This is a genomic window from Helicobacter felistomachi (assembly GCF_030296895.1).
In the GTDB taxonomy this organism is placed as follows: Bacteria; Campylobacterota; Campylobacteria; order Campylobacterales; family Helicobacteraceae; genus Helicobacter; species Helicobacter felistomachi.
In genome coordinates this window covers 1-86,195 of the sequence record NZ_AP028023.1, presented here as the reverse complement: position 1 = coordinate 86,195, position 86,195 = coordinate 1, and the positions used below count along the sequence as shown (strand labels likewise).

75 protein-coding genes and 4 pseudogenes are annotated in these 86,195 nt (G+C 40.3%); 32 read left to right on the top strand and 47 right to left on the bottom strand.

Going from position 1 to position 86,195, the window contains the following annotated elements; genetic code table 11:
• The first annotated feature begins 226 nt into the window (after positions 1-226).
• Together QUE23_RS09605 and QUE23_RS09600 are read left to right on the top strand one after the other, a co-directional pair.
• Positions 227-1,498: a BspA family leucine-rich repeat surface protein gene (locus QUE23_RS09605; protein ID WP_286349508.1), complete on the top strand. Its 1,272-nt coding sequence runs from the start codon at positions 227-229 to the stop codon at positions 1,496-1,498.
• A 72-nt stretch (positions 1,499-1,570) separates the two neighbouring features.
• Entirely contained in the window at positions 1,571-3,091 is a 1,521-nt protein-coding gene (locus QUE23_RS09600) for a DUF2779 domain-containing protein (RefSeq protein ID WP_286349507.1), read from the top strand.
• Between the two features lie 249 nt (positions 3,092-3,340).
• Here QUE23_RS09600 and QUE23_RS09595 read toward each other — a convergent pair whose 3' ends face one another.
• The 8 genes from QUE23_RS09595 to QUE23_RS09560 all read right to left on the bottom strand — a co-directional run bounded on the left by QUE23_RS09595 (position 3,341) and on the right by QUE23_RS09560 (position 12,905).
• Positions 3,341-4,078 (bottom strand): CAAX protease, encoded by a 738-nt coding sequence (locus QUE23_RS09595; RefSeq protein WP_286349506.1) that lies wholly within the window; start codon positions 4,076-4,078, stop codon positions 3,341-3,343.
• Between the two features lie 417 nt (positions 4,079-4,495).
• Positions 4,496-7,132: a coiled-coil domain-containing protein gene (locus QUE23_RS09590; RefSeq protein WP_286349505.1), complete on the bottom strand. Its 2,637-nt coding sequence runs from the start codon at positions 7,130-7,132 to the stop codon at positions 4,496-4,498.
• A 10-nt stretch (positions 7,133-7,142) separates the two neighbouring features.
• Positions 7,143-7,448, bottom strand: coding sequence for a hypothetical protein (locus QUE23_RS09585; protein WP_286349504.1), 306 nt, complete (start codon positions 7,446-7,448; stop codon positions 7,143-7,145).
• Positions 7,449-7,945: 497 nt separating this feature from the next.
• The gene (locus tag QUE23_RS09580; protein ID WP_286349503.1) at positions 7,946-9,715 is read right to left on the bottom strand and encodes a RepB family plasmid replication initiator protein; all 1,770 of its coding nucleotides are present in this window, start codon (positions 9,713-9,715) and stop codon (positions 7,946-7,948) included.
• Between the two features lie 766 nt (positions 9,716-10,481).
• Positions 10,482-11,486: a plasmid mobilization protein gene (locus QUE23_RS09575; protein WP_286349502.1), complete on the bottom strand. Its 1,005-nt coding sequence runs from the start codon at positions 11,484-11,486 to the stop codon at positions 10,482-10,484.
• Positions 11,487-11,674: 188 nt separating this feature from the next.
• Positions 11,675-12,052 (bottom strand): hypothetical protein, encoded by a 378-nt coding sequence (locus QUE23_RS09570; RefSeq protein ID WP_286349501.1) that lies wholly within the window; start codon positions 12,050-12,052, stop codon positions 11,675-11,677.
• 83 nt (positions 12,053-12,135) lie between these two features.
• Positions 12,136-12,519, bottom strand: coding sequence for a hypothetical protein (locus QUE23_RS09565; RefSeq protein WP_286349500.1), 384 nt, complete (start codon positions 12,517-12,519; stop codon positions 12,136-12,138).
• Between the two features lie 17 nt (positions 12,520-12,536).
• Positions 12,537-12,905, bottom strand: coding sequence for a hypothetical protein (locus QUE23_RS09560; RefSeq protein ID WP_286349499.1), 369 nt, complete (start codon positions 12,903-12,905; stop codon positions 12,537-12,539).
• Between the two features lie 425 nt (positions 12,906-13,330).
• On the opposite strand from QUE23_RS09560, the gene QUE23_RS09555 reads away from it, so the two are divergent.
• Entirely contained in the window at positions 13,331-15,235 is a 1,905-nt protein-coding gene (locus QUE23_RS09555; protein WP_286349498.1) for a type IV secretory system conjugative DNA transfer family protein, read from the top strand.
• 203 nt (positions 15,236-15,438) lie between these two features.
• Here QUE23_RS09555 and QUE23_RS09550 read toward each other — a convergent pair whose 3' ends face one another.
• The 4 genes from QUE23_RS09550 to QUE23_RS09535 form a co-directional block, all read right to left on the bottom strand.
• A complete protein-coding gene (locus QUE23_RS09550; RefSeq protein WP_286349497.1) occupies positions 15,439-15,789 on the bottom strand; it encodes a hypothetical protein in 351 nt (116 codons plus the stop codon).
• Between the two features lie 58 nt (positions 15,790-15,847).
• Positions 15,848-16,051 (bottom strand): hypothetical protein, encoded by a 204-nt coding sequence (locus tag QUE23_RS09545; protein ID WP_286349496.1) that lies wholly within the window; start codon positions 16,049-16,051, stop codon positions 15,848-15,850.
• A gap of 10 nt (positions 16,052-16,061) precedes the next feature.
• Positions 16,062-17,633, bottom strand: coding sequence for a replication initiation protein (locus QUE23_RS09540; RefSeq protein WP_286349495.1), 1,572 nt, complete (start codon positions 17,631-17,633; stop codon positions 16,062-16,064).
• A gap of 1,139 nt (positions 17,634-18,772) precedes the next feature.
• The gene (locus tag QUE23_RS09535) at positions 18,773-19,261 is read right to left on the bottom strand and encodes a hypothetical protein (protein WP_281769757.1); all 489 of its coding nucleotides are present in this window, start codon (positions 19,259-19,261) and stop codon (positions 18,773-18,775) included.
• A gap of 213 nt (positions 19,262-19,474) precedes the next feature.
• Between QUE23_RS09535 and QUE23_RS09530 the strand changes: the two genes are divergently transcribed.
• From QUE23_RS09530 to QUE23_RS09515, 4 genes are read left to right on the top strand one after another with little or no spacing between them, the layout of a single operon-like run.
• Positions 19,475-21,628 carry a hypothetical protein gene (locus QUE23_RS09530; protein WP_286349494.1) on the top strand — a complete coding sequence of 718 codons (2,154 nt, stop codon included), beginning with the start codon at positions 19,475-19,477 and terminating at the stop codon, positions 21,626-21,628.
• A complete protein-coding gene (locus tag QUE23_RS09525) occupies positions 21,574-21,852 on the top strand; it encodes a hypothetical protein (RefSeq protein ID WP_286349493.1) in 279 nt (92 codons plus the stop codon). Before QUE23_RS09530 ends, QUE23_RS09525 begins: the two co-directional genes overlap by 55 nt.
• Entirely contained in the window at positions 21,798-22,703 is a 906-nt protein-coding gene (locus tag QUE23_RS09520; RefSeq protein WP_286349492.1) for a hypothetical protein, read from the top strand. Before QUE23_RS09525 ends, QUE23_RS09520 begins: the two co-directional genes overlap by 55 nt.
• Positions 22,610-24,997: an SEL1-like repeat protein gene (locus tag QUE23_RS09515; protein WP_286349491.1), complete on the top strand. Its 2,388-nt coding sequence runs from the start codon at positions 22,610-22,612 to the stop codon at positions 24,995-24,997. The genes QUE23_RS09520 and QUE23_RS09515 overlap by 94 nt, the downstream gene beginning before the upstream one ends.
• A 207-nt stretch (positions 24,998-25,204) precedes the next feature.
• On the opposite strand, the gene QUE23_RS09510 is transcribed toward QUE23_RS09515, so the two are convergent.
• Both QUE23_RS09510 and QUE23_RS09505 read right to left on the bottom strand, forming a co-directional pair.
• A complete protein-coding gene (locus QUE23_RS09510) occupies positions 25,205-25,453 on the bottom strand; it encodes a helix-turn-helix domain-containing transcriptional regulator (protein WP_104707476.1) in 249 nt (82 codons plus the stop codon).
• Positions 25,454-25,744, bottom strand: a pseudogene (locus QUE23_RS09505) (type II toxin-antitoxin system RelE/ParE family toxin).
• Positions 25,745-26,181: 437 nt separating this feature from the next.
• On the opposite strand from QUE23_RS09505, the gene QUE23_RS09500 reads away from it, so the two are divergent.
• Entirely contained in the window at positions 26,182-26,469 is a 288-nt protein-coding gene (locus tag QUE23_RS09500) for a UPF0175 family protein (protein WP_104707475.1), read from the top strand.
• Positions 26,466-27,002 (top strand): PIN domain-containing protein, encoded by a 537-nt coding sequence (locus tag QUE23_RS09495; RefSeq protein WP_104707474.1) that lies wholly within the window; start codon positions 26,466-26,468, stop codon positions 27,000-27,002. The genes QUE23_RS09500 and QUE23_RS09495 overlap by 4 nt, the downstream gene beginning before the upstream one ends.
• Before the next feature lie 53 nt (positions 27,003-27,055).
• Here QUE23_RS09495 and QUE23_RS09490 read toward each other — a convergent pair whose 3' ends face one another.
• From QUE23_RS09490 to QUE23_RS09470, 5 genes are all read right to left on the bottom strand, one after another.
• Complete coding sequence (locus tag QUE23_RS09490) at positions 27,056-27,217, bottom strand: hypothetical protein (protein ID WP_286349490.1); 162 nt, start codon at positions 27,215-27,217, stop codon at positions 27,056-27,058.
• A gap of 132 nt (positions 27,218-27,349) precedes the next feature.
• On the bottom strand, positions 27,350-28,156 hold the full coding sequence (locus QUE23_RS09485) for a plasmid mobilization protein (RefSeq protein WP_434802021.1): 807 nt from the start codon (positions 28,154-28,156) through the stop codon (positions 27,350-27,352).
• A gap of 457 nt (positions 28,157-28,613) precedes the next feature.
• Positions 28,614-30,911 (bottom strand): hypothetical protein, encoded by a 2,298-nt coding sequence (locus QUE23_RS09480; RefSeq protein WP_286349488.1) that lies wholly within the window; start codon positions 30,909-30,911, stop codon positions 28,614-28,616.
• Positions 30,912-30,913: 2 nt separating this feature from the next.
• Positions 30,914-31,357: a hypothetical protein gene (locus QUE23_RS09475; RefSeq protein ID WP_286349487.1), complete on the bottom strand. Its 444-nt coding sequence runs from the start codon at positions 31,355-31,357 to the stop codon at positions 30,914-30,916.
• A gap of 370 nt (positions 31,358-31,727) precedes the next feature.
• The gene (locus tag QUE23_RS09470; RefSeq protein WP_286349486.1) at positions 31,728-33,965 is read right to left on the bottom strand and encodes a replication initiation protein; all 2,238 of its coding nucleotides are present in this window, start codon (positions 33,963-33,965) and stop codon (positions 31,728-31,730) included.
• An 842-nt stretch (positions 33,966-34,807) separates the two neighbouring features.
• On the opposite strand from QUE23_RS09470, the gene QUE23_RS09465 reads away from it, so the two are divergent.
• Both QUE23_RS09465 and QUE23_RS09460 read left to right on the top strand, forming a co-directional pair.
• Complete coding sequence (locus QUE23_RS09465; protein WP_353622254.1) at positions 34,808-35,017, top strand: type II toxin-antitoxin system RelE/ParE family toxin; 210 nt, start codon at positions 34,808-34,810, stop codon at positions 35,015-35,017.
• A gap of 82 nt (positions 35,018-35,099) precedes the next feature.
• On the top strand, positions 35,100-35,366 hold the full coding sequence (locus QUE23_RS09460) for a helix-turn-helix domain-containing protein (protein WP_286349485.1): 267 nt from the start codon (positions 35,100-35,102) through the stop codon (positions 35,364-35,366).
• Between the two features lie 556 nt (positions 35,367-35,922).
• On the opposite strand, the gene QUE23_RS09455 is transcribed toward QUE23_RS09460, so the two are convergent.
• A complete protein-coding gene (locus tag QUE23_RS09455) occupies positions 35,923-36,411 on the bottom strand; it encodes a hypothetical protein (protein WP_281769757.1) in 489 nt (162 codons plus the stop codon).
• Between the two features lie 216 nt (positions 36,412-36,627).
• Between QUE23_RS09455 and QUE23_RS09450 the strand changes: the two genes are divergently transcribed.
• From QUE23_RS09450 to QUE23_RS09425, 6 genes are all read left to right on the top strand, one after another.
• Entirely contained in the window at positions 36,628-39,669 is a 3,042-nt protein-coding gene (locus QUE23_RS09450; protein WP_286349484.1) for a tetratricopeptide repeat protein, read from the top strand.
• Positions 39,670-39,678: 9 nt separating this feature from the next.
• Positions 39,679-40,653 carry an HrgA protein gene (locus tag QUE23_RS09445; RefSeq protein WP_233758248.1) on the top strand — a complete coding sequence of 325 codons (975 nt, stop codon included), beginning with the start codon at positions 39,679-39,681 and terminating at the stop codon, positions 40,651-40,653.
• A 116-nt stretch (positions 40,654-40,769) separates the two neighbouring features.
• Entirely contained in the window at positions 40,770-40,967 is a 198-nt protein-coding gene (locus QUE23_RS09440; protein ID WP_053825855.1) for a hypothetical protein, read from the top strand.
• A gap of 85 nt (positions 40,968-41,052) precedes the next feature.
• Positions 41,053-41,457, top strand: coding sequence for a BspA family leucine-rich repeat surface protein (locus QUE23_RS09435; protein ID WP_353622253.1), 405 nt, complete (start codon positions 41,053-41,055; stop codon positions 41,455-41,457).
• Positions 41,426-42,211, top strand: a complete 786-nt coding sequence (locus QUE23_RS09430) for a BspA family leucine-rich repeat surface protein (RefSeq protein WP_353622257.1) — start codon at positions 41,426-41,428, stop codon at positions 42,209-42,211. The genes QUE23_RS09435 and QUE23_RS09430 overlap by 32 nt, the downstream gene beginning before the upstream one ends.
• A 7-nt stretch (positions 42,212-42,218) precedes the next feature.
• Positions 42,219-46,331 (top strand): SEL1-like repeat protein, encoded by a 4,113-nt coding sequence (locus QUE23_RS09425; RefSeq protein ID WP_286349536.1) that lies wholly within the window; start codon positions 42,219-42,221, stop codon positions 46,329-46,331.
• Positions 46,332-46,538: 207 nt separating this feature from the next.
• Here the strand turns inward: QUE23_RS09425 and QUE23_RS09420 are convergent, their stop codons facing one another.
• The 6 genes and pseudogenes from QUE23_RS09420 to QUE23_RS10245 form a co-directional block, all read right to left on the bottom strand.
• Positions 46,539-46,787: a helix-turn-helix domain-containing transcriptional regulator gene (locus QUE23_RS09420; protein WP_104707476.1), complete on the bottom strand. Its 249-nt coding sequence runs from the start codon at positions 46,785-46,787 to the stop codon at positions 46,539-46,541.
• Positions 46,788-47,012 carry a type II toxin-antitoxin system RelE/ParE family toxin gene (locus tag QUE23_RS09415; RefSeq protein ID WP_286349535.1) on the bottom strand — a complete coding sequence of 75 codons (225 nt, stop codon included), beginning with the start codon at positions 47,010-47,012 and terminating at the stop codon, positions 46,788-46,790. It abuts the gene before it with no gap.
• Between the two features lie 508 nt (positions 47,013-47,520).
• Positions 47,521-48,171 (bottom strand): hypothetical protein, encoded by a 651-nt coding sequence (locus tag QUE23_RS09410; RefSeq protein WP_286349534.1) that lies wholly within the window; start codon positions 48,169-48,171, stop codon positions 47,521-47,523.
• Positions 48,172-48,695: 524 nt separating this feature from the next.
• On the bottom strand, positions 48,696-48,908 hold the full coding sequence (locus QUE23_RS09405) for a hypothetical protein (protein ID WP_286349533.1): 213 nt from the start codon (positions 48,906-48,908) through the stop codon (positions 48,696-48,698).
• Positions 48,909-49,129: 221 nt separating this feature from the next.
• On the bottom strand, positions 49,130-49,759 hold the full coding sequence (locus QUE23_RS09400) for a hypothetical protein (RefSeq protein ID WP_286349532.1): 630 nt from the start codon (positions 49,757-49,759) through the stop codon (positions 49,130-49,132).
• A gap of 21 nt (positions 49,760-49,780) precedes the next feature.
• Positions 49,781-49,936 (bottom strand): annotated as a pseudogene (locus tag QUE23_RS10245) (plasmid mobilization protein); the annotation flags it as partial.
• Between the two features lie 657 nt (positions 49,937-50,593).
• Here QUE23_RS10245 and QUE23_RS09395 point away from each other — a divergent pair.
• Entirely contained in the window at positions 50,594-50,884 is a 291-nt protein-coding gene (locus QUE23_RS09395) for a hypothetical protein (protein ID WP_286349531.1), read from the top strand.
• 371 nt (positions 50,885-51,255) lie between these two features.
• Here the strand turns inward: QUE23_RS09395 and QUE23_RS09390 are convergent, their stop codons facing one another.
• From QUE23_RS09390 to QUE23_RS09370, 5 genes are all read right to left on the bottom strand, one after another.
• Positions 51,256-54,144 carry a coiled-coil domain-containing protein gene (locus QUE23_RS09390; protein ID WP_286349530.1) on the bottom strand — a complete coding sequence of 963 codons (2,889 nt, stop codon included), beginning with the start codon at positions 54,142-54,144 and terminating at the stop codon, positions 51,256-51,258.
• Positions 54,145-54,229: 85 nt separating this feature from the next.
• Positions 54,230-54,475 carry a hypothetical protein gene (locus QUE23_RS09385; protein ID WP_286349529.1) on the bottom strand — a complete coding sequence of 82 codons (246 nt, stop codon included), beginning with the start codon at positions 54,473-54,475 and terminating at the stop codon, positions 54,230-54,232.
• A gap of 427 nt (positions 54,476-54,902) precedes the next feature.
• Entirely contained in the window at positions 54,903-55,130 is a 228-nt protein-coding gene (locus QUE23_RS09380; protein ID WP_281769755.1) for a hypothetical protein, read from the bottom strand.
• Positions 55,131-55,140: 10 nt separating this feature from the next.
• Entirely contained in the window at positions 55,141-56,766 is a 1,626-nt protein-coding gene (locus QUE23_RS09375; protein ID WP_286349528.1) for a replication initiation protein, read from the bottom strand.
• A gap of 1,012 nt (positions 56,767-57,778) precedes the next feature.
• Complete coding sequence (locus QUE23_RS09370) at positions 57,779-58,267, bottom strand: hypothetical protein (RefSeq protein ID WP_281769757.1); 489 nt, start codon at positions 58,265-58,267, stop codon at positions 57,779-57,781.
• A 222-nt stretch (positions 58,268-58,489) separates the two neighbouring features.
• Here QUE23_RS09370 and QUE23_RS09365 point away from each other — a divergent pair, with 222 nt between their 5' ends.
• The 6 genes from QUE23_RS09365 (at position 58,490) to QUE23_RS09340 (ending at position 67,256) form a co-directional block, all read left to right on the top strand.
• A complete protein-coding gene (locus QUE23_RS09365) occupies positions 58,490-58,858 on the top strand; it encodes a hypothetical protein (RefSeq protein WP_286349527.1) in 369 nt (122 codons plus the stop codon).
• Entirely contained in the window at positions 58,831-61,395 is a 2,565-nt protein-coding gene (locus QUE23_RS09360) for a hypothetical protein (RefSeq protein WP_286349526.1), read from the top strand. Before QUE23_RS09365 ends, QUE23_RS09360 begins: the two co-directional genes overlap by 28 nt.
• Positions 61,335-64,334, top strand: a complete 3,000-nt coding sequence (locus QUE23_RS09355) for a tetratricopeptide repeat protein (protein WP_286349525.1) — start codon at positions 61,335-61,337, stop codon at positions 64,332-64,334. Before QUE23_RS09360 ends, QUE23_RS09355 begins: the two co-directional genes overlap by 61 nt.
• A gap of 15 nt (positions 64,335-64,349) precedes the next feature.
• Complete coding sequence (locus QUE23_RS09350) at positions 64,350-65,324, top strand: HrgA protein (RefSeq protein WP_286349524.1); 975 nt, start codon at positions 64,350-64,352, stop codon at positions 65,322-65,324.
• 116 nt (positions 65,325-65,440) lie between these two features.
• Entirely contained in the window at positions 65,441-65,638 is a 198-nt protein-coding gene (locus QUE23_RS09345) for a hypothetical protein (RefSeq protein WP_053825855.1), read from the top strand.
• Positions 65,639-65,723: 85 nt separating this feature from the next.
• Positions 65,724-67,256: a BspA family leucine-rich repeat surface protein gene (locus QUE23_RS09340; protein WP_286349523.1), complete on the top strand. Its 1,533-nt coding sequence runs from the start codon at positions 65,724-65,726 to the stop codon at positions 67,254-67,256.
• A 204-nt stretch (positions 67,257-67,460) separates the two neighbouring features.
• On the opposite strand, the gene QUE23_RS09335 is transcribed toward QUE23_RS09340, so the two are convergent.
• From QUE23_RS09335 to QUE23_RS09285, 11 genes are all read right to left on the bottom strand, one after another.
• Entirely contained in the window at positions 67,461-67,976 is a 516-nt protein-coding gene (locus QUE23_RS09335; protein WP_286349510.1) for a hypothetical protein, read from the bottom strand.
• Positions 67,966-68,175 carry a hypothetical protein gene (locus tag QUE23_RS09330; RefSeq protein WP_286349522.1) on the bottom strand — a complete coding sequence of 70 codons (210 nt, stop codon included), beginning with the start codon at positions 68,173-68,175 and terminating at the stop codon, positions 67,966-67,968. The genes QUE23_RS09335 and QUE23_RS09330 overlap by 11 nt, the downstream gene beginning before the upstream one ends.
• 611 nt (positions 68,176-68,786) lie before the next feature.
• Positions 68,787-69,182 carry a type II toxin-antitoxin system PemK/MazF family toxin gene (locus QUE23_RS09325; protein WP_286349521.1) on the bottom strand — a complete coding sequence of 132 codons (396 nt, stop codon included), beginning with the start codon at positions 69,180-69,182 and terminating at the stop codon, positions 68,787-68,789.
• Positions 69,183-69,194: 12 nt separating this feature from the next.
• A complete protein-coding gene (locus QUE23_RS09320) occupies positions 69,195-69,581 on the bottom strand; it encodes a hypothetical protein (protein ID WP_286349520.1) in 387 nt (128 codons plus the stop codon).
• 464 nt (positions 69,582-70,045) lie between these two features.
• Complete coding sequence (locus QUE23_RS09315; RefSeq protein ID WP_286349519.1) at positions 70,046-71,509, bottom strand: coiled-coil domain-containing protein; 1,464 nt, start codon at positions 71,507-71,509, stop codon at positions 70,046-70,048.
• 78 nt (positions 71,510-71,587) lie between these two features.
• Entirely contained in the window at positions 71,588-72,919 is a 1,332-nt protein-coding gene (locus tag QUE23_RS09310) for a coiled-coil domain-containing 22 family protein (protein WP_286349518.1), read from the bottom strand.
• 17 nt (positions 72,920-72,936) lie between these two features.
• Positions 72,937-73,251 carry a hypothetical protein gene (locus QUE23_RS09305; protein WP_286349517.1) on the bottom strand — a complete coding sequence of 105 codons (315 nt, stop codon included), beginning with the start codon at positions 73,249-73,251 and terminating at the stop codon, positions 72,937-72,939.
• Positions 73,252-73,680: 429 nt separating this feature from the next.
• Positions 73,681-73,908 (bottom strand): hypothetical protein, encoded by a 228-nt coding sequence (locus QUE23_RS09300; protein ID WP_281769755.1) that lies wholly within the window; start codon positions 73,906-73,908, stop codon positions 73,681-73,683.
• Between the two features lie 10 nt (positions 73,909-73,918).
• The gene (locus QUE23_RS09295; protein ID WP_353622256.1) at positions 73,919-74,311 is read right to left on the bottom strand and encodes a hypothetical protein; all 393 of its coding nucleotides are present in this window, start codon (positions 74,309-74,311) and stop codon (positions 73,919-73,921) included.
• A complete protein-coding gene (locus QUE23_RS10070; protein ID WP_353622255.1) occupies positions 74,251-74,724 on the bottom strand; it encodes a replication initiation protein in 474 nt (157 codons plus the stop codon). The genes QUE23_RS09295 and QUE23_RS10070 overlap by 61 nt, the downstream gene beginning before the upstream one ends.
• On the bottom strand, positions 74,715-75,308 hold the full coding sequence (locus tag QUE23_RS09285) for a RepB family plasmid replication initiator protein (RefSeq protein WP_286349516.1): 594 nt from the start codon (positions 75,306-75,308) through the stop codon (positions 74,715-74,717). Before QUE23_RS09285 ends, QUE23_RS10070 begins: the two co-directional genes overlap by 10 nt.
• Before the next feature lie 77 nt (positions 75,309-75,385).
• Between QUE23_RS09285 and QUE23_RS09280 the strand changes: the two are divergent.
• Both QUE23_RS09280 and QUE23_RS09275 read left to right on the top strand, forming a co-directional pair.
• A pseudogene (locus tag QUE23_RS09280) lies at positions 75,386-76,017 on the top strand (IS607 family transposase); the annotation flags it as partial.
• A complete protein-coding gene (locus tag QUE23_RS09275; RefSeq protein WP_286349537.1) occupies positions 75,997-77,292 on the top strand; it encodes an RNA-guided endonuclease InsQ/TnpB family protein in 1,296 nt (431 codons plus the stop codon). The pseudogene QUE23_RS09280 and the gene QUE23_RS09275, both read left to right, overlap by 21 nt.
• A gap of 91 nt (positions 77,293-77,383) precedes the next feature.
• On the opposite strand, the gene QUE23_RS09270 is transcribed toward QUE23_RS09275, so the two are convergent.
• Together QUE23_RS09270 and QUE23_RS09265 are read right to left on the bottom strand one after the other, a co-directional pair.
• Entirely contained in the window at positions 77,384-77,521 is a 138-nt protein-coding gene (locus QUE23_RS09270) for a hypothetical protein (protein WP_286349515.1), read from the bottom strand.
• A gap of 1,141 nt (positions 77,522-78,662) precedes the next feature.
• A complete protein-coding gene (locus QUE23_RS09265) occupies positions 78,663-79,151 on the bottom strand; it encodes a hypothetical protein (RefSeq protein WP_281769757.1) in 489 nt (162 codons plus the stop codon).
• A 217-nt stretch (positions 79,152-79,368) separates the two neighbouring features.
• On the opposite strand from QUE23_RS09265, the gene QUE23_RS09260 reads away from it, so the two are divergent.
• The 6 genes from QUE23_RS09260 to QUE23_RS09235 all read left to right on the top strand — a co-directional run bounded on the left by QUE23_RS09260 (position 79,369) and on the right by QUE23_RS09235 (position 84,454).
• The gene (locus tag QUE23_RS09260; RefSeq protein WP_286349514.1) at positions 79,369-80,043 is read left to right on the top strand and encodes a tetratricopeptide repeat protein; all 675 of its coding nucleotides are present in this window, start codon (positions 79,369-79,371) and stop codon (positions 80,041-80,043) included.
• On the top strand, positions 80,025-80,828 hold the full coding sequence (locus QUE23_RS09255) for a hypothetical protein (protein WP_286349513.1): 804 nt from the start codon (positions 80,025-80,027) through the stop codon (positions 80,826-80,828). The genes QUE23_RS09260 and QUE23_RS09255 overlap by 19 nt, the downstream gene beginning before the upstream one ends.
• A gap of 85 nt (positions 80,829-80,913) precedes the next feature.
• Complete coding sequence (locus QUE23_RS09250) at positions 80,914-81,888, top strand: HrgA protein (RefSeq protein WP_233758248.1); 975 nt, start codon at positions 80,914-80,916, stop codon at positions 81,886-81,888.
• 116 nt (positions 81,889-82,004) lie between these two features.
• Positions 82,005-82,202, top strand: a complete 198-nt coding sequence (locus QUE23_RS09245) for a hypothetical protein (RefSeq protein ID WP_053825855.1) — start codon at positions 82,005-82,007, stop codon at positions 82,200-82,202.
• Between the two features lie 85 nt (positions 82,203-82,287).
• Positions 82,288-83,079 (top strand): BspA family leucine-rich repeat surface protein, encoded by a 792-nt coding sequence (locus tag QUE23_RS09240; RefSeq protein WP_286349512.1) that lies wholly within the window; start codon positions 82,288-82,290, stop codon positions 83,077-83,079.
• Positions 83,080-83,290: 211 nt separating this feature from the next.
• Positions 83,291-84,454 (top strand): BspA family leucine-rich repeat surface protein, encoded by a 1,164-nt coding sequence (locus QUE23_RS09235; protein ID WP_286349511.1) that lies wholly within the window; start codon positions 83,291-83,293, stop codon positions 84,452-84,454.
• 194 nt (positions 84,455-84,648) lie between these two features.
• Here QUE23_RS09235 and QUE23_RS09230 read toward each other — a convergent pair whose 3' ends face one another.
• The 3 genes and pseudogenes from QUE23_RS09230 to tnpA all read right to left on the bottom strand — a co-directional run bounded on the left by QUE23_RS09230 (position 84,649) and on the right by tnpA (position 85,959).
• Entirely contained in the window at positions 84,649-85,164 is a 516-nt protein-coding gene (locus QUE23_RS09230; RefSeq protein ID WP_286349510.1) for a hypothetical protein, read from the bottom strand.
• On the bottom strand, positions 85,154-85,363 hold the full coding sequence (locus QUE23_RS09225; RefSeq protein WP_281769750.1) for a hypothetical protein: 210 nt from the start codon (positions 85,361-85,363) through the stop codon (positions 85,154-85,156). Before QUE23_RS09225 ends, QUE23_RS09230 begins: the two co-directional genes overlap by 11 nt.
• 208 nt (positions 85,364-85,571) lie before the next feature.
• Positions 85,572-85,959, bottom strand: a pseudogene (gene tnpA, locus QUE23_RS09220) (IS200/IS605 family transposase).
• Between the last annotated feature and the right edge of the window lie 236 nt (positions 85,960-86,195).

Below are 86,195 nucleotides of genomic sequence, written 5' to 3'. Positions count from 1 at the left end.
TTTGGGACATTCAATGTAGGGCGTTATGGCTTTTGCTTGTCCGGGGACTTCTATTGGCATGTATGCTATGTTTCTAGAAATGCTCACCCGTTGCCCATTGTGCAAAAACAAGAAAAGGGGATAAGGTTTTATGCCAAGTGCACCTAAAGGAACTGTTAAAAATTATACCAAGCGCTATTTTCCTAAGACAAAAGAGGAACTCAAAGAACTAGTGAGAGATAGAAGTGTGCATTTGGGAGAAATCGACATCAGTGCGATCAAAGATCTAAGTCGGGTGTTTTCAAACGATGGTTCTATTCGAGCTCGTATTATTATCTCTCAAGGGCGCAACTTCAAAGGGTTAGAGAGCTGGAATGTGTCACATGTAACAAACATGGCCGGCATGTTTCGCGATGTAGCGCACTTTAACCATGATATTTCAAGTTGGGATGTGTCTGGAGTCAAGGATATGCATGAAATGTTCTATAACTGCACCAACTTCAACCAATCCCTGGATAGGTGGAACGTATCCAAGGTCACGAATATGAAGAGCATGTTTGAGAATTGCACTAACTTCAACCAGCCTCTGAATAGCTGGGATGTATCGCATGTGACAAACATGGAATGTATGTTCTATCAATGCACCAACTTCAACCAACCCTTAAACAAATGGGATGTATCCAGGGTGACGAATATGGGGGGTATGTTTCATTGTTGCACCAACTTCAACCAGCCCTTAGATAGTTGGAATGTATCCAAAGTTATGAGTATGCACGAGATGTTTTCCAGTTGCATCAGCTTCAACCAACCCTTAGATAGTTGGGATATATCTCACATTAAAGATATGGGTGGCTTATTTCATGACTGCAAAAGTTTCAACCAGCCTCTGAATAGCTGGGATGTGTCGCATGTGACAAACATGGAATCTATGTTCTATAACTGTATAAACTTCAACCAACCTTTAGAAAGCTGGGATGTCTCAAGCGTTACAGACATGGGAAGAATGTTTGAGAGTTGTACAAATTTTAATCAGCCCCTGGACAAATGGGATGTATCGGGCGTGGAAAACATGGCATTAATGTTTTCTAAATGCACCAATTTTAACCAGCCCTTAGAAAATTGGGATGTATTGAGTGTGAGGAGTATGTATGGTATATTTTTTGAGTGTACCAATTTTAACCAGCCTTTGGATAAATGGGATGTATCTGGCGTGAGAAACATGGATGGCATGTTTTATAGATGTGTTAAGTTTAATCAACCTTTAGGTAATTGGAGGGTATCAAGTGTTACAGATATGCATTGGATGTTCCGTGGATGTACCAATTTTAATCAGCCATTGGATAAGTGGGATGTATCTAGGGTTACGAATATGAGTGAAATGTTTTCTAGTTGTAGAACTTTCAACCAATCTTTGGAAAGTTGGGATGTGTCCAAGGTTACAAATATGAAAAACATGTTCATGAATTGTAGTGCACTCAAGAAATTGCCAAAATGGTATGAACAAAAAAAGACAAAGTAGGATGATAAAAAGCAATTGGTTATATAAAAAAAAGTAAAATCGACTTTTTATCTTGTCTCAAAAGGATAACCCATGCACCTGTCTAAATCCAAGTTCTTAAAAGGCATGCAATGCCCCAAAATGTTGTGGCTAGAGAAACATAAAAAAGAAGTGCTGCAAACAGACGCAGGGTTCTTAGCAAAAGCACAAATCGGGCAAGATGTGGGGCAACTTGCCCGAAAGCTATTCCACAAAGGCGTGGAAGTTGTCTTTAATGCAGAGAACATGGCAAGTATGGCTAAACATACCAAAGAGCTTATCGATCAAGGTGTAAAAACCATTTACGAAGCCACTTTTGAATATCAGGGGATCTTTGTGATGGTGGATATTCTAGAGATTGAGGGCAATGGTGTCGTGCTAAATGAAGTGAAAAGCTCTACAAGTGCCTTTGAGGATACAAAAAAGATAAAGCCCAAGGAGGCATATTTATGGGATTTAGGCATACAGTACTATGTCCTTAAGGGTTTGGGCTATGATATTAAGGGGGCTTTTTTAATTTGTCTAAACAATGCCTATATTAGAGAGGACGCACTGGAGCCAGAAAAATTATTTTTAAAAGAGGACTTGCTAGAGTTTGTCAAGGATTTTCAAAGTAAAGTCCCCGAGCATTTAGAGAGTATGCGCCAAACCCTGGAGAGCAATCAAGAACCTGCCATAGACATCGGCGCGCATTGTGGTAACCCCTACCCATGTGATGCTGAAGTTTACTGTTGGCAAGAGCAAAGGGGGATTACAGGTCAAGACCATGTTTTTACGATCGCAAGGCTTAGATTCGATCAAAAAATGCAATTTTATAGGAGTGGGCGCGTGTTTTTCAAGGACTTCAACCAAGAGGACTTACAAGAACTCAAGCCAAAACAAGTCTTGCAAATCACGAGCACCTTGAATAAAAAAGTCCACATAGACAGAGAGGGCATCAAAGAGTTTTTAGCGCAACTTGAATACCCCATTTACCATTTGGACTTTGAAACCATACAACCAGCTATCCCCCCTTTCACAGACACCAAACCTTATGGCAAGATCCCTTTCCAATACTCTCTCCACATTGAGTCTGAAAATGGCAAGCTAGAACACAAAGAGTTTTTAGCAGATTGTGGCACCGATGGGCGTTTGGCTTTAGCACAACAACTCATCAAGGATATTCCAAGTGGTGCTTGTGTGTTGGCTTACAACGCTGCATTTGAAAAGAGCGTCTTACAAGATTTAGCTAATTTGCTTGCCAACAAGCACCCTAAAATAGCTGAGGCACTGCTACAGATCAAAGAGGATATGTTGGATTTAATGCAACCTTTCCAAAGGGGACATTACTACGATCCCAAAATGGGAGGTAGTTATTCCATTAAAAATGTCTTGCCTGCTTTAGTGCCAGATTTTGAAAACGCCTATAAAAATTTAAAGCTCGTGCATAATGGCGAGGAGGCGATGGAGGCTTACGCTCAAATGCCTGGCATGCCAAAAGAAGAGCAAGATAAATACAAGAAAGCTCTTTTAGAATATTGTAAGCTAGACACTTTGGCGATGGTGAAGGTGTTAGGGGTGTTAAGGGGGACATAAAAGAGTTTTATGGCGTTGATGAGTGGCTTAATGTAAGCCCTTACCCTAACTCCCTTTGGTGCTTGCTCTTAGCCTAATTAAATGCTTTTAGCAGTTTAGGTTATCACTCTATCGCCCGATTAAGTAATAAAATAAATTGCGTTAAAGAGATTGTATTTAGAAACAAATAAAGGTACTTATAGTGTGCCTAAAAATCAAACAGCCTCAAAACACAAGAATCCTTATAAATCCCATGTTCAGTTAAAAACTTCAAAAATCAAAAACCTGTAAATTAATGCTTTTTTTCATCCTTTCAAGGTTATAACCAAGGCGCAAAAGTAAAACTACTACATCTTTTTGAAACTTAATGTGTGTGGGCTTGTTATGAAAGACTTCATTGCGGGCATCTCTAATGCGTTTAATTGTGCTAAGGGCATGCTGTTTGGTTCCATACACAGGTAAAGGCTGTCCTTTGTAAGCCTTTTGTGCCTTGAAAATATGTTCAAAGTAGGGATAGTAATGTCTTAGAAGGTGTTCTAAATCTCCTAAAGAAAATAAGTCAAAAATATCAAATGTGGTGCAACCATCTTTGATGGGTTTATTTAATTTTTTACTGCGTGCGTTTGCCTTGTCAGCGAGATAGGAACAATGAGGGCTTTTATGTAAGAACCAATCATCCCGATCGCGATTAAATGCATTAGCAAGTGTTGTAGCCATTGTGCTACGCAGAGCATGTTCAAAACATTGTAAAATAAAAAAATATGCTTGGTGTCGTTCAAGCCTCTTATGATAGTTATCCATAACAATATCAAACAGATCCCTATCGATCCTACCTTGATTTTTATCAAATAAAATCTTAGTTTCTTTGCAAGCTCCATAGAGATATTGGTGGTGCAAGACCCCTATACTCTGTTTGATTTTTTCTTCAAAAAAAGGTGTAATCAAATGTGGATAACCTTGAAATAAATACACCAAACGCTCAAAAAAATCTTGTTGTATGTTATACATCATTCTCTCCTTCTGTGAGTCATCTATTGTTTAGTGTAAGTTGCTTAATATGCCAATCATATAAGAAAAATACACAACAGCGTTTAGTTATTTTTGTTCTAAAAAATGATAAAATCATAGAAGTTCAGGGGTCTAAACTGCCGTGGGTAGCAGTGTACCATTTGGAGAGTTTCTTCACTTGGAGGATGCTCTGGATTAAAAAGAGAATAATAGTCGGTGTTGGTCATTTTCTATCCCTTGTCAAATACGCTGGTAGCATTGCATTTACACGCGCTACATTTGTAAATAGCTTATGGTGTTTGTAAGTGTATTAAAATATACTAAACACAAATAATCAATATTTCAAACACTATTAAACACATTAAACATTATTTAAAATTGTATTTAATATTGCTTGAATTATTTAAATACAAGCCTCTACTTATGATAACCTCCGCCTTTTTCATCTCCGCCTTTCTCATGCAAGTCCCTTAGTATTTGCTCTGCTCTTTCTTTGTGCATGCGGACAACGCTATCTATGTCGTCTAAGATTAGACTAGCTTCTTTAGGGTCTATCTTGGCTAACTCAGCAATGAAATCTAAAGCATCTTTCCACAATTCTGACTCTAGTATTGTTTGTGCCGTAGATTGCTCTAGCTCAATCTCAGGGGCTTTGGGGACAAGCGTATCATATAAAGAAAAAGTAAGCTCTGTGGATTTTGGCAAGCATGAATGAGGCAAGCAAGCCATCGATTGCACGGAGCACCCAAAGTTATGTAACAAACCATTAAAATTGCTATTTGTTGTTTCTAAATCGTGAAAAGACAGAGCTTTGAGTCTTTGGATTAACTCATTATCTGTCACCTTGTCTAGGTGTGCTTTTAGTTCTTTACCATTGCTATCATCCATCCAAAACACCCACTCTTTACACGCAAAACCATGCAAGCTCGCCCCCTTGTGTTCTTTGGAGTAATTTTCAAAGAAATCTTTGGCTTTTTGCTCTATTGTCTTTGCTCCACTCTCTTGGGTTTTGGCTTCTTGTTTCTGTGGAGTGTTTAGGGTGTTGATTTGTTCTTGAGGTGTTTGAACTTCTGTGTCTTTGGCTTCAAGGTCTTTGGTGTGCTGTGCTTTGAGACCATCAAGTCCTTGACTTTGCCCTGTAAGCCCTTTGGTATCCGTTTGTGCGTGTTTTACATTGCTAATCGCTTCTATGAACCTTTTAAGCATGTCTTGGGGTGTGCTGTTTTTATCTACACTGATACCTAATCTCTCACAAAGAGTGCTTAAGTCTTTTTTAATAATTTCTAAATTTTCAGTTTTATTTTTTTCTAGTTGAAACCTAGTTTCTACCGCCTTAAGTTTGTCTTGGGCTGTGGGATTGTTGTTTTGCTCTTGTGCTTCAATTAATGCGCTGTAAGCGGTGTTGATGGCGGTTTTTAAAGCTGTCTTGTCTTTCTCTGCATTGCTAGCTCTTGTTTCTGCACTCTCTGCTTTAGTTGTGAGCTCTTGTATTTTATCTATCTGTTCTTGAAACTCTTTAATCTTTTCTTCAAGCTTTGTTTTGGCTGTGCTAGCAAGAAAGCACTTACCCCCACCTGCAAGATCACAGAGTTCTTTTAAGTCTTTCTCAAGGTTAGTCTTGGCTTTCTCAAAGCTACCCTTATCGCTCTTGAGCTGTCTAATGCCACTCTCAAGGCTTGCTAAACTCTCTTGGGCGGTGTCCTTGCTATCTACACCTACTAGAGCACAAAGGTCGTTCAAATCTTCTAGGCGTTGGGTTTCAAGGTTTTTGTGTTTCTCTATCTCTTTTCTCAAAGTTTCTTGTGTTTGGGTTATCTTGGCTTCTTTGTCTATTACTTCATCTTGGATGCGCTCTAGCTCAGCATTTAACTCAAATTCATTGCTCAACAAATCATTGATCACAGGCAAGACTTCATCTAAGGTATAAATCTCTTTATCTAGCCACTTAGCAATTTGTTCATTAGCTGCGTGGCAAATGGCGGGGGCTTTACGCAGTCTTAGCAATCTACGGATTTCATTGGTGAAGGCTTTAATGTCTTGCTTGCCCTGAGATAAACGGATTTCAAGTAAATTAGCAGACATCCTTTCTTGGCGTTCAAGTGCTGTGTAAGCCTTAAGTCCGTGTTTTTGCATGGTCTTTGTGATTTCTTGATCAAGGTCGTTTAATTCTTTTTGTAGTTTTTCATTTTTTTCTGTGGCTTGTTGTAGAGATGCTTTGAGTTCATTGTTTTCTTTCTCAAGCCTTGACACTTCTTTGTTTGCTTGCTTTAGTCCGCTCTGGGCTTTTTTCACATCTACAAAGCCCTTAGCCGTGTCTAACACTTTATCGAGCACGCCATGCTTGTAGTGTTTTTCAACCCGCGCCCTTGCTTCTTCTAAGGGTTCATTCGTGTAACGGGCAATGTTTGCTTCTCTTTGTAAGGCTTGTTCCTCTGTTAAACGCTTGGCTCTTTCTTCTTCTTTCATCACCGCCCACGCTCTAGGTTCAATGCGTTTGCGTTTGCTCTCACGCCTGTCTATACCTCTATCCATATTTAGCCAGTTAGCTACATTTGTCTGTAAATCTCTAAACCATTGGCGTTGGCGTTGTTCGCCTTGAAACATACACTTGCCCGTGTCTTTGTTGATGGGTAAAAACTCAATGTGTCCGTGGTGATTGATCACAGGATGACCTTCATCATCAAAGTGTCCTTCATCATAGTGTCTCGCACACATAATCACTTGCCATTGATAGGTTTCTTCTAGTTTGTGAGCTACCATTGCAACATCTTTGAGGGTGTGGTTAGGTTTGAGATTGATCACAGCGGACCATTTTTGAGACACTTTAAAGTGTGGGCCTCTCTTGCGGTTTTTCTCAAAGACTTCTTCAGCCTTTGAAACAATTTCCACTTCACGCCTCATTGCCTCTGCAACACTACAAGAAACTTCAACCCCTTCTTTGTGTGCCCACACACTAATGGGTAAGACATAATTAGGAGGTAAATCTCTTGTATTGTGGCGGGCTTGGATAGGGTTAGCTGTCTTTTTAATGTGGATACAGGCGATGTTGCCCATTACCTAATCTTTAAGGTTTTTTAGGATTTTCTGTATTTGTAGGATTTATAGAGCCTATAGATTGCTTTTGATTCTTTTGTGCTTTCTCTCGTTGTTTGGCTGACTCCATGGCTTTGGCAATTTTTACCAAATTATCCCCAGCTACATCTAGTTTGTCTTCAAGATTTTTGGCTTCTTTTTGGGCTTTAGTGAGCTTTGCTTCTAGTTGGAGTTCAGCTTTAAGATTTTTGTCATAGAGTTTAGAAAGTTCTCTATAACTCATCTCATTTAGATTAAGCTGTGTTGTTTTTGGATTTTCTTTATCTGTATTTGCCATAAATTCTCTTTTAATCACAAATTTAGACTAAGATTTTAACACACATTAAAAGATTTTAAAGTTTTTAGCTTACAATACATTTCAATGATTTTAAAGTCCCGCCGACTAGGCGCAAATTTAGCGCAATAAAGGCGTTAAGCCGTGCCCCGTGTAGGCTTATTGCGTAAATTTGCAAATTTATGCAATAAAAGGTTCAACTCCGTTTTCACCACGCCCACACGGAGCTTTTTATTGCGAAATTTGCCACTCAAACGCCGTGGGGCTTAAATAGCTTAAAATGATTTAAGCTGTAGAAGGCTCTAGGATTGCTTTGGGCGTGTAAGGATAGGGGTTTTGGTTTGGGTTGCTGTTGTGAGCGGTTTTAGCAAGGGTTTTTTATGTTGTGTTTGATTATTAAGTGGTGAAAGATTCATTTACTCTTACTTTTATGATTAGTGGCTTATGCTTATAAATCTTTTGTGTTTTAGTGTGTTGCTAGGTATTTCTGCCCTCTTATCTCAATCTCCATACTTCTTAAACCAGCTTTTAAAGTGCTTGACATTATCCAAGATGAAAGGGTTTAGAATCTTGTGGGGCTTGTCTATGTCTTGGACATCTACTCTAATGTGTCCGTTCTCTATAAAGTAAATGTCTTTAATCTTAAGAACAGCAGGCACCCCATTATTGCTCATGTAAATATTTCTGCCTATGTATTCTGTTAGGTCATTGTTAGGGTTTAGAGTTTGTGGTTGGCTAGGTTGTTGTGGTTGGTTTGGTCTTGTTAAACCCTGAAAAGTTTTAAAGCCGTTTTTGTCTGTTTGTAATCCTATTTTGACTTCTTTGGGTTGTGGTGTTTGCTGTGGTTTCTGTTGCATCTGTGGTACTTGCGATTCTACAATTTGATAACCCCCCTTAGCCATAGCTGTTAAGAAAGTTTCTTTGTTAGCTAATACAGCACTCTTTGCTTGAAACTCTTTGCCCTCTCTGTAGTATTTCACTAAAATCTCATAGCCATCCTTGGCAGGCTGTATGCCATCCACCACAAGAACAACGCTAGGGTCTTGGGGTTTGTAAAAGGCCATCTCTAAGACTTCTAGCATTTCGTTGTCTTGTTTGGTTTGCTTTAGTTGCTCCATAGATTTTTTAATTTGTTTAACCGCCTTTTCACTTCTAATTTTCCATGCAATGGTTCTTAAATCTTTTTTGGCTTGTTCTCTGTCCTTGCTAGTCTTGGTGAGTGGCTGAAAATAGAATTGTATGTGGGTGATACGATTGCCCATACCTTTAGTTTTTAACTTTTCATAGCATAAGTTCTCAAAGTGGGAGAGCTTGTGGAGTTCTTGGATTGCGGGTTTGAGCATGTCCCTCTCAATCACTTCAAGCAGCTTAACATTTTCAGAAATCCCCATCAACTCTCTAAACTCCCCCCACTCCATTTTAGGGGGCACACCTGTGCTTTTCCATTGCTTGAGTAGTCTATAAAGGGTCTTGGCGTATTTGCCACTGATATTTTGAAACTCCAAGAGCTCAAAGGAGGTGAAGTTACCATGGAGATAGTTAAGTAAATAGCCAAAATAAGGCATATTCACTTGGATTTCTATGCTTTTGACTTGGGTTTTCTTGGTGTCGTGGTAGTTGATACGAAATCTACTGAAGAGCATAATATTCTCTTTAGCGCGCTCATAGAGCACCCAAAAGTTTGCCGCCCTAATGTTTTTCCAAAATTTTTCAACAATCTTAGAGAGGTTTTCAAGGCTGACTTTAGTCCTAGGGCCTATCATTGCTCTAATGTCCTCTGCTTCAAACACCAAGAGCTCATCCTCTTTGTCCTTGAGTTTGTGGAATATGGCAAAGAGCAAATTCGCTTCTAATGCACTTAACCTACCTAGAGATACAGAATTGACATCGTTGTGGAAGGTTACATATTTTTCACAGATAGTGCTGGGGATTATGGGGGTATTTTGCGCAGTAACTTGGGTTGTTATGGGTTGTTGTTGGGCTGTTGGTTGGTTTTGGTCTTGTGTAGAGATTTCCGTGGTTATGGGTGTGGTTGCTGGTTGCTGTTGCCCATCTAGGGCATTTTGTGTGGAGGTGGTTTGGATTTGAGGTGTGTCTTGGAGTTTGGATGTTTGTGCATTTAACTCCATTAGCTCTACTAACTCTTTAAGGCAATCGGCTTGCTTTTGCTTCAAAGTGTTTCTAAAAACAGGGTCTGTTTCAACGCTGATTAGGACTTGTAAATCATTAAGCTGTTGCATCAAAATTTGCTTTTGTTCTACCGCATCCATATCCGTACCTGCTATTTTTTGAGATAATCTACAGTGAATTATATAGATAAATAGCTTAATTCTATATATTAGTGCGTATTTTACTGGGTATTAGTGCGTATTTTACTGGGTATTAGTGCGTATTTTACTGGGTATTAGTGCGTATTTTACTGGGTATTACTCTCCGCGAACCCCCTCCCACACGAAGCCCGCGCCCCCCCTAAAAAGGTTAAAAGGCTACGCCTTTAAAAGGGTTAAAAACCTGCGCGCGAGAAAAACTTAAAAATGGCGGAAATTGCAAAAAAAGGCGTTTGGAGCTTACAAAAAATGTGAAAAAATGAACCATGCGGCATGAATCGGTAAGCCAAGCTGACGCTTGGCATCTATATTGCTCTTGGGGGCAAGCCCCCAAACCCCCAAGAGAGGGCTTTGAAGTGAGAGATGAGTTTGTTTTTTTGGCTTTATGATGCCATTGCAATAAAGAGAGCTTTTGGGGTTTTAAACACCAAGAACACCCCTGCAATAAAATGGCTTGGGGAGTTCTAAAATGAGAATCAGCGTTTAAAAGGCCATAGGACGCTTTCTTGGGTTAAAGAGTGGTTTTGTATGGGTTAGGGGTGTTGTGATGGTTGTAGGGGCTGTATGGCATAAAGAAAAGGTATAAAGAGAAGGGGGCAAGCTAGACAAGTTGGCAAGATAGCCATAGAACGCTCTAAAACGCTCTACAATCGATTTTGTGGACTTGGTAATGGCATGGTAAAACAGCTCTCTAATACAAGAAAATTATCTATTGATGTGGAATACCATCCAAGCCTTTTAAAATATCTGGAGCGGTCTGCAAAAGCTCCTTAGAAATGTCGTCCTTTGGAGGTTGCGGGGGTTGCTCACTTCCCCTCTCCAGCACACACTCCGCATACAAAAACTTCATTAGGTTGCTCTCCCGATCGGTCTGTGCCACCTTCTTGCCAGCTTCTTTCCTTTGCATCGCTTCGTATCTCTGACACGCCGTTAGTTTCTTGGAATTGACTTGCTCTTGCAACTTAGCATTGTTGCTATGTGGATTGAAGGATTTGTTTATTTGTGTCTGTTCTTGTAGGTTTGGAGTGGATTGCTTTGTCTGTGTCTGCTGTCCTTGTGTCTGGGGTGTGTAGCTAGATTTTGTGTTTACCCCCTCTTGCAAGTGTGGGCTGTTTTGAATCTGCGCCTGTGGTTCTTGGCTCTGGGTCTTTACCAAGAAGGTGATTGTTGCTGTTTCTATAGCAAGAAAAACTGCTAGAACAATCGTGCTGATCCGCCATAACTTGCGGCTTTGGAGCAGCTCCTTGTGTTTGGCCTCCTGCTCCAATATCAAATTGCGCACGCCCTGGATTTGCAACAAGACTTTTTCCTCCAAGCCCTGTTGCCAGTTTTGTTGTTGGGCTTCCTGTTGTTTTTGCCACTTCTGCCAATCTTGTTGCATAGTATTGGTGCTTGTATTCAATGTGCTTTTCAAGTCGCTGTGCCAGTGTGGCAAGATGTTCTTGAGCGTGTTCTCTATGGTTTCTGTGAGGTTCTGTGCTAGCTGTTCCTGCTCCTTCTTGTGGGCTTGGACTGTATTCTTTAAGGAGTTCTCTAAGGCTTTGCGTGCCTGTGAAACGCTCATCGTAAAACGCTCCTTTTTTTGGTTTAGGGCGCTAGAGCGCACATACTTAGAGACATCTAAGCCACTCTCTTGTGCCTTGTTTTTGACTTGCTCTAACTCCTTTGGAGTGAAGCGTACCTTGAGCGTTAAGCTCTTGTTTTCTCTAGGCATTTGTGGATGCAAAGATTATATTTATTTGGCTAAAAAATGGGGTAAACATAGGGATATTGTAGTCTAAAATAGGCACTTTGTAGGATTTTTTATGGGTACAAAAGTTATGTTATTTGGGCGAAAAATTTGTGGGAACAAAGGCTATGTTCTATCTATCTACTTTTATCTGCACCATTTCTCAAAAGCCCTCAATGGATTGGCAGGGCAAAGTAGCGTGCTTTGTCTATTTGGCTAGGATAGACTAGGCATTGATCTGCCACTTCAATAAAGTCGTTTTCAAAACGCACATAGCCCACGCCATAGTGATTTTTTAAGGCTCGTTCTACTTGTTGGCGGGTTTTAGCTTTAGAGATCGCTTTGTGTAAGACATTGGGGAAATCTGGATCGGGGATGAGGTAACTCTCGCCCAAAACTTCCTCAAGGGCGCGGGAAATGTTGTTCCAAACATTGGTGCCTAGCTTCTCTGTTAAATAGGCATAAACCCCATAGCTTTGTGCGCTTTTGAAGTCGTGGGCAATGTTGCTCTCTTGAAGAATCGAATACTTGGCTGTGGTGGTCTTGATCATAGAGTAGCTGCCCTCTTGGTATATCCTCTCGACTTTCTCAAATTTTTGGATGAGCTTTTCTATGGGGATGGCATTGATTTTCTCTATGTCTGCAATGACAATCGTATGGGCAAAGTTGTTAGGTTTTTAGCTGTAGGGCTTTTTGGCTTTATGAAGAGAGACTTATGTGACAAGCTCTCTTGTTTCTCTTTGTGTTCTCTTTTGAGTTTGTCTATCACCTTTTGGCAGATCACCTTGGTGGTCATTAGGCGTTTTTGCTGCTCTACAAGGATGGGAGTCATAATGGGAGGGGTTTGGTGTTTGGCATAATAGCGCGCCATATCCTTTAAAGCCGCTTCATCGACATAGTCTGTGAGTCCTAGCACTTGGGCAACTTGTTGTTGGAATGCGTGGTAAAGCTCTGTGTCTATGCTCCCATCTGTTCTGCGCACAATCAATCTGCTGGAGATGGACTCACTCAAAGGCACGATGATTCTAAAGCGCTCTATATTAGATTAGGGCGCTTATCTTTCTCTTTGAGCTTCTTGTAATTGCGTGAGGGCACAATGGCAAAGCAAATGGGGTATTTAGCCTTGTCCATAAGCTTATACGCTTCTTGCACACTTAAAGGCTTTTTCTTGCCCTCTTGGTCGTTGTCAATGTCAAAGAATAAGAAGGGGTGAAAGCCTATGACATTTTTAGCACTCCTTTGGGCGTGCTTAGGATCATACTTTTGGGCAAAGATGGCCACAGAGACATCAAAATCAATGGCAACCCTTGCAATGTCTTGCCATCTGTTCAGTTCTATGCTTCTCCAGTGATGACAGGCATTGAAATTTGCAGGTTTAGAGATGCTAATGGTGAAACGGTTCAAGTTTTGTCTTTTTGATAGATATTCTAAAAACAAGGATACTCTAGCACTCATTTTTTAACTCTATCATTGATGATTACATAGAGAGAAAAAAATAAAAATTACCCCATAAATGTGTGGTCTTTTGCCCCTTTTTTCAATGCATTTTTGGTGCATTTTTCACAAGTACAAAATGACCCCTCTGAAACTTCGTTGTCATGGGGACTTCAAGGGTGTTTTTCAGAAAATCTCAGAAATTGTTTCTAATATGGGACGAGTGAAGTTGTATTCAAATAAATCAAAGATCATCTCAATCCCCACAAAATACAGAGTAAAATACAACTGTCATGTCACGAGCAAATCACTCCAAATAAAGACACGGATGAGAGTCTTGCCCATAGTCTTACAAACATCTAAAATATATTTTCTATACACCGATGCTACTAAACATGACCATATATAAAATCATCGAGCATATCATCATAAATTATATCATCCCCATCGCCCCTGCATGCTATGCAATTCTAATTGCTAAAAAACATTTTAAAAAAAATACGGCTCTTGAGATTGAAAAGTTTCTTATAGATGCCCACAGAGAATACATAAACACTAAATACGAACCAACATCAGATAAGTATAACAAAAACCAAGAATGCCTTCTTATGGCAATAGACACATGTTGCAAGTATGTTATTAATGGCCTTCTAGACAGGGAACTTTGTAATGATGTTTTGCTAAGGTATATTCTAAGTTTTGATTATCCTATTGACATAGAATTGAAACAATACAAGAATATAAACAAATATATTATGGAGATACTAAAATTAAATTCTTACAGTCATAACTATTTTTCCACAGAAGAAGAAATGCTCAAGGCTGGTCTCCTTGTCAAAAACAAGGATAAGAAAGAATATAAATGGGATAGAGAGCTCATTGTGGGGACATGGAACAAGCAAGATCTTGTGGTTTGTGGAGGAGACCAATTTGTTTCTCTTGCCGCACCCATAGGAACAAACAAAGATGAGGGCTTTATTATCCCTAACTGCCTCAACTACCAGCACAATCTAGTGGTCAATGATCCAAGTGGCAAACATAGACAGCTTACCGCGCGCTACAGAGAGGATGTCATGGGGCACAAAGTTTTTGTGTTCGAGCCATTCAGCGATAAAACTCACTACTATAATCCGTTTCACTATATAGATTTTGACCCAAAAAACACTGACTTCTATGGACAGGTGGACACACTGGCCAGATTCTTTTTTCCTAAAGAACCAGATGCAACAGAACTTTCTCTCCACATGACCCGTTCTCTTTTCAACATTTTGCTTCATGTCTATAGAGACTTACGCCACACGGAGAATGGAAAAAGGTTTTGCAATGAACATAAACTGAGCATTCCTGATACGCCAACTTGTCATTTCGTTGGATCACTCGTTAACGGGTTCGAAATACCCGGCAAATGCGCTGACCTCATGTCATTCGTAGATCTCCTATGTGAGGAAAATATTCTTACAAAGGATACTATTGAGTACTGGCGGGGGAGTAAAGGCATGTACGATGCTCCAAACCTCTTAGATGCACAGAAACGCTATACTGATGTCTTCAAAACATTTGAAGACCCAGTTCTACGAAGATTTACAGAAAGTAACGATTTAGATTTTCGAGATTTGCGCAGAAAAAAAGTTGACATCTTTTTTACAATCAGTCCAGATGATCAGCCTAGAGCAAGTCTCATTACACGACTTTTCTTCAGCAGTCTCATTATCGAAAACTTAAATCAAGCTCCCATTCCAAGACGAGTTTGTTGTATGCTGATGGACGAATTTGATAAATTAGGTTATCTAGACATTTTTGCTAGATTTGTGGGTGGTTTAGGCAATGAAGGAGCAAGTCCCACTATGGCAAGCTATGACATGCGCATGGTGATGATTTACTCAAACGATGCTCAACTTGAAAAAGACCAACCTTTGGGTTACGGCAAAAACAAAGCCGAATGTCTTAGAAACAATTGCGTCCGCAAGCTTCGTTACAAAAAAAGTTCCGATTTTAAAAGTAATATTGAAAATTTTAACAAGCCTTCAAGATCACTAATTATCAAAAAAATCATTGAAGATTTTGAAAACATAGAAAAAAATGATGATTTTATTTTTCTTACTAACAACTGTCCTCCCATCAAAACACACAAGGCATTTTACCACGAAGATACCTACTTTACAGATCGCCTTTGGGAGGTTAGTCCACATCTTCAAAGCAAGTACAAAAAAGGACAATTACCAAGACAAGAAGACATCACATATGCAGCCGAAAAGGGCGAACTAGACTGCAAACTCAAAAGACATACAAAAGACAAATAAATACTGGACACACCCAACAATACTAAACAAAAAACTGATTCCCGTATCGGACGAATAATAAAAAAAGCATTTTTTGATTTTCTCAAGTGAAGCATTGTCGTTATAATTAGAGATGGTTGAACACCTCTACTCTTCATCGAAAAAATAAATGGGATAGGCTACAGCGAGTAGCGCAAGTGTAACAAATATAGAAATTGCAAACATCATTGCCGTGTGCTCCTTAAAATTTTTGAACTACCTCTAATTCTTTTGAGAGCGTGACGCATACCCACAACACTAAAAAGTATGAATATCCAAAGAATAACGATTGCCATGGGAACCATAAAGAGTAACAAGCTTGTTTTAATATCTCTATGGCGGACGAAATTTTCGTAATAACGAACAAACTCCTCATAATGAGCAAAGAAATAACTAAAAACACTAAAAACACCTGTTGATGCGGCAATAAACACTGCTTTAAAAAATTCAAATTTAGCTTTCGCTTCTTCCCTTACATCTGTTATTTCTGAGTTTTCTATTGGGTTTTCATCTAGCCTCTCATCAGGAACCCGCATATTCATTCCATACCTCTACCTATCTCTCTACTTTTATTTTAACGGTATTTCATTTAGACTATAGTAAACCCATAAAAACTCTAAAGCACAGAATATTAGCACCATCAAAATATCGATAAAAAATAGATGACACCAGTCTCAATTCAAGCGTGATTAACAATATAAAAACAAAAGCAATTAGGGCAATTAGAGAAGTAACGGCATAACTGCGCCAAGTTTTTAAATCATCAAGCTCTGCTTTCTTTTTATCTAATTCTGGCATTGCTTTGTTTTCACCTCGCCCCTTTCACAAACTCCCTAAGCAAGCTCTCGTGATCTTCAAAGAAATAGATAAAGCAATCAGAAAATCCTTTAGGGATAAATTTTAGATAGACCTGGTTTAAAGAGCGCAGACGCTCGGCATAGCTACGATCTGTGTGATCGGTTGTGTTGATCTTAAAGACACCCATCAGCTTAGCATTATCACCTCCAAAAGAACCTACCATCAAGAGCTTAACACTTTTAAAGTGGTATTCAAAGTCTTTGGTAAACAAAGGACCACTAAGCCCTATAAAACTATTAAGGGTTTTTAACTCTTGCTTGTTGTAATGATCTCTCTTACTTCTTACCTCTTCTCTAGCTTTCTTTTCTTGTTTCTCTTTCTCTTCTTTTTGGATTTGCGCCATGGTGTCTTTAAAGCGGTTTTGTGTGTGGCGTTTGAGAATAGCTTTTTGCATATCAAGGTGCGGATGTGGCATGAAGTGGAAAGTGATGCCCACAACTTTATTGCCCTTGCCTTTTTTGATTTTTGTGTAAAAGATGGTTTCATAGGGCAAAGAGCGGTCGGGGTTTTCAGGGTTATAGCCTTCATTAATAGGCACACCTAGCTCTCTGCAGGCGGGTTTTAAAACCCTCTCCTCGATCATGCATATTTGCATACTTTTAGATACCCCCATAAACTCTTTAAACCCCTCAAAGTCGCTCTTATAAGTAAGCACCTCACACATGCAATGTTTTTTCACATCTTCAAAACGCACCAACAATCGATACAGAGCTTTGGCATATTTACTTCTTAAAGACATGAAAGTTTTTAATTGCAAGGAAGTGAAGTTTGCACTGAGATTATTGAGTAAATGGATGAAGTAGGGGGTGTTGATACCGACTTCTATATAACGGAGCTTAGGGGTTTTGTCTGAAACGATTGTGAAATGCTTGAACAGAAAGTAGTTTGTTTCTTCAGTCAATTCTTCACCATTTTCTACAAAACGCATGATTTTCCAGAAATTAGCCATTCTGATATTTTTCCAAAGTGTGCGCACCACTCTTAATAAGTTGTCTCCATCAATTTTGGGTGTGCCGATCATTTCTTTGACTTCGTGGGGTTCAAAGCGTATACAAGTGTCGCCTTGATCTTTGAGGCGGTTGAATAAAGCAAAGAGCAAATTACTTTCCCATGCCCCTAACTTGCCTAGATTAACTTTGTAAATGTCATTGTGTAAAGTTACCCTAGTTGAATCGGCTATGCGTATGTCTTTGGCAAGCACAGCGTTTTTAGACACACTTTGGAGAACTTGTGCTGTGCTTTCTTGTTGGTTCTGCTCTGTGTCTTGGTTTAGAAGTATGACCGGCTGTGGGTTTTCAACTTGTGGGATAACTTGTTGCTTAGAGGTTTGTTGCTCTTGAGCTTGTGGTGCATTTGTAGGTGTTTGGAGTGAACTTTCTTTAGATAGCTTTTGTTCTTGGTTTTCTTGGGGGGTTTGGGGGTTTTGCGTTGGCGTTAAGGCTAAGAGTTTTTGGAAGCACACATCTTTTTCTTGTCTTAAAATACCTTTAAATGCATGGTCTGCCTCGGTCTCTATAAGCACTTGAAGCTTTTTAATTTTGTCTTCTAATAACTGCTTCTGATCTTGAATAGCCATTCCTAACACCTCTTATAAGCTTTTTAATAAGGCCATTTTAAGAGTCATTTTGAGTATAACATACTTTTATATACTTTGTAATTAAAATAGCCGAATTTGTTATTTATGAGAGCCGAATTTGTTATTTATAATGCCGAAAATGTTATACATTAAGGTTAATTTAAGCACCAGAAACCCCGTGTGCAACGCAGTTTGTGAAGCCCACAAGGTCGCCCTACAAAATGGTTTACAAAGTGGTTGACAAAGTTCTTACGCACACACGAGAAAATTTGGTTAAGCTAAGTTTGCAAAAAAACAAAGGACAAGGCACAATTAAGGTAAGCCAAGCTGACGCTTGGCATCTATATTGCTCTTGGGGGCAAGCCCCCAAACCCCCAAGAGAGGGTTTTGAAGTGAGAATTTGAGTTTTGGTCTTGAAGTATCTATGACTATGGGGCAATCATGTCTCTTTGGAGAGAGTGAAAACTGATTGATTCAGGACAATTATGTCTTTGGAGAGTAAGATGAAGAAAAGCAATAAAACAAACATAGCGTTTAAAGAGCCTTTAAAGGGTCGTAGAGCGCAAGGTTAGGGGTGGAGAGTATATCAAAACATGGTTTGTGGGTTGAAAGCGATTGTGGGGGATTGTAGGTAGAAAATTAGCACGATGTACGAGAATAAGACTTATGCCAACATTAAGATATTTTCTACGAGTTTCGTGTATATAATATGTGCGAAGTTAAATCGGGGGGCTCCCCCGGCTCTCTTTGAGGGTTTCTTTTTCACCGTTACTTTAATTTTCTTTAATTTCTCCGTGTCCCTTGTTCATATTCAGTCTGACTAGCCTAGAAGCCGATATTCTAAGCATTTGTTAGGTGTTGCAGTAAAAACTCCAAAAAGTATTCAATCTTCTCGTATGCAAGGCTTATAATCCGTTTAGAGTGGCTTGTTCTATCACTTGGGGCATAGATAGAAAGTCTAGGATAAGCAATATTGTCTTTGATCCTTGTCTTTGCTAGATTTTCCCAGTGAAAACAAGTGTTTCTAAGATTAGAAAACAAATCCAAGACAATATTGACTTTATAATAGTTAGGCAGCTTTAAATCTATTTTTTATTGAGATGGCAGAAATCTCTAAAATCTAACCTATGCTTTCTAAAGTCAAAAATCAGATTTTGCAAATGGTTCTGTTTGATGACAACCACAATAGACCCTAGTGTCAAATTGGATAACAAGTAAGAATTGTAGGCTTTTACATCGGTCCTTTGTATATAAGCCACATGCTCTCGAATGAGTCTGTCCCGGCTCACACGCTTGTTGATCTTCTCTATCTCTCTGCTTAGGTAAGGCGCATCTACAATCCAAGCTGGACTACCAACCACTAACTGCATGCAAAAATCCACAATGTTTCTTAGATAAATCTCTGCCTGGGCGATCTTTGGAGTGAGTCTAGCATTGAACTCTAAACTAGCGTTGTGTTTGGCAATGTCATTTCCATAGGATATAAGCCGCTCTAAAGATATGAGATTTCTCACATCGCTTTTAAAAGCTTGCACTTGTGCGTAAAGGGTCTCTATACTGATGTTGTCTTTCATGACTAGTAAGAGTATCTAAGTTTCTCTTTGTGATTTTACAAACAAGCCCACAATTCATTTAAATCTGCTACAATAGCCTTTTTATTTTTCTAAAAAAAGGAAATCTATGCCTAGCTCTACTTGCGCTGTGCGGGGGGGGGGGGGGGTAACTCTCTCTAGTGTTGTTTTAGTTGTTTTTAGGGTTAGCGTGGCTGGCTTTGGATGGGAGCTGGTATGCTGGATGTCTTAAAAATTGCCGAGCAGTGGCAGGCAAGCAGCGCTACACAGGCGAGCACAGATGTCATCTTGCATTACACGGCTTTAAAAGAAAAGTGGGGTAAATACGCCCCCTTAAGGCATAAACGGGATTTACAAAACGAGGCGTTTGGCTCTAAAAACACGGAGCTTTACGGGTTTTTAAATCCTTGCAGATACGACATTTTGCCCTTGTGTGTGCGTTTAATGCCCGAAGATGCCCCCTTACAAGCAGTCAATGAGACATTAGGCGCTTGCAAGACACCCTCTCTAGATGATTACCAAGCACAACAAAACAAATTTAAAGAGACCCTAAAGACATGCTGGCAACAGCTAGAGCCCTTTTTAAAAGACACGCCCCAACTGACACAGGCTCAAAAGCTACAAGGCTGGTTTATCTTTGCCGAGTTGGAGCGCGCCCGTTGTTTAGAAGCGTGGCAAGCGTTTTACAAACTCTACAAAGAGGATTGCAAGACAAAGGGAAAGAAAAAGCTCATTTGGCATGAGATGCAAGAGGTGGCTAGGGGTGCTTACACTGCTTTTAGCCAATCTTTTAACGCCTTAATGAAGGGTTTAACCCAACTTTTAGAATGCGCCAATGGTCTAAGTGGGGTGCAGGCGTTACGCCAATTGGTAAGCAATTCACATAATGGCAAAGTAGATTTATATATCTATTGCGATGAAAAGGCTTTAGAAAAGCTCTTAAGCCTTAAAGATGCGCTGGGGGCGGTGGTAAGTCAAGATGCCAAAGTCTTAGAGACCAAAAAGACCTTGGAGCAAAAAATCACTGCGTGCCAAGAGGAATTGCCCAAATACCTTGCCCTTTTAGATCAGGCTACAGATAAAAGTTGGCAAGAGCGTAACCAAATTAAAGCACCCTTTGAGAGATTAACAAAGAATTTAGGGCAAGATATACAAGCCCTATTTGAGGCGTGTGATGCGAGCTTGGGTGTAGAGGTGATGCGCCAAGTTTTGGGGGTTGAGAAGGCAAGCAGGGCGGATAATTACGATGAATCGGGGTTTAAAAGCGCTCTAGAAAAGCAGGTGCTTAAACCCTTGGAGGAGTGCTTTAAAACCTTGGGGCTAGCCCTTGAGCCACAAATCGCCCTAAATATGTTGAAGACTTGGCTACAAGATGTCATTGCCCAAATTACAAAATCTCTTGGCGCTCTAGACCAGACTTACAAACAACTGGCTAAAGAGGGCATTGTGAGCAAAGAAGAAATTGATGCCCTTTATAAATCCCTAGATCAAGGCTTAGAGCCTTTAAAAGAGAGTTTAAAGGCGTTTGTGGCGGGTAGTGAGGATGAAAACATTGCCAAAATGGGCGCAGAGGCTTTAAACAATGTGGGGTCTGTCAGATACTTAGAAAAATCCCTACCGCTCATAGAGAGCATGTTAAAGGCAAGCAATGTTAGCCCCCAATCTGAAGCGATGGTATCCACCCGTGAATTAAAGGCGCTCAAAGCCCGCCAAAATATGACAAATCTAAAGGTCTATTACCAAGCCTTTAAAGAGCTTTGGGCGCAGTATAAACCCCTTGAGGACCAACAAGAACGGCAAAAGCAAGTCTTTAAAGCCAAACGCCAAGTCCTCTGTGATCTCTTAGATTATGAACCCCTAGAGGTTTTAAATCTATACAGGTGGAACATTGAGGATAAGGACACTAAAGAAGCCTTGGACAAGTGTTATCGGGATTGGATGGTTGAAAAATACGATGTTCCAGACTTAGGCACCTACCAAAAAGACAGACAAAAGTTTCAAGACAAACTCAATGGCTTTTCTAGGGGCGTGGCTGATTTGTTAGCCTCATCCCCCAAACTCACAGAGCCAGAGAGGCTGAAGGGGTGGGCACACTTTATAGAGCTCAAAAGGCTGGCGTGCCAAGAGGCTTACAGCACTTTTATCCAGCTTTACAAGGAAGAGTGCAAGGCAAAGGGCAAAAAAAGCATTGGCTATGGCAATATTGATGGGGAGGCTTATAAGGCTTGGTGTGCATTGAGTTCAAGCCTAGATTCTCTTGAAAACAGCCTAAAAAAATGCTCCAATACACAGTGCGCATTTCTAGGGCGGGTGCATTGCGCTCTCTGGTTGATAAATACACAGGCGCATATGCCGATAGCTTTTCTTTAGATAATGAGGAGGGTTTAAAACAACTCTTAGGGTTTCAAGAGGCAGTGGCTCGCATTAAAAACGCCGATGAAAAAGTGTTAGAGGCTAAAGGGGTGTTGGAACAACGCATCATCCAATGCCAAGAGAGGTTACAAGAGTGCAATGCCCTTTTAAACCAAGAGGGCATCACTTGGGAGCAAGAAGAGCAGATCAAAAGCCCTTTGAAGAAGCGTGCAAGGGCTTGATCTTAGAGGTGCAGGCTTTGTTGCAAGTGGTGGATGCGAGTTTAGGTGTGGCTCAAGTGCGCCAAGTGCAAGGCACTTTATGGAGCAAAAGAGAAGATTTAAAGACCAACAAATACAACACTCCCGCTTTTAAAAAAGCCCTAGACAATGAGGTGTTAAAGCCTTTGGAAGAAAGCTTTTTAAATTTCAATGAAGCCCCAAATCTACAATTTGCCCTAGACACTTTTAAGTCCATTTTGCAAATTGCTTTGCAAGAAATTACAGAGGCTTTTTTAAACCTAGAGCCCACTTATCAAAAACTCCAAGCAGAAGGAATAGTCGATCGAGATTTGCACTCTAAACTCAGAGATAGTGTGGAGACCTCTTTAAAAGCTCTAAGTTCGAGTGTTCGCGACTTGCTATCTAAAAAAGACCTTGATGAAAACACCGATAAAATGCTTAGAGAATCTCTTTTTATTTTGGAGAATGGTTTATGTTATAGTGTTTCAGGAATTGAAGAAAAATCTAATGCAGAAAGAGAGGAAGTTCTTAGCACTTTAGGGGCTGAATTGGATAAATTAGAACACCTGAGTGCCCCGCAGGAGAATGATGACCTGAAAGCTGTAGAGCAAATCCGAGAGTTTTTAAAAGAAAAACTTGCACAAGAAAAACGAAGATACGAGGAGGGAGATGCCATTAGACCCCTATGGGATTACGAGGGTGATAATCTCCAAGCCTATGCAGACTATACCAAAGAGAGTGTGCACAATGCTGAAGCATGTTTGGAGTTAGGCAAAATGGTACTCAGGGCATCGTGTTACCCAAATCTAGTGATCTTGCTCATTCCTATTTTGACAAGGCGATCGAACTAGGTTCGATCAGAGCTTTGACCCATTTAGGACTATTGTATTTAGATTTGGAAGAAAAGCAACAAGCGTTTGAGTGTTTTACAAAGGCTTTGGTGTTGGGCGATGTATGTGCCTATGTGGGGTTAGAAAAGCTCAGACATCTTAACAGTTTTAGCAGCGAGATGTATACTTTGAACGATACCCTTGTGAAAAACGCACCTGCATCAGAGCGCACGCAAGCCCATAGGTTTTTTAGCTTTGAAACCTATATCAAAGACCCTAAAGAGGCAGATGCAGAGGCGCAAGTCATGCTCGAAGAGGTTCAAGGGGAGTGTTTGCATGAACACCACTTTAGTTACGAAGGTCACATAGATGAAGAATATGGTGTTGATACAGAATACAGAGAGAACTACATTGAACCTTGTTTTGAAGACCTCTTTGATGATGGTGTTTATGCCACTATGGATGGCTTGAATGCCCGTTTGCATTTAAACATGCTTAAGACCATTGATACAGTTTATGGCAAGCCCAAAAAAGAGGATTATCAAAAAGCCTACGAGAATGCCAAAGAGGCTTACCAAGATGGCGTAGAGTTAGGCAGTGGGCGTTGTGCCCTAGAGCTAGGGCACATGTATCTAGATCAGTTTGCGCAAATGTGCAAATCTTTACCCGCTAAGCAAAAAAAGAGTGCAAACCTAGAGGCTAACCACAATGCCATTACTTGTTTTAAAAAGGCTTTGCAATGCCATTTCAATGCTGCGCTTGATCCTCTGATCGACTTATTGCAAGCCCAACAAGAATTGCTTAAAAAAATGCCTAATGTCGCTTTGAGTGCGCAATATGCCCACGATTTAGAACAGGCTAAGACCTATGAGAAGGCTCTCCATCAGGCCTGCCAAGCTAAAGACCCTAAGCAATGGGGACCGGTTAGTTTCGTGCCTGATTTTCTTGAAAACGCTAGTCTATCTCAAGACAAGTCTCAAGAAAAACCCCAAGCCACAGAAGAAAAAGTTAAACCCCTGTGGCAATATGACAACAATACTAAACAAGCCTTTAAAGACTACATGGAGGCTAAGGATAAAAACAATGCCTCTGCGTGGCTAGAACTAGGCAAGATGAGCTTACTGGGGGTTGTCGTGCCCCCTGATCCCATAGGGGCAATGGTGTGCTTTGAAAAGGCCAAAGACTTAGGCTCTTTGCAGGCCTACTATGGAAGCTATTTGGCAGATAATGCTTTAAATGCTTACACAGATAGCTTGCAGGAAAGATTACAACAAGAACCGCAACCTAATTATAATTCCCCCTTAAAGAGTTCAGAGATAAAAGAGGGGCTAGAGTGTATTTTTTCAATGAGCAAACCCGCAGGTGGGGGAGTTTTTAGAAAATATGAGGGTGTGGTGATAGAAGATTGGGTCTTTGAACAGGGAGAGAATCGAGGGAGATGGTTTGGTTCTATTAAGGCTTGGGAACAGAGCGAATTTGAGGAAATTTTAGAGGCTTTCAACAAGCAGGCTAACAAGGATGATGCGCCCATGCATGCATGGGGGGGAATCTTGCGCATAAATGTTGGGTGTCAAGCCCCTGATGTGTGGAGCTTAGGCCGGCTACACAGCCGAGAACAAAAAAATCTCTTGCGCTATCAAGCTAACGAAGCTTATGAAGACATTATGCAAGCCATTAAAGAGGGCTATGTGGATGGGCATTATTTACTAGGAGTGGGGGATTTGCATGGAAGATTGCATGGGTTTTTTGTAGCATTGCAAAAAGTGCGTGCAAATATCATTGAAGAAACAGGCAATGATGAATTTAGTGGCGAAATCTATGGGGGTGAGGAAGATTATTTAGAAGGTTTAGCCCCTGATGACCCTGAAGATGAAGGCGAAAAGTTTTACCACAACCAACGCAAAAAGTCTCTATTAAAGGGGACAAAGGCGGGCTCAGCCCTGTGTGGTGTGGCTCTAGTAGAACTTTATGAGAAAGGGACTAAGCTCAAAACCCAGAAACTTTTTGACAAACGCCATGTGTGGATAGAGCTTTTAACACCCTTTTGGGAGCAACAGCGCAATTACAGAGCTTTAATGCAACTAATTAAGCTTTTAGAGCAGCAAATCGCCTTTTGTGAGGATCAAAAAGGGCTTGGTTTTAATGCCTACACGAAAGAAAAAGATGTGCCTCGAGAAAGCCTAGAAACTCTACACCATTATCAGAAGTATAAAGGTGTGCTTCTAGGATATAGGGAACATTTGAAGCAAATAGGTTCTAGCGCGGAGAGTTTGAATCACTATTATATCGGCTGTGCGGACTATTTGTTTTTCTAAGTTGTAGTTAAAGAAGCATACTTATATGCTCAAAAACAGCGTTTCTGTAGCGTATAAAGCAAGCTTACCAACTACGCCTCGTAACCACTACGCGCCTTATAACCTACTCAAACGCTACTACCTTTTGTAGCTTTAAGGAGGTAACCCCTAGTTTTAAGGTTTGTGGATGTTGTTTTGGTATGGTGCAATCCACAGCTATCAAGTGTTTTAGGCAGTGTTGCGCTTTTGCATCTCATTCAAAGACTGCAAACCAAAACCTAATTTCTTTAAAACTCTTGCAAACTCAAGAGCGTTTCCCTCAAAAGAGGGCAAGTCGATGTTCTTAGATTTTGCAATCACTCCTAAGGCATCTTTGAGCTCTGCCAAGTCGCCATCCTCTAAAACGGCTTCTAAAAAAGATAGGCGTTTTTCATCGGTGTTTAGAAATTTAACCACGCTAAATGGCTTAAAGGCCATCTAAAACTCCTCTTTTAAGATTTTTTGTGCCTTGATTATATCCTTTTGTTGTGTGCTTTTGTCGCCTCCGCACAGCAAAATCACCAACACCTCTCCCCGTTTAGCCACATACAAGCGGTAACCCGGTCCCGTGTGGATGCGTAGCTCAAAAATTGCGCCCGTGATGTGCTTATGATCGCCAAAATGCCCACTTTCTAAAGTCAGTAAACGACGCACAATCGCGCCACGCCCCTTCAGGTCTTTTAGATTTTCTAGCCACTTTTAAAATTCGTCTGATGTCTGTATTTCCATGACTGCATTTTAACGCAAAACATCATCAATGTGTGGGCTCTAAGTCTCTGTTAAAACCTTGACTATGTCTGTATCTAGTTCTAAATAATTATCTATATCTATCCTCTAAGCACTATCATTTAAACGCCCGTTTGATAGTGGTTGAAAAGTTTTACTAAAAGGATTGTGTTTTGATAGTTTTGCTATTGTTGTAGTGTTGGTTAAAATGATATGGCATAAATGAAGCAAAAGCTTATCGATACCGTATTCTGGAGCGCGGCTGAAGACAGTTTAAGTACCATTAAACAAACTTTTATACCAACCAAACTACAATTCACTTTGGATTTGCGCATTGTATAAGGAGAACGACGATTGATGCTTTAAAGAGAAAGGTATTTGGGAAGAAAGATTATGAATTTCGACATCGTGGTTTTAAAAAGGTCAGGGCGGTTTGTAAGATGAAGAAATATAAGAAATCTATCCGTTTGCAGATACCTAATGAAATGGTCGCACTCATTGGTAGCACAGATAAGTCCACCAAAATGTTACAAAAGGCACTTATACTTTACCCCTACATCAAAAACCAGGTCATTTCTTACGGCAAAGCAGCAGAGATACTGAAGATAAAGAAATGGGATTTGATGGAAATCTACAGCGAAAATGGCATTCCCATTATCGATTACAGCATAGAAGAAGTGCAAGTAGGGGTAGAAAAATTGAGAGCACTACTAAAAGCGAAATCTTGAGTAAGATCTCAAAGATTTTGCTAGCTGTTTCTGATACAACACCGCTAATTTCTTTCTTAAAAATGGATGCGTTGGAGTTGTTGGGCGATCTCTTTGACAGCATAGCTATCTCGCCAGGTGTGTTTATCGAGCTCACAAGCAATGAAAAATTTCAAGATGAAGCCACACAAATTAGAGAATGTGGGTTCATCCATGTTTGCCATGTACCCGATGAAGGAGAGGCAATAAGACTACAGAATATGGGGTTAGACTTAGGTGAAAGTGAATCAATCGTTCTAGCCCAAACTACTGAAACCAAGTTACTTCTAATGGATGAGAAAAAAGGCAGGAAAAAAGCAAAAGAGCTAGGTTTAGATGTTGTGGGCACTGTAGACATCTTATTGTCAATGAGAGAACATGGACTGGTTTCTCACGCACAACTCTGTACTTTTATCCAGGCCATCAAAAAGCACAGGCGTTTCATAAGTCAAGAATTGTTGGATGGGCTTTTTGCTTTAAGCGTGTCAATTGATGCTAGTGCTGAAAACAGATGACTGTTGCAATTAAGGTAGGGTAGAGAAGGTCTTTATGAAAATTATTCGAAGCTTCAATGTCTAAGTCCATCCACCATCCCTACAAACTCTTGCAGAGAAAATTTAAGTCCTCTGCCCTCTTGTAATTCTTGCACTGCTTCTAGGGTCTCTTGATTAGGTTCTAAAACTTCTCTTTGTGAGATAAACTCTTCTAAGGCTTCTTTTAAACTCTGCACCCTAAGACAGCCTGCAGTTTTTGAGCCAGAGAATCAGGAATTTCAACTAACATGCTTTCTCCTTATGTCCTAGGCATTTTACTTCAGAATATCCCAGACTTGCTTAGAAATATCTGCATTAAGTTGACACACCTATGGAGTGGGTGGAGTTTTGTCCAAGTCTTTTAGAATGTCTATATTATCTGGATTATCTGGTGTAGTCTGTAATGGAAGTGTTTTAGATTTGTTACCTTTGGGGGACTGGGTAGGTTGAGCTTGATACCATTCTCTCAAGCAGTCCGTATATGGTCCTAAATTCTTCCTCCAACCTATTTCTCTTTCTTTTTCATCTTTCCACATCTTTTCTATTGCTTTGTATTTTTGGCATGCTGTTTGCTCTTTTGGGCTGGCTTGCTCCTGTATTTGAGCATTGTCTTGCACTTGTGGATTTTTTAGTTCTTGTGTTTGGGGGTAGGGCTGGGTCTGCTCTGTCTGTATTTGCTCTTGTGATTTAGGGTAGGACTGCAACTTCATCTGCTTTTGCCCCTGTGGCTTGGATTGATGACTAGATTGTTGGTGTGTTCTCTCTTGTGGGTGCAAACTATTTTGCATCTGTACCTGTGGTTTTTGCTTGTCTTGTATTAGAAAAACAATTACAGCTACGATGATGATGATAAGAGCAATAGCTAGGACTAATGTGCGGATTTGCCATATTATGGGTTTCTTAGCTAACTTCTTATGCTTTGTCTCTTGTTCTGGGCGTACTTCTTGGGTTTGTGTCAATACCTTCTCATCTAAACCTTGCTTTGGATTAATCCCTTGCTTTAAAGCACAAGAGCGCACATACTTAGAGACATCTAATCCAAGCTCTTGTGCTTTGTGTTTAAGCTGTTCTAACTCACTGAGAGTAAAACGCACGCTCACGGCTTGGGTTTTATTGTCTTTGGATGCTTTAGACATTTGTAGGACTTTTGCTTACAGTAGAAAGGCAGATAACCATAAGGGTATTATAGCCTGAGATACACTTTGTAAGATTTTTTATGCAGGACATTTGTAGGACAAAATTACAAGTTTGTATGACAAATTTGTATGACAAAATATAGGTATTCTCACAGAGAAAACCCCTAAAATAGGCGCTTCATAGAAATTTGTATGACAATTGTATGACAAAATACCAAGCGTTTGTAGGACAAAAAATCATGATTTGTATGACATGGTTTTGTATGACAAAACATAGAATTGAGAGAAATGCCTAAATGGTGTTTGGGGCGTTTTGTATGACAAAGATATTTTATGGAACAAAGGCAATGAGAGTTTTTATTCTAATTTTCGCTCATCAATATTGCTTGCTTGTTAGCCAGCTATCTAAGTTTGGGCTGTTAGAATAAAAGCAAGCGCGCAATCACTAAAGATAAAATCACTTATGCTTCCCCACACTCTTCTGTGTTCCTTTTTGCTGTGATTTCAAAAGCTCACTTTCTAAAAATCCATTAAATTCATCTAAACGCCTTGCATAGTCATCTGTAATGTTTGTATATTCTGTAGCCATTTCTGTGGCTTTGGTAGGGTCTATCTTGCTTATTTCAGCAATGAGGTCTAAAGTTTCTTTCTCCAAATCTGACTTTGGCATTGTCTGTGCTGTAAATTGCTCTAACTCAATCTCAGGGGCTTTGGGGGCAAGCGCATCATACAAGTGAAAAGTAAGTTCTGTGGATTTTGGCAAACACGAGCGAGGCATACAAACGATAGATTGCACGGAGCACCCAAAGTTATGTAACAAACCATTAAAATTGTCATTTGCTGTTTCTAAATCGTCAAAAGACAGAGTTTTAAGACTTTGGATTAACTTGTCATCTGTTACCTTTTCTAGGCGTGCTTTTAGTTCTTTACCATTGGCATCATCCATCCAAAACACCCACTCTTTACATACAAAGCCGTGTAAGATTGCGTTTTTGTGTTCTTTGGAGTAATTTTCAAAGAAAGCTTTAGCTTTTTGTTCTATTGTTATTGCTCCACTGTCTTGGGAAACACCACCTTGATTTTGCCCTGCGGGTTCTTTGGAGTCCATTTGTGCGTGTTTTATATTGCTAATCGCCTCTGTGAGCCTTTTAAGCATGTCTTGGAGTGTGCTGTTTTGATCTACAGTAATGCCTAAGCTCTCGCAAAGAGTGTTTAAATCTTTATGGACAATGTCTAAAATTTCAGTTTTATTTTTTTCTAGTTGAAACCTAGTTTCTATAGCTTTGAGCTTGTCTTGGGCTGTGGGATTGTTATCTTGGTCTTGCATCTCAATCAATGCGCTGTAAGCGGTGCTGATGGCGGTTTCTAGGCTAGCCTTAGCGGTTTCAGCTGTTTTGGTCTTGTCTGCTTGCTCTTTGAGTTTATCAATGCCTTTTTCAAGGTGTTCTTTGGCGTATTTAGGTGTTTGCCAATTACCCCCACCAGCCCGCTCACAAAGTGCACTCAAATCTGTCTTAGATTGTTTAATGTGTGCCATAAGGCTCTCTTTAGCTCCATCAGCCTTTTGAGGGATGTCTTTGCTATCTACGTCCGCCACAAGGCAAAGATTCTTAAAATCTTCTAGGCGTTTAGCTTCCACTTGATCTGGACTCAAGTGGTCCTTGTATTGAGTTTTTATCTTGTCCTGCACCTGTTGTGGACTTAGATAGTCTTTATATTGTTCTGCTTGTTCTGCAACCTGTTCGGGGCTTAGGTAGTTTTTGTATTGTTCTGCTGTATCTGTGGCCTGCTTTTGGGCATTCTCAAGCATGGTGTTTTGCTCGCTAAAGATAGCCAAAGCCACACGCTGAAACTCAGTAAAATCTATTGCCTGATCTTGTGCTTGCTTAGCCCATTGCTCTAGCTGGCTAAAATGTTCTCGCTTAAAGCCCTTACCCGCCATTGTTTGGCGCAACTCTTTACAAAACTCTTTGATCTCATCTTGTCTTGCCTTGCGCTCATTGATTAGGGTTTGCTTGGCGGTATTGGTTTGCTGTTGTAGCTTCTCGACTTTATCAGGACTTAGATAGCCTTGGTATTGCTCTTGCAACTCTTTTTTATCGGTTTCTAATTGTTCCTGTGCTTGTGCCCGTGCTTTCTCCATTAACCGCCCATAAGCTCTAGGTTCAATGCGTTTTGCACCAGAGCCTTTGATAATGACATTGCCTTGATAGTCATAGACATTGTGCTTGGGTTTGCCCCTTTGCATCTGTAAGACTTTTGCTGTGAGCTTTTGCATGTAGCTGGCGGTCTTAAAATTTATATACTCTTTGCGGTACATGCTTTTGCCCGTGATTGGGTGCAAGGTTACAAACTCCAAATGGGCGTGGTGGTTAATGTGTTCTACTCCCTCTTCATCTACATGCCCCTCATCTCTGTGGATTACGATTTGGTAGCATTGAAATTTAAATCTCTTTTTAAAGCGCAAGGCTAAATGTTCTAACTCTTGCATAGTGGTTGTGGGCTTGACATTGACAACAGCACTCCATAGGTAGTTAGTAGATTTAAAGGGTTGGTTAAAATGTTGTTTGTAATGTATCTTGGCTTGTTCGACCATGCTATCTCTTAAAACCCTCGCCTCTTTGGCGTTTCGATTGCACGCAAACCCTAATCCCCCACTTTTGAGCACATAACTAGGCGTAACGGAGCGATCGTTATGTTTTTCTTGGATGCTGAGCTTTGTGGGCTTAAAATTGATAGAGGCAATGTCTCCCATGGCTAGATTTGTTTAGGGGGTGTGTCTGTTTGGGTTACTTGACTTTGGGCTTTAGATTGTGGGGGATTTACCTTAGCTTCTTGGGACTTTTGTATCTCTTGGGTTGGCTTAGATTCTTGTTTTTGACTCTCTTGCTCTATCGTGTAGGTGAGGTTATTCAAAGCTTCATTAACTTTTTGTTTTTCTTTTGCCTTTTCCTCACCTTCCTTTTTAATGGCGTTCAATTCCCTATTCACTTTGTTTTCAAAAGTTAAAAGCTCTTTATTCATTTTGTCTGTGAAAGCTTTAATCTCTCGCGCAGTTTTGCTTTTTAAAGAATTGAGCTCTTTTTCACGCTTGGCTTTTGTGTCTTGGTATTTGTCTCTAAGTCTAATCACTTCATTGTGCAATCGGCTCTCTAAAGACTCTAAAACCCGCCTAGATAACTTACTATAATCCCTTGACATGGAAGTCCTTTGTATTGATTTTTCTAGTATTTAGCGCATAATTAGCTAAAATATGTTTTTGTTTTGCATTTCTTAGCCCCCTGCAAGGGCAAATTATCCAAAACAAGCCTAGCGAGTGTCCCCTTTATGGGGTTGGATAATTTGCAAATTTGCAAATTTGCCGACCCCCACAAGGAGGGACGCTCACAGGTTTGCTTCGGTAAATTTGCTACTCAAACGCCGTGGGGGCTTAAATGCTAGGTACATTAATTTTAGAGTGTGTTGTCAGTAAAGTGAGTTAAGTTGGGTTTTTGTAGAGAAAACCTTAAATACATTTAAGGTTAAAATTGTTCTAGGATTGTTTATGCGGTGCTAGAGTGTTAGTTTTGGTTTAGCTTGCAGTTGTAGAGGATTTGTACACACCACTAAAAATGTTTTGCAGCATCCACATGTCAAAATCTTTTTGGGTTTTGAAGGTGTGGATAAAAAATTCAGGGGAGGTGCATGTGGAGATTTTTTGTTTAAAAAAGTTTATATCTTTTTTGTTTTGAAAATAATTTTTAGCAATCTCTAAATCTGTATCTGTAGGTTCTAAGATTTTAAAAACACATTTTAAATTTTCTTGTGTGGCTTTTGTGTGTTCTGTATCTTTGACTTTGGCAACAAGCTGCACCTTGTTAAAGGTGTAGATATGGCCATCTTGGCAATTTACCACTAATTTACTCCCACATTCAGGAATTGGTTTTTCAAAGATGTAAATTTCTAAGTCATGGGTGTTCTTAGTGGGTGTGTTATGTGATGGTTCAGCGGCAGTGGGTTTTGTGGTTGTCTTGGGTGTTTTTGCGGTATTTGTGTGTGTGGTGTTAGTCTTATAGGCAGTGTTTAAGAATTTACTTTTGAGATCCTCAAGGTCCTCAAACACAAGGGTTAGGTATTCATTGCCATCGACTTCAAAATAGTTTGTATATTTCTTATACAGGGCAATCACTGCCATGATTTCAGGGTCTAAAACTCCATTGACACGAAACTGCACGCAAATTTTTCTAGTTTTGGGGCTAGGCTTGATGTCTTCGATCATAGCATCGTTAAAAGTAAAATCTTTGCCTTCTTTGTCTTTTACACTCAATTTGCCCCGCATCTCTTTTAGGCTCTCAAGAATCTTTAAGTCTTTTTTTGTAAAGCGTTTGAGGGGTAGGCTTTTGGCGTTTTCATACGCCTTTTCTAGCTCTTGCATGATGGGATTTACAGTGACTTCAAAGGTGTAGCCTAGCACCCGTCCGCCCCGTGTCTTGGCTTTGTTTTTAATGACCTTTACTTCTTTATAGGGGGGTTCAAAGGGGTTTTTGGGGGTTTTTTGGGTGAGTTGTTTGCAAGTGGGTTTTAATATGCGGTTATCAATATCGCCTATCTTGAAGGTTTTAGGTACGCCCATAAAAGCGCAAAAGCCCTCCAAATTGTACTCATACTTACATACTTGAAAAACACCTTTCTCTGCAGCGTTCTTAAATTGCTCCAAAAGTCTAAACAAATTCTTAGCATATTTACCACTTAAATCTACAAAAGTTTGGAGCTTCATACTTGTGAAGTTCGCTTTTAAATCATTGAGCAAATAAGTAAAATAGGGGTCATTGACTTGGATGTCTAGGTATTCAATGTTTTTATTTTTGTCATATTGCACCTCAAATTTTCTAAAAAACATGACCTTACTTCTTTGCATTTTTTCATCTTCAAGCATTTTGATGAGATCAAAATTCGCTCCAGCTATGTTGTTAAAAAGGTCAATAGTTAGTTTATAAAGTCTTTTATTAGGCATATACGGGTCGCCTGCTAAAGCTTTTAACTCTTGGGGACTGAAACGGATAATCGTGTCTTGTTTGTCTTTTAAGCGGTTGCACAGACTAAAAAATAAATTGTTTTCAAGCTCGCCTAATGTGCCTAGATTAACCTTGTAAAAATTGTTGTGGATGATGATTTGTCCCCGATTAGCGATGCTTAAATTTTTGGCCAGAACGGGGGTTTTTATGGGAGTATCATCCATGGGGACTAAGCCTTGCACCTCTATTTCTGTGGGTTTTTTAGAGATAGGCGCTAGGTCTTTTTGGGGTTCTTGTTGTGATGGTTCATTAGTGACCTCTTGGGGAGGTTCTTGGGGGCGTGGCTGTATAATCTCTTGTGAGGGTTGCGATGAGGGTTGTTGGTTGGCAGTTAATTGTGAAAGTTCTGCGATAGAAGCTAAGTCCTGTGGTTTGTCCTTGGGATCTATCGATTCCATCCAAGTGGTTAAAGTGCTTTCCAAGCCCTGCAGACCATCTTTAATGCTCGCCTCTAACCCCTTCCTCAAAATAGCACGGGTAGTGGTTTTTAGCTTGTTTTCTGAATAGGTGATAATCTCCATGAAATGTTTAACATTGCTAATGGCGTTTTGTGAAATGTTGATGCCACCTGTATCATTGCTGTCCCACTCCTTAGACAAGACCAATCGGGCTATCTCTTTAATGATTTTTGCCTTTTCTATGGCTAGGTTGACGCGCAAAGCGGGATCGTTATTTTGGGCTTCTAACACAATAGTGGTGTCTAAATCCTCTTTTAAGGACTTCATTTGTTTATAAACAGGGTTGTTTTTGTCCACTTCACCCCTTTGCAGAATTTATAGATGAAACCACTTGTTTGACATTTTTTTACTTAAGATTAATGGTCAACTTTTAATGATTATAATGACATTTTAAGATATTTGTCAAGGATAACGTAATTTGTCCATGTTAAACCCCAGTTTTAACGCAATTTGTCCATGTTAAACACGCAATTTGTCCATATTAAACACGCAATTTGTCCATGATGAATATACATTATCTCTAAATCATAAAAACTAAATACAAAAACTTTTTCAAAAACCGCGCCCGTATATCATGCGTCCGTGTTCTATAATGTCTTGCTAGATTGTGTCATCAATATCGAAAGACTTAATAAGAAAAACTACAAAAAGTGGACTTAAGCTTTTAAGCTCTAAAAACTCATCTGCAATTTATTCATACAAAAAGACAAAACAACACAAAGCACACACAAAGGTAAGCCAAGCTGACGCTTGGCATCTATATTGCTCTTGGGGGCAAGCCCCCAAACCCCCAAGAGAGGGTTTTGAAGTGAGAGATGAATTTGTTTTGTGACTTTATAGTGTCATTGCAGTAAAGGGGGCTTTTGGTTTAAAACGAGAATTGGCGTTAAAAGGCTATATAACACCCTTGGAGTGTTGAGGGGTTGGGAAGAAGATGGGTTAATGGTATTGTTGCGCTTGTAGAGCCTTTAAAACGCAAGGAAACAGCATAAAACACAAATAGCAAAACTCTAAAAAGCTTGCCCTGACAAAATGCCCAAAACAATGTCCTGCAATTTGTCAGTAAAATCCTATTGCTTTCAGTCCATATGCAAGAGCTATGAATCCCTAAAATAGAGGTTCTTAGGTTAAAATGGGATATGGAGATACAGACTTCAAAGGTTTTTAAAAAGTGGCTCAACAAGCTGAGAGATGAAATAGCTCGTGCCAAAATCTCATACCGGATCAAGCGTTTGGAAGATGGGGATTTGGGCGATTATAAACACATCCAAGAAACCATCTTTGAATTGCGTGTCCACACGGGACCCGGTTATGACTTGTATATTCCAAACAAGGGACAAAACTGGTGATTTTGCTTTGTGGAGGCGATAAAAGCACGCAACAAAAGGATATAATCAAGGCACAAAAAATTTTAGAAGAGGAGTTCTGAATATGGCTTTTGAACCTTTTAGTATTTCAAAAACTTTAAACACAGACACAAGGCGTTTGGCTTACCTGAATGTCGTCTTAGAAGAGGGGAATGCAACAGAACTCAAAGATACTTTGAAAATCCTTGCAGAATCTAAGGGCATCACATTGCCTGAGTTTAAAGGGGAGGTTATTGAGTTTTTGTCTGCCATGAAAAGCTTAGGGTTTGAATTGCGCCAGCGTGCGGTACAAACACATAAAATCAAACGCAAAGTTTATAAACGCCACTGAAAACGCCACTGAATTTCTACTTGGGTTGTCAAATGGTTTTGGATGAGTGGGGAGACAAGACCTAAATCACGCACATAGCGTTTAAAGAGCCTTTAAAGGGTCGTAGAGCGCAAGGTTAGGGGTTGGGAGTTCCAGACTATGGTTTTGCGGGTAGAAGCGGTTGTGGTGGATTGTAGATAGAAAAGACTAGCATGCTACACAACAGCAAAAGCTTGTATCGAATTAAGATATTTTCTACGAGTTTCGTGTGCATAATATGTGCGAAATTAAATCGGGGGGCTCCCCCGGTTCTCTTTGAGGGTTTCTTTTCTATTATTGTTTCTGGTTTCTTCAATCTCCCTAGTATCCCTTGTTTCATACTCGGTCTGACCAACCTAAAAACCGACATTCTAAGTGTTTATTAGATGTTGCAATAAAAACTCCAAAAAGTATTCAATCTTCTCGTATGCAAGGCTTATAATCCGTTTAGAGTGGCTTGTTCTATCACTTGGGGCATAGATAGAAAGTCTAGGATAAGCAATAATGTTAACCTTATAATAGTTAGGCAGCTTTAAATCTATTTTTTATTGAGATGGCAGAAATCTCTAAAATCTAACCTATGCTTTCTAAAGTCAAAAATCAGATTTTGCAAATGGTTCTGTTTGATGACAACCACAATAGACCCTAGTGTCAAATTGGATAACAAGTAAGAATTGTAGGCTTTTACATCGGTCCTTTGTATATAAGCCACATGCTCTCGAATGAGTCTGTCCCGGCTCACACGCTTGTTGATCTTCTCTATCTCTCTGCTTAGGTAAGGCGCATCTACAATCCAAGCTGGACTACCAACCACTAACTGCATGCAAAAATCCACAATGTTTCTTAGATAAATCTCTGCCTGGGCGATCTTTGGAGTGAGTCTAGCATTGAACTCCAAACTAGCGTTGTGTTTGGCAATGTCATTTCCATAGGATATAAGCCGCTCTAAAGATATGAGATTTCTCACATCGCTTTTAAAAGCTTGCACTTGTGCGTAAAGGGTCTCTATACTGATGTTGTCTTTCATGACTAGTAAGAGTATCTAAGTTTCTCTTTGTGATTTTACAAACAAGCCCACAATTCATTTAAATCTGCTACAATAGCCTTTTTATTTTTCTAAAAAAAGGAAATCTATGCCTAGCTCTACTTGCGCTGTGCGGGGGGGGGGGGTAACTCTCTCTAGTGTTGTTATTTTAGTTGTCTGTGGGGCTAGCTTGGCTAGCTTTGCAGGTTAGGGGGTTGTATGAACACCCTAGAAATTGCCGACACTCTCATTGCTAAGCAAGAGGGCAAAGAAGCCAAAGTCTCCATAGATGCGGATAAAATCCAAGAGTTTTTAAAAGACAAACACGCCAAAGAGCAAGAACGAAGTGTTCTGTGTGAAGATTTTTTAAATCTCAAAGTGTGTTTGAAAGAACTAAAAGAAGCTGTGCAAGCACTCAAAGAAAAGGCAAACACAGATAAAAAACTAGAACCTTACGACACTAAGTCTTTAGAAAAAACTCTTGAGAGCACTAAAGACACCATAAAGGCTCTCTTAAAACGCCTAGACCCTGAAGAATGTTTGATCGCACAGGGCTTTCAATCCAGCTTTAAACACTTGGAGGATTTTAAGCAAAAACTCGAGCTTAAAAAAGATACCTACAACAAAAGCCGAGAACAAAAAGAAGAAAAGTTTGAGGGTAAAGATTTAGAGGAGGCACGGCAAACCTTACAAAGAGCCTTTGCTAAAGGCATTTTAGAATTGTTAGGAATATTAGATGATGAGTTGCCCCGCTTAGATAAAGCGATGGCAATTCTTAAAGCCAGCACGCCCTACATAGATCTAATCAAACCTCTTTGGTTTTATCAAGGCGACAATCTGTCGGCCTACAAAGATTATCTTAAAGCCACAGAACAAGACAATGCAGAAGGCTTTTTAGAGCTGGGCAAAATGGCATTGCAAGGCGTGGTCTTGCCCTACTCTTTAGAACATGCTAGGGAGTATTTTAAAAAAGCCATTGAGTTAGGCTCAATTCGGGCAGTTACTGAATTGGGCTTATCTTACTTGAACAGGGCAGAGATCACAGAGCAGGACACTAGGGAGGCTTGGGGCTATCTCAAACAGGCTTTAATCTTGGGCGATGTGGTCGCTTATGTAGGGATGGAGAAAATCGCACACCTTTGCAAGGAGAGAAAAATTGGCGAGGGGTTAAGAGAGGAAATGCAGGCGTTTAACGATGCCCTGTGTTCTAAGAACCACGCTTTAGGGTTGGATTATTTAGAGTTTGAAAAAGGGGTGTATGACTCACAAAGTTTAGATGCTCGCGCTCGCTTTTTACTAGCGTGTGTGAGTGCAGAGTGTTTGTATCAACACCATTTCAAATACAGGGACTATGTCGCTGAAGAGGGTTATGTGGATGAGTGTTTCGCAGAGGCAAAAATCGTTCCTGCCTATGAGGAGATGAAAGCGCGTTGGAAATTTGAGATTAACCCTTATGGAAACACCCTATCAGGCTATGCACGGGCGTGCGCTTTAGAGGCTAGGCTTGGGGCAGGTGTGCGCTCGGCGATTTTAAAAGTCTTTGGAAGACTCTCTAAGGATGAAGCGCAAGAGTGCGATGATAGGGAGAAGGCAGGTTACCTTGAGGGCTTGGCTTTAGGTAATGGTGCATGTGCGCTGGAGTTGGGGCAAGGAGCGTTGGCACACTTTAAAGATGCGCAAAAAAAAGGCGTATTTAAAAATGAAAGATTGACCCAATTGGAAGCCAATTATGAGGCAATTGGTTACTTTAAAAAGGCTTTAGGCTTGCACCACAACACCGCTATAGTACCCTTAATGAAACTCCTAGAGGAACAACAAGAGATTTTAAAAGAGGGGCTAAAAGACTTGTACAACCAAGACGCGCTTAGCGGACAATGTACTAATGACTTAAAAGAAGCTAAAGCCTTTGCTAAGGCATTAGAGGGTGCTTTGACTAGAAATAAGAAAGAGACATTAACTCCTATAGACTTTAGTTTCTCCCCAGCCTTTTTTGCAAACACCGCTTTAGACACAGCCAAACCTAAACCCAAGTCAAGCACTACAAAACCTCTATGGCAATATGGTAGAAACACCAAACAAGCCTTTGAGGACTATACCAAAGCCCTAGAACAAAATGACCCTATTGCGTGGCTAGAGCTGGGTAAAATGTATTTGCAGGGGGTTTTTGTCGCTCCTAATCCACATAAAGCTTTAGAGCACTTTAAAAAGGCTACGGAACTAGGCTCAGAACAGGCAAAAGTAGGACAAAACTTGATCAATGAAAATTTTGAGGAAGAAGGGATTAAGATGCCTAGCAAACCTGTGGCGTTTTCTACCGATCTAGTTGCTAATGGTGAGGGTCGAGCCGGGTTAGATTTTGCATTTGAAGAATGCGAAGTAGAATTTTACGAGGAAATTATAGATACCTTAAAGAAACAAGCAGAAAGTGGAGATGCACAGGCGAGTGCATGGCTGGGACTTTATATGATTAATGCGGGCAGTCTAGAAGAAAGTCCCTATTGGTATTTGGAGGAAAGCTATGAGCACGATGACCGCTTACGCCTATACTCTAATCGGGCTTATGATGCGATGCAAAAGGCGATTAAAGGGGGCTACATACAGGCGTATTATTTCTTGGGGGGCGAAGAGTTGCTGTATGAAGATCGCTCTAAGATTTTAAACGAAAACGAGGCGCTCTTGGGCTTATATGGGTTTTATGATTCGATGGATAGCGTGTGCAGCAGTGATCAGGGGAATAGTTGTGAGGATGAGTATGTAGAGGGGTTAGTGCCTGAGGATTGGCGGATTTGGTATGAGGAAGAGGAGCGCACAAAGTTTTATAACAGCAAGATCAAAGAGAGCCTACAAAAGGGCTTAGAGTTTGGAGATTGCTTGTGTGCTGTGGCTTGGGTGAAAATCCAGCAACAAGAGATTGAGCGTCAAAGCAAGGAAGGTAAGGATATAGAGCCCAGCGCACTTCTTGCTAAACGCTGCGAGTGGATCGCACTGTTAAAACCTTTTTGGCAAGAGCAACGACACCACCGTGTTTTAAGCAAACTTTTAGAACTTTTAGAGGCGCAAATTGCTTTTTGTGAGGAGAGCAAGGGTTTTGATTCTAGCCTTAAACAAAAGGACATCGTAAAAGCCGATTTGGAAACTTTTGGGTATTACAAACAATGCCTAAAAGAGCGCAAGGATTACCATAAACTATTGGGTGGACAAGAAAGCGCACAACAACTGAGTCAGTATTACAAAAACTACAACAAATGTCTACTTTTCTAAGGAAAACCTATGAAACAAGACTACCTAGAAATTGTCCTAGCTGTGCTCAAAGAAGCCAAAGCCCCTGTGTCGATTTACGATCTTTACACAAGGGCGCAAGAACTCCATAAAGCACACAAGATCGACAAAATGTTTAGCACAGCCGAGCATTTGACTTACTTCCCTGCGTATAAGGCTTTAAAAAATGGGGAGGAAGTGCCCTTTGTGCAAGTGGAGGGCAAACCCATCAGCATTGCCCTTAAAGAATATGCGGACAATGTAGTTGAGAGCACAACCCAACTAAGCTCCTCAGCTTCTCATAAAACAGAAACCCATCACGAACGCACATTGCACCCTCTACTAGCCTACTTTGTCCAACACAAATGGGGTGCACACACCAAGACCATTAAACACGAAAGTGCGCTCAAAGCCAAACAGGGCAAAAACTCTTGGCTTTATCCAGATATGGTAGGGGCAAGTTTTGCGTATAAGAACTTCGATCCGGCTTTGCGTGAGTTTGTGGAGAACTTTGATATTTTGCCCTTGAAACTCTTTTCTTTTGAACTCAAAAAGCAAGTGGATTTAAGCAACTGTAGAGAACATTACTTCCAAGCCATCAGCAACAGCTCTTGGGCCAACGAGGGTTATTTAGTGGCTGAAAAGCTAAACACTGGGGACAACGATTTAATGGATTTGCTCAAACGATTGCACGCAAGCTTTGGCATAGGTGTGATTGTGTTAAACACTGAGGACTTGAAAAAAAGTCAGGTGCTCTTAAATGCAAGGTTTAAAGACAATTTAGACCACACGATGCTAGGCGAGTTGTCTAAAAACTCTCCTGATTTTCAAGAGTTTTTAAAAGCCTTGAGTCTTTACCACGGAGCGATTAAGGCAAATATGAGCGAACAAACAAACTTCCAGGCCTTTGACAGTGTCCTAAGCCCTAAGAGCTTAGAAGAATACATCAAGGTGGAGATTTTAAAACTAGAGCCACAAGAGAGCTAACCCATAGAAAGGAGTGGTTATGTCTGTGCTGCCTTAATAAGGCTAGCTCTTAAGAGCTAGGGGTTTTGGTTGTGTGTGAGAAATGAAACAAAGCTTAAATTAAAAAAGGAAAAACGATGGCGATTGGATCAGCGGAAATTAGAAGTGGCGCACTCCATGTACGGGATGAAAAAGGCAAACAATTGTTCCAAAGAACCGTGAGTTCGACAGATGTGCTTGTAGGATTTACGGCAACTTCTGTAACCCTTAAAAGGAGTGGTGGGGTCTATACCTATGACGAAAAAGGACACCAAACAGGTTTTCATGTAGGCTGAACCCCTATTTCAAGCCCTAACTAGGGCACGCCTTTAGGATAGCCACAAGCTATCCGCCCACAAAATTTTAAAAAAAGGATAAACAATGGCAACCACACAAAAACGCTATTTTCCCAAGACAAGAGAAGAGCTCATAGAGCTTGTCAAAGATGAAAAAGTGCATTTAGGAGAGATTGATGTGAGTGCAGTGGAGGATATGCAATGGGTGTTTTATCAAAGTCCACGTCAAAATTTTGAAGGCTTAGAAACTTGGGATGTGAGTCATGTCAAAAATATGGCAGCAATATTTGATGGTGCAAAACATTTCAACCACGACATTTCAAGCTGGGATGTATCTGGGGTTACGAATATGCACTGCATGTTTCGTGATTGCAAAAACTTCAATCAACCTTTGGAGAGCTGGAATGTGTCAAAAGTCACGAATGTAAAGGAAATGTTTTCTAGTTGCACCAACTTCAATCAGCCCCTTAGAGAAGTGGAATGTCTCTAATGTGACAGATATGCGTGAGATGTTTAAAGGGTGCTCCAACTTCAACCAGCCCTTGGATAACTGGGATGTGTCAAATACCACAAACATGCGGGACATGTTCTATGAGTGCACCAACTTCAATCAGCCCTTGGATAACTGGGATGTGTCAAATACCACAAACATGGGTAGGATGTTTTATGGTTGCACCAACTTCAACCAATCTTTAGAGAGTTGGGATGTGTCTAGGGTTGAGAATATGAGTGAGATGTTCTCTAGTTGCGAAACCTTCAACCAACCCCTAGATAAGTGGGATGTATCTAATTTGGCAGATATGAGCGGGATGTTTAAAGATTGTGAAAACTTCAATCAGCCTTTGGAAAAGTGGGATGTGTCACGTGTAGTGGACATGAGTCATATGTTTGAAGGGTGCGAAAACTTTGACCAGCCTTTAAACAATTGGGACATATCTGGAGTTACAGATATGCGCAACATGTTTTGTGGTTGCAAAAAATTCAACCAACCACTAGACAAGTGGAATGTATCAAAGGTTACGAAGATGGCTGGTATGTTTGATCACTGCACCAACTTCAATCAACCATTAGAAAAGTGGGATGTGTCAAATGTGGAGAGCATGAGATGCATGTTTGACAGTTGCACCACCTTCAACCAACCCCTAGACAACTGGGATGTGTCAAATGTGAAATATATGTGGCACGTGTTTGCAAAGTGTAGCGCACTCGAAAAATTGCCTGAGTGGTATAAAGAAGATGAGTAGGGGTGAGATGATGTTCAATGTTTTAGAAATTGCTGCGCAATTACAGACAAGCATCGCTACACAGGCATATGAAGACCATCAAGCATGCCAAATCTATGCAGACCTAATGTCCCATTACAAAACCTTTAAGGAACTTTGGGCGCAGTATAAACCCCTTGAGGACCAACAAGAACGGCAAAAGCAAGTCTTTAAAGCCAAACGCCAAGTCCTCTGTGATCTCTTAGATTATGAACCCCTAGAGGTTTTAAATCTATACAGGTGGAACATTGAGGATAAGGACACTAAAGAAGCCTTGGACAAGTGTTATCGGGATTGGATGGTTGAAAAATACGATGTTCCAGACTTAGGCACCTACCAAAAAGACAGACAAAAGTTTCAAGACAAACTCAATGGCTTTTCTAGGGGCGTGGCTGATTTGTTAGCCTCATCCCCCAAACTCACAGAGCCAGAGAGGCTGAAGGGGTGGGCACACTTTATAGAGCTCAAAAGGCTGGCGTGCCAAGAGGCTTACAGCACTTTTATCCAGCTTTACAAGGAAGAGTGCAAGGCAAAGGGCAAAAAAAGCATTGGCTATGGCAATATTGATGGGGAGGCTTATAAGGCTTGGTGTGCATTGAGTTCAAGCCTAGATTCTCTTGAAAACAGCCTAAAAAAAATGCTCCAATACACAGTGCGCATTTCTAGGGCGGGTGCATTGCGCTCTCTGGTTGATAAATACACAGGCGCATATGCCGATAGCTTTTCTTTAGATAATGAGGAGGGTTTAAAACAACTCTTAGGGTTTCAAGAGGCAGTGGCTCGCATTAAAAACGCCGATGAAAAAGTGTTAGAGGCTAAAGGGGTGTTGGAACAACGCATCATCCAATGCCAAGAGAGGTTACAAGAGTGCAATGCCCTTTTAAACCAAGAGGGCATCACTTGGGAGCAAGAAGAGCAGATCAAAAAGCCCTTTGAAGAAGCGTGCAAGGGCTTGATCTTAGAGGTGCAGGCTTTGTTGCAAGTGGTGGATGCGAGTTTAGGTGTGGCTCAAGTGCGCCAAGTGCAAGGCACTTTATGGAGCAAAAGAGAAGATTTAAAGACCAACAAATACAACACTCCCGCTTTTAAAAAAGCCCTAGACAATGAGGTGTTAAAGCCTTTGGAAGAAAGCTTTTTAAATTTCAATGAAGCCCCAAATCTACAATTTGCCCTAGACACTTTTAAGTCCATTTTGCAAATTGCTTTGCAAGAAATTACAGAGGCTTTTTTAAACCTAGAGCCCACTTATCAAAAACTCCAAGCAGAAGGAATAGTCGATCGAGATTTGCACTCTAAACTCAGAGATAGTGTGGAGACCTCTTTAAAAGCTCTAAGTTCGAGTGTTCGCGACTTGCTATCTAAAAAAGACCTTGATGAAAACACCGATAAAATGCTTAGAGAATCTCTTTTTATTTTGGAGAATGGTTTATGTTATAGTGTTTCAGGAATTGAAGAAAAATCTAATGCAGAAAGAGAGGAAGTTCTTAGCACTTTAGGGGCTGAATTGGATAAATTAGAACACCTGAGTGCCCCGCAGGAGAATGATGACCTGAAAGCTGTAGAGCAAATCCGAGAGTTTTTAAAAGAAAAACTTGCACAAGAAAAACGAAGATACGAGGAGGGAGATGCCATTAGACCCCTATGGGATTACGAGGGTGATAATCTCCAAGCCTATGCAGACTATACCAAAGAGAGTGTGCACAATGCTGAAGCATGTTTGGAGTTAGGCAAAATGGCCGCTCAGGGCATCGTGTTACCCAAATCTAGTGATCTTGCTCATTCCTATTTTGACAAGGCGATCGAACTAGGTTCGATCAGAGCTTTGACCCATTTAGGACTATTGTATTTAGATTTGGAAGAAAAGCAACAAGCGTTTGAGTGTTTTACAAAGGCTTTGGTGTTGGGCGATGTATGTGCCTATGTGGGGTTAGAAAAGCTCAGACATCTTAACAGTTTTAGCAGCGAGATGTATACTTTGAACGATACCCTTGTGAAAAACGCACCTGCATCAGAGCGCACGCAAGCCCATAGGTTTTTTAGCTTTGAAACCTATATCAAAGACCCTAAAGAGGCAGATGCAGAGGCGCAAGTCATGCTCGAAGAGGTTCAAGGGGAGTGTTTGCATGAACACCACTTTAGTTACGAAGGTCACATAGATGAAGAATATGGTGTTGATACAGAATACAGAGAGAACTACATTGAACCTTGTTTTGAAGACCTCTTTGATGATGGTGTTTATGCCACTATGGATGGCTTGAATGCCCGTTTGCATTTAAACATGCTTAAGACCATTGATACAGTTTATGGCAAGCCCAAAAAAGAGGATTATCAAAAAGCCTACGAGAATGCCAAAGAGGCTTACCAAGATGGCGTAGAGTTAGGCAGTGGGCGTTGTGCCCTAGAGCTAGGGCACATGTATCTAGATCAGTTTGCGCAAATGTGCAAATCTTTACCCGCTAAGCAAAAAAAGAGTGCAAACCTAGAGGCTAACCACAATGCCATTACTTGTTTTAAAAAGGCTTTGCAATGCCATTTCAATGCTGCGCTTGATCCTCTGATCGACTTATTGCAAGCCCAACAAGAATTGCTTAAAAAAATGCCTAATGTCGCTTTGAGTGCGCAATATGCCCACGATTTAGAACAGGCTAAGACCTATGAGAAGGCTCTCCATCAGGCCTGCCAAGCTAAAGACCCTAAGCAATGGGGACCGGTTAGTTTCGTGCCTGATTTTCTTGAAAACGCTAGTCTATCTCAAGACAAGTCTCAAGAAAAACCCCAAGCCACAGAAGAAAAAGTTAAACCCCTGTGGCAATATGACAACAATACTAAACAAGCCTTTAAAGACTACATGGAGGCTAAGGATAAAAACAATGCCTCTGCGTGGCTAGAACTAGGCAAGATGAGCTTACTGGGGGTTGTCGTGCCCCCTGATCCCATAGGGGCAATGGTGTGCTTTGAAAAGGCCAAAGACTTAGGCTCTTTGCAGGCCTACTATGGAAGCTATTTGGCAGATAATGCTTTAAATGCTTACACAGATAGCTTGCAGGAAAGATTACAACAAGAACCGCAACCTAATTATAATTCCCCCTTAAAGAGTTCAGAGATAAAAGAGGGGCTAGAGTGTATTTTTTCAATGAGCAAACCCGCAGGTGGGGGAGTTTTTAGAAAATATGAGGGTGTGGTGATAGAAGATTGGGTCTTTGAACAGGGAGAGAATCGAGGGAGATGGTTTGGTTCTATTAAGGCTTGGGAACAGAGCGAATTTGAGGAAATTTTAGAGGCTTTCAACAAGCAGGCTAACAAGGATGATGCGCCCATGCATGCATGGGGGGGAATCTTGCGCATAAATGTTGGGTGTCAAGCCCCTGATGTGTGGAGCTTAGTACTGCTACACAGCCGAGAACAAAAAAATCTCTTGCGCTATCAAGCTAACGAAGCTTATGAAGACATTATGCAAGCCATTAAAGAGGGCTATGTGGATGGGCATTATTTACTAGGAGTGGGGGATTTGCATGGAAGATTGCATGGGTTTTTTGTAGCATTGCAAAAAGTGCGTGCAAATATCATTGAAGAAACAGGCAATGATGAATTTAGTGGCGAAATCTATGGGGGTGAGGAAGATTATTTAGAAGGTTTAGCCCCTGATGACCCTGAAGATGAAGGCGAAAAGTTTTACCACAACCAACGCAAAAAGTCTCTATTAAAGGGGACAAAGGCGGGCTCAACCCTGTGTGGTGTGGCTCTAGTAGAACTTTATGAGAAAGGGACTAAGCTCAAAACCCAGAAACTTTTTGACAAACGCCATGTGTGGATAGAGCTTTTAACACCCTTTTGGGAGCAACAGCGCAATTACAGAGCTTTAATGCAACTAATTAAGCTTTTAGAGCAGCAAATCGCCTTTTGTGAGGATCAAAAAGGGCTTGGTTTTAATGCCTACACGAAAGAAAAAGATGTGCCTCGAGAAAGCCTAGAAACTCTACACCATTATCAGAAGTATAAAGGTGTGCTTCTAGGATATAGGGAACATTTGAAGCAAATAGGTTCTAGCGCGGAGAGTTTGAATCACTATTATATCGGCTGTGCGGACTATTTGTTTTTCTAAGTTGTAGTTAAAGAAGCATACTTATATGCTCAAAAACAGCGTTTCTGTAGCGTATAAAGCAAGCTTACCAACTACGCCTCGTAACCACTACGCGCCTTATAACCTACTCAAACGCTACTACCTTTTGTAGCTTTAAGGAGGTAACCCCTAGTTTTAAGGTTTGTGGATGTTGTTTTGGTATGGTGCAATCCACAGCTATCAAGTGTTTTAGGCAGTGTTGCGCTTTTGCATCTCATTCAAAGACTGCAAACCAAAACCTAATTTCTTTAAAACTCTTGCAAACTCAAGAGCGTTTCCCTCAAAAGAGGGCAAGTCGATGTTCTTAGATTTTGCAATCACTCCTAAGGCATCTTTGAGCTCTGCCAAGTCGCCATCCTCTAAAACGGCTTCTAAAAAAGATAGGCGTTTTTCATCGGTGTTTAGAAATTTAACCACGCTAAATGGCTTAAAGGCCATCTAAAACTCCTCTTTTAAGATTTTTTGTGCCTTGATTATATCCTTTTGTTGTGTGCTTTTGTCGCCTCCGCACAGCAAAATCACCAACACCTCTCCCCGTTTAGCCACATACAAGCGGTAACCCGGTCCCGTGTGGATGCGTAGCTCAAAAATTGCGCCCGTAAAGTCAGTAAACGACGCACAATCGCGCCACGCCCCTTCAGCTCTTTTAGATTTTCTAGCCACTTTTCAAATTCGTCTGATGTCTGTATTTCCATGCCTGCATTTTAACGCAAAACATCATCAATGTGTGGGCTCTAAGTCTCTGTTAAAACCTTGACTATGTCTGTATCTAGTTCTAAATAATTATCTATATCTATCCTCTAAGCACTATCATTTAAACGCCCGATTAAGTAATAAAATAAATTGCGTTAAAGAGATTGTATTTAGCAAGCATTTACACCACTTATAGCGTTGCTTAAAATGATATGGCTATTTTGCGGTAGTTCTCGCTCTAATATCAGTCCTTTTGGTAGATTGCCAAACATGTAACATATGACTGTTGGCAAGCTGCCCTATCCTAGTTGTAGGGAATATCAACCAGTGGTCGCGTTTAATTTTGTCTTTGATGGTTTTTAGCGCGCCACTCGCTCACTATTACCACTAATGTATAAAAATCAGCAAAAATTGTGTTAAAATGGATGCGAATTCGAGGGCGGACTTCTGCCCACCTTTTGCTGGTTTTTATCTTTGGTTACTTTCCGGCTATCAACTCTAGTAGTTCGTTGTCAAAGCTTTTAATGACGTCATCCAGAAATAGCTCAATATTTTGTGGTGCAATACCAACCATAGTGCCTCTAAACTTAGTCGTGATGCGTGGATATATTTTGTTCTTGTTAAGCCTAGTTTTAAGTAGATTTTCCCAGTGAAAACAGCGGTTACGGATACTAAGAAGTAGATACATGACAATCTCAGCCTTATTGTCATTGCTAAATTTTGTCTTTCTAGGTGTGTCCGTGCAATAATTTCTATTACTCAGATCATAGTTTTTAAAATCAAAATGCTGTAAGTTAAAAATTTTACTCCGTATATAAACATTCTCGTTTATCATTGCAATGATCTCACCCAAAGACATTTTTGAAAGAAGTTGCGTGTGGGTGAGCTTTCCATTGAGCTCTAGCTTTTTGATTTTATTTAAAATCTTGGCGTCTGTAGAATATCTAAGCCAATCAGTAGAAATTTGTCGTTTCTCAAAGTCAAGCAGGTTGCGTAAAATCAGTTCTATACTTGCTAACTTTGGTGTGATCCTGCCAATCAGTCTAAGGTTATTAAAATGCTCATCCACATTCTCATATGACTCCAGTCTTTCTTGGGAGAAAAACAGAATTAGCTTAGATTTTTCCATTGAATAGCTTAAGCGAAATGAATCATCTTAAGATGATTGGGGAGGGACTCTGTATTCGATCTAAGTTTAACCAATAAAAAAACTCCAATTCACGGGCTTATATTTGGCTTTCAAGCTGCTCCATTTTGCCTATAGCACTGGGACATGATCCTATGGTAATAAGTCACGACAACGCTTAATGTATCACATTAAACTACAGATAACGCTCATTAAGGCATAAATCTTTCATTTTAATGGCTACATTCTACAATGTTTTAGCAAAAATTTTATGCAATATATTAAATACAAATAATCAATATTTAAAACACTATTAAATACATTAAATATTATTTAAAATCGTTTTTAATCTTGTTCGAATTATCTTGTTACTACTGTTTACCAAAAGCCTTCTACTGCAGAAAAAGGTTGACTTTTCTACCATTTTAAAGTTGTTAGACTGCCAAAAACTACAGCTAACAACCTTTTAGCCACCTCAAAATGCCAAGGCTAAAGTGAATCCCCCATCCCCATCTCAAACCAAACAACTAAAATCTCCCCTCATCAGTAACAGGTCCAACCCCCATCTCTGCCTCTATCTCTTTAATGCGTTCTAGCCACCTTTGCATGGCTTGGGCATATTCTGCACGCTCTGTTTCATCTGTTATTGAACCATTATCCAAAAGATCTATCGCATTCATGTAGCTCATTTTGAGAGAAATCAATTCTTGTTCTATTTCAGTAAACATTTTTGCCTCCATTTGTTACAATGCTTGCTCCCGTTCTCTTTTATCCTTGCTCTTTGACAGCTTTATTAAGGACTGCTAGAGAGACTTGATGAGGCTGTCAAAGTTGCCAATGCACTACAACACATTGCTAGTTCATCCATTTTTACTAGGTCTATCTTACCCTATTTGGGCTATTTTGGTGTGAATTTCACTAGATCGTATTGTCAAGCTTGCTTGGGTGCTGTGCAACACACCTATGGAGTAGATGGAGTCTTGTCCCAGTCTTTTAGAATGTCTATATTATCTGGATTATCTGGTGTAATCTGCAAGGGAGGTGTCTTAGATTTATTCTCCTTGGGGGACCCAGTAGGTTGAGCTTGATACCATTCTCTCAAGCAGTCCGTATATGGTCCTAAATTCTTCCTCCAACCTATTTCTCTTTCTTTTTCATCTTTCCACATCTTTTCTATTGCTTTGTATTTTTGGCATGCTGTTTGCTCTTTTGGGCTGGCTTGCTCCTGTATTTGAGCATTGTCTTGCACTTGTGGATTTTTTAGTTCTTGTGTTTGGGGGTAGGGCTGGGTCTGCTCTGTCTGTATTTGCTCTTGTGATTTAGGGTAGGACTGCAACTTCATCTGCTTTTGCCCCTGTGGCTTGGATTGATGACTAGATTGTTGGTGTGTTCTCTCTTGTGGGTGCAAACTATTTTGCATCTGTACCTGTGGTTTTTGCTTGTCTTGTATTAGAAAAACAATTACAGCTACGATGATGATGATAAGAGCAATAGCTAGGACTAATGTGCGGATTTGCCATATTATGGGTTTCTTAGCTAACTTCTTATGCTTTGTCTCTTGTTCTGGGCGTACTTCTTGGGTTTGTGTCAATACCTTCTCATCTAAACCTTGCTTTGGATTAATCCCTTGCTTTAAAGCACAAGAGCGCACATACTTAGAGACATCTAATCCAAGCTCTTGTGCTTTGTGTTTAAGCTGTTCTAACTCACTGAGAGTAAAACGCACGCTCACGGCTTGGGTTTTATTGTCTTTGGATGCTTTAGACATTTGTAGGACTTTTGCTTACAGTAGAAAGGCAGATAACCATAAGGGTATTATAGCCTGAGATACACTTTGTAAGATTTTTATGCAGGACATTTGTAGGACAAAATTACAAGTTTGTATGACAAATTTGTATGACAAAATATAGGTATTCTCACAGAGAAAACCCCTAAAATAGGCGCTTCATAGAAATTTGTATGACAATTGTATGACAAAATACCAAGCGTTTGTAGGACAAAAAATCATGATTTGTATGACATGGTTTTGTATGACAAAACATAGAATTGAGAGAAATGCCTAAATGGTGTTTGGGGCGTTTTGTATGACAAAGATATTTTATGGAACAAAGGCAATGAGAGTTTTTATTCTAATTTTCGCTCATCAATATTGCTTGCTTGTTAGCCAGCTATCTAAGTTTGGGCTGTTAGAATAAAAGCAAGCGCGCAATCACTAAAGATAAAATCACTTATGCTTCCCCACACTCTTCTGTGTTCCTTTTTGCTGTGATTTCAAAAGCTCACTTTCTAAAAATCCATTAAATTCATCTAAACGCCTTGCATAGTCATCTGTAATGTTTGTATATTCTGTAGCTATCTTCCTGTAGCTATCTTCGGCTCTAGGCTTGCACTCATACTCAAAATTGTGATAAATTGTGATTAAAGGGTGACCCCCTATGGCATTTCTAACTATGCTACCCTTGCTCCAACTAAAGGATATACACTGAGCCGCAAAGAACGCCTTAAACTTGAAATTGATGTGTTAAAGGTTTTGATAGTAGCACTTCTTACAGCTATCTTTGGGACTTTTGGATTTGTTACCATCAACTATCTCAAGGTTAATCTTGTTCAAGGCATTGTCATCTCTACTGGGCTTGTGATCCTATTTAGTATTCTAGTTATTTTGTTTAGAAGGCTTTTTGCCGATCTCAACGAGATAGAGGAGATGGAAGAATGATAGGCATTGCAGTGGCTTTTTTTGCACTCTTTTGTTTTGGTGTCCCCTTACTCTACATGGTGTGGGAATTTAGAAAGGCGGATCGAAAGCGGGCGGATTCAAAGAAAAAGCATAGATAACCAAATTTTCAAAAACACCATAAGAGTGAATTGCTTACGATTGCTTTTTCAAAGATGACAGCTTGACCCCTAATAAAGTAAAGCATTTTATAGGATATTCTCTACTCAAATGCAAGGCGACTCAGCACTTGCAAAGACAAGTATAAATTCTCATAAAAATAATTCATATAAAATGTGATTAAATACTATTAAAAACATTTAACATTATAAAAAATTATATTTAGTATTATTTTTAATTTTAAAATTTAAAGCCTATTTATGATAACCCCCATCCCCCTTTTGCTCTTGCTCTTGATCTTGGATTGCTTTTACTTGCGCCAAGATTCTAGGCAAATCTTCTTTGAGACTAGCAAGGTCATTTAATACATTGCTTGCTTTAATTTCTAATGCCTGAGCCACTTCTGGGCTAGTCTTGCCTATTTCAGCAATCTTTGCATACACAACACCCTCTAGTATCTCCAAAGCCCCCAAATCGCTTTGGATGCCCTCTAACTTCGCCTTTGTCCCTTCAAGCTCTGCCTTTGTGGTTTGCAAATCGCTCTGTGTAGTTTCTAGCGTGGATTTTGTGGTCTTTAGCTCACTTTTAAGACTTGTGTTCTCAATGCCACTCTTTTTAAAAGCTTCATTATCAACCTTTGCCTTTTCTACCTCTTGCTTATTAGTTTCTTTTTCTTTTTCTAAGGCGCTCACTTTACTTTGCAACTGCTCCTTGTCGTTTTTCAGGCTTTCTATCTGTCTTTTAGCCTGATTGAGCTCTGCCCCATACTCAGCACTGCTCTTAAACTCTGTAGCAAGCTTGCTAATTTCATTTTTGACACTATCCACAGCCTCTAAGATAATGGCACAAGCTTGATTGTTGATGGCTTGCACTGCTTGGCTGTGCTTTGTAAGAGTTTCTGCTAACTTCTCTTTTATAGCTTGTTCTCGTCTGTTAAGCTCTCTGTAACCTGTCTTAGCCTTAATGGGGTCATAGTCTAGCTTGTATTCTTTTTTAACACCCTTGCCAAAGAGTCTAGCTATAGCATTGATAGCTGTGTGCTTGCCTGCTAGCATTTCTTCGTTGAGTAGAGCACAAGTGCTTGCCTGCTCAATCATCTCCTCTTGGCATTGCTTATGGATACTGATGAGCTTGGCATCGCTGGCTTTAATGTGTGCCACTACACCAGATGTAACGGGGGCTACATACTTTCTAATAAGGTTTGTGGCTTCTTTTTCAAAAGCTTTGATGTGTGCTTGACTCTTTGCCTCTGTTTTGGCTGTCTTTAACTCAGCTTTAAGGGTTTGGGTTTCTTGTTCTAAGTTAGTGTTGGTGTTCTCTAAGCTTGCAATGTAGCTGGGAGCATACTTAAGCCAAATGTTTAAAATGCGCTCATCTAATTGCGCTTGGGTCAATTTCTCATCATCTAAGGCGCTCAATTCTCTAAAAGCTTCTTTAGGACAGCCCTTGCCCATGAGCTCTTGTCTTTCTGCTAAACGCCTTGCTCTGATCTGTGTTTTTGTGAGATACACGGGCTTGAGTTTTAGATTCTCTTGCTGGAGTTGTTGGTTAGTGGTTTTGAGTGTGGTGATTTCTTGTTTGGAGTTATCAAGCTCTTGGGTGAGATTTTTATACTTAGTTTCTAGTTCTTGGTTTGCTTGCTGAAGTTTTTTATTTTCTTGCGCTTGTGTATCGCTTTGTTGTTGCAAGACATCGGCGTTGGCTTTGAGTGTGGCAAGCTCGGGTTTCACCTTATCAAGCTCTTGGGTGTGCTTGACAATCTGTTCTTTTAAACCATCGATACTTTCATCTTTTTGGGTGTTCTCGTTCTTAAGGGCATCTATCTCTTTTTGTTTTTCTTGCAAAGCTTTGGCATGCTCTGTGTCTTTGGTATTGATGTCTTTAGTGTAGCTTTGCTTTCTAAGCTCAAGCTCTTTAGTGTGCTTTTGCCTAAGCTCTTGCACGGCACTAGGGCTTAGATAGTCTTTGTATTTGGCTTCAGCAATGCTTATCTTGTTCTCTACTTGTTCAGGGCTTAGATAGTCTTTGTATTGTTCTTGCAAGGATTGGTAGCGTTCTTTAGCTTCTTGCTCTATCTGTGTGATGCGCTCCTTTAGGTCAGCAATGCTCAAGCCCTCATCTTTCAAGGCTCTTAAGCTCTTGTAATCCTCTTGTGTGAAAAGCTTTAAATCACCAAGCCCTTGATTAAGGGCAATTATTTGCTTTCTCACACTCTCTAGCAAAGACTTGGCTTCTTTGATAGTGAGTTTCTTGTTCTGTTTGTCTTGTGGGGCAAAGATAGTAACAAGGTCTATGAGTGTGGTTTCTAGTTCTATCTTATTAGCTTGGAGTTCTTGGTTCTCTTTGGTTAAAGCGGTATTAGTCTGCTCTAGTTGGGTTTGTTTTTGTTTAAGGGTATTTAACTCTATTTGGGCGTTCTTAGCACTTGTTTGTAAGTCTTTGATTTGTTTTTGGTAGGCTGTAACTTCTTGTGAGTTATTTTTTTCTAATTTAATCCGTTTTGTTTTCTCTTTTTCCATCAACTGCCCATAAGCTCTAGGCTCAATGCGTTTTCTACCTGTGCCCTTAATTAGGTTGCCGTTTTCATCTATGGTGTCGTTCTTAAATTGTCCACGCTCCATACCTAAGATTTGTGCCACTTCTGTTTGCATTTGTCCTAAAGCTCTAGGTCTTTGCAAACTTCCTCTAAAAAGGCTCTTGCCTGTGTTCTCATCAAGAGTAACAAACTCCAAATGGGCGTGGTGATTGATTTGTGTGATGCCATTTTCATCAATATGCCCTTCATCTCTATGAATAGCGATTTGGTAGCATTGAAAGCCATATTTGGTTTTAAAGTGTTTGGATAACCTTTCTAAATCTTGCATTGTTGAAGTTTCTTTGAGATTAACAACGGCACTCCATAGATAGCTTTTAGCCCGAAACTTTTGCCCTCTGTGTTGTAAATAGGCATCCATAGCTTTTTTAATAATTTGGGTTCTTAATGCCAAAGCTTCTTGCGCCGATCTATCCACTTCAACACCTCCGCCCACTTTTAAAATCACTTCTTGAGGCAAGAGATAGTTAGGGGCAATGCTTCTATCGTTGTGGTTAAGTTGCACGGCATTTTTGGTAGGTTTAAAGTTAATTGATGAGATGTTGCCCATACTCCCCTCCCCTTAATCTATTTCTTTTGTTGTTCTTGCTTGCGTTTTTTAGAAAGCATTTCACTCGCTTCAGCCTGTCTTTGTTTTAGGTCATTGAGCTTATCATTAAGTTTTTTAAGCTGTTTTCTAAAGTGTTCTTTTCATTTTCAATCTTTATAATTTGTTCTTCTAGCTTGCCAATCAATTTGCCTAATTCTCGGGTGCTCTTTTCGTTCAAGAGTTTTGGTTGTGGTTTTATATTTTTGTTTTGTGTATTAGGGGTAGTGTCACTGCTTTGATGACTGACATTGCTTGCATTATCATTACTTGCGTTGCCTGAATTATCTAGCATTATTTAATCCTTTTATTATAAAATACAATATTTTACCAAAAATCCCCGTTAGGGGCAAATTAACCATAGTGAGCTTGCGAGCGATACCCGTAGGTAATGGTTAATTTGCAAATTAACCATTGCTACGCAAAACACGGCGCAAGCTTGTTTGGTTAATTTGCCACTCAAACGCCGTGGGAGCTTAAAGGCTGTATGTATTGATTTATGTATTAAAGTTATTTTGTGGAGAAAACCTTAAATATATTTAAGCTGTATGAGGCTCTAGGAGCGACGAGGGTGTGCTAGAGTGTAGGTTTTAGTTTAAGTCGTGGTTGTGTGGTCTTGTAGAACACATGATATAAGCCATTAAACTAGCTGATTGCAATATAGAAAGCTACAAAAAAGCAGACAAGTCCGAACACTACAGAAAAGATGACTAAAGTCTCCATCATAGCTCTCCTATTTCTTTGATTAATTTTTTGATTTTAAATTGCAAAACTATAATTGCAATCCCAAGTAGGATGATGCTTAGACAGCTGATGATAACTATGACTATATTGCTTTGATTATACCTAGTAAAAACAAAGGCAATTAAAGCAATTAGAGAAGTAACGGCATAGCTGCGCCAAGTCTTTAAATCATCAAGTTCTGCTTTCTTTTTATCTAGTTCTGGCATTGTTTTGTTTTCACTTTGCTCTCTTCACAAACTCTCTAAGCAAGCTCTCGTGATCTTCAAAAAAGTATATGAAGCAATCAGGAAATCCTTTAGGGATGAATTTTAGATAGGCTTGGTTTAAAGAGCGCAGACGCTCGGCATAGCTACGATCTGTGTGATCGGTTGTGTTGATCTTAAAGACACCCATCAGCTTAGCATTATCACCTCCAAAAGAACCTACCATCAAGAGCTTAACACTTTTAAAGTGGTATTCAAAGTCTTTGGTAAACAAAGGACCACTAAGCCCTATAAAACTATTAAGGGTTTTTAACTCTTGCTTGTTGTAATGATCTCTCTTACTTCTTACCTCTTCTCTAGCTTTCTTTTCTTGTTTCTCTTTCTCTTCTTTTTGGATTTGCGCCATGGTGTCTTTAAAGCGGTTTTGTGTGTGGCGTTTGAGAATAGCTTTTTGCATGTCAAGATGGGGGTGAGGCATAAAGTGAAAGGTGATGCCCACAACTTTATTGCCCTTGCCTTTTTTGATTTTTGTATAAAAGATGGTTTCATAGGGTAAAGAGCGATCGGGATTTTCAGGGTTATAGCCTTCATCAATGGGGACACCTAGCTCTCTGCAGGCGGGTTTTAATATCGTATCGGTGTCCTTAACTGACAAACTCTTAGGTATCCCCATAAACTCTTTAAACCCTTCAAAGTCGCTCTTGTAGGTAAGCACCTCGCACATGCAAAGCTTTTTCACATCCTCAAAGCGCACCAACAATCGATACAGAGCTTTGGCATATTTACTTCTCAAGGACATAAAAATCTTTAATTGCAAAGAAGTGAAGTTTGCACTAAGGTTATTGAGTAAATGGGTGAAATAGGGGGTGTTGATGCCAACTTCTATGTAGCGAAGCTTGGGGGTTTTGTCTGAAACGATTGTAAAGTGCTTGAATAGAAAGCAATTTGTTTCCTTAGTCAATTCTTCACCATTTTCTACAAAACGCATGATTTTCCAGAAGTTAGCCATTCTGATATTTTTCCAAAGTGTGCGCACCACTCTTAATAAGTTGTCTCCATCAATTTTGGGTGTACCGATCATCTCTTTGACTTCATGGGGTTCAAAGCGTATACAAGTATCGCCTTGATCTTTGAGGCGGTTGAATAAGGCAAAGAGCAAGTTACTTTCCCATGCCCCAAGCTTTCCTAGATTAACCTTGTAAATGTCATTGTGTAGGGTTACTCTAGTTGAATCGGCTATGCGTAAGTCTTTAGCAAGCACAGCGTTTTTAGACACATTTTGGGGAGCTTGTGCTGTGTTTTCTTGTTGATTCTGCTTTGTGTCTTGGTTTAAAGGTGTGGCTAGCTGTGAGTTTTCAACTTGTGGGATAACTTGCTCTTGTTTGAGAGTTTGTTGCACTTGAGCTTGTGGTGCATTTGTAGGTGTTTGGGGTAAGCCTTCTTTGACTGGCCTTTGTTCTTGGTTTTCTTGGGGGAATTGGGGGCTTTGCGTTGGTGTTAAGGCTAAAAGTTTTTTTACGCATTCAGTTTTTTCCTGTTTTAAAATATCTTTAAGTGCTTGATTTGTTTCAACATCTATTAGAACTTGGAGTTTTACGATCTCATTACTCAAAACTTGTTTTTGATCCTGAATAACCATCTTTCAACACCTTTCTTTGCTGAGCTTATTATGGTAATTGTAGCATAAATTAAGGATTTTATGTAATTTACCCCTTAAATATGCCGAATTTACCCCTTAAATATGCCGAATTTACCCCTTAAATTGCCGAATTTACCCCTTATTTAGGTTTATTGAAGCACTGGAAACTCCGTGGGCAACGCAGTTTGTGAAGCCCACAAGGTCGCCCTACAAAATGGTTTACAAAGTGGTTGACAAAGTTCTTACGCACGCACGAGAAAATTTGGTTAAGCTAAGTTTGCAAAAAAACAAAGGACAAGGCACAATTAAGGTAAGCCAAGCTTACGCTTGGCATCTATATGCTCTTGGGGGCAAGCCCCCAAACCCCCAAGAGAGGGTTTTGAAGTGAGAATTTGAGTTTTGGTCTTGAAGTATCTATGACTATGGGGCAATCATGTCTCTTTGGAGAGAGTGAAAACTGATTGATTCAGGACAATTATGTCTTTGGAGAGTAAGATGAAGAAAAGCAATAAAACAAACATAGCGTTTAAAGAGCCTTTAAAGGGTCGTAGAGCGCAAGGTTAGGGGTGGAGAGTATATCAAACATGGTTTGTGGGTTGAAAGCGATTGTGGGGGATTGTAGATAGAAAGACCAACACGGCGTATGAGAGCAAAAAGCTTGCGCCAAGATCAATCATCATTAAGATGTTTTTTACGAATTTTATGCGATAATACAGACGAAATTAAATCGGGGGGCTCCCCCGGTTCTCTTTGAGGGTTTCTTTTCTATTATTGTTTCTGGTTTCTTCAATCTCCCTAGTATCCCTTGTTTCATACTCGGTCTGACCAACCTAAAAACCGACATTCTAAGTGTTTATTAGATGTTGCAATAAAAACTCCAAAAAGTATTCAATCTTCTCGTATGCAAGGCTTACAATCCGTTTAGAGTGGCTTGTTCTATCACTTGGGGCATAGATAGAAAGCCTAGGATAAGCAATAATGTTAACCTTATAATAGTTAGGCAGCTTTAAATCTATTTTTTATTGAGATGGCAGAAATCTCTAAAATCTAACCTATGCTTTCTAAAGTCAAAAATCAGATTTTGCAAATGGTTCTGTTTGATGACAACCACAATAGACCCTAGTGTCAAATTGGATAACAAGTAAGAATTGTAGGCTTTTACATCGGTCCTTTGTATATAAGCCACATGCTCTCGAATGAGTCTGTCCCGGCTCACACGCTTGTTGATCTTCTCTATCTCTCTGCTTAGGTAAGGCGCATCTACAATCCAAGCTGGACTACCAACCACTAACTGCATGCAAAAATCCACAATGTTTCTTAGATAAATCTCTGCCTGGGCGATCTTTGGAGTGAGTCTAGCATTGAACTCTAAACTAGCGTTGTGTTTGGCAATGTCATTTCCATAGGATATAAGCCGCTCTAAAGATATGAGATTTCTCACATCGCTTTTAAAAGCTTGCACTTGTGCGTAAAGGGTCTCTATACTGATGTTGTCTTTCATGACTAGTAAGAGTATCTAAGTTTCTCTTTGTGATTTTACAAACAAGCCCACAATTCATTTAAATCTGCTACAATAGCCTTTTTATTTTTCTAAAAAAAAGGAAATCTATGCCTAGCTCTACTTGCGCTGTGCGGGGGGGGGGGGGGGGGGGGGGGTAACTCTCTCTAGTGTTGTTTTAGTTGTTTTTAGGGTTAGCGTGGCTGGCTTTGGATGGGAGCTGGTATGCTGGATGTCTTAAAAATTGCCGAGCAGTGGCAGGCAAGCAGCGCTACACAGGCGAGCACAGATGTCATCTTGCATTACACGGCTTTAAAAGAAAAGTGGGGTAAATACGCCCCCTTAAGGCATAAACGGGATTTACAAAACGAGGCGTTTGGCTCTAAAAACACGGAGCTTTACGGGTTTTTAAATCCTTGCAGATACGACATTTTGCCCTTGTGTGTGCGTTTAATGCCCGAAGATGCCCCCTTACAAGCAGTCAATGAGACATTAGGCGCTTGCAAGACACCCTCTCTAGATGATTACCAAGCACAACAAAACAAATTTAAAGAGACCCTAAAGACATGCTGGCAACAGCTAGAGCCCTTTTAAAAGACACGCCCCAACTGACACAGGCTCAAAAGCTACAAGGCTGGTTTATCTTTGCCGAGTTGGAGCGCGCCCGTTGTTTAGAAGCGTGGCAAGCGTTTTACAAACTCTACAAAGAGGATTGCAAGACAAAGGGAAAGAAAAAGCTCATTTGGCATGAGATGCAAGAGGTGGCTAGGGGTGCTTACACTGCTTTTAGCCAATCTTTTAACGCCTTAATGAAGGGTTTAACCCAACTTTTAGAATGCGCCAATGGTCTAAGTGGGGTGCAGGCGTTACGCCAATTGGTAAGCAATTCACATAATGGCAAAGTAGATTTATATATCTATTGCGATGAAAAGGCTTTAGAAAAGCTCTTAAGCCTTAAAGATGCGCTGGGGGCGGTGGTAAGTCAAGATGCCAAAGTCTTAGAGACCAAAAAGACCTTGGAGCAAAAAATCACTGCGTGCCAAGAGGAATTGCCCAAATACCTTGCCCTTTTAGATCAGGCTACAGATAAAAGTTGGCAAGAGCGTAACCAAATTAAAGCACCCTTTGAGAGATTAACAAAGAATTTAGGGCAAGATATACAAGCCCTATTTGAGGCGTGTGATGCGAGCTTGGGTGTAGAGGTGATGCGCCAAGTTTTGGGGGTTGAGAAGGCAAGCAGGGCGGATAATTACGATGAATCGGGGTTTAAAAGCGCTCTAGAAAAGCAGGTGCTTAAACCCTTGGAGGAGTGCTTTAAAACCTTGGGGCTAGCCCTTGAGCCACAAATCGCCCTAAATATGTTGAAGACTTGGCTACAAGATGTCATTGCCCAAATTACAAAATCTCTTGGCGCTCTAGACCAGACTTACAAACAACTGGCTAAAGAGGGCATTGTGAGCAAAGAAGAAATTGATGCCCTTTATAAATCCCTAGATCAAGGCTTAGAGCCTTTAAAAGAGAGTTTAAAGGCGTTTGTGGCGGGTAGTGAGGATGAAAACATTGCCAAAATGGGCGCAGAGGCTTTAAACAATGTGGGGTCTGTCAGATACTTAGAAAAATCCCTACCGCTCATAGAGAGCATGTTAAAGGCAAGCAATGTTAGCCCCCAATCTGAAGCGATGGTATCCACCCGTGAATTAAAGGCGCTCAAAGCCCGCCAAAATATGACAAATCTAAAGGTCTATTACCAAGCCTTTAAAGAGCTTTGGGCGCAGTATAAACCCCTTGAGGACCAACAAGAACGGCAAAAGCAAGTCTTTAAAGCCAAACGCCAAGTCCTCTGTGATCTCTTAGATTATGAACCCCTAGAGGTTTTAAATCTATACAGGTGGAACATTGAGGATAAGGACACTAAAGAAGCCTTGGACAAGTGTTATCGGGATTGGATGGTTGAAAAATACGATGTTCCAGACTTAGGCACCTACCAAAAAGACAGACAAAAGTTTCAAGACAAACTCAATGGCTTTTCTAGGGGCGTGGCTGATTTGTTAGCCTCATCCCCCAAACTCACAGAGCCAGAGAGGCTGAAGGGGTGGTGGCATTATATAGAGCTTAAAAGGCTAGATTGCCAAAAGGCTTATAGCACATTTGTACAACTTTATAAGGAAGAGTGCAAAACAAAGGGCAAAAAGAGCATTGGCTATAGGAATATTGAGGGGGAGGCTAAGGAGGCTTGGGATGCCTTGCAATCTAGATTAAATTATTCTTTCCCTGATGATTTAAAAAGAATGCTCCAATACACAGCGCGTGTTTCTGGGGTGGGACGATTACGCAAGCTGATTGGGGAATATACAGCTGCGTACCAAAGACGCAATTTCTCAGAAAATGAAAATGATTTCAAGAAACAGCTTTTAGAGTTTCAAGAGGCGATGGCTTGCATTGAAAGCATTGATGATAAAGTCATAGAGGCTAAGGGAGTGTTAGAACAAGGCATGTCCCAATGCCAAGAGAAGTTACAAGAGTGCAACACCCTTTTAGGCCAAGAGGGCCTCACTTGGGAGCAAAAAAGACAGGTCAAAAAGCCTTTTGAAGAAGCGTGCGGGGGCTTGATTGTAAAGGCACGAGACTTATTAGAAGCGGTGGATGTAAGTTTAGGCGTAGCCCCAGCACGCCAAGCACTAGACACGCTGGCAAACAAGGCAAGAGATGGTAAGACATACAACACCCCCGCTTTTCAAAAATTCCTAGAAGATGAGGTGTTAAAGCCGTTAGAGCAAAGATTTTTAAGCTTTAAAGAAACCCCCAATTTGCAAATAGCCCTAGATGCCTTTAAATCTATTTTACAAAATGCCTTGCAAGAAATTACAAAGGCGTCTTTAGACCTAGAGCCCACTTACCAACAACTCCAAGCCGAGGGGTTTGTGGATACAAATTTATGCTCTCAGCTTAAAGAGGGCATGGACGCGCAAGCAAAGGCATTGGGTGAGGGTGTCGATCATTTGTTAAAAGTCCTTGATGAGAGCGCCACACAAGTGCTTAAAAAGGCTTGGGATGATTTTAACGGTTGGTGGTGGGGCTGGCGGCGGGGCAAAAAAGCTCTAGCACAGATGGGGCGATTTTTAGCGCTTTAGAAGCCGCATTAGACAGCCTAGCACACTTAAAAACCCCGCAAAAAAGCGATGCCCTAAAAGCCTTAGAACAAACCCTAGAGTTTTTAGACAGCAAACACGCCACAGAATTACAACGCAATAATGTGTGCGTCTATTTGGTTGATCTTGAGGGGGGTTTAAAAACCTTGTTGCAAGAAGCTAAGCAGCTACAAAGTGATATTAGTAAAGAAGAAGAGCTAAGCACCACAAGCGTAGAAAAAGCCCAAGGGAGAGCCCAAAATACGCTTAAAAATCTCTTAGAACTCTTAAACCCCGACACTGCTAAAGAGCTAGCAGCCTTAAGCGCCGAGTGGGCGGCTTTACATGGGTATTTTACAACCCAAGAGCAGACCTATAACCAAGAGCAAAAACACCAAGAGGCAAACCTAGAGAGCCAAGCCCTAGAAAATGTGCTAAAAACTCTCAAAGAGGGCTTTAAACAAAAACTATTAGAGGGGTTAGAACAACTAGAGGCAAAAATATCAAAGTTAAACACCGCCTTAGACAATTTTAAAGCAAGCCAATTTTTTAAAGCACTTATCAAACCCCTTTGGTTTTATCAAGGCGATAACTTTAAAGCCTATGAGGACTACTTACAAGCAAGTAAAAAAGATAATCCGGAAGCCCTTTTAGAACTAGGCAAAATGACATTAAAGGGCGTGGTGGTGGTGCCCTCTGTAGAGAAAGCCAGGGAGCATTTTAAAAAGGCGGCAAACCTAGGCTCGATTCGGGCAGTTACAGAGCTGGGGCTATCCTACTTAGGGGCTAATGGGATAAATAAGCAAGATGCCAAAGAGGCGTTTGACTACCTTGCAAAGGTCTTAGTTTTAGGCGACATGAAGGCGTATGTGGGGCTAGAAAAGCTAAGGCATTTTGAAGAGTTTGGACATGAAATGGATACCCTAAACGATGCGCTGCTAAAGGACGCGATGAAGCCTTGTAAGGCTGGGCATTGGTTTGGGTTTGATAGCTACATTAAAGACCCAAGTGGCGCTGATTATGATGCATGGTTAGCCTTGCAAGAAGTGCAAGGGGAGTGCGCCTACCACCACCATTTTTACGAGGACGCGCACATTGACAAAGAATATGGGATCGACCCCGATTACAGAGAAAGCTACATTGAATCTTACTTTGAGGATTTCTTTGAGTCAGGCGTTTGTGCCACGATGCAGGGGCATAACGCCCGCTTGAACTTAAGTATTTTAAAGACCATTGAAAAGGTCTATGGCACGCCTAATAAAAAGGACTATCAAGAGGCGTATGAAAATGCCAAAGAGGCGTATTTATGGGGCATTGCCCTAGGCAGTGGGCGCTGTGCCTTAGAATTAGCCTATTTGGAGCTAGAGCAACCTACGCACTTTAACCTAAGCCCCAATAAGGCACAAAATGCCCTTTTAGAGACTAACCATAGAGCCATTGGCTATTTTAAAAAGGCGTTAGAGCTAGGCTACAATGTGGCTTTAGTGCCGCTCGCCAACACGCTGGGCAAACAAAAGGCTTTACTAGCCAAAGCCCCCAAGCACCCTTTAAACGCTCTTTTAGCCAAATATGAAAGCGATGCCAAAGAATTAGCCAGCCTTGCACCTAAATTCATCGATAAAAGCATGGGCTTTGGAGGTCCATTGGGGGTTAAAGAACATTTCACGCCCGCATTTTGGCAACACCAAGATTTAGAAAATAAAGAACAAGTTAAGGAAAAAGCAAGCAACACCAAACCCCTATGGCAGTATGGCAACAACACCAAACAAGCCTTTAAAGATTACATGGAGGCTAAGGAAAAAGGCGATGGCAAGGCGTGGCTATATCTGGGGGCGATGAGTTTAGTGGGTGTGGTTGTTCCGCCCGATCCTGTAGGGGCGGCAGCGTGCTTTGAAAGGGCAAAGGAATTAGGTGTATTGCAAGCACATTATGGCTTGCGCTTGGTCCAAACACCCCTAGAGTACAGCCCCTATGGACAAGGCGACTATAAAAACCCGCTCAAAGCCGTGGAGATTCAAGAAGGGTTGGAACGTATTTTTCCCCTTGATCCTAATGGCAAAGCGTTAGAAACCCCTAAAGACACTCTTGAGAGCTGGATCTTTGAAGAGGGGGAAATGCGTGGCAAATGGATTGCTTACGATGATGAGGAGGAAAGTTATGAACAAGATGAATTTGAAACGATCTTATCTTGCATGAGAGATCAGGCTAATAAGGGCGATACCCCTATGTATGCGTTTGAGGGGCTTTTACGCATGGAGGTGGGCACAAGAGAGTCGCACACTTGGGGCTTGCCCTACCTTAAACCTAGGGAGCAAAAAAACTTATTGCGCTGCCAAGCCAACAAATCTTATGAAGCCATCACACAAGCCATTAAAGCGGGCTATGTGGATGGGTATTATTTGTTGGCTCAAGGGGTGCATGGCTTGCGTGGGTTTTATAACTCTTTAGAGGTGTTGCGTACCAAAATCATTAACGAAACAGGCAATGATGAGTTTGATGGCGAAATTTATGGGGGTGAGGAAGATTATTTAGAGGGGCTAGCCCCAGATGACCCTAAAGATACCGGTAAGGCCTTTTACGCTAAAAAACGCAAGGAAAGCCTAGAGGCAGGCACAAAGGCAGGCTCGGCTCTGTGTGCTGTCTCTTTAGTAGGGCTGTTAGAAAAAGAGCAAGCGGGCTTAAAAACCGATACGCTCTTAGAAAAACGTGATGAATGGATTGCTCTTTTGAAACCCTTTTGGGAGGGGCAACAACACTACCAAGCCCTTAATAAAATCATAGAGCTTTTAGAAGGCCAAATTGAAGATTGCAACGATGCAAAAGAGCAACAAGGCTACCAAGAAAGCCTGGATGTCTACCTGGCGCATTTAGACAAAGTGGGCTGTGATGGGGAGACTATGGCAGCGATGTATAGCGAAGTATCCGAGTGGCTGATTTTTTAATTCTAAGGAGAACAAATGAAACAAGACTACCTAGAAATTGTCCTAGCTGTGCTCAAAGAAGCCAAAGCCCCTGTGTCGATTTACGATCTTTACACAAGGGCGCAAGAACTCCATAAAGCACACAAGATCGATAAAATGTTTAGCACAGCCGAGCATTTGACTTACTTCCCTGCGTATAAGGCTTTAAAAAATGGGGAGGAAGTGCCCTTTGTGCAAGTGGAGGGCAAACCCATCAGCATTGCCCTTAAAGAATATGCGGACAATGTAGTTGAGAGCACAACCCAACTAAGCTCTCCAGCTTCTCATAAAGCAGAAACCCATCACGAACGCACATTGCACCCTCTACTAGCCTATTTTGTCCAATACAAATGGGGCGCACACACCAAGACCATTAAACACGAAAGCGCACTCAAAGCCAAACAGGGCAAAAACTCTTGGCTTTATCCAGATATGGTGGGGGCGAGTTTTGCGTATAAGAACTTCGATCCGGCTTTGCGTGAGTTTGTGGAGAACTTTGATATTTTGCCCTTGAAACTCTTTTCTTTTGAACTCAAAAAGCAAGTGGATTTAAGCAACTGTAGAGAACATTACTTCCAAGCCATCAGCAACAGCTCTTGGGCCAACGAGGGTTATTTAGTGGCTGAAAAGCTAAACACTGGGGACAACGATTTAATGGATTTGCTCAAACGATTGCACGCAAGCTTTGGCATAGGTGTGATTGTGTTAAACACTGAGGACTTGAAAAAAAGTCAGGTGCTCTTAAATGCAAGGTTTAAAGACAATTTAGACCACACGATGCTAGGCGAGTTGTCTAAGAACTCTCCGGATTTTCAAGAGTTTTTAAAAGCCTTGAGCCTTTATCACGGAGCGATTAAGGCAAATATGAGCGAACAAACAAACTTTCAGGCCTTTGACAGTGTCCTAAGCCCTAAGAGCTTAGAAGAATACATCAAGGTGGAGATTTTAAAACTAGAGCCACAAGAGAGCTAACCCATAGAAAGGAGTAGCTATGTCTGTGCTGCCTTAATAAGGCTAGCTCTTAAGAGCTAGGGGGTTTGGTTGTGTGTGAGAAATGAAACAAAGCTTAAATTAAAAAAGGAAAAACGATGGCGATTGGATCAGCGGAAATTAGAAGTGGCGCACTCCATGTACGGGATGAAAAAGGCAAACAATTGTTCCAAAGAACCGTGAGTTCGACAGATGTGCTTGTGGGATTTACGGCAACTTCCGTAACCCTTAAAAGGAGTGGTGGGGTTTATACCTATGACGAAAAAGGACACCAAACAGGTTTTCATGTAGGCTGAACCCCTATTTCAAGCCCTAACCAGGGCACGCCTTTAGGATAGCCACAAGCTATCCGCCCACAAAATTTTAAAAAAAGGATAAACAATGGCAACCACACAAAAACGCTATTTCCCCAAAACAAACGCAGAGCTCAAAAAGCTTGTCAAGGATGAGAGTATCCACTTAGCAGAGATTGATGTGAGTGGAATCAAAGATATGAGCAAGATGTTTAAAAGCAACAAACGCAAAAATTTTGAGGGGTTAGAAACTTGGGATGTGTCTAATGTAGTAAGTATGGCAGAAATGTTTTTCAAAGCAACCCACTTCAACCACGACATTTCAAACTGGGATGTGTCTGGGGTTACGGATATGCATGGGATGTTTTATAGTTGCAAAAAGTTTAACCAACCTTTGGAAAACTGGGATGTGTCTGGGGTTACGGATATGAGCTCAATGTTTGCTGATTGCAAAAAATTTAACCAACCATTAGAGAAGTGGGATGTGTCTAATGTAAAGAATATGAATTGCATGTTCTATGGTTGTACCGCCTTCAACCAATCTTTGGAGAATTGGGATGTTTCCAAGGTAGAGTACATGAGCAATATGTTTTCTAATTGCACTAACTTCAATCAACCCCTAGACAACTGGAATGTTTCCAAGGTGACAGATATGAGTTATATATTCTATGGTTGCACTTCCTTCAATCAGCCCTTGGAGAATTGGGATGTCTCCAAAGTAAAGGCTATGAGCTATATGTTTTCTAATTGCACTAACTTCAATCAACCCCTAGACAACTGGAATGTCTCTGGAGTAAAGAGCATGAATGAAATGTTCAAGTTTTGCACTTCCTTCAACCACGACATTTCAAACTGGAATGTGTCTGGGGTTACGGATATGCATGAGATGTTTTATAGTTGCAAAAAGTTTAACCAACCTTTGGATAATTGGGATGTGTCAAAGGTGAAAGATATGTCGTACATGTTTGGAAGTTGCGAAGCCTTCAATCAACCTCTAAACAAGTGGGATGTTTCTGGGGTAGAGCGTATGAACGGTATGTTTTTTAGCTGTACAAACTTCAACCAACCATTAGAGAAGTGGGATGTTTCCAATAAAACAGAAATGAGCAACATATTTAATCGTTGCAAAGCCTTCAATCAATCTTTGGAGAATTGGGATGTTTCTAAAGTGAAGCATATGAATTCAATGTTCCAAGGTTGCTCCAATTTCAACCAACCATTAGAGAAGTGGGATGTGTCTAATGTAAAGAATATGAATTACATGTTCCATGGTTGTACCGCCTTCAACCAATCTTTGGAGAATTGGGATGTTTCCAAGGTAGAGTACATGAGCAATATGTTCTATGGCTGCACTTCTTTCAATCAGCCCTTGGAGAATTGGGATGTCTCCAAGGTAGAGTACATGAGCTATATGTTTTCTAATTGCACTAACTTCAATCAACCCCTAGACAACTGGAATGTTTCCAAGGTGACAGATATGAGTTATATATTCTATGGTTGCACTTCCTTCAATCAGTCTTTAGACAAATGGGACGTATCTACAAAGCAGTCCGTCTCTACAATATTTAATGAGGGGTGCAAAGCACTTAAAAAGTTTCCTAAGTGGTGTGATAAAAGATAAAAAAGAAGAAAAGATTAAAACACCAAAGCCCCGCAGGGCAAATTTACCAAACGAACTTGTGAGTGTCCCCTGAAAAGGGGTGGGTAAATTTAAAATTTCCCAGCCCTATAAAAGGGACGCTCGCTAGCTCACTCTGGGAACTTGCCACGCCATCGCTGTGGAGACTTTCAGCGTGCCACAGATAACAGATAAACAAAGTGGGTTTTAATTAAAAAAGCGCACCATCTTGATTAACCCATCGTTGTCAATGGGTAGAGCTTTAAATAAATGCCGCTCATAGAATTTTATAACCTTTTCAACATTGATAGAATCGATTAACACAAACTTGCCACCAAAATATCTGCGCCCCTCCTCAATTATAGCGATGGCGTGGCGCAAAAGTTCACCCCCACTAATTGTGGAACGATCATCTTTGCCCAGCTGTCCTAGTATCATGCATGGCAATCGTTCTAAATGTGGATTATGGCTTGTGCTGAGTTTTTTGATGCGTGTCTTGCTAAGACCCTTTGTTTCAAGTATATTGAGTGCAAGGGAGAAAAAGCCTTCAATTTTGCCCTCTTGTGAGAAAAGAATATATGTCCTAGCGTGGTGGGACACTTCTAGGCTTAGAGCTTTATTGTGGAGAAAATCTTGCAAATCTGTATTTTTCGAACATCTAAAGCTTTCTAACAATGTCTCTATATAGGGCGCATCGAGTAGCTCGCTCAAACTAACGAGCACTCTGCACCATCATTTTGATTTTTTCTAAAAACTCTGGTGTAGGTTTTGATAGGGGGGTTATTGATTTTTTGATCTCATTATCCATGACTCTAATTTTTTCCATTTGTCCTGGACTGCACGCTTCTAAGAGAGCTCTCTCAACACCTTCTTTATCCTCAATCCCATCAAAGCTCACTGGCTCTAACATTGTCTTGGTCATTGAACGCTCCATTTTTTAAGGTTTGCACACTTTACACTTTCTTTGATTAAGATGCACTCAAGTTTTTGTAATGTCCGAGATTATGGTTCTCTGTTTCTCATTTCTTGCACTAAAAATAATCCAAAACCCCAAGAAATGAAAATGCTATCGCTCTATCGCCCGATTAATAGGTGTTAAAAAGTTTTATTAAAAGGATTGTGTTTTGATAGTTTTATTATCGTTATAGTATTGATTAAAATGGTATTGCTATTTGTGGTAGTTTCTGTCATTGTTTTACATTCCGCAATAGTTGATTTATTTATAAGGTATATAAAATACATATAATCAATATTTAAAATAGTATTAAATATATTAATTTTTATTCTAAATTCTATTTAATATTGCTTGAATTGTTTAATATGGCAAGAAAAACAAGACCCCACTCTATAATAGTCTCTACCTAATCTCATCTCTAGCATCTTGAAGATTGCATACACGGCATAAAAATTCCATTGCAGTAGATTATGGACCTTTAATGTCTATTGTGGTAGAATGACCCATATCTCTAGTTCTTGCTAGAGACCAGAGCTTACCGCTTTCGGTGAGTTGCCCTGTCCTAGTTGCAGGGAATATCAATCGATGATGTCTCTTTTAATTTTGTCTTTGATGGCTCTTAGCACGCCATCGCTCACTTGGGCGACTTTAGTCCGCCTGCGTTTTGTGTCAAAGACTCTCATTTGGTGCAGTAGGGCAATTTGTTCTGTGTTGTTGTTGTCTTTAAAAGCGTAATGGTAGGACATGTGTTTCTTGTGCGTTTGGCTACTAAGAGGCACGCCTAGAAATAGCTTGTTAGATAAAAGTTTGATGACCAACACGGGGCGTGTGAAGTTTGCAGACTTGCCATAGACTTCATGCCCAATATTCTGTCCGATGCACAGCCAGTAGATATTGCCAACAACCACTTTGTGTGGCGGATTCTTATCAAGTTTTTTCTTTTGCGTGTTCCACTTGTCAAATGCTTCATCCATCGTGGTTTCCTATCATTTTTGATTTTTAATTTGGGTTTGGCTTATTGCTTGGTTTGCTGTACGAGTATCTTTCATGTCTTGCTTAGGCTTCCTCCCTCTTGTCTTTTTAGGCTCTTGGGGTTTAGACACCTCTAGGTCTTGCCTTGCTTGGGGTTGGCTAATTGTGCTGACCCCTTGCACCCCCTTTCTAGGTCTACCCACAGGTCTTTTACCCTCAAGCTCTGCTGTGAGCATCCTTTTACTCTTGTTAGACAAGGTTAGAAGGTGCTTAAAGCCCTCTTGGATTTCTAAAGCCTCTTCAAACAACTCCAGCAAACCTGCTTTTTTCATTTTGTCCTTGATCTCTTGCAAACGCAAGACATAGCTTGTGATGTCCTCAGTTGAGCTGATGTCAAACATGGCAAACTCCCTTGAAAAAGATAGAGCGGGCATTGTAGCGCACATTGATGAACGAAAATTATTATTAGAAAATAATTATTAAATTAAATAATTAATAATTTAATTAATTTATATTTTGTAAATTATTTTTTAAAATTATTTAGTTAAATTAATATTAAATATTAATAAATATATTTAATTATTATAATTGAATAAAATAATAAAAATACTAAAAAATTGTTTCAATCATTGCCATAAAGCCCCACAAAATAGGCATTTTGTGCTTGTTTTTCAAGGTATTTATTGAAGTTTTTCTGTGCGTTAATTTTATAAATTTGCTCCATAAAAATATACAAAATTAGGTTAGATTTTGATTAGAATTTTGCCAAAATTTGAATGATAAATTCAAAAAATATCTAAAATTATTTGCATAATTTTTGCAAAAATATTTTAATGAAAATTTGGCATTAAAAACACAAAAAAGTCTATATTTGATAACCTCCATCTCCCTTTTGTTCTTGGATCGCTTTTGCTTGTGCTAGAGCTTTAGGCAGAGCTTCTTTAAGGTCAGAAAACCCACTCAGCGCCATTTGTGCCATCACTTCTAGCTCCCTTGCCATTTCGGGGCTCATCTTGCCTATTTCAGCGATTTTGGCATATATTGCACCCTCTAGTGTTTCCAAAGCCCCAAAATCGCTTTGTTCGCTCCCTAACTTCGCCTTTGTGGTTTCTAGTTCTGCCTTTGTGGTCTCCAAATCTTTTTGTGTGGTCTGTAGCGTGGATTTCGTAGTCTGTAGCTCACTTTTAAGTCTCGTATTCTCAACACCACTCTTTCTCAGGGCTTCTTTATTAGTCTGTGCTTCCTTTAACTCTTGCTTGGTGCTTTCCTTTTCTTGTTCTAAGGCACTCACTTTACTTTGTAACTGCTCCTTGTTGTTTTTCAGGCTGTCTATTTGCCTTTTAGCTTGATTGAGTTCCGCCCCATATTCTGCACTGCTCTTAAACTCTGTGGCAAGCTTGCTAATCTCACCTTTAACACTCTCCACAGCCCCTAAGATAGCTTGGCAGGCTTGATTGTTGATGGCTTGCACTGCTTGGCTGTGCTTTGTAAGAGTTTCTGCTAACTTCTCTTTTATGGCTTGTTCTCGTCTGTTAAGCTCTCTGTAACCTGTCTTAGCCTTAATGGGGTCATAGTCTAGCTTGTATTCTTTTTTAACACCCTTGCCAAAGAGTCTAGCTATAGCATTGATAGCTGTGTGCTTGCCTGCTAGCATTTCTTCGTTGAGTAGAGCACAAGTGCTTGCCTGCTCAATCATCTCCTCTTGGCATTGCTTATGGATACTGATGAGCTTGGCATCGCTGGCTTTAATGTGTGCCACTACACCAGATGTAACGGGGGCTACATACTTTCTAATAAGGTTTGTGGCTTCTTTTTCAAAAGCTTTGATGTGTGCTTGACTCTTTGCCTCTGTTTTGGCTGTCTTTAACTCAGCTTTAAGGGTTTGGGTTTCTTGTTCTAAGTTAGTGTTGGTGTTCTCTAAGCTTGCAATGTAGCTGGGAGCATACTTAAGCCAAATGTTTAAAATGCGCTCATCTAATTGCGCTTGGGTCAATTTCTCATCATCTAAGGCGCTCAATTCTCTAAAAGCTTCTTTAGGACAGCCCTTGCCCATGAGCTCTTGTCTTTCTGCTAAACGCCTTGCTCTGATCTGTGTTTTTGTGAGATACACGGGCTTGAGTTTTAGATTCTCTTGCTGGAGTTGTTGGTTAGTGGTTTTGAGTGTGGTGATTTCTTGTTTGGAGTTATCAAGCTCTTGGGTGAGATTTTTATACTTAGTTTCTAGTTCTTGGTTTGCTTGCTGAAGTTTTTTATTTTCTTGCGCTTGTGTATCGCTTTGTTGTTGCAAGACATCGGCGTTGGCTTTGAGTGTGGCAAGCTCGGGTTTCACCTTATCAAGCTCTTGGGTGTGCTTGACAATCTGTTCTTTTAAACCATCGATACTTTCATCTTTTGGGTGTTCTCGTTCTTAAGGGCATCTATCTCTTTTTGTTTTTCTTGCAAAGCTTTGATGCTCTGTGTCTTTGGTATTGATGTCTTTAGTGTAGCTTTGCTTTCTAAGCTCAAGCTCTTTAGTGTGCTTTTGCCTAAGCTCTTGCACGGCACTAGGGCTTAGATAGTCTTTGTATTTGGCTTCAGCAATGCTTATCTTGTTCTCTACTTGTTCAGGGCTTAGATAGTCTTTGTATTGTTCTTGCAAGGATTGGTAGCGTTCTTTAGCTTCTTGCTCTATCTGTGTGATGCGCTCCTTTAGGTCAGCAATGCTCAAGCCCTCATCTTTCAAGGCTCTTAAGCTCTTGTAATCCTCTTGTGTGAAAAGCTTTAAATCACCAAGCCCTTGATTAAGGGCAATTATTTGCTTTCTCACACTCTCTAGCAAAGACTTGGCTTCTTTGATAGTGAGTTTCTTGTTCTGTTTGTCTTGTGGGGCAAAGATAGTAACAAGGTCTATGAGTGTGGTTTCTAGTTCTATCTTATTAGCTTGGAGTTCTTGGTTCTCTTTGGTTAAAGCGGTATTAGTCTGCTCTAGTTGGGTTTGTTTTTGTTTAAGGGTATTTAACTCTATTTGGGCGTTCTTAGCACTTGTTTGTAAGTCTTTGATTTGTTTTTGGTAGGCTGTAACTTCTTGTGAGTTATTTTTTTCTAATTTAATCCGTTTTGTTTTCTCTTTTTCCATCAACTGCCCATAAGCTCTAGGCTCAATGCGTTTTCTACCTGTGCCCTTAATTAGGTTGCCGTTTTCATCTATGGTGTCGTTCTTAAATTGTCCACGCTCCATACCTAAGATTTGTGCCACTTCTGTTTGCATTTGTCCTAAAGCTCTAGGTCTTTGCAAACTTCCTCTAAAAAGGCTCTTGCCTGTGTTCTCATCAAGAGTAACAAACTCCAAATGGGCGTGGTGATTGATTTGTGTGATGCCATTTTCATCAATATGCCCTTCATCTCTATGAATAGCGATTTGGTAGCATTGAAAGCCATATTTGGTTTTAAAGTGTTTGGATAACCTTTCTAAATCTTGCATTGTTGAAGTTTCTTTGAGATTAACAACGGCACTCCATAGATAGCTTTTAGCCCGAAACTTTTGCCCTCTGTGTTGTAAATAGGCATCCATAGCTTTTTTAATAATTTGGGTTCTTAATGCCAAAGCTTCTTGCGCCGATCTATCCACTTCAACACCTCCGCCCACTTTTAAAATCACTTCTTGAGGCAAGAGATAGTTAGGGGCAATGCTTCTATCGTTGTGGTTAAGTTGCACGGCATTTTTGGTAGGTTTAAAGTTAATTGATGAGATGTTGCCCATACTCCCCTCCCCTTAATCTATTTCTTTTGTTGTTCTTGCTTGCGTTTTTTAGAAAGCATTTCACTCGCTTCAGCCTGTCTTTGTTTTAGGTCATTGAGCTTATCATTAAGTTTTTTTAAGCTGTTTTCTAAAGTGTTCTTTTCATTTTCAATCTTTATAATTTGTTCTTCTAGCTTGCCAATCAATTTGCCTAATTCTCGGGTGCTCTTTTCGTTCAAGAGTTTTGGTTGTGGTTTTATATTTTTGTTTTGTGTATTAGGGGTAGTGTCACTGCTTTGATGACTGACATTGCTTGCATTATCATTACTTGCGTTGCCTGAATTATCTAGCATTATTTAATCCTTTTATTATAAAATACAATATTTTACCAAAAATCCCCCGTTAGGGGCAAATTAACCATAGTGAGCTTGCGAGCGATACCCGTAGGTAATGGTTAATTTGCAAATTAACCATTTGCTACGCAAAACACGGCGCAAGCTTGTTTGGTTAATTTGCCACTCAAACGCCGTGGGAGCTTAAAGGCTGTATGTATTGATTTATGTATTAAAGTTATTTTGTGGAGAAAACCTTAAATATATTTAAGCTGTATGAGGCTCTAGGAGCGACGAGGGTGTGCTAGAGTGTAGGTTTTAGTTTAAGTCGTGGTTGTGTGGTCTTGTAGAACACATGATATAAGCCATTAAACTAGCTGATTGCAATATAGAAAGCTACAAAAAAGCAGACAAGTCCGAACACTACAGAAAAGATGACTAAAGTCTCCATCATAGCTCTCCTATTTCTTTGATTAATTTTTTGATTTTAAATTGCAAAACTATAATTGCAATCCCAAGTAGGATGATGCTTAGACAGCTGATGATAACTATGACTATATTGCTTTGATTATACCTAGTAAAAACAAAGGCAATTAAAGCAATTAGAGAAGTAACGGCATAGCTGCGCCAAGTCTTTAAATCATCAAGTTCTGCTTTCTTTTTATCTAGTTCTGGCATTGTTTTGTTTTCACTTTGCTCTCTTCACAAACTCTCTAAGCAAGCTCTCGTGATCTTCAAAAAAGTATATGAAGCAATCAGGAAATCCTTTAGGGATGAATTTTAGATAGGCTTGGTTTAAAGAGCGCAGACGCTCGGCATAGCTACGATCTGTGTGATCGGTTGTGTTGATCTTAAAGACACCCATCAGCTTAGCATTATCACCTCCAAAAGAACCTACCATCAAGAGCTTAACACTTTTAAAGTGGTATTCAAAGTCTTTGGTAAACAAAGGACCACTAAGCCCTATAAAACTATTAAGGGTTTTTAACTCTTGCTTGTTGTAATGATCTCTCTTACTTCTTACCTCTTCTCTAGCTTTCTTTTCTTGTTTCTCTTTCTCTTCTTTTTGGATTTGCGCCATGGTGTCTTTAAAGCGGTTTTGTGTGTGGCGTTTGAGAATAGCTTTTTGCATATCAAGGTGCGGATGTGGCATGAAGTGGAAAGTGATGCCCACAACTTTATTGCCCTTGCCTTTTTGATTTTTGTGTAAAAGATGGTTTCATAGGGCAAAGAGCGGTCGGGGTTTTCAGGGTTATAGCCTTCATTAATAGGCACACCTAGCTCTCTGCAGGCGGGTTTTAAAACCCTCTCCTCGATCATGCATATTTGCATACTTTTAGATACCCCCATAAACTCTTTAAACCCCTCAAAGTCGCTCTTATAAGTAAGCACCTCACACATGCAATGTTTTTTCACATCTTCAAAACGCACCAACAATCGATACAGAGCTTTGGCATATTTACTTCTTAAAGACATGAAAGTTTTTAATTGCAAGGAAGTGAAGTTTGCACTGAGATTATTGAGTAAATGGATGAAGTAGGGGTGTTGATACCGACTTCTATATAACGGAGCTTAGGGGTTTTGTCTGAAACGATTGTGAAATGCTTGAACAGAAAGTAGTTTGTTTCTTCAGTCAATTCTTCACCATTTTCTACAAAACGCATGATTTTCCAGAAATTAGCCATTCTGATATTTTTCCAAAGTGTGCGCACCACTCTTAATAAGTTGTCTCCATCAATTTTGGGTGTGCCGATCATTTCTTTGACTTCGTGGGGTTCAAAGCGTATACAAGTGTCGCCTTGATCTTTGAGGCGGTTGAATAAAGCAAAGAGCAAATTACTTTCCCATGCCCCTAACTTGCCTAGATTAACTTTGTAAATGTCATTGTGTAAAGTTACCCTAGTTGAATCGGCTATGCGTATGTCTTTGGCAAGCACAGCGTTTTTAGACACACTTTGGAGAACTTGTGCTGTGCTTTCTTGTTGGTTCTGCTCTGTGTCTTGGTTTAGAAGTATGACCGGCTGTGGGTTTTCAACTTGTGGGATAACTTGCTCTTGTCTGGGGGTTAGAAACAGCAAGATAAACCCTATAAAATCCTATAATTCTCTGTAAATTTTTTATATGTTTTTAAGTTTCTAGGTGTTACCATGTTGGCATGAGTAATTTACTATCCATAGGTCAAGCAAGCAAGGTTTTAGGTGTCAGTATCCAAACCTAAGAAATTGGGAGAAAAAAGGCTTACTTAAACCCGATAACTACACAAAAGGTGGGGAGCGGAGATACAAGCTAGAGAGCCTTAAAAATATCAACAAAAACATTGTTTTTCATAACGATAACCGCAAGACTATTGCCTATGCCCGTGTTTCTAGTGCCGACCAAAAAGAGGATTTAATCCGCCAAGTGCAGGTTTTGGAGCTGTATTGTTCGAAACTGGGCTTTAATTACGAAGTGATACAGGACTTAGGCTCTGGGATGAATTATTACAAAAAGGGCTTAACCAAACTTCTTAACCTTATCCTAGAGAGCCAAGTCAAAAGGCTTGTTTTGACCCATAAAGACCGCTTATTGCGTTTTGGTGCGGAGCTGGTGTTTGCCATTTGTGAGGCTAAAGGTGTGGAGGTGATTATCATTAATCAAGGCGATGAGAATATCCGCTTCGAGGAGGAGTTAGCTAAAGATGTGTTGGAAATTATCACAGTATTCTCAGCTAGACTTTATGGAGCTCGTTCCAAGAAAAACAAACAGCTTTTAGAACAAATGCAGGCGGTGGTAGAGGACAATGTTACAACTGACCCAAAGATTGAATTAAACCCTAACAACAAGGCAAAGACCCATTTTAAAAAAGCCTTTGGGTGTGCTCGATTAGCCTATAATTGGGGACTAGCCAAGTGGAAGGAAAACTACGAAAAGGGCATTAAATCTAACCACCTTGCCCTAAAGAAAGAGTTTAACGCTCTTAAAAAAACGAATTATCCCTTTGTCTATGAGGTTACAAAATATGCCACCGCACAGCCTTTTACGCATTTAAACCTAGCGTTTCAAAAGTTCTTTAGAGATTTAAAGTTAGGGAAGGTGAGCTATCCTAGATTTAAACGCAAAAGAGAATATCAAGGGAGCTTTTATATTGGGGGCGACCAAATAAAAATTATTCAAGGTGGCACAAAAGACTATCTCAAAATCCCCAATTTGCCTAAAATCAAAATGACCGAAAGGCTAAGATTACAAGGCAAAATCAATGGAGCGACCATTAGCCAAAAAGGCGACAAATTCTATGTTTCAATCCAAACAGACATTACACAAGAGGAGTTTAACCGCACACATAAACCCATAGCAAACAACCACACTCTAGGCATAGATACAGGGATAAAGGCTTTTGCTAGTCTATCTAATGGCTTACAGATACAAGCACCCAAGCCCTTAAATAGGCTGACAAGACGGCTCAAAAGACTTAGCAGACAACTTAGCAAAAAACGGCATTCGAAAACCAAGAATGACGGAGTTAAGAAGTCGCGCAATTATCTTAAAGCCAGCTTGCGGCTGAATCGATTGCATACCCGTATAGCCAACACCCGTAATAACTTTTTACACAAACTCAGCACCGCCCTAGTCAGGCACGCTAAAACCCTTTGTATGGAGAGTTTGAAAGTGTCTAACATGCTCAAAAACTCTAAACTAGCCAAAGCCCTTAGCGATGTCAGTATATCTGCCTTTAACACGCTCTTAGAGTATAAGGCAAAGTATTATGGGCGGAAAATTTTAAGAGCCGATGCCTTTTACCCGAGCTCTAAAACTTGCTCTAGCTGTGGCAGTGTCAAAAAAGACTTAACGCTTAGTGATAGGGTGTATCGGTGCGATGTGTGCGGTGTGGCGGTGGATAGAGATTTTAACGCAAGCGTCAATCTTGTAAAGCATTTAGTAAGTGGAGTTCCCACTGAATTTACGCCTGCGGACATGACGGCTCTATTGGTTGATTTGTCAAAAAGTCAGCTAATAACCAGCATGGTGGAAACAGGAATACAGCAAAAACCGCTAAAAATTTTTTCTATTGATAGAATTTTATAGAATTTTATGCGGTTTTATAGGTTTGTAGGAACGGTTTGTTGTCCTTGGGCTTGTGGAGCGTCTGCGGGTGTTTTAAGTAAGTTTTCTTTGACTAGTTTTTGTTCTTGGTTTTCTTGGGGGTTTGGGGGTTTTGCGTTGGCGTTAAGGCTAAGAGTTTTTGGAAGCACACATCTTTTTCTTGTCTTAAAATACCTTTAAATGCATGGTCTGCCTCGGTCTCTATAAGCACTTGAAGCTTTTTAATTTTGTCTTCTAATAACTGCTTCTGATCTTGAATAGCCATTCCTAACACCTCTTATAAGCTTTTAATAAAGTAGGCATTTTAAGAGTCATTTTGAGTATAACATACTTTTATATACTTTGTAATTAAAATAGCCGAATTTGTTATTTATGAGAGCCGAATTTGTTATTTATAATGCCGAAAATGTTATACATTAAGGTTAATTTAAGCACCAGAAACCCCGTGTGCAACGCAGTTTGTGAAGCCCACAAGGTCGCCCTACAAAATGGTTTACAAAGTGGTTGACAAAGTTCTTACGCACACACGAGAAAATTTGGTTAAGCTAAGTTTGCAAAAAAACAAAGGACAAGGCACAATTAAGGTAAGCCAAGCTGACGCTTGGCATCTATATTGCTCTTGGGGGCAAGCCCCCAAACCCCCAAGAGAGGGTTTTGAAGTGAGAATTTGAGTTTTGGTCTTGAAGTATCTATGACTATGGGGCAATCATGTCTCTTTGGAGAGAGTGAAAACTGATTGATTCAGGACAATTATGTCTTTGGAGAGTAAGATGAAGAAAAGCAATAAAACAAACATAGCGTTTAAAGAGCCTTTAAAGGGTCGTAGAGCGCAAGGTTAGGGGTGGAGAGTATATCAAAACATGGTTTGTGGGTTGAAAGCGATTGTGGGGGATTGTAGGTAGAAAATTAGCACGATGTACGAGAATAAGACTTATGCCAACATTAAGATATTTTCTACGAGTTTCGTGTATATAATATGTGCGAAGTTAAATCGGGGGGCTCCCCCGGCTCTCTTTGAGGGTTTCTTTTTCACCGTTACTTTAATTTTCTTTAATTTCTCCGTGTCCCTTGTTCATATTCAGTCTGACTAGCCTAGAAGCCGATATTCTAAGCATTTGTTAGGTGTTGCAGTAAAAACTCCAAAAAGTATTCAATCTTCTCGTATGCAAGGCTTATAATCCGTTTAGAGTGGCTTGTTCTATCACTTGGGGCATAGATAGAAAGTCTAGGATAAGCAATATTGTCTTTGATCCTTGTCTTTGCTAGATTTTCCCAGTGAAAACAAGTGTTTCTAAGATTAGAAAACAAATCCAAGACAATATTGACTTTATAATAGTTAGGCAGCTTTAAATCTATTTTTTATTGAGATGGCAGAAATCTCTAAAATCTAACCTATGCTTTCTAAAGTCAAAAATCAGATTTTGCAAATGGTTCTGTTTGATGACAACCACAATAGACCCTAGTGTCAAATTGGATAACAAGTAAGAATTGTAGGCTTTTACATCGGTCCTTTGTATATAAGCCACATGCTCTCGAATGAGTCTGTCCCGGCTCACACGCTTGTTGATCTTCTCTATCTCTCTGCTTAGGTAAGGCGCATCTACAATCCAAGCTGGACTACCAACCACTAACTGCATGCAAAAATCCACAATGTTTCTTAGATAAATCTCTGCCTGGGCGATCTTTGGAGTGAGTCTAGCATTGAACTCTAAACTAGCGTTGTGTTTGGCAATGTCATTTCCATAGGATATAAGCCGCTCTAAAGATATGAGATTTCTCACATCGCTTTTAAAAGCTTGCACTTGTGCGTAAAGGGTCTCTATACTGATGTTGTCTTTCATGACTAGTAAGAGTATCTAAGTTTCTCTTTGTGATTTTACAAACAAGCCCACAATTCATTTAAATCTGCTACAATAGCCTTTTTATTTTTCTAAAAAAAGGAAATCTATGCCTAGCTCTACTTGCGCTGTGCGGGGGGGGGGGGGGGGGGGTAACTCTCTCTAGTGTTGTTTTAGTTGTTTTTAGGGTTAGCGTGGCTGGCTTTGGATGGGAGCTGGTATGCTGGATGTCTTAAAAATTGCCGAGCAGTGGCAGGCGAAGACCGACACACAAACACTTAAAAATCACCAGGTTTATGTAGACCTAAAAGCCCTAGAACAAACGCAAGCCTTTTTGAAAGAAAGGTTAGACATAGAGTTCAAACGCAACAACATATGTACCTGTGTGGGTGCACTTGATGTGTGCTTACAAGACAACACCCCAAAGCGTGCTAAAACACCCTTACAAGAGCTTGTAAAACTTTTAGAACCTATGCACTCTCAAGAATTATCAAGTGTGAACCCAGAGGGGGGCATCTCAGGCTTGAAGCGGGCTTTAGAGGATTTTAAGGCCAGCATATTTTTTAAGGCACTCATCAAACCCCTTTGGTTTTATCAAGGCGATAACTTCAAAGCCTATGAAGACTACCTGGAGGCGAGCCAACAAAACAACGCCGAGGCGTATTTAGAGCTAGGTAAAATGTTTTTAAAGGGCGTGGTAATGGTGCGCTCTTTAGAGAGAGCGCGGGAGCATTTTAACAAGGCGGCGAGTTTAGGCTCGATTCGGGCACTTACATACCTAGGGTTGTCTTACTCAGGGGTGAAGACATTAAAAAAGAGGAGGATGCCAAAAAAGCTTTTGGTTACCTTAACAAGGCTTTCTCTTTGGGCGATGGAATGGCAAAGGCTGGGCTAGAGAGGCTCTACAACTTTGGGGCTATTAAACGGGAGTGGCATAGGGATGATTTGATCGACTTGGTTACAGATGTTGAGGCATTTTTGTATGCTAAGAGGGTTGAGGGGGAACGCGCCTACACAAACCACTTTTGCGTAGATAACTACATTGATGAACCCGAATACAGAGAAAGATTCATTGAGCCTTTCTTTTATGGGAAGTCTAATGATTTGGACACCCCTTTATTTGATGAGGGTTTTTGTGCCACGATGCAAGGGCACAATGCCCGCTTGCATTTAAACCTTTTAAAAACCATTGCTAAGGTCTATGGAAAACCCACCAAAGAGGACTACAACAAGGCGTATGAAAACGCCAAAAATGAGTATTTGAAAGGCATTGCTTTAGGCAGTGGGCGGTGCGCTTTAGAGCTCGCCCACCTTGAGCTAGAACAACCCAAGCACTTTAAACCAAGCCCACAAAAAGAGCAACAAGCCCTTTTAGAGGCAAACCATAGAGCCATTGGCTATTTTAAACAGGCGTTGGAGCGGGGCTACAATGCTAGTTTAGTGTTTCTCACAAACACCATAGGCAAGCAAAAGGATTTATTGGCCAAAGCCGCTGAACACCCCTTGTACGCATTTTTAGCCAAATATGAGAGCGATGCAAAAGAGTTAGCAAGCCTTGCGCCCATCTTCATAGACAAGAGTGTGGGTTTTGGGGGCAAGCTGGATGTAAAAGCGCACTTTTCGCCCACATTTTGGCAACACCAAGATTTAGAAAATCTAAAAGCAAAGAATGGAGGATGACTATGGTGCATAGCCAAAAAATAGAGGTTTTGAATGCATGCTACAACGAAAACGGAAGCAATTTACTTTTCTAAGGAGAGAATAAATGAAACAAGACTACCTAGAAATTGTCCTAGCTGTGCTCAAAGAAGCCAAAGCCCCTGTGTCGATTTACGATCTTTACACAAGGGCGCAAGAACTCCATAAAGCACACAAGATCGACAAAATGTTTAGCACAGCCGAGCATTTGACTTACTTCCCTGCGTATAAGGCTTTAAAAAATGGGGAGGAAGTGCCCTTTGTGCAAGTGGAGGGCAAACCCATCAGCATTGCCCTTAAAGAATATGCGGACAATGTAGTTGAGAGCACAACCCAACTAAGCTCCTCAGCTTCTCATAAAACAGAAACCCATCACGAACGCACATTGCACCCTCTACTAGCCTACTTTGTCCAACACAAATGGGGTGCACACACCAAGACCATTAAACACGAAAGTGCGCTCAAAGCCAAACAGGGCAAAAACTCTTGGCTTTATCCAGATATGGTAGGGGCAAGTTTTGCGTATAAGAACTTCGATCCGGCTTTGCGTGAGTTTGTGGAGAACTTTGATATTTTGCCCTTGAAACTCTTTTCTTTTGAACTCAAAAAGCAAGTGGATTTAAGCAACTGTAGAGAACATTACTTCCAAGCCATCAGCAACAGCTCTTGGGCCAACGAGGGTTATTTAGTGGCTGAAAAGCTAAACACTGGGGACAACGATTTAATGGATTTGCTCAAACGATTGCACGCAAGCTTTGGCATAGGTGTGATTGTGTTAAACACTGAGGACTTGAAAAAAAGTCAGGTGCTCTTAAATGCAAGGTTTAAAGACAATTTAGACCACACGATGCTAGGCGAGTTGTCTAAAAACTCTCCTGATTTTCAAGAGTTTTTAAAAGCCTTGAGTCTTTACCACGGAGCGATTAAGGCAAATATGAGCGAACAAACAAACTTCCAGGCCTTTGACAGTGTCCTAAGCCCTAAGAGCTTAGAAGAATACATCAAGGTGGAGATTTTAAAACTAGAGCCACAAGAGAGCTAACCCATAGAAAGGAGTGGTTATGTCTGTGCTGCCTTAATAAGGCTAGCTCTTAAGAGCTAGGGGTTTTGGTTGTGTGTGAGAAATGAAACAAAGCTTAAATTAAAAAAGGAAAAACGATGGCGATTGGATCAGCGGAAATTAGAAGTGGCGCACTCCATGTACGGGATGAAAAAGGCAAACAATTGTTCCAAAGAACCGTGAGTTCGACAGATGTGCTTGTAGGATTTACGGCAACTTCTGTAACCCTTAAAAGGAGTGGTGGGGTCTATACCTATGACGAAAAAGGACACCAAACAGGTTTTCATGTAGGCTGAACCCCTATTTCAAGCCCTAACTAGGGCACGCCTTTAGGATAGCCACAAGCTATCCGCCCACAAAATTTTAAAAAAAGGATAAACAATGGCAACCACACAAAAACGCTATTTTCCCAAGACAAGAGAAGAGCTCATAGAGCTTGTCAAAGATGAAAAAGTGCATTTAGGAGAGATTGATGTGAGTGCAGTGGAGTATATGAGCGAAATTTTTAAGAATAGTCAACGCCAAAACTTTGAAGGCTTGGAGACTTGGGATGTAGGTCATGTCAAAAATACGATTGAAATGTTTGCAGGCGCAAAACATTTCAACCACGACATTTCAAGCTGGGATGTGTCAAAGGTAGAGTATATGAGCTCCATGTTTTGTGACTGTACCAACTTTAACCAGCCTTTAGATAAGTGGGATGTGTCAAAAGTGGTAGGCATGAGCCACATGTTTGCATATTGTACCAACTTTAACCAGCCCCTGAATAGCTGGGATGTATCACATGTAGTTGACATGAGCCACATGTTTAGAAACTGCACAAACTTTAATCAGGCATTGGATAAGTGGGATGTGTCAAGAGCAGAGCTTATGAACAGCATGTTTACCTTTTGCACCAACTTCAACCAACCTTTAAATACTTGGAATGTAGCAAAGGTTGAGAGCATGGGTTACATGTTTGATGAGTGCAAGAACTTTAATCAACCCTTAGATAAGTGGGATGTGTCAAAAGTGGTAGGCATGAAATCTATGTTTGGTGGCTGCACTAAATTTAACCAATCTTTGGACAATTGGGATGTGGCGAGTGTAGGGCGCATGGATGGTATGTTTATAAATTGTCCTGCGCTCAAAAAATTGCCTGAATGGTATGACAAAAGCGAGTGGGAATACTAATACAACCTCGCAGGGCAAACTGGCCAAAACGAAGCTTGTGGAGTGTTACCCTTGCGGGGTTGGACAGTTTATTTAGCCAACCCCATAAAGGGGAAGCTCGCTAGCTCACTCTGGGAATTTGCCACCCAACAGCCGTGGGGGCTTAAAGCTTTTTGTCGCTAAAATCCCCTTTTGGGATTTTTTATTTCAAACAAACACATAGGAGAACAAGATGTCAGATCAAGTAACCAAACGCTATTTCCCCAAAACAAACGAAGAGCTCAAAGAGCTTGTCAAGGATGAGAATATCTACTTAGCAGAGATTGATGTGAGTGCAGTGGAGGATATGAGCGAGGTGTTTTATAAAAGCCAACGCCAAAACTTTGAGGGGCTAGAAACTTGGGATGTGAGTCATGTGAAAAACATGTGGGGTATGTTTAGTGATGCCAAGCATTTTAACCGCGACATTTCAAATTGGGATGTATCAGATGTTACAGATATGGGGTACATGTTTAATAGATGTGTGAACTTTAATCAACCCTTAGATAGTTGGAATGTGTCAAAAGTTACAGACATGGGGTACATGTTCCGTAGTTGCGAAAGTTTCAACCAATCTTTGGGTAGTTGGGATGTACATAATGTTAGAACTATGCAAGAAATGTTCACAGGTTGCACAAGCCTTAACCAACCTTTAGAAAATTGGAACTGGGATATATCCAATGTCGAAATTATGGACGAAATGTTTAGCAGAGATTCCGGTATTCAGAAGTGGCCAGAATGGTTTGCTGAGTATGATAAAAAATGGTTAAAGGGTGATTTGGATAGATATGGAGATGATGAACTTAGCGAACGCTATTATCCTCAAACTAAAGAGGAACTTCAAGCACTTGTTCAAGATGAGAGCGTGCATTTAGGAGCAATTAATGTGAGTGCAGTGGAGGATATGAGCGAAATTTTTCGTAGAAGTGAACGCGAAGACTTTGATGGAATAGAAACTTGGGATGTCAGTTATGTCAAAAATATGACAGGAATGTTTTACGGCATGGAGCATTTTGACCATGATATTTCAAATTGGAATGTGTCTAGGGTAACGAACATGTCAGAGATGTTTTACTGGTGCGATAGCTTCAACCAACCTTTAAGCCATTGGGATGTGTCTAATGTGACAAATATGCGTAACATGTTTGAGAGTTGCAGAAATTTTAACCAACCTTTGGATAATTGGGATGTATCTAAGGTTACAGACATGGGGCTGATGTTTTACGATTGTAAAAACTTCAATCAATCCCTAGATAGCTGGGATGTTTCGCATGTGGAAGACATGGATGGCATGTTTGATGAGTGTGATGCATTAAAAAAGTTGCCTGAATGGTATAAGGAAGGAGATGATTCATAACCAAAGCCCAGCAGGGCAAACTAGCCAAAACGAAGCTTGCGGAGTGTCCACTTTGTGGGGGAGAGGGAGGGAGTTGGACAACCATTTCAGTCTAACATGTAAAACGGATGCTTACAATCTTGCTTAGGAACTTGCCACGCCATCGCTGTGGAGACTTTCAGCGTGCCACAGATAACAGATAAACAAAGTGGGTTTTAATTAAAAAAGCGCACCATCTTGATTAACCCATCGTTGTCAATGGGTAGAGCTTTAAATAAATGCCGCTCATAGAATTTTATAACCTTTTCAACATTGATAGAATCGATTAACACAAACTTGCCACCAAAATATCTGCGCCCCTCCTCAATTATGGCGATGGCGTGGCGCAAAAGTTCACCCCCACTAATTGTGGAACGATCATCTTTGCCCAGCTGTCCTAGTATCATGCATGGCAATCGTTCTAAATGTGGATTATGGCTTGTGCTGAGTTTTTTGATGCGTGTCTTGCTAAGACCCTTTGTTTCAAGTATATTGAGTGCAAGGGAGAAAAAGCCTTCAATTTTGCCCTCTTGTGAGAAAAGAATATATGTCCTAGCGTGGTGGGACACTTCTAGGCTTAGAGCTTTATTGTGGAGAAAATCTTGCAAATCTGTATTTTTCGAACATCTAAAGCTTTCTAACAATGTCTCTATATAGGGCGCATCGAGTAGCTCGCTCAAACTAACGAGCACTCTGCACCATCATTTTGATTTTTTCTAAAAACTCTGGTGTAGGTTTTGATAGGGGGGTTATTGATTTTTTGATCTCATCATCCATGACTCTAATTTTTTCCATTTGTTCTGGACTGCACGCTTCTAAGAGAGCTCTCTCAACACCTTCCTTATCTTTAATCCCATCAAAGCTCACTGGCTCTAACATTGTCTTGGTCATTGAACGCTCCATTTTTTAAAATTTGCACACTTTACACTTTATTTGATTAAGATGTGCTCAAGTTTTTGTAATGTCCGAGATTATGGTTCTCTATTTCTCATTTCTTGCACTAAAAATAATCCAAAACCCCAAGAAATGAAAATGCTATCGCTCTATCGCCAGGTAACCAGAAACTAACACAGCTAAACAGATGTTTTTTGTTCTAGCATTAGCGTTTAATTAGCTCCAAAGGAGCACAACCATAATTTTTAGTAAAATAAGCTGGAAGAGACCAAAGTGATCGCCCATAGTGTGTTACAGATACTCTAAAGTTTCTGGCACATACTCTCCGAGATCTCACACATTTCAAAGAATTAACCAGTTTAGAAATACTCACTTTTGATGGATAGTTGATGAGCAAATACACATGAACCGATTCTCCATCAAACTCTACTAACTCACTTCAAAGTCTTCACACACTTTTTTAAAAGACTTCGCCTAGAGAGTCTAACACTTCTTTAATGAAGTTTTGCCTCTACACTTGGTTATAAAGACCAAATGATATGTAAAACAAAGATACAACATCTGCTGTGTCTAATATCACTAAACTTTGGCATAGACCAATAGTATGTATTAAAACTTCAAAAATGCAGATTAACAAGGACTTTAAATACCGTTTGTTCCCTACAAAAGAGCAAAAGACTTTACTCAAACACCATTGTTTTATTCACAACCAAGTCTAAAGTAGGTCTCCAGCCTTAAGAGTTACTCTAGCTCTAGTCATTGAGCAACAAGTCTTCAACAGGCTGACAAGCAAAAAGTACCGATGTATGGGTTGTGTTGTGCTACAATA

Excerpts from the sequence above, each read along its gene's own strand:
- QUE23_RS09600 (WP_286349507.1), top strand. The coding sequence starts at position 1,571 with ATGCACCTGTCTAAATCCAAGTTCTTAAAAGGCATGCAATGCCCCAAA.
- QUE23_RS09595 (WP_286349506.1), bottom strand. The coding sequence starts at position 4,078 with ATGTATAACATACAACAAGATTTTTTTGAGCGTTTGGTGTATTTATTT.
- QUE23_RS09590 (WP_286349505.1), bottom strand. The coding sequence starts at position 7,132 with ATGGGCAACATCGCCTGTATCCACATTAAAAAGACAGCTAACCCTATC.
- QUE23_RS09585 (WP_286349504.1), bottom strand. The coding sequence starts at position 7,448 with ATGGCAAATACAGATAAAGAAAATCCAAAAACAACACAGCTTAATCTA.
- QUE23_RS09580 (WP_286349503.1), bottom strand. The coding sequence starts at position 9,715 with ATGGATGCGGTAGAACAAAAGCAAATTTTGATGCAACAGCTTAATGAT.
- QUE23_RS09575 (WP_286349502.1), bottom strand. The coding sequence starts at position 11,486 with ATGCCTAGAGAAAACAAGAGCTTAACGCTCAAGGTACGCTTCACTCCA.
- QUE23_RS09570 (WP_286349501.1), bottom strand. The coding sequence starts at position 12,052 with ATGATCAAGACCACCACAGCCAAGTATTCGATTCTTCAAGAGAGCAAC.
- QUE23_RS09555 (WP_286349498.1), top strand. The coding sequence starts at position 13,331 with ATGACCATATATAAAATCATCGAGCATATCATCATAAATTATATCATC.
- QUE23_RS09550 (WP_286349497.1), bottom strand. The coding sequence starts at position 15,789 with ATGCGGGTTCCTGATGAGAGGCTAGATGAAAACCCAATAGAAAACTCA.
- QUE23_RS09545 (WP_286349496.1), bottom strand. The coding sequence starts at position 16,051 with ATGCCAGAATTAGATAAAAAGAAAGCAGAGCTTGATGATTTAAAAACT.
- QUE23_RS09535 (WP_281769757.1), bottom strand. The coding sequence starts at position 19,261 with ATGAAAGACAACATCAGTATAGAGACCCTTTACGCACAAGTGCAAGCT.
- QUE23_RS09530 (WP_286349494.1), top strand. The coding sequence starts at position 19,475 with ATGCTGGATGTCTTAAAAATTGCCGAGCAGTGGCAGGCAAGCAGCGCT.
- QUE23_RS09515 (WP_286349491.1), top strand. The coding sequence starts at position 22,610 with ATGTTTGGAGTTAGGCAAAATGGTACTCAGGGCATCGTGTTACCCAAA.
- QUE23_RS09510 (WP_104707476.1), bottom strand. The coding sequence starts at position 25,453 with ATGGCCTTTAAGCCATTTAGCGTGGTTAAATTTCTAAACACCGATGAA.
- QUE23_RS09500 (WP_104707475.1), top strand. The coding sequence starts at position 26,182 with ATGAAGAAATATAAGAAATCTATCCGTTTGCAGATACCTAATGAAATG.
- QUE23_RS09485 (WP_434802021.1), bottom strand. The coding sequence starts at position 28,156 with ATGTCTAAAGCATCCAAAGACAATAAAACCCAAGCCGTGAGCGTGCGT.
- QUE23_RS09480 (WP_286349488.1), bottom strand. The coding sequence starts at position 30,911 with ATGGGAGACATTGCCTCTATCAATTTTAAGCCCACAAAGCTCAGCATC.
- QUE23_RS09475 (WP_286349487.1), bottom strand. The coding sequence starts at position 31,357 with ATGTCAAGGGATTATAGTAAGTTATCTAGGCGGGTTTTAGAGTCTTTA.
- QUE23_RS09465 (WP_353622254.1), top strand. The coding sequence starts at position 34,808 with ATGGAGATACAGACTTCAAAGGTTTTTAAAAAGTGGCTCAACAAGCTG.
- QUE23_RS09460 (WP_286349485.1), top strand. The coding sequence starts at position 35,100 with ATGGCTTTTGAACCTTTTAGTATTTCAAAAACTTTAAACACAGACACA.
- QUE23_RS09455 (WP_281769757.1), bottom strand. The coding sequence starts at position 36,411 with ATGAAAGACAACATCAGTATAGAGACCCTTTACGCACAAGTGCAAGCT.
- QUE23_RS09450 (WP_286349484.1), top strand. The coding sequence starts at position 36,628 with ATGAACACCCTAGAAATTGCCGACACTCTCATTGCTAAGCAAGAGGGC.
- QUE23_RS09445 (WP_233758248.1), top strand. The coding sequence starts at position 39,679 with ATGAAACAAGACTACCTAGAAATTGTCCTAGCTGTGCTCAAAGAAGCC.
- QUE23_RS09440 (WP_053825855.1), top strand. The coding sequence starts at position 40,770 with ATGGCGATTGGATCAGCGGAAATTAGAAGTGGCGCACTCCATGTACGG.
- QUE23_RS09435 (WP_353622253.1), top strand. The coding sequence starts at position 41,053 with ATGGCAACCACACAAAAACGCTATTTTCCCAAGACAAGAGAAGAGCTC.
- QUE23_RS09425 (WP_286349536.1), top strand. The coding sequence starts at position 42,219 with ATGATGTTCAATGTTTTAGAAATTGCTGCGCAATTACAGACAAGCATC.
- QUE23_RS09420 (WP_104707476.1), bottom strand. The coding sequence starts at position 46,787 with ATGGCCTTTAAGCCATTTAGCGTGGTTAAATTTCTAAACACCGATGAA.
- QUE23_RS09410 (WP_286349534.1), bottom strand. The coding sequence starts at position 48,171 with ATGGAAAAATCTAAGCTAATTCTGTTTTTCTCCCAAGAAAGACTGGAG.
- QUE23_RS09405 (WP_286349533.1), bottom strand. The coding sequence starts at position 48,908 with ATGGAGGCAAAAATGTTTACTGAAATAGAACAAGAATTGATTTCTCTC.
- QUE23_RS09390 (WP_286349530.1), bottom strand. The coding sequence starts at position 54,144 with ATGGGCAACATCTCATCAATTAACTTTAAACCTACCAAAAATGCCGTG.
- QUE23_RS09385 (WP_286349529.1), bottom strand. The coding sequence starts at position 54,475 with ATGCTAGATAATTCAGGCAACGCAAGTAATGATAATGCAAGCAATGTC.
- QUE23_RS09380 (WP_281769755.1), bottom strand. The coding sequence starts at position 55,130 with ATGCCAGAACTAGATAAAAAGAAAGCAGAACTTGATGATTTAAAGACT.
- QUE23_RS09375 (WP_286349528.1), bottom strand. The coding sequence starts at position 56,766 with ATGGTTATTCAGGATCAAAAACAAGTTTTGAGTAATGAGATCGTAAAA.
- QUE23_RS09370 (WP_281769757.1), bottom strand. The coding sequence starts at position 58,267 with ATGAAAGACAACATCAGTATAGAGACCCTTTACGCACAAGTGCAAGCT.
- QUE23_RS09365 (WP_286349527.1), top strand. The coding sequence starts at position 58,490 with ATGCTGGATGTCTTAAAAATTGCCGAGCAGTGGCAGGCAAGCAGCGCT.
- QUE23_RS09360 (WP_286349526.1), top strand. The coding sequence starts at position 58,831 with ATGCTGGCAACAGCTAGAGCCCTTTTAAAAGACACGCCCCAACTGACA.
- QUE23_RS09350 (WP_286349524.1), top strand. The coding sequence starts at position 64,350 with ATGAAACAAGACTACCTAGAAATTGTCCTAGCTGTGCTCAAAGAAGCC.
- QUE23_RS09345 (WP_053825855.1), top strand. The coding sequence starts at position 65,441 with ATGGCGATTGGATCAGCGGAAATTAGAAGTGGCGCACTCCATGTACGG.
- QUE23_RS09340 (WP_286349523.1), top strand. The coding sequence starts at position 65,724 with ATGGCAACCACACAAAAACGCTATTTCCCCAAAACAAACGCAGAGCTC.
- QUE23_RS09330 (WP_286349522.1), bottom strand. The coding sequence starts at position 68,175 with ATGACCAAGACAATGTTAGAGCCAGTGAGCTTTGATGGGATTGAGGAT.
- QUE23_RS09325 (WP_286349521.1), bottom strand. The coding sequence starts at position 69,182 with ATGGATGAAGCATTTGACAAGTGGAACACGCAAAAGAAAAAACTTGAT.
- QUE23_RS09320 (WP_286349520.1), bottom strand. The coding sequence starts at position 69,581 with ATGTTTGACATCAGCTCAACTGAGGACATCACAAGCTATGTCTTGCGT.
- QUE23_RS09310 (WP_286349518.1), bottom strand. The coding sequence starts at position 72,919 with ATGGGCAACATCTCATCAATTAACTTTAAACCTACCAAAAATGCCGTG.
- QUE23_RS09305 (WP_286349517.1), bottom strand. The coding sequence starts at position 73,251 with ATGCTAGATAATTCAGGCAACGCAAGTAATGATAATGCAAGCAATGTC.
- QUE23_RS09300 (WP_281769755.1), bottom strand. The coding sequence starts at position 73,908 with ATGCCAGAACTAGATAAAAAGAAAGCAGAACTTGATGATTTAAAGACT.
- QUE23_RS09295 (WP_353622256.1), bottom strand. The coding sequence starts at position 74,311 with ATGGCGCAAATCCAAAAAGAAGAGAAAGAGAAACAAGAAAAGAAAGCT.
- QUE23_RS09265 (WP_281769757.1), bottom strand. The coding sequence starts at position 79,151 with ATGAAAGACAACATCAGTATAGAGACCCTTTACGCACAAGTGCAAGCT.
- QUE23_RS09260 (WP_286349514.1), top strand. The coding sequence starts at position 79,369 with ATGCTGGATGTCTTAAAAATTGCCGAGCAGTGGCAGGCGAAGACCGAC.
- QUE23_RS09255 (WP_286349513.1), top strand. The coding sequence starts at position 80,025 with ATGGCAAAGGCTGGGCTAGAGAGGCTCTACAACTTTGGGGCTATTAAA.
- QUE23_RS09250 (WP_233758248.1), top strand. The coding sequence starts at position 80,914 with ATGAAACAAGACTACCTAGAAATTGTCCTAGCTGTGCTCAAAGAAGCC.
- QUE23_RS09245 (WP_053825855.1), top strand. The coding sequence starts at position 82,005 with ATGGCGATTGGATCAGCGGAAATTAGAAGTGGCGCACTCCATGTACGG.
- QUE23_RS09240 (WP_286349512.1), top strand. The coding sequence starts at position 82,288 with ATGGCAACCACACAAAAACGCTATTTTCCCAAGACAAGAGAAGAGCTC.
- QUE23_RS09235 (WP_286349511.1), top strand. The coding sequence starts at position 83,291 with ATGTCAGATCAAGTAACCAAACGCTATTTCCCCAAAACAAACGAAGAG.
- QUE23_RS09225 (WP_281769750.1), bottom strand. The coding sequence starts at position 85,363 with ATGACCAAGACAATGTTAGAGCCAGTGAGCTTTGATGGGATTAAAGAT.